The organism is Thermomonas sp. LB-4 (assembly GCF_036409385.1).
Classification (GTDB): Bacteria; Pseudomonadota; Gammaproteobacteria; order Xanthomonadales; family Xanthomonadaceae; genus Thermomonas.
Genome location: NZ_JAXOFT010000008.1, coordinates 1 through 111,977 on the forward strand (window position 1 = coordinate 1; position 111,977 = coordinate 111,977).

General features: G+C 70.3%; 96 protein-coding genes, 1 tRNA gene, 1 pseudogene and 1 riboswitch (1 of these 99 running past the window's edge). Of the genes and pseudogenes, 56 read left to right on the forward strand and 42 right to left on the reverse strand.

Annotated features, from left to right (window positions below):
- Positions 1-279: 279 nt before the first annotated feature.
- The 3 genes from SPK54_RS07460 to SPK54_RS07470 form a co-directional block, all read right to left on the reverse strand.
- The gene (locus tag SPK54_RS07460) at positions 280-672 is read right to left on the reverse strand and encodes an MAPEG family protein (protein ID WP_330947293.1); all 393 of its coding nucleotides are present in this window, start codon (positions 670-672) and stop codon (positions 280-282) included.
- A 65-nt stretch (positions 673-737) separates the two neighbouring features.
- Positions 738-2,459 carry a M28 family metallopeptidase gene (locus tag SPK54_RS07465; protein WP_330947294.1) on the reverse strand — a complete coding sequence of 574 codons (1,722 nt, stop codon included), beginning with the start codon at positions 2,457-2,459 and terminating at the stop codon, positions 738-740.
- A 63-nt stretch (positions 2,460-2,522) separates the two neighbouring features.
- The gene (locus SPK54_RS07470) at positions 2,523-3,206 is read right to left on the reverse strand and encodes a hypothetical protein (RefSeq protein ID WP_330947295.1); all 684 of its coding nucleotides are present in this window, start codon (positions 3,204-3,206) and stop codon (positions 2,523-2,525) included.
- Between the two features lie 110 nt (positions 3,207-3,316).
- Between SPK54_RS07470 and gpmI the strand changes: the two genes are divergently transcribed.
- The 3 genes and pseudogenes from gpmI to SPK54_RS07485 form a co-directional block, all read left to right on the forward strand.
- On the forward strand, positions 3,317-4,879 hold the full coding sequence (gene gpmI / locus SPK54_RS07475; RefSeq protein WP_330947296.1) for a 2,3-bisphosphoglycerate-independent phosphoglycerate mutase: 1,563 nt from the start codon (positions 3,317-3,319) through the stop codon (positions 4,877-4,879).
- Positions 4,879-6,084 carry a peptidoglycan DD-metalloendopeptidase family protein gene (locus tag SPK54_RS07480; RefSeq protein WP_330947297.1) on the forward strand — a complete coding sequence of 402 codons (1,206 nt, stop codon included), beginning with the start codon at positions 4,879-4,881 and terminating at the stop codon, positions 6,082-6,084. Before gpmI ends, SPK54_RS07480 begins: the two co-directional genes overlap by 1 nt.
- Before the next feature lie 102 nt (positions 6,085-6,186).
- Positions 6,187-7,482 (forward strand): annotated as a pseudogene (locus tag SPK54_RS07485) (S41 family peptidase); the annotation flags it as partial.
- 84 nt (positions 7,483-7,566) lie between these two features.
- Here the strand turns inward: SPK54_RS07485 and SPK54_RS07490 are convergent.
- Entirely contained in the window at positions 7,567-8,259 is a 693-nt protein-coding gene (locus SPK54_RS07490; protein ID WP_330947298.1) for a rhomboid family intramembrane serine protease, read from the reverse strand.
- Between the two features lie 199 nt (positions 8,260-8,458).
- Here SPK54_RS07490 and SPK54_RS07495 point away from each other — a divergent pair, with 199 nt between their 5' ends.
- On the forward strand, positions 8,459-9,841 hold the full coding sequence (locus SPK54_RS07495) for a porin (RefSeq protein ID WP_330947299.1): 1,383 nt from the start codon (positions 8,459-8,461) through the stop codon (positions 9,839-9,841).
- Positions 9,842-9,916: 75 nt separating this feature from the next.
- Here the strand turns inward: SPK54_RS07495 and putA are convergent, their stop codons facing one another.
- Positions 9,917-13,132, reverse strand: coding sequence for a bifunctional proline dehydrogenase/L-glutamate gamma-semialdehyde dehydrogenase PutA (gene putA / locus SPK54_RS07500; protein ID WP_330947300.1), 3,216 nt, complete (start codon positions 13,130-13,132; stop codon positions 9,917-9,919).
- 324 nt (positions 13,133-13,456) lie between these two features.
- Between putA and coxB the strand changes: the two genes are divergently transcribed.
- The 5 genes from coxB to SPK54_RS07525 are packed head-to-tail and all read left to right on the forward strand — an operon-like array spanning position 13,457 to position 17,677.
- Complete coding sequence (gene coxB / locus SPK54_RS07505) at positions 13,457-14,371, forward strand: cytochrome c oxidase subunit II (RefSeq protein ID WP_330947388.1); 915 nt, start codon at positions 13,457-13,459, stop codon at positions 14,369-14,371.
- A gap of 29 nt (positions 14,372-14,400) precedes the next feature.
- Positions 14,401-16,023: a cytochrome c oxidase subunit I gene (gene ctaD, locus SPK54_RS07510; protein ID WP_330947301.1), complete on the forward strand. Its 1,623-nt coding sequence runs from the start codon at positions 14,401-14,403 to the stop codon at positions 16,021-16,023.
- Between the two features lie 19 nt (positions 16,024-16,042).
- On the forward strand, positions 16,043-16,180 hold the full coding sequence (locus SPK54_RS07515) for a hypothetical protein (protein WP_330947302.1): 138 nt from the start codon (positions 16,043-16,045) through the stop codon (positions 16,178-16,180).
- Positions 16,177-16,755 (forward strand): cytochrome c oxidase assembly protein, encoded by a 579-nt coding sequence (locus SPK54_RS07520; protein ID WP_330947303.1) that lies wholly within the window; start codon positions 16,177-16,179, stop codon positions 16,753-16,755. Before SPK54_RS07515 ends, SPK54_RS07520 begins: the two co-directional genes overlap by 4 nt.
- Positions 16,756-16,786: 31 nt before the next feature.
- On the forward strand, positions 16,787-17,677 hold the full coding sequence (locus tag SPK54_RS07525; RefSeq protein WP_330947304.1) for a cytochrome c oxidase subunit 3: 891 nt from the start codon (positions 16,787-16,789) through the stop codon (positions 17,675-17,677).
- Between the two features lie 165 nt (positions 17,678-17,842).
- Here the strand turns inward: SPK54_RS07525 and SPK54_RS07530 are convergent, their stop codons facing one another.
- Positions 17,843-18,070 (reverse strand): twin transmembrane helix small protein, encoded by a 228-nt coding sequence (locus SPK54_RS07530; protein ID WP_330947305.1) that lies wholly within the window; start codon positions 18,068-18,070, stop codon positions 17,843-17,845.
- A 66-nt stretch (positions 18,071-18,136) separates the two neighbouring features.
- Here SPK54_RS07530 and SPK54_RS07535 point away from each other — a divergent pair, with 66 nt between their 5' ends.
- Genes SPK54_RS07535 through ada form a run of 6 tightly spaced genes read left to right on the forward strand, consistent with a single transcriptional unit; the run spans position 18,137 to position 23,108 of the window.
- The gene (locus tag SPK54_RS07535; protein ID WP_330947306.1) at positions 18,137-18,895 is read left to right on the forward strand and encodes an SURF1 family protein; all 759 of its coding nucleotides are present in this window, start codon (positions 18,137-18,139) and stop codon (positions 18,893-18,895) included.
- Positions 18,892-19,479, forward strand: a complete 588-nt coding sequence (locus SPK54_RS07540) for a hypothetical protein (RefSeq protein ID WP_330947307.1) — start codon at positions 18,892-18,894, stop codon at positions 19,477-19,479. The genes SPK54_RS07535 and SPK54_RS07540 overlap by 4 nt, the downstream gene beginning before the upstream one ends.
- Positions 19,480-19,491: 12 nt before the next feature.
- Positions 19,492-20,640, forward strand: a complete 1,149-nt coding sequence (locus tag SPK54_RS07545; protein WP_330947389.1) for a COX15/CtaA family protein — start codon at positions 19,492-19,494, stop codon at positions 20,638-20,640.
- 2 nt (positions 20,641-20,642) lie between these two features.
- Positions 20,643-21,572, forward strand: a complete 930-nt coding sequence (gene cyoE / locus SPK54_RS07550) for a heme o synthase (protein WP_330947308.1) — start codon at positions 20,643-20,645, stop codon at positions 21,570-21,572.
- Positions 21,569-22,207 carry a DNA oxidative demethylase AlkB gene (gene alkB, locus SPK54_RS07555; RefSeq protein ID WP_330947309.1) on the forward strand — a complete coding sequence of 213 codons (639 nt, stop codon included), beginning with the start codon at positions 21,569-21,571 and terminating at the stop codon, positions 22,205-22,207. The genes cyoE and alkB overlap by 4 nt, the downstream gene beginning before the upstream one ends.
- A gap of 52 nt (positions 22,208-22,259) precedes the next feature.
- Complete coding sequence (ada, locus tag SPK54_RS07560; RefSeq protein WP_330947310.1) at positions 22,260-23,108, forward strand: bifunctional DNA-binding transcriptional regulator/O6-methylguanine-DNA methyltransferase Ada; 849 nt, start codon at positions 22,260-22,262, stop codon at positions 23,106-23,108.
- Between the two features lie 3 nt (positions 23,109-23,111).
- Here the strand turns inward: ada and dnaG are convergent, their stop codons facing one another.
- From dnaG to rpsU, 4 genes are all read right to left on the reverse strand, one after another.
- Positions 23,112-24,845: a DNA primase gene (dnaG, locus tag SPK54_RS07565; RefSeq protein WP_330947311.1), complete on the reverse strand. Its 1,734-nt coding sequence runs from the start codon at positions 24,843-24,845 to the stop codon at positions 23,112-23,114.
- Between the two features lie 139 nt (positions 24,846-24,984).
- Positions 24,985-25,488: a GNAT family N-acetyltransferase gene (locus SPK54_RS07570; RefSeq protein ID WP_330947312.1), complete on the reverse strand. Its 504-nt coding sequence runs from the start codon at positions 25,486-25,488 to the stop codon at positions 24,985-24,987.
- Between the two features lie 81 nt (positions 25,489-25,569).
- A complete protein-coding gene (locus SPK54_RS07575; RefSeq protein ID WP_330947313.1) occupies positions 25,570-26,013 on the reverse strand; it encodes a GatB/YqeY domain-containing protein in 444 nt (147 codons plus the stop codon).
- A gap of 100 nt (positions 26,014-26,113) precedes the next feature.
- On the reverse strand, positions 26,114-26,329 hold the full coding sequence (gene rpsU / locus SPK54_RS07580) for a 30S ribosomal protein S21 (protein WP_056134345.1): 216 nt from the start codon (positions 26,327-26,329) through the stop codon (positions 26,114-26,116).
- A 90-nt stretch (positions 26,330-26,419) separates the two neighbouring features.
- Between rpsU and tsaD the strand changes: the two genes are divergently transcribed.
- From tsaD to SPK54_RS07610, 6 genes are all read left to right on the forward strand, one after another.
- Complete coding sequence (gene tsaD, locus SPK54_RS07585) at positions 26,420-27,436, forward strand: tRNA (adenosine(37)-N6)-threonylcarbamoyltransferase complex transferase subunit TsaD (protein WP_330947314.1); 1,017 nt, start codon at positions 26,420-26,422, stop codon at positions 27,434-27,436.
- A gap of 109 nt (positions 27,437-27,545) precedes the next feature.
- On the forward strand, positions 27,546-27,905 hold the full coding sequence (gene folB, locus SPK54_RS07590; RefSeq protein ID WP_330947315.1) for a dihydroneopterin aldolase: 360 nt from the start codon (positions 27,546-27,548) through the stop codon (positions 27,903-27,905).
- Positions 27,905-28,609, forward strand: coding sequence for an SDR family oxidoreductase (locus SPK54_RS07595; RefSeq protein ID WP_330947316.1), 705 nt, complete (start codon positions 27,905-27,907; stop codon positions 28,607-28,609). Before folB ends, SPK54_RS07595 begins: the two co-directional genes overlap by 1 nt.
- The gene (locus SPK54_RS07600; protein ID WP_330947317.1) at positions 28,606-29,097 is read left to right on the forward strand and encodes a 6-carboxytetrahydropterin synthase; all 492 of its coding nucleotides are present in this window, start codon (positions 28,606-28,608) and stop codon (positions 29,095-29,097) included. Before SPK54_RS07595 ends, SPK54_RS07600 begins: the two co-directional genes overlap by 4 nt.
- Positions 29,097-30,287: an SAM-dependent methyltransferase gene (locus tag SPK54_RS07605; protein ID WP_330947318.1), complete on the forward strand. Its 1,191-nt coding sequence runs from the start codon at positions 29,097-29,099 to the stop codon at positions 30,285-30,287. Before SPK54_RS07600 ends, SPK54_RS07605 begins: the two co-directional genes overlap by 1 nt.
- Positions 30,288-30,297: 10 nt before the next feature.
- Complete coding sequence (locus SPK54_RS07610) at positions 30,298-30,705, forward strand: VanZ family protein (protein WP_330947319.1); 408 nt, start codon at positions 30,298-30,300, stop codon at positions 30,703-30,705.
- A gap of 56 nt (positions 30,706-30,761) precedes the next feature.
- On the opposite strand, the gene SPK54_RS07615 is transcribed toward SPK54_RS07610, so the two are convergent.
- Together SPK54_RS07615 and SPK54_RS07620 are read right to left on the reverse strand one after the other, a co-directional pair.
- Complete coding sequence (locus SPK54_RS07615; RefSeq protein ID WP_330947390.1) at positions 30,762-31,982, reverse strand: multifunctional CCA addition/repair protein; 1,221 nt, start codon at positions 31,980-31,982, stop codon at positions 30,762-30,764.
- A gap of 43 nt (positions 31,983-32,025) precedes the next feature.
- The gene (locus tag SPK54_RS07620) at positions 32,026-34,089 is read right to left on the reverse strand and encodes a transglycosylase SLT domain-containing protein (RefSeq protein WP_330947320.1); all 2,064 of its coding nucleotides are present in this window, start codon (positions 34,087-34,089) and stop codon (positions 32,026-32,028) included.
- Between the two features lie 50 nt (positions 34,090-34,139).
- Here SPK54_RS07620 and SPK54_RS07625 point away from each other — a divergent pair, with 50 nt between their 5' ends.
- Entirely contained in the window at positions 34,140-34,940 is an 801-nt protein-coding gene (locus tag SPK54_RS07625; protein ID WP_330947321.1) for a sulfite exporter TauE/SafE family protein, read from the forward strand.
- 7 nt (positions 34,941-34,947) lie between these two features.
- On the opposite strand, the gene SPK54_RS07630 is transcribed toward SPK54_RS07625, so the two are convergent.
- The 4 genes from SPK54_RS07630 to SPK54_RS07645 all read right to left on the reverse strand — a co-directional run bounded on the left by SPK54_RS07630 (position 34,948) and on the right by SPK54_RS07645 (position 38,130).
- Complete coding sequence (locus SPK54_RS07630; protein ID WP_330947322.1) at positions 34,948-35,706, reverse strand: endonuclease/exonuclease/phosphatase family protein; 759 nt, start codon at positions 35,704-35,706, stop codon at positions 34,948-34,950.
- A gap of 12 nt (positions 35,707-35,718) precedes the next feature.
- The gene (locus SPK54_RS07635) at positions 35,719-36,567 is read right to left on the reverse strand and encodes a thiol:disulfide interchange protein DsbA/DsbL (RefSeq protein ID WP_330947323.1); all 849 of its coding nucleotides are present in this window, start codon (positions 36,565-36,567) and stop codon (positions 35,719-35,721) included.
- 18 nt (positions 36,568-36,585) lie between these two features.
- Positions 36,586-37,284, reverse strand: coding sequence for a thioredoxin domain-containing protein (locus SPK54_RS07640; protein WP_330947324.1), 699 nt, complete (start codon positions 37,282-37,284; stop codon positions 36,586-36,588).
- A 78-nt stretch (positions 37,285-37,362) separates the two neighbouring features.
- Positions 37,363-38,130 carry a c-type cytochrome gene (locus SPK54_RS07645; RefSeq protein ID WP_330947325.1) on the reverse strand — a complete coding sequence of 256 codons (768 nt, stop codon included), beginning with the start codon at positions 38,128-38,130 and terminating at the stop codon, positions 37,363-37,365.
- A gap of 118 nt (positions 38,131-38,248) precedes the next feature.
- Between SPK54_RS07645 and yihA the strand changes: the two genes are divergently transcribed.
- The gene (gene yihA / locus SPK54_RS07650) at positions 38,249-38,860 is read left to right on the forward strand and encodes a ribosome biogenesis GTP-binding protein YihA/YsxC (RefSeq protein WP_330947326.1); all 612 of its coding nucleotides are present in this window, start codon (positions 38,249-38,251) and stop codon (positions 38,858-38,860) included.
- A gap of 3 nt (positions 38,861-38,863) precedes the next feature.
- On the opposite strand, the gene SPK54_RS07655 is transcribed toward yihA, so the two are convergent.
- Positions 38,864-40,717, reverse strand: coding sequence for a glycoside hydrolase family 13 protein (locus SPK54_RS07655; RefSeq protein ID WP_330947327.1), 1,854 nt, complete (start codon positions 40,715-40,717; stop codon positions 38,864-38,866).
- A 165-nt stretch (positions 40,718-40,882) separates the two neighbouring features.
- Between SPK54_RS07655 and SPK54_RS07660 the strand changes: the two genes are divergently transcribed.
- The 5 genes from SPK54_RS07660 (at position 40,883) to fghA (ending at position 47,449) form a co-directional block, all read left to right on the forward strand.
- Entirely contained in the window at positions 40,883-42,247 is a 1,365-nt protein-coding gene (locus SPK54_RS07660) for a glutamate--cysteine ligase (RefSeq protein WP_330947328.1), read from the forward strand.
- Positions 42,248-42,360: 113 nt separating this feature from the next.
- On the forward strand, positions 42,361-45,075 hold the full coding sequence (gene ppc, locus SPK54_RS07665) for a phosphoenolpyruvate carboxylase (RefSeq protein ID WP_330947329.1): 2,715 nt from the start codon (positions 42,361-42,363) through the stop codon (positions 45,073-45,075).
- Between the two features lie 75 nt (positions 45,076-45,150).
- Positions 45,151-45,435, forward strand: a complete 285-nt coding sequence (frmR, locus tag SPK54_RS07670; protein ID WP_330947330.1) for a formaldehyde-responsive transcriptional repressor FrmR — start codon at positions 45,151-45,153, stop codon at positions 45,433-45,435.
- A gap of 18 nt (positions 45,436-45,453) precedes the next feature.
- Positions 45,454-46,563: an S-(hydroxymethyl)glutathione dehydrogenase/class III alcohol dehydrogenase gene (locus SPK54_RS07675; protein WP_330947331.1), complete on the forward strand. Its 1,110-nt coding sequence runs from the start codon at positions 45,454-45,456 to the stop codon at positions 46,561-46,563.
- Positions 46,564-46,618: 55 nt separating this feature from the next.
- Positions 46,619-47,449, forward strand: coding sequence for an S-formylglutathione hydrolase (fghA, locus tag SPK54_RS07680; protein WP_330947332.1), 831 nt, complete (start codon positions 46,619-46,621; stop codon positions 47,447-47,449).
- Between the two features lie 92 nt (positions 47,450-47,541).
- Here fghA and SPK54_RS07685 read toward each other — a convergent pair whose 3' ends face one another.
- The 5 genes from SPK54_RS07685 to SPK54_RS07705 all read right to left on the reverse strand — a co-directional run bounded on the left by SPK54_RS07685 (position 47,542) and on the right by SPK54_RS07705 (position 52,501).
- Positions 47,542-48,240 carry an ATP-binding protein gene (locus SPK54_RS07685; RefSeq protein ID WP_330947333.1) on the reverse strand — a complete coding sequence of 233 codons (699 nt, stop codon included), beginning with the start codon at positions 48,238-48,240 and terminating at the stop codon, positions 47,542-47,544.
- A gap of 16 nt (positions 48,241-48,256) precedes the next feature.
- Positions 48,257-48,601 carry a hypothetical protein gene (locus tag SPK54_RS07690; protein ID WP_330947334.1) on the reverse strand — a complete coding sequence of 115 codons (345 nt, stop codon included), beginning with the start codon at positions 48,599-48,601 and terminating at the stop codon, positions 48,257-48,259.
- Positions 48,602-48,662: 61 nt separating this feature from the next.
- Positions 48,663-49,604, reverse strand: a complete 942-nt coding sequence (locus SPK54_RS07695) for a DegV family protein (protein WP_330947335.1) — start codon at positions 49,602-49,604, stop codon at positions 48,663-48,665.
- A 207-nt stretch (positions 49,605-49,811) separates the two neighbouring features.
- Positions 49,812-51,122, reverse strand: coding sequence for an amidohydrolase (locus SPK54_RS07700; protein ID WP_330947336.1), 1,311 nt, complete (start codon positions 51,120-51,122; stop codon positions 49,812-49,814).
- Complete coding sequence (locus tag SPK54_RS07705; RefSeq protein WP_330947337.1) at positions 51,119-52,501, reverse strand: amidohydrolase; 1,383 nt, start codon at positions 52,499-52,501, stop codon at positions 51,119-51,121. Before SPK54_RS07705 ends, SPK54_RS07700 begins: the two co-directional genes overlap by 4 nt.
- A gap of 120 nt (positions 52,502-52,621) precedes the next feature.
- Here SPK54_RS07705 and SPK54_RS07710 point away from each other — a divergent pair, with 120 nt between their 5' ends.
- Both SPK54_RS07710 and SPK54_RS07715 read left to right on the forward strand, forming a co-directional pair.
- Positions 52,622-53,398: an AMP nucleosidase gene (locus SPK54_RS07710; RefSeq protein ID WP_330947338.1), complete on the forward strand. Its 777-nt coding sequence runs from the start codon at positions 52,622-52,624 to the stop codon at positions 53,396-53,398.
- Positions 53,399-53,510: 112 nt separating this feature from the next.
- Complete coding sequence (locus SPK54_RS07715; RefSeq protein ID WP_330947339.1) at positions 53,511-54,047, forward strand: DUF924 family protein; 537 nt, start codon at positions 53,511-53,513, stop codon at positions 54,045-54,047.
- A 136-nt stretch (positions 54,048-54,183) separates the two neighbouring features.
- Here the strand turns inward: SPK54_RS07715 and grxD are convergent, their stop codons facing one another.
- Positions 54,184-55,107, reverse strand: a complete 924-nt coding sequence (gene grxD, locus SPK54_RS07720) for a Grx4 family monothiol glutaredoxin (protein WP_330947340.1) — start codon at positions 55,105-55,107, stop codon at positions 54,184-54,186.
- Positions 55,108-55,284: 177 nt separating this feature from the next.
- On the opposite strand from grxD, the gene SPK54_RS07725 reads away from it, so the two are divergent.
- From SPK54_RS07725 to SPK54_RS07740, 4 genes are read left to right on the forward strand one after another with little or no spacing between them, the layout of a single operon-like run.
- Positions 55,285-55,830, forward strand: coding sequence for a sigma-70 family RNA polymerase sigma factor (locus SPK54_RS07725; RefSeq protein ID WP_330947341.1), 546 nt, complete (start codon positions 55,285-55,287; stop codon positions 55,828-55,830).
- A complete protein-coding gene (locus tag SPK54_RS07730) occupies positions 55,817-56,926 on the forward strand; it encodes a FecR domain-containing protein (protein WP_330947342.1) in 1,110 nt (369 codons plus the stop codon). The genes SPK54_RS07725 and SPK54_RS07730 overlap by 14 nt, the downstream gene beginning before the upstream one ends.
- Before the next feature lie 53 nt (positions 56,927-56,979).
- On the forward strand, positions 56,980-57,651 hold the full coding sequence (locus SPK54_RS07735; protein WP_330947343.1) for a hypothetical protein: 672 nt from the start codon (positions 56,980-56,982) through the stop codon (positions 57,649-57,651).
- On the forward strand, positions 57,648-58,181 hold the full coding sequence (locus SPK54_RS07740; protein ID WP_330947344.1) for a cytochrome b/b6 domain-containing protein: 534 nt from the start codon (positions 57,648-57,650) through the stop codon (positions 58,179-58,181). Before SPK54_RS07735 ends, SPK54_RS07740 begins: the two co-directional genes overlap by 4 nt.
- Here the strand turns inward: SPK54_RS07740 and SPK54_RS07745 are convergent.
- Together SPK54_RS07745 and SPK54_RS07750 are read right to left on the reverse strand one after the other, a co-directional pair.
- Positions 58,162-58,806: an SGNH/GDSL hydrolase family protein gene (locus SPK54_RS07745; protein WP_330947345.1), complete on the reverse strand. Its 645-nt coding sequence runs from the start codon at positions 58,804-58,806 to the stop codon at positions 58,162-58,164. The genes SPK54_RS07740 and SPK54_RS07745 overlap by 20 nt on opposite strands.
- A gap of 57 nt (positions 58,807-58,863) precedes the next feature.
- Entirely contained in the window at positions 58,864-60,123 is a 1,260-nt protein-coding gene (locus tag SPK54_RS07750; RefSeq protein WP_330947346.1) for an aminotransferase class I/II-fold pyridoxal phosphate-dependent enzyme, read from the reverse strand.
- 262 nt (positions 60,124-60,385) lie between these two features.
- Between SPK54_RS07750 and rsgA the strand changes: the two genes are divergently transcribed.
- Positions 60,386-61,510, forward strand: coding sequence for a ribosome small subunit-dependent GTPase A (gene rsgA, locus SPK54_RS07755; RefSeq protein WP_330947347.1), 1,125 nt, complete (start codon positions 60,386-60,388; stop codon positions 61,508-61,510).
- The gene (locus SPK54_RS07760; RefSeq protein WP_330947348.1) at positions 61,497-62,753 is read left to right on the forward strand and encodes a flavohemoglobin expression-modulating QEGLA motif protein; all 1,257 of its coding nucleotides are present in this window, start codon (positions 61,497-61,499) and stop codon (positions 62,751-62,753) included. The genes rsgA and SPK54_RS07760 overlap by 14 nt, the downstream gene beginning before the upstream one ends.
- Here the strand turns inward: SPK54_RS07760 and SPK54_RS07765 are convergent.
- From SPK54_RS07765 to gltS, 3 genes are read right to left on the reverse strand one after another with little or no spacing between them, the layout of a single operon-like run.
- Complete coding sequence (locus SPK54_RS07765; protein WP_330947349.1) at positions 62,750-64,021, reverse strand: hypothetical protein; 1,272 nt, start codon at positions 64,019-64,021, stop codon at positions 62,750-62,752. The genes SPK54_RS07760 and SPK54_RS07765 overlap by 4 nt on opposite strands.
- A gap of 41 nt (positions 64,022-64,062) precedes the next feature.
- The gene (locus tag SPK54_RS07770; RefSeq protein WP_330947350.1) at positions 64,063-65,283 is read right to left on the reverse strand and encodes an FAD-dependent oxidoreductase; all 1,221 of its coding nucleotides are present in this window, start codon (positions 65,281-65,283) and stop codon (positions 64,063-64,065) included.
- Entirely contained in the window at positions 65,283-66,479 is a 1,197-nt protein-coding gene (gltS, locus tag SPK54_RS07775) for a sodium/glutamate symporter (RefSeq protein WP_330947351.1), read from the reverse strand. The genes SPK54_RS07770 and gltS overlap by 1 nt, the downstream gene beginning before the upstream one ends.
- An 87-nt stretch (positions 66,480-66,566) precedes the next feature.
- Between gltS and SPK54_RS07780 the strand changes: the two genes are divergently transcribed.
- Positions 66,567-68,867: an NADP-dependent malic enzyme gene (locus tag SPK54_RS07780; RefSeq protein WP_330947352.1), complete on the forward strand. Its 2,301-nt coding sequence runs from the start codon at positions 66,567-66,569 to the stop codon at positions 68,865-68,867.
- 266 nt (positions 68,868-69,133) lie between these two features.
- Complete coding sequence (aceE, locus tag SPK54_RS07785) at positions 69,134-71,824, forward strand: pyruvate dehydrogenase (acetyl-transferring), homodimeric type (RefSeq protein WP_330947353.1); 2,691 nt, start codon at positions 69,134-69,136, stop codon at positions 71,822-71,824.
- Between the two features lie 113 nt (positions 71,825-71,937).
- On the opposite strand, the gene mscL is transcribed toward aceE, so the two are convergent.
- Genes mscL through SPK54_RS07800 form a run of 3 tightly spaced genes read right to left on the reverse strand, consistent with a single transcriptional unit; the run spans position 71,938 to position 73,401 of the window.
- Positions 71,938-72,351: a large-conductance mechanosensitive channel protein MscL gene (mscL, locus tag SPK54_RS07790; RefSeq protein WP_330947354.1), complete on the reverse strand. Its 414-nt coding sequence runs from the start codon at positions 72,349-72,351 to the stop codon at positions 71,938-71,940.
- Between the two features lie 34 nt (positions 72,352-72,385).
- Positions 72,386-73,111, reverse strand: a complete 726-nt coding sequence (locus SPK54_RS07795; protein WP_330947355.1) for a fumarylacetoacetate hydrolase family protein — start codon at positions 73,109-73,111, stop codon at positions 72,386-72,388.
- Positions 73,111-73,401 (reverse strand): hypothetical protein, encoded by a 291-nt coding sequence (locus tag SPK54_RS07800; RefSeq protein ID WP_330947356.1) that lies wholly within the window; start codon positions 73,399-73,401, stop codon positions 73,111-73,113. Before SPK54_RS07800 ends, SPK54_RS07795 begins: the two co-directional genes overlap by 1 nt.
- A gap of 98 nt (positions 73,402-73,499) precedes the next feature.
- On the opposite strand from SPK54_RS07800, the gene SPK54_RS07805 reads away from it, so the two are divergent.
- Positions 73,500-73,835 (forward strand): Rieske 2Fe-2S domain-containing protein, encoded by a 336-nt coding sequence (locus SPK54_RS07805; RefSeq protein WP_330947391.1) that lies wholly within the window; start codon positions 73,500-73,502, stop codon positions 73,833-73,835.
- Positions 73,836-73,864: 29 nt separating this feature from the next.
- Here the strand turns inward: SPK54_RS07805 and SPK54_RS07810 are convergent, their stop codons facing one another.
- Positions 73,865-75,703 carry an SLC13 family permease gene (locus tag SPK54_RS07810; RefSeq protein ID WP_330947357.1) on the reverse strand — a complete coding sequence of 613 codons (1,839 nt, stop codon included), beginning with the start codon at positions 75,701-75,703 and terminating at the stop codon, positions 73,865-73,867.
- A 38-nt stretch (positions 75,704-75,741) separates the two neighbouring features.
- The gene (gene trmB / locus SPK54_RS07815; protein WP_330947358.1) at positions 75,742-76,476 is read right to left on the reverse strand and encodes a tRNA (guanosine(46)-N7)-methyltransferase TrmB; all 735 of its coding nucleotides are present in this window, start codon (positions 76,474-76,476) and stop codon (positions 75,742-75,744) included.
- Positions 76,477-76,675: 199 nt separating this feature from the next.
- Here trmB and SPK54_RS07820 point away from each other — a divergent pair, with 199 nt between their 5' ends.
- The 6 genes from SPK54_RS07820 (at position 76,676) to SPK54_RS07845 (ending at position 83,126) form a co-directional block, all read left to right on the forward strand.
- Positions 76,676-78,613: an autotransporter domain-containing protein gene (locus SPK54_RS07820; RefSeq protein ID WP_330947359.1), complete on the forward strand. Its 1,938-nt coding sequence runs from the start codon at positions 76,676-76,678 to the stop codon at positions 78,611-78,613.
- A 71-nt stretch (positions 78,614-78,684) separates the two neighbouring features.
- Positions 78,685-78,758: transfer RNA gene (locus SPK54_RS07825), tRNA-Gly, on the forward strand.
- A gap of 94 nt (positions 78,759-78,852) precedes the next feature.
- A complete protein-coding gene (rimK, locus tag SPK54_RS07830) occupies positions 78,853-79,767 on the forward strand; it encodes a 30S ribosomal protein S6--L-glutamate ligase (protein ID WP_330947360.1) in 915 nt (304 codons plus the stop codon).
- A gap of 203 nt (positions 79,768-79,970) precedes the next feature.
- Entirely contained in the window at positions 79,971-80,654 is a 684-nt protein-coding gene (locus tag SPK54_RS07835; protein WP_330947361.1) for a response regulator transcription factor, read from the forward strand.
- On the forward strand, positions 80,641-81,954 hold the full coding sequence (locus tag SPK54_RS07840) for a HAMP domain-containing sensor histidine kinase (protein ID WP_330947362.1): 1,314 nt from the start codon (positions 80,641-80,643) through the stop codon (positions 81,952-81,954). Before SPK54_RS07835 ends, SPK54_RS07840 begins: the two co-directional genes overlap by 14 nt.
- 68 nt (positions 81,955-82,022) lie before the next feature.
- The gene (locus SPK54_RS07845; RefSeq protein ID WP_330947363.1) at positions 82,023-83,126 is read left to right on the forward strand and encodes a branched-chain amino acid aminotransferase; all 1,104 of its coding nucleotides are present in this window, start codon (positions 82,023-82,025) and stop codon (positions 83,124-83,126) included.
- Between the two features lie 34 nt (positions 83,127-83,160).
- Here SPK54_RS07845 and SPK54_RS07850 read toward each other — a convergent pair whose 3' ends face one another.
- Together SPK54_RS07850 and metF are read right to left on the reverse strand one after the other, a co-directional pair.
- A complete protein-coding gene (locus tag SPK54_RS07850; protein ID WP_330947364.1) occupies positions 83,161-83,700 on the reverse strand; it encodes a hypothetical protein in 540 nt (179 codons plus the stop codon).
- Positions 83,701-83,756: 56 nt separating this feature from the next.
- The gene (gene metF / locus SPK54_RS07855; RefSeq protein ID WP_330947365.1) at positions 83,757-84,581 is read right to left on the reverse strand and encodes a methylenetetrahydrofolate reductase [NAD(P)H]; all 825 of its coding nucleotides are present in this window, start codon (positions 84,579-84,581) and stop codon (positions 83,757-83,759) included.
- Between the two features lie 216 nt (positions 84,582-84,797).
- On the opposite strand from metF, the gene SPK54_RS07860 reads away from it, so the two are divergent.
- The 4 genes from SPK54_RS07860 (at position 84,798) to SPK54_RS07875 (ending at position 88,226) form a co-directional block, all read left to right on the forward strand.
- Positions 84,798-85,754, forward strand: a complete 957-nt coding sequence (locus SPK54_RS07860; protein ID WP_330947366.1) for an alpha/beta fold hydrolase — start codon at positions 84,798-84,800, stop codon at positions 85,752-85,754.
- A 98-nt stretch (positions 85,755-85,852) separates the two neighbouring features.
- Positions 85,853-86,890, forward strand: a complete 1,038-nt coding sequence (locus SPK54_RS07865; RefSeq protein ID WP_330947367.1) for a histidine kinase — start codon at positions 85,853-85,855, stop codon at positions 86,888-86,890.
- Entirely contained in the window at positions 86,887-87,630 is a 744-nt protein-coding gene (locus SPK54_RS07870) for a LytTR family DNA-binding domain-containing protein (protein WP_330947368.1), read from the forward strand. Before SPK54_RS07865 ends, SPK54_RS07870 begins: the two co-directional genes overlap by 4 nt.
- An 89-nt stretch (positions 87,631-87,719) precedes the next feature.
- Positions 87,720-88,226, forward strand: a complete 507-nt coding sequence (locus SPK54_RS07875; protein WP_330947369.1) for an SRPBCC family protein — start codon at positions 87,720-87,722, stop codon at positions 88,224-88,226.
- A gap of 66 nt (positions 88,227-88,292) precedes the next feature.
- Here the strand turns inward: SPK54_RS07875 and ahcY are convergent, their stop codons facing one another.
- Positions 88,293-89,738: an adenosylhomocysteinase gene (ahcY, locus tag SPK54_RS07880; RefSeq protein ID WP_330947370.1), complete on the reverse strand. Its 1,446-nt coding sequence runs from the start codon at positions 89,736-89,738 to the stop codon at positions 88,293-88,295.
- 27 nt (positions 89,739-89,765) lie between these two features.
- Positions 89,766-89,850: riboswitch (S-adenosyl-L-homocysteine riboswitch) on the reverse strand.
- A 105-nt stretch (positions 89,851-89,955) separates the two neighbouring features.
- Here ahcY and SPK54_RS07885 point away from each other — a divergent pair.
- Entirely contained in the window at positions 89,956-90,480 is a 525-nt protein-coding gene (locus SPK54_RS07885; RefSeq protein ID WP_330947371.1) for a redoxin family protein, read from the forward strand.
- 4 nt (positions 90,481-90,484) lie between these two features.
- Here SPK54_RS07885 and SPK54_RS07890 read toward each other — a convergent pair whose 3' ends face one another.
- Positions 90,485-92,365, reverse strand: coding sequence for an ATP-binding cassette domain-containing protein (locus SPK54_RS07890; protein ID WP_330947372.1), 1,881 nt, complete (start codon positions 92,363-92,365; stop codon positions 90,485-90,487).
- Positions 92,366-92,509: 144 nt separating this feature from the next.
- Between SPK54_RS07890 and SPK54_RS07895 the strand changes: the two genes are divergently transcribed.
- Positions 92,510-93,706 carry an OmpA family protein gene (locus SPK54_RS07895; protein ID WP_330947373.1) on the forward strand — a complete coding sequence of 399 codons (1,197 nt, stop codon included), beginning with the start codon at positions 92,510-92,512 and terminating at the stop codon, positions 93,704-93,706.
- A gap of 75 nt (positions 93,707-93,781) precedes the next feature.
- On the opposite strand, the gene metK is transcribed toward SPK54_RS07895, so the two are convergent.
- The 4 genes from metK to SPK54_RS07915 form a co-directional block, all read right to left on the reverse strand.
- Complete coding sequence (metK, locus tag SPK54_RS07900; protein WP_330947374.1) at positions 93,782-94,993, reverse strand: methionine adenosyltransferase; 1,212 nt, start codon at positions 94,991-94,993, stop codon at positions 93,782-93,784.
- Between the two features lie 154 nt (positions 94,994-95,147).
- A complete protein-coding gene (dusB, locus tag SPK54_RS07905) occupies positions 95,148-96,146 on the reverse strand; it encodes a tRNA dihydrouridine synthase DusB (protein ID WP_330947375.1) in 999 nt (332 codons plus the stop codon).
- 25 nt (positions 96,147-96,171) lie between these two features.
- Entirely contained in the window at positions 96,172-97,986 is a 1,815-nt protein-coding gene (gene recQ / locus SPK54_RS07910) for a DNA helicase RecQ (protein WP_330947376.1), read from the reverse strand.
- A 208-nt stretch (positions 97,987-98,194) separates the two neighbouring features.
- Positions 98,195-98,725 carry a Dps family protein gene (locus tag SPK54_RS07915; RefSeq protein WP_330947377.1) on the reverse strand — a complete coding sequence of 177 codons (531 nt, stop codon included), beginning with the start codon at positions 98,723-98,725 and terminating at the stop codon, positions 98,195-98,197.
- Positions 98,726-98,839: 114 nt separating this feature from the next.
- Between SPK54_RS07915 and hrpA the strand changes: the two genes are divergently transcribed.
- From hrpA to SPK54_RS07930, 3 genes are all read left to right on the forward strand, one after another.
- Positions 98,840-102,799, forward strand: coding sequence for an ATP-dependent RNA helicase HrpA (gene hrpA, locus SPK54_RS07920; protein ID WP_330947392.1), 3,960 nt, complete (start codon positions 98,840-98,842; stop codon positions 102,797-102,799).
- Positions 102,800-102,958: 159 nt separating this feature from the next.
- On the forward strand, positions 102,959-105,004 hold the full coding sequence (locus SPK54_RS07925; protein WP_330947393.1) for a bifunctional (p)ppGpp synthetase/guanosine-3',5'-bis(diphosphate) 3'-pyrophosphohydrolase: 2,046 nt from the start codon (positions 102,959-102,961) through the stop codon (positions 105,002-105,004).
- The gene (locus tag SPK54_RS07930; protein WP_330947378.1) at positions 105,001-106,506 is read left to right on the forward strand and encodes a hypothetical protein; all 1,506 of its coding nucleotides are present in this window, start codon (positions 105,001-105,003) and stop codon (positions 106,504-106,506) included. The genes SPK54_RS07925 and SPK54_RS07930 overlap by 4 nt, the downstream gene beginning before the upstream one ends.
- A 156-nt stretch (positions 106,507-106,662) precedes the next feature.
- On the opposite strand, the gene SPK54_RS07935 is transcribed toward SPK54_RS07930, so the two are convergent.
- A complete protein-coding gene (locus tag SPK54_RS07935; RefSeq protein ID WP_330947379.1) occupies positions 106,663-108,753 on the reverse strand; it encodes a glycosyltransferase in 2,091 nt (696 codons plus the stop codon).
- A 111-nt stretch (positions 108,754-108,864) separates the two neighbouring features.
- Here SPK54_RS07935 and mrcB point away from each other — a divergent pair, with 111 nt between their 5' ends.
- Positions 108,865-111,327 carry a penicillin-binding protein 1B gene (mrcB, locus tag SPK54_RS07940; RefSeq protein WP_330947380.1) on the forward strand — a complete coding sequence of 821 codons (2,463 nt, stop codon included), beginning with the start codon at positions 108,865-108,867 and terminating at the stop codon, positions 111,325-111,327.
- Between the two features lie 26 nt (positions 111,328-111,353).
- Positions 111,354-111,977: the start of an ATP-dependent DNA helicase gene (locus SPK54_RS07945; RefSeq protein WP_330947394.1), read on the forward strand. 1,335 nt of this gene lie beyond the right edge of the window; 624 of the gene's 1,959 nt are visible here — the first part of the coding sequence; it begins with the start codon at positions 111,354-111,356; its stop codon lies beyond the right edge, outside the window.

A 111,977-nucleotide genomic window follows, 5' to 3' on the forward strand; every position in this document is an offset into this window, starting at 1 on the left:
CCCGCAAAACCCCAGCTCAATGAGCTGGGGTTTTGTCTTTGCACCGGGGAAAATCCCCCCAACCAATGCCGGCCGCTGAACTGCCCCCAGTAGCCGTACCAACCATTACTGGGAGTGACCTGCCCCCAATCGCCGTACCACCGATTACTGGGAGAGCCCGGGGTTGAAGGGTCGACGTCCCCCCACCTTTGAGGAGCACCGCGATCTCGAGTCCAACCCCCAAGGACGAGGAGATTGGACTCCTGTAGCTGAGCTTCTGCGACTTGCCTTGCGGAGGGGTCAGCCTCCGACCGCAAGCGCCGCCGACAGCATCAGCGCAACCACGCAGGCGAACCCGCCCAGCCACGCAAGACTGCGGAGCGCCTGGAGGGCTGCGAGGTAGAAGATGCCGTGGAGGATCCGGAACGCGATGAAAACCATCGACAGCCAGGCGACATGCTGGGCATCCACCTGCGCGAACTGGGCCATGAGTACCGCGGCCGCGAACGCCGGGAACGCCTCGAAGGCGTTGAGATGCGCAGCGTACGCGTTGCGCACCCGATAGTTCTCCTGCCGGGCCACCCAGCCACGCGGGTCCTTGTTGTTGTAGCCAGGCGCTGAGGTCTTGGCCAGCACCGCCCACAGGTAAGGCAGGCAGGCGGCGACGATGATGCAGCAATAGGCGATGAACATGGGCACTCCCGGCGGTTGGATGCCGGGAGTCTAGCCGCAACGCCCGAAGGTTACGGGCGGCGCCGTCATCTGCTGCCGACGCTCGCGGCGCGCATGGCGTCCCGTGCGGCCCTGAATGGGCTGCCTTCGCGCCAGTTCGGCCACTGGCCGCTGCTGGCAAGGGTCTCGCCGATGGACCGCACCGCTTCGAGGTCCTGCACGATGCCCTCCAGTTTCCAGGTGGTCGGGTCGTACTGGTCGCCGGGCTTGTGGTAACGGTGTTCGTTGTAGTCGCGGCTGGCAGCCTCGCCCGCGGCGATGCCACCCTCCACCAGGTCGCTGCCGCTGCCTATGTAAAGCGCCGGAACGCCCGCCTTGGCGAAGTTGAAGTGGTCGGAGCGGAAGTAGTAGCCGGCGGCCGGATGGGACTCCTCGACCAGCCGGCGCTTCTGGCGATCGGCTGCGACCTTCAGCAGGTCCTCCAACTGGGAGCTACCCTTGCCGACCACCGTGATGTCGTGGGCCTTGCCCACCGGCGCCATCGCATCCAGATTGATCACCGCCACTGTCTGCGCAAGTGGGATCACCGGATGGGCCACGTAATATTTGGAGCCGAGCAGGCCGGATTCCTCCAACGTTACCGCCAGGAACAGCACCGAGCGCTTCGGAGGTTTGGGCGCGGCGCGCAGGGCCTCGGCGATTTCGAGAATGCCCGCAACGCCGGTGGCGTTGTCCACCGCACCGTTGTAGACGGCATCACCGGTGCCGCCTTCATGGGTGCCGAGGTGGTCCCAGTGCGCCATGTAGACGATCGCCTCGTCAGGTGCATCGCTGCCTGGCAACAGGCCCAGCACGTTGCGCGAGTGCTTTTCGACGCTGCGGCTGGCCAGCTGAAGCGAAGCGCTGGCCTCCAGCGGCACTGCGCGGAAGCCGCGGCGGCCGGCGGCGGCGCGCAGCTTGGCGAGATCCTGGCCGGCGGCCTTGAACAGCGCATCGGCGGCCTCCCCGCTGATCCAGCCCTGCACCGGAAGCCGCGGCGCCGGGTCGTCCTTCGCCGGCAGGTCGTACTGCGGGCCGGACCAGGAATTGCGCACCACGTCCCAGCCGTAGGAGGCCCCGGCGGTGTCATGGATGATCAGGGCCGCGGCCGCGCCCTTGCGGGCGGCCTCCTCGAACTTGTAGGCCCAGCGGCCGTACCAGGTCATCCGCTCGCCGTCGAAGAGACGGGCGTCGCCGCTGTGGAAGCCCGGGTCGTTCACCAGCATCACCACCGTCTTGCCCCTGACGTCGATGCCGGCGTAGTCGTTCCAGTCGCGCTCCGGTGCGTCCACGCCGTAGCCGACGAACACCAGCGGACTGTCCTGCAGGCTGACCCGCGCCTGGCCGGTGCGGGTGCCCACCACCATGTCGTCGCCGAATGTCAGCTGTTGGACAGTCTGGCCGACCTTCAGCCCGAGCACCGCCGATTCGTCGGCGGTGGTCTCGACCATCGGGACGGTCTGGAACCAGTCGCCGCCGTTGCCCGGCTGCAGGCCGATGCGCGCGAACTGCGCCTTGATGTACTCGATCGTGCGGTCTTCGCCGATGCCGCCCGGCCCACGTCCGGCGAAGCCGTCGGAGGCCAGCGCCTGCACGTGGGCGGCGAAGTCGTCCGCGGTGATGGCGGCCTGGAAGGCATGGTTGCCGGCATTCGCGGTGGGGCCGCGGGCATCCGGCGCGGCAACGCCCGCCGCCTGCGGTGCGGGGGCGCGGGAGCCGCAGGCGCACAGCGCCAGCAGGACGATGGACAACGAGGTGGCGCGCAGCATCGCGGGACTCCGTTCGGATGTCCCGCGATTCTATCCAAGCGGGGCGGCCGCCCGCTGGACGGGTCAGTCCTTGGGCGGGGTGGCGCCGTCATAGCGCACCGCGGTGGCGCCGCTGACGCTGCCGATGCGGGCGCTGGCATGCACGTAGAGCTTCACCTCGCGTTCGAACACCATCGGGCCCTCGACCACTGCATTCGGCCCGACGACGACGCGCGGGATCTTGTGCTTGCCGAAGTTGAGGCCGAAATTGCCCTTCGGCTTCTCGATGCGGATGCCACGCGCCACCCGCGAGTCGGCACCGACGGTGACATCTCCGTTCACCGTTTCGACGCGGCCTTCGACGGTCGTGCCGACCAGTCCGATCGCGCCGTTGACGGTGCTGACGTCGCCGCCGACCCGCGTTCCGCGGTCGGTGAAGACGCCGCCGTTCACCGTCTCCAGGTTGCCGCTGATCTGCCCGTCGCGGCCGAAGCGGATGCCGCCGTTGACGGTGGACACTTCGCTTGCGCTGACCTCGTCGCCCGCGGTGATGCCGCCGTTGACCGTCTCCACCTCATCGGCGCTGGCGCCGCGACCCAGCTGGATACCGCCGTTCACCGTGCCGAGGTCACCATAGGCCCTGCCAGCCTCCGCGGTGATTCCGCCATTGACCTTGTCGATGTCGCGACGCGAGTCGTTGGCCTGGGGCGAGGCGAATGCGGCGGCGCTGGCCGCCACCAGCACGGTGCAGATCAGGAAACGGTTCATCCGGGCCTCCGGGGCCTGTTGGGTACAGCACTGGGATGCTCCGTTCGGGCGCAGGGTTTACACGCCGCTACAATTCCATTTCCCACCATTGCCCAGCCTGCAGGAACCACGTGTCCACGAGCATCCCGTCGCAACCCGGCGCAGCCGGGTCCCCCAGACCGGTCGTCCTGCTGATCCTGGATGGCTGGGGCCACCGCGAGGAAACCGCCGACAACGCGCTGGCGCTGGCCGAACTGCCGCACTGGCGCCGGCTGCTGGCGACCTGCCCGCACACCCTGATCCACACCGAAGGCCGCTTCGTCGGCCTGCCGGACGGGCAGATGGGCAATTCCGAAGTCGGCCACATGAACCTCGGCGCCGGCCGCATCGTCTACCAGGACCTGACCCGCGTCGATGCCGCGATCGAGGACGGCAGCTTCTTCGCGAATGCCGGGCTCAATGCGGCCTGCGATGCGGTGAAGGCCAGCGGCGGCACGCTGCACGTGATGGGGCTGCTCTCGCCGGGCGGCGTGCACAGCCACGAGCAGCACCTGTTCGCGATGCTGGAGCTGGCGCAGCGCGCCGGCGTGCCGCGAGTGGCCGTGCACGCGTTCCTGGATGGGCGCGACACGCCGCCGCAATCGGCCGAGCCCAGCCTGCGCGCCCTGCAGGCGCTGTGCGGCAGGCTCGGCAATGCGCACGTCGCCACGGTCGGCGGGCGCTACTACGCGATGGATCGGGACAGGCGCTGGGATCGCGTACGCCGCGCCTGGGACGCCATCGTCGAAGCCGAAGGCGGGCAGCACGCAGCCGATGCGCTGGCGGCGCTGCAGGCGGCGTACGCACGCGGCGAAAACGATGAATTCGTCGCCCCGACCGTGCTGGACGGGGCGCAGCCGATGCGCGATGGCGACGCGGTGGTGTTCATGAATTTCCGCGCCGACCGCGCGCGCCAGCTGGCCGCGGCGTTCGTCGATCCCGCCTTCGACGGCTTCGTTGCGCGCCGCCCGGCGCTGTCGCGTTTCGTCTGCCTCAGCGAGTACGACGCCAGACTGCCGGCATCGCTGGCATTCGCGCCGGACGACCTGCGGCATACCTTCGGCGAGGTGCTGGCCGCCGCCGGCAGGACCCAGCTGCGCATCGCCGAAACCGAGAAATACGCGCACGTCACCTTCTTCTTCAGCGGCGGCCGCGAGGCGCTGTTCGACGGCGAGGAGCGCGTCCTCGTTCCCAGCCCGCAGGTCGCCACCTACGACCTGCAGCCGGAGATGAGCTGCCCCGAACTGACCGCGAAGCTGGTCGATGCGATCCGCGGCGGCCGCTTCGACGCCATCGTCTGCAACATCGCCAACCCGGACATGGTCGGCCACAGCGGCGTCCTGGAGGCGGCCATCCTTGCCGCGCAGGCGGTGGACGTGGCGATCGGCCAGATCGTGGCGGCGGTGCGCGCGGCCGGCGGCGCGGTGCTGATCACCGCCGACCACGGCAACCTGGAGATGATGCGCGATCCCGCCACCGGTCAGCCGCACACCGCGCATACCGTCGGCCCGGTGCCGCTGGTGTACGTGGGCGAACGTCGCGCCGCGCTGCGCGACGGCGGCGCCCTGCGCGATGTCGCGCCCACCCTGCTCGATCTGCTGGGGCTGCCGCAGCCCGCGGAAATGAGTGGGCAGAGCCTGCTGCTGCCGGCCTGATGCGCCTGCTCGTTGCCCTTGCGATCTGCCTGCTGGCGCTTGCCGGCGGCCCGCGGGCGCAGGACGCGAAGGATGCCGAGAAGCGCCTGCAGAGCGTGCGCGGCGAGCTGCGCGAGGTCGCCGCGCAGCGACGCAGGCTGGAGGGCCAGCGTGGCGACGCCAGCCGCAAGCTGCGCGAGGCCGACCAGCAGGTGGGCGGCACCCAGCGCGCCCTCCAGCAGACCCGCGCGCAGATGCGCCGGGACGCGGAGGCGTTGGTGCAGCTGCAGCAGGAGCGCCAGCGGCATGCCGGCGAACTCGCAGGCAAGCGCAAGGAACTGGCAACGCTGCTGCGGGCGGCGCAGCTCGCCGGCGAAGCGGCGCCACTGAAGGCGCTGCTGGCGCAGGACCGGGTGGCGGAAGCCGAGCGCGCGTTGACCTACCAGGGCTACCTGCAGCGCGCCCAGGTCGAACGCATCCGCGTACTCGGCGCCGAGATCGCACGGCTGCAGGCGCTTGAGGACGAGATCCTGCAGCGCCGCAGCGCGCTGGATGCGGCAGGGCGCAGGCAGGCCGAGCAGCTCGCGCAGCTGCAGGCCGCCCGCCAGCAGCGCGCCGGCCTGCTGGCCGCGCTTGACCAGCAGTATCGTGACCGCGCCGAGCGCGAGAAAGCGCTGGGCCGGGATGCAAAGGCGTTGCAGAGCCTGCTGGCGCAGCTGCGCGCCGCCGCGGCGAAGGCCGCACGCGAGGCCGAGCGCGCCCGTCGCGAGGCGGCGCGGCAGGCGAAGGCGACCGGCAAGCCGGCCCCGAAGCGCAGCACGGTCGCCAGTGCGCCGGCGATGCGCGTGGGTGGCCTGAGCTGGCCGGTGTCGGGCAGCCTGCTGGCCGCGTTCGGCGGCCGCCTGCCGGATGGCCGCCGCAGCGACGGCGTGCTGATCGCCGCGGCGGCCGGCACTGCGGTCAAGGCGGTGGCCGACGGCACCGTGGTGTTTGCGGACTGGATGACCGGGTACGGCAACATCCTCATCATCGACCACGGCAACGGCTACATGAGCCTGTACGCGCATAACGACAGCCTGCTGCGCGCGGCGGGCGATGCGGTCCGGCGCGGCGACGCGCTGGCGGCGGTGGGCAGCTCGGGCGGGCAGGAGCGCCCGGCGCTGTATTTCGAGCTGCGCCGCAACGGCACGCCGGTCAACCCTTCCGGCTGGCTGACGCGGCAATGACGCCGCCTGCCGGCGGTTCGCAGGCATGATGGGGAACCCGGGCCGGGCGGCGCGGGTCGAACCGTCGGACGGATTCATCGACGCAGCCACACGGAGCAACGCATGCGCGCCAGGCTTCTTTCCCTTCTGATCGTGCTCGCCCTGTACGCCCCGCTGGCGGCAGCGCAGGAGGCGCCGGTGGAGCCGGCATCGGGGGATGCGGCGCGGGACGCCGCGCGCGCCAGCGACGATCCGGACGCGGTGGAGACGGCCGCGGCCAAGGTGCCGTTGGACGAAATCCGCCGCTACGTCACGGTGTTCAACGCCATCCGGCAGGCCTACGTGGATCCGGTCAACGGCCGCGAGCTGATGGCGTCGGCGGTGCGCGGCCTGCTGTTCGATCTCGATCCGCACAGCGCCTACCTGGAGAAGGCCGATGCGGAGCAGTTCGACGAGCAGACCCGCGGCAGCTACGACGGCGTCGGGGTGGAACTGCAGCAGCTGCCGGACGGCACCCTGCGGGTCATCGCGCCGCTGGACGACAGTCCCGCCGCGCGGGCCGGGCTGCGCAGCGGCGATCGCATCGTCGCCATCGACGGCAGGATGCTGAAGACCGGGCAGAACGACGCTTCCGCCCCGCTGCGCGGCAAGGCCGGCACCAAGGTGGTGGTGAGGGTGCTGCGCGAAGGTCTGCGCGAGCCGTTCGATGTCACCCTGGTGCGCGAGACCATCCGCACCACCAGCGTGCGCTCGCGCCTGCTCGAGCCGGGCCTGGGCTACCTGCGCATCTCCAGCTTCCAGGCCTCGACCGCGGCCGACTTCAACCGGCAGCTGGATGCGCTGCAGCAGGACGCGCCCCTGCGCGGCCTGCTGCTGGACCTGCGCAGCAATCCGGGCGGGCTGCTGATCGGCGCGGTGCAGATCGCCGACGAACTGCTGGAAAGCGGCGGCATCGTGAGCACGCGCGGGCGCGAGACGATCGGCGACAGCCGCTTCGATGCGACCCCGGGCGACCGCCTCCACGGCGCGCCGCTGGTGGTGCTGGTGGACGCGGGTTCGGCCAGCGCCGCCGAGGTGCTGGCCGGTGCGCTGCACGACAACAAGCGCGCGCGCGTGGTCGGCAGCCGTACCTTCGGCAAGGGCTCCGTGCAGACCCTGCTGCCGCTGGACAACGGCGACTCGATCAAGCTCACCACCGCGCGCTACTACACCCCCAGCGGGCATTCGATCCAGGCGCGCGGCATCGAGCCGGACGTGGTCCTGCACCCGGAAGGCGGGCAACGGCGGCCTGCGCCGGTGAGCGAGGCGGTGCTGCCGGGCCACCTTGCGGCCGAAACCGGCGCGATGGAGGGCGACAACGCCGGCGAAGTGCTGCCTGGCGCCAAGCCGATCGAGGCCGCGCTGGCGGAACTGAAGCGGATGGCCGGCATCGCGACGACGCCCAAGCCGAAGCCGACGACGGCGGCGAAGCCGAAGCCCACGCCATGACGCCGCTGCGCTGGCCTAGTAGCCGCGGCTGCGGCGCAGCCGCCGGGCAATCGCGGCACGGGTGAGCAGGGCGAACAGCACGCCGAACACGAAGCCGGCCACGTGCGCCGGCCAGGCGACCGCGCCAAACGCCGGGCCGCTGTAGGCGAACCCCAGCTGCAGCAGCGCCCACATGCCGATCAGCAGGAACGCGGGCACCCGCACGAACTGCAGGAACAGCCCCAGCGGCAGCACCACCCCCAGACGTGCGCCCGGAAACAATGCCAGGTAGGCCCCGATCAGCGACGACACCGCGCCGCTGGCGCCGATCACCACCCGGTCCGGCGCGCCGATCGCGAGGACCGCGGCGAGGTTGGAGAACGCCCCGCCCAGCAGGAACAGCAGCAGCAGGCGCCAGCCCCCCATGGTGCGTTCGGCCGGCAACCCGAAGATCAGCAGGAACACGAGGTTGCCCAGCAGGTGGATCCAGTCCGCATGCAGGAACAGGCCGGAGAACAGCCGCAGCACGCTGCCGTCGGCCAATGCCCGCCGCCATGCCTCCACGCTGTCCAGTCCGCCGGTCAGCACGCCCCAGTCCAGCGCGGTGGCGATGCTGCCGGGCGGCGCGCGCAGGGCCGCCACCACGTAGCTGAGCCACAGGATGGCGAACAGCAGCGGGGTTGCCCAGAGGATCAGGCGGTGCTGGCGGGTGCGGATGCCGACGAACATGGGGCTCGATAGCTAGGGTCGATGCGGGATGTTATTGGACAGTTAAAAGTTGGGGTATAGTCACATACGGCGTCGTATGTCGGGGGAGGGCTGCCGTAGGCAGGTTCCCGGCTCGCGCAGCGCATCCCGCGCTTCGATGCATTCCCGCATCGCCGCCCGAGAACACAAATCCCTGCACAGCGTCACGGAGACGATACGAATGAAGACCAACACCCGCAGCTTCCGCGCCACCGCGCTTGCGCTGGCCGTGCTCGGCACCCTGGCCGCCGGCCAGGCCAGTGCCTCCGGCTTCCAGCTGCGCGAGCAGAGCGTGAAGAACCTCGGCAAGTCCAATGCCGGCAGCATCGTCGGCAAGGACGCGTCGAACGTGTCGCTGAACCCGGCGGCGATGACCAACCTCGACAAGAACACCCTGCAGGCCGACGTCACCGTGATCGACCTGTCCGCCGACTTCACCGGCGGCGGCCGCGTGCTCGGCTCGCCGGCGGCGCCGCTGACCGGCGGCAACGGCGGCGACCCGGGCGACCCGACCGCGGTGCCGAACATGGCCGCGGTGTTCCCGCTGAAGGGCGCGCTGGAAGGCATGACCGTCGGTGCCAGCATCGGCGCGCCGTTCGGCCTGAAGACCGAATACGAGAACGGCTGGGTGGGCCGTTACCGCGCCCTGACCTCCGACGTGAAGGTGGTCGACCTGACCCTGTCGGCTGCGTTCAAGGCCACGGACGGCGTGTCGGTCGGTTTCGGCCTGATCTACGAGCGTGCCGACGTGACCCTGAGCAAGGCGGTCGACTTCGGTACCGCGATCTGTGCGGGTGCCGCCCCGGGCGGTGCCGCATGCTTCAACCCGGCGTTCCCGATCAAGCCGCAGCAGCATGACGGCGGATTCGTGGTCAGCGGCGACAGCACCAGCATCGGTTACGTGGTGGGTGCGCAGATTGCCCCGAACGACAAGCTGGCCATCGGTTTCAGCCATCGCTCGGAAATCAAGCACGACCTCGAAGGCACCCTGGACTTCACCGTGCCCGGCGCTGCCGCCACCGCACTGGGCCCCGTGCGCATGGCCGCTTTCGCCGACGGTGATGGCGGTGCCCGCCTGGTCACCCCGTCGATCACCACCCTCAGCATCAGCTATGGCTTCACCGATCAGTTCCGCGTGATGGCCGACTACCAGTCCACCGGCTGGAGCTCGCTGCATGACGTGACCATCAAGCGCACCAACGGCACCATCGTGGGCAGTGAACCCTTCCACTGGGAGGACACCGATTTCTTCTCCATCGGTGCCGAATTCGACATCAACGATGCGTTCACCCTGCGCGGCGGCATTGGCCAGGACGAGAGCCCGACCAACGACACCCACCGCACCCCGCGCCTGCCCGATGCCGATCGCATGCTGTACTCGATCGGCGCGAGCTGGAACGTGAGCGACAACCTGTCGATCGATGCAGCCTTCCAGCGCATCAACATCGACAGCCCGACGATCAACCTGCCGGTGGATGCCGCATCCGGCAACACCTCGACCCTGGTCGGTTCGTTCGCGGGCCATGCCAACCTGTACGGCGTGTCGATGCAGTACCGCTTCTGATCCTCGCGGATCCTGCGACAAGAAAAAGCCCCGCGATCGCGGGGCTTTTTCGTTGCGGAGGAGGCCGCGTGCGACTCAATCCCCCAGCGTCAACAGACTCGCATTGCCGCCGGCCGCAGTGGTGTTGACGGTCACCGTCTTCTCGGTGGCGAAACGCGGCAGGTAGTGCGGGCCGCCGGCCTTCGGGCCGGTGCCGGACAGGCCCTGGCCGCCGAATGGCTGCACGCCGACCACCGCGCCGATCTGGTTGCGGTTGACGTAGATGTTGCCGACCTTGGCACGCGCCACGATGCGGTCGATGGTGGCATCGATGCGCGAGTGGATGCCCAAGGTCAGGCCGTAGCCGGTGGCGTTGATGGTGTCGATCAGCGCATCCAGTTCCTCGGCCTTCCAGCGCACCACGTGCAGCGCCGGGCCGAACTTCTCGCGGTCCAGCTCGGCGATCGACTTGAGCTCCCACGCGGTCGGCGCGAAGAAGGTGCCGTGCTCGGTGCCTTCGCCCAGCATGGCCTGGGCAATGAGCTTCGCGGAGCCCTGCATCTTCGCGGCGTGCTCGTCGAGCACGCACTTGGCCTCGGTATCGATCACCGGGCCGACGTCGGTGGACGGCAGGCCGGGGTCGCCGACCTTCAGTTCGGCCATGGCGCCGGCCAGCATCCCGATCACCTTGTCGGCGATGTCGTCCTGCACCAGCAGCACGCGCGCCGCCGAACAGCGCTGGCCGGCGGAGGTGAAGGCCGAGCCCAGCGCGTCCTTGACCACCTGCTCGGGCAGTGAGGAGCTGTCGGCGATCATCGCGTTCTGGCCGCCGGTTTCGGCGATCAATGTGGCGATCGGGCCGGCCTCGCGGCTGGCCAGCGCGCGGTTGATCAGGCGCGCGGTTTCGGTGGAGCCGGTGAAGCAGACGCCGGCCACGCGCGGGTCACGGGTCAGCGCGGCGCCGACGGTGGCGCCGTCGCCGGGCAGGTACTGCAGCACGTCCTGCGGAATGCCGGCTTCGTGCATCAGCTTGACCGCGGCGAAGCCGATCAGGTTGGTCTGCTCCGCGGGCTTGGCGATCACGGTGTTGCCGGCCGCCAGCGCGGCGGCGATCTGGCCGAGGAAGATGGCCAGCGGGAAGTTCCACGGGCTGATGCAGGCGAACACGCCGCGCCCGGCCAGCTGCAGCTGGTTGGATTCGCCGGTGGGGCCGGGCAGGGCGATCGGGGCGAAGTGTTCGCGCGCCTGCAGCGCGTAGTAGCGCAGGAAATCCACCGCCTCGCGCACTTCGGCGATGCCATCGGCCAGCGTCTTGCCGGCCTCCTTGGTGCACATCGCCATGTAGGCCGGCATGCGCGCCTCCAGCAGGTCGGCGGCGTGTTCCAGCAGGGCAGCGCGCGAGCTGGCCGGGGTGGCGTCCCAGCCGGGCTGCGCGGCCACGGCGTTGGCCAGCGCGCGCTCCACGTCGGCGCCGGTGCTGGCCTGCCAGTGGCCCACCACCTCGCGGCGGTCGGCCGGGTTGGTGACCGCGACCTTCTCGCCGGCCGGCTGCGTGCCCGGTACCAGGGGGCTGGCGGTCCAGCTGCCAGCGCCGGCGCTGTTCATCGCCGCCGCAAGTTCGCGCAGCGCGTCGTCATTGGCCAGGTTGATGCCCATGGAATTGTCTCGATGCTGGTTCTGGCTGCGGTACAGGTTGACCGGCAGCGGGATGCGGGGGTGCTGGATGTGTTCGAGCGAGGACACGAATTCCACCGGATCGCGGATCAGTTCCTCGACCGGGATGCTCTCGTCGGTGATGCGGTTGACGAAGCTGGAGTTGGCGCCGTTCTCGAGCAGGCGGCGCACCAGGTAGGGCAGCAGGTCCTCATGGCTGCCGACCGGGGCGTACACGCGGCAGGGGACGTCCAGCCGGTCGGCCGGAATCACTTCCGCGTACAGGTCGTCGCCCATGCCGTGCAGCTTCTGGAACTCGAAGTCGCGGCGGCCGCGCATCGCCCGCGCCATCCGGTGCACGGTGGCGATGGTCTGCGCGTTGTGGGTGGCGAACATCGGGTAGATCGCGTCGCCCGCATCGAGCAGCCGGCGCGCATTGGCGATGTAGCTGACGTCGGTGTTCTGCTTGCGGGTGAACAGCGGGTAGCCGGCCTGCCCGTCCATCTGCGCGCGCTTGACCTCGGCATCCCAGTAGGCGCCCTTGACCAGCCGCACCGGGATGCGCCGGCCCAGCTGGCCGGCCATGGCGGCGATGTGGTCGATCACGAACGGCGCGCGCTTCTGGTAGGCCTGCACGACGATGCCGAAGCCGTTCCAGCCGCGCAGCGACGCGTCCGCCAGCACCTGGAAGACCAGGTCCAGCGAGAGTTCGAGCCGGTCGGTTTCCTCGGCGTCGATGGTCAGCCCGATGTCGTACTGCTTGGCCAGCTGCGACAGTTCCAGCAGGCGGCCGCCCAGCTCGTCCAGCACGCGCGCGCGCTTGGCGTGCTCATAGCGCGGGTGCAGGGCGGACAGCTTGACCGAGATGCTGGGCGCGCCGAACACCGCGTCGGGCGCCTGCGTGCGGTGCGGCGCGTAGTCACGGCCGATCGCGTGGATCGCGCTGCGGTACGCCTCCTGGTAGCGCAGCGCGTCCTTCGTGGTCAGCGCGCCTTCGCCTAGCATGTCGAAGGAATAGCGGTAGTTCGCGCCTTCGCCCTTGCGGCTGCGTGCTAGCGCCTCGTCGATGGTCCGGCCCAGCACGAACTGGTGGCCCATGATCTTCATGGCCTGGCGCACGGCCAGCCGGATCATCGGCTCGCCGGCGCGGCCGACCAGGCGCTGGAAGGCGCCGTGGACGTCGCGCTTGGTGTCGTCGGCCAGGTCGACCAGCTTGCCGGTCAGCATCAGGCCCCAAGTGGAGGCGTTGACCAGCACCGAATCGGATTGGCCCAGGTGGCGCTTCCAGTTGGCGTCGCCCAGCTTGTCGCGGATCAGCGCGTCGGCGGTGTCCTGGTCCGGGATGCGCAGCAGCGCCTCGGCCACGCACATCAGCAGCACGCCCTCCTCGCTGCCGAGGTCGTACTGGCGCATGAAGGCTTCCACCACTCCCTGGTCGCGGGCGCGGGCGCGCACCCGGCGGACCAGGTCGGCGGCGACCGCTTGCGCGGCGTCGCGCTCAAGGGCGGGCAAACGGGCCCGTTCCAGCAGTTCGCGGACGTGGCTGGCTTCGTCGCGGATCCAGCCGGCGGTGATCGCGGCGCGCGGGGCGGGCGGGGCCGGAGCGAGCTCCGGGGCGAGGATTGGAGCAGGCGGAACGGGGGGGGATTCGATGCTCATGTGCCCGCAGGCGGCCGGTTGCAGGGGCGCATAGTGTAGATCGACGGCACGGAACCGGCATGTGCAGGTTGCCGTGGCCCCGCCGCGCCAGTAATCTTTGACACAGATCAAGACGGGTCGCGGTTTCTGCGCGAGCTTGATCCAGGTCAATACGGGTTGCGGTTTACTGACGGCCTGCGGGGGCGGGCAGTGCCTTGTCGGGCTGCATGCGGCTTCTTTTCAGGCTTCGCGTCGCCGCGATGCGTTTTCGAATCAAATTCAGGACATGTGGGGCTCGGTGTGATGACATCCCGTCGTTTCAAACAGTTGGCGCTGGCGGCCGCGATGGCCCTTGCGCTGCCGCTGGCGGTGCAGGCGCAGGATGCCGCGGCGGGTCCCGCCGATCCGCATCGCTGGCAGCTGAACATGGGGCCGGGCGTCACCCCCACCTCGCAGGCCGCCTACGACGCGCACATGGCGGTGCTGATCGTGTGCGTGGTGATCGGCGTGCTGGTGTTCGGCGCCATGGCCTTCGCCATGTTCAAGTTCCGCAAGTCCAAGGGCGCGGTGCCGGATACCGGTTTTACCCACAGCACCAAGCTGGAGGCGGTGTGGACGGCGATTCCGGTGTTGATCCTGATCGGCCTGGCGTTCCCGGCCACCAGCGGCCTGATGCGCATGTACGACGTGCGCGATTCGGCGATGACGGTGAAGGTCACCGGTTACCAGTGGATGTGGAAGTACGAGTACCTGGGCGAGGACGTGTCCTTCACCAGCCGCCTCGACCGGAAGCATGACGAACTGCGCCAGAGCGGCAAGGTCGTGACCGAGGCCGACGACCCGCACTACCTGCTGAACGTCGACAACGTGCTGGTGCTGCCGGTCGACACCAAGGTGCGCTTCGTGCTGACCGCCGACGACGTCATCCACTCCTGGTGGGTGCCGGCGCTGGGCTGGAAGCAGGACGCGGTGCCGGGCATCGTCAACGAGGCCTGGGCGCAGATCGAGAAGCCCGGCATCTACCGCGGCCAGTGCGCCGAGCTGTGCGGCAAGGACCACGGCTTCATGCCGATCGTGGTCAAGGCCGTGAGCAAGGCCGAATTCGCGCAGTGGCTGGCCGAAGAGAAGGCCAAGCGCGCGCCGGCCGTGCCGGCTCCGGCCGCTCCGGAAGCGGCCCCGGCTGCGGAAGCCGAAGCCGCGCCCGAGGCCACCGCTGCCGCCCCGCAAACCGCCCAGCCCGCCGCCGCGCAGGCCGGTTGATCCACGCATCGCATCCAGAAGGTTTCCCCATGTCCGCCACGCATCCCGACGCCGTCGGCCAGCACGACGCCCACGGCCATCACAAGCAGGGCTTCATTGAGCGCTGGTTCTTCTCGACCAACCACAAGGACATCGGCACGCTGTATCTGGTGTTCGCCTTCCTGATGGCGATCGTGGGCGCTGCGCTGTCGGTCGGCATCCGCGCAGAGCTGGCCACCCCGGGCCTGCAGCTGGTCAAACCGGAGTTCTTCAACCAGCTGACCACCATGCACGCGCTGGTGATGATCTTCGGCGCGATCATGCCGGCCTTCGTCGGCCTGGCCAACTGGATGATCCCGCTGCAGATCGGCGCGCCCGACATGGCGCTGCCGCGCATGAACAACTGGTCCTTCTGGATCATGCCGTTCGCGTTCGCGCTGCTGCTGCTGACCTTCTTCCTGCCGGGCGGCGCGCCCGGCGGCGGTTGGACCATGTATCCGCCGCTGTCGCTGCAGGGCGGCAGCAACCTGGCGTTCGCGATCTTCGCCATCCACATGATGGGCATCAGCTCGATCATGGGCGCGATCAACATCATCGCCACCGTGCTCAACATGCGCGCGCCTGGCATGGACCTGCTGAAGATGCCGATATTCTGCTGGACCTGGCTGATCACCGCGTTCCTGCTGATCGCGGTGATGCCGGTGCTGGCCGGCGCGGTGACCATGCTGCTGACCGACCGCTTCTTCGCCACCAGCTTCTTCAACGCGGCCGGCGGCGGCGACCCGGTGATGTACCAGCACATCTTCTGGTTCTTCGGGCACCCCGAGGTCTACATCATGATCCTGCCGGCGTTCGGCATCGTGTCGGAGATCATCCCGACCTTCAGCCGCAAGCCGCTGTTCGGCTACCAGGCGATGGTGTACGCCACCGCGGCGATCGCGTTCCTGTCGTTCATCGTGTGGGCGCACCACATGTTCACGGTGGGCATGCCGCTGGGTGGCGAGGTCTACTTCATGTTCGCCACCATGCTGATCTCGATCCCGACCGGCGTGAAGGTGTTCAACTGGGTCACCACCATGTGGCGCGGCTCGCTCACCTTCGAATCGCCGATGCTGTGGTCGATCGCGTTCGTGGTGCTGTTCACCATCGGCGGTTTCTCCGGCCTGATGCTGGCGATCGTGCCGGCCGACTTCCAGTACCACGACACCTACTTCGTGGTGGCGCACTTCCACTACGTGCTGGTGACCGGCGCGCTGTTCGCGATCATCGCCGCGATCTACTACTGGTGGCCGAAGTGGACCGGCCGCATGTACAGCGAGGGCCTGGCCAAGTTCCACTTCTGGTGGACCATGGTGTTCGTGAACCTGCTGTTCTTCCCGCAGCACTTCCTGGGCCTGGCCGGCATGCCGCGCCGCATCCCCGACTACAACGTGGTGTTCGCGGACTGGAACCTGATCAGCTCGGTCGGCGCGTTCGGCATGTTCGTCACCCCGTTCCTGATGGCCTTCATCCTGCTGCGTTCCAAGAAGCACGGCGCGGTGGCCGAAGCCCGCGCCTGGGAAGGCGCGCGCGGCCTGGAGTGGACGGTGCCGTCGCCGGCCCCGCACCACACCTTCGAGCGCCCGCCGGTCATCAAGGACGGCGACCTGGCCCACGGCGACGTCAGCCACTGACGCCGCCCGGAACCCGCCGATGCCCGTCGATCCCGCCACCGTCGATCCTGCCCTGGCAGCGCGCCGCAAGCGCGCCCGCCGCACGGCGCTGGTGTGTGCGCTGATTGCGGTCGCGGTGTACGCGGCGTTCTTCCTGTCCGGCGTGGTCGGCCGATGAGCGCCGCGCGCACCTTCGGCGTGTGGAAGATGGTGGGCGTGGCGGTGGCCGCGTTCGGCTTCGCCTTCTCGCTGGTGCCGCTGTACCGGATCGCCTGCGAGAAGGTGTTCGGGGTACGCCTGGAGCAGGGCCCGTCGGCTGCGGCGGGCGCCAGCGCCGCCAGCGACGACGCGCGCTGGGTGACGGTGCAGTTCGACGGCGGCGTGAACTCGAAGCTGCCCTGGCAGTTCGCGCCCGAGCAGCGCTCGATGCGGGTACAGCTGGGCCGCCAGTACGAGGCGCTGTACTTCGCCCGCAACACCGCCGACCGCGCGATCGTCGGCAGCGCCGTGCCTTCGGTGGCGCCGGCGCGCGCTTCCGGTTATTTCAACAAGACCGAATGCTTCTGCTTCACCGCGCAGACGCTGGCGCCGGGCGAGTCCCGCGACATGCCGGTGCGCTTTATCATCGATCCGGCGCTGCCGGCCGGGGTGAAGACAGTGACCCTGTCCTACACCTTCTACAAGAACGACGCCCAGACCGCCGCGCTCGCGGCAGCGACGGGCCACGCGGGCGCGGTCCGTTCCGCGCCCTGATCCTCCGCCAAGACCCAACCGGAAAATCGCCATGGCCAATGCCCACGCCGCCCAAGGCAGCCACGACCAGGACACCTACTTCGTCCCGCACAGCAGCAAGTGGCCGCTGTTCGCCTCGGTTGCCCTGTTCACCACCATGGTGGGTTTCGCCACCTGGCTGAACGAAGTCAGCTGGGGGCGCACCGTGTTCTTCGTCGGCATCGCCGGCCTGCTGGCGATCCTGTTCAAGTGGTTCGGCGACGTGATCCGCGAGTCGGTGGCCGGCCGCTACAACAAGCAGGTCGACGTGTCCTTCCGCATGGGCATGGTCTGGTTCATCCTTTCGGAAGTGTTCTTCTTCGCGGCGTTCTTCGGCGCGCTGTTCTACACCCGCCAGTTCGCGCTGCCGTGGCTGAATGGCGAAGGCCACGGCGCGATGACCAACAGCCTGCTGTGGCCCGGCTTCGCCGGCGGTTGGCCGAGCAACGGCCCGGGCGCGATCGGCGGCACCTACCAGACCGTGCCGGCCTGGGGCCTGCCGCTGCTCAACACCCTGATCCTGCTGGCCTCCGGCGTCACCGTGACCATTGCCCACCACGCCCTCAAGGCCGGCAAGCGGGGCGCGCTGCTGCTGTTCCTCGGCCTCACCGTGCTGCTCGGCAGCGTGTTCCTGTTCTTCCAGGCCGAGGAATACATCCACGCCTACAGCGAGCTGAACCTGACCCTGGGGTCGGGCATCTACGGCTCCACCTTCTTCATGCTGACCGGTTTCCATGGCGCGCACGTGACCCTCGGCACCATCATGCTGGCGATCATCTGGCTGCGCTGCCTGAAGGGCCACTTCAGCAAGGATGACCATTTCGCGTTCGAAGCGGTGGCCTGGTACTGGCACTTCGTCGACGTGGTGTGGCTGGGCCTGTTCCTGTTCGTCTACGTGCTCTGAGGGTTTCCTTCCCCTGCCCGGGGAAGGTGGCGCGAAGCGCCGGATGCGGGTCCGGGAACCGATCGCCGTCCCGGGCCCTTCATCCCGAGCCTCCCGCGGCGAGCGGGACAGGAAAGACAAAGGCCGGCATTGCCGGCCTTTGTTCTGGGGCTGCAGCCAGCCGGGTCAGGCCGGGCTTCGGCCCACCCCGTGCGGCGTGATCCAGCCCTGATGGATGGCCAGCACGACGAACAGGATCAGCGCGACGCTCAGGGCGATGCGCTTGGTGAGTGAATTCACGGTGCGCTTGGTCTGGCCCTTGTCCGCCAGCATGTAGTACAGGCCCGCGCCCAGGTTCCAAAGGATGAGAATCAGGATCCCGACGATGAGCAGGGCTTTCAGCGAATCGCTCATGTATTGCTCCGTGCCTCGGGCACCGCGTGCCCGTGCGCCATTATCGCAGCAGCGGGACCTCCAGCGGTGAACTCCCCAGCGCGACGGCTGCTGGGGTGGTGGCTGCTGGCGCTGCTGGTGGCGGCTGGCTTCGCCCACCTGGGCCGCTGGCAGCTGGCGCGCATGCACGAGAAGGAGGCGATGCTGGCGGCGGCGTCCGCGGCGCTGGACCATGCGCATCCGCAACCGCTCCTGCTGGCCTCCGACCCGACGCGCGCGCAGGGCTACGACTGGGCGGCCGGGGGCGGCACGCTGCTCGATGCCAGCCTGTGGCTGGATGCCCAGCAGCGGGGTGGCCGCGTCGGCGTGCGGCTGTACTGCGTGTTGCTGCCGGACGACGGTGCGCAGGCGCTGCTGTTGGACGCCGGGTGGTGGCCACTTGCGGGCGATCGCCGCTTGCCCGAAGCCGGTTGCCCCGCGGGCACCGGCCAGGCCGTGCGCGGCCTGCTGGCGCCGCCGCCGACGCCCGGCCTTGCGCATGGCAATGCGCTTGCGGAACAGGCGGGCAAGCGCTGGCTGGCGTCGCGGATGGACCTGCCGGCAGTCGCGAAGGCGCTGGGTCTGCGCGTGGCGATCGCGCCGCGCGTGCTGCGGCTGGATCCGCAGCGCGAACCCGGCGATGCCGGCTTGATGGCGGCCACGGGCGAGCGGGACCTCGACATCCTGCCCAACACGATGCCGCCGGAGCGCCACCTCGGCTATGCGGTGCAATGGTTCGGGCTGGCGCTGACCGTGCTGGTCGTCGCCGCCACCCTCACGTTCAGAATGAAGAAGAAAGCGAGATGACGGAATCCAATCCGGCGCCGGCGGCACAACGCCGCAACCGCGCCGCCCTGTTGGTGGTCCTGGTGATGTTCTTCGGCGGCATGCTGGTCGCCGGTGCGCTGCGGTTTTCCGGCTGGCGCCCGGACGGTATGAAGAACAAGGGCGAGATGCTGCAACCCTATGCCGACCTGCGCGCGTACGCCCCGACCCTCGCCGATGGCCGGAAGTACGCCTGGCAGGACAGCCCACGCACTTGGCGGATCGTGGCGATGCCGCGCGACTGCGATGGCGCGCGCCGCGAAGCCTGCACCCGCCTGCTCGGCGACCTGGACAAGGTCTGGCGGCTGATGGGCCGCAATGCGGACCGGGTCCACGTGCTCTGGGCCGGGGCGCCGCCGGTGGACGTCAGCACCCTGCGCGAAGTCCACCTGGTGCGCGCCGATGGCCGCCTGCGCGAGGTGCTGGTGCGCAACGGCAGGGACACCGCGGACGGCGATCCGGTCTGGCTGGTGGACCCCAACGGTTTCGTGGTGCTGCGCTACGCTGCCGGTTCCGATCCGGGCGACTTGCGCAGCGATCTTGCGCGCTTGCTGAGGATCAACTGAGTCATGAACGCGATGCCCATCACCCAGCCGTCCTATCTCTATCGCCACTTCCACCGAATCGCCTGGCTGGCGGTGCTGCTGGCGACCTGCGTGATCGTGTTCGGCGCCTTCGTGCGGCTGTCCAATGCCGGCCTGAGCTGCCCCGACTGGCCCACTTGCTACGGCAAGGCGACCTGGCCGACGCACGCTGACCAGGTCGCCGACCACGCCGCCACCGCGATCCGTCCGGTGGTCCCGGGCAAGGCCTGGCTGGAGCAGTTCCACCGCATCATCGCCGGGCTGCTGGGCGTGCTGGTGCTGTCGCTGGCCCTGCTGGCGACGCGCCGGCGGCCGCGCGGCTGGCTGCACGTGGTGGGTGCGGCCACCGCAGTGGCGGTGGCGATCCCGCTCTACATGCGCGGCATGCACGTGTCCGCTTCCGCGCTGGCGGTGGTGGGCGAAGCGTTGCTGCTGGCCGGTGCACTGCGCTGGTCGAACGTGGATCTGGCCCGCGCTAGCACCCTGACCCTGGCGGTGATCATCTTCCAGGCCCTGCTGGGCATGTGGACGGTGACCTGGCTGCTCAAGCCCATCGTGGTCATGGGCCACCTGCTGGGGGGGCTGACCACCTTCGCGTTGCTGGTGTGGATCGCATGGCGGGCCACCGGCATCCCGATCGTCAGCGGCGACGCACGCCGGTTGCGCCTGCTGCTGGGCGTCGGCTTGGCGCTGCTGGCGGTGCAGATCGCGCTGGGCGGCTGGACCTCGGCCAACTACGCGGCGCTGGCCTGCGGCACCGATTTCCCGAAATGCGCGGGGGCGTGGTGGCCGGAGCATGATTTCGGCGAGGCGTTCGTGCTGTGGCGCGGCATCGGCGTCGATTACGAAGGCGGCATCCTCGACAACGCCGCGCGCGTGGCGATCCAGCTGGCGCACAGGATGATGGCGGTGGTGGTGGCCTGCTACCTGCTGTTCATGGCCGTGCGGCTGTTGCGCATGCCCGGACTGCGCGGCTGGGGCAGCACGCTGGCGGTGCTGGTCTGCATCCAGTTCGGGCTGGGCATCGCCAACGTGGTGCTGTCGCTGCCGCTGAAGATCGCGGTGTTGCACAACGCCGGCGCAGTGGCACTGCTGTTCGTGCTGGTCACCCTGCTGGCGCGCCTGCGCCTGCCGGAAGCCTGAGCATGGCCGGCCCGCGCTGGTCGCAATACTGGGCGGTGACCAAGCCGCGCATCGTGGCGCTGATCGTGTTCACCGCGATCATCGGCATGCTGCTGGCGATCCGTCCCGGCGAGGCATGGCCGTGGTCGCGGCTGCTGGCGGGCAGCATCGGCATCTGGATGGCCGCGGCCAGCGCCGCGGCGATCAACCATCTGCTGGACTCGCGCATCGACAAGCTGATGGCGCGCACCGCCGAGCGTCCGCTGGCCACCGGCGCGCTGCGCCCGGCGCAGGTGCTGGGCTTCGCCCTGCTGCTGGGCGCGCTGTCGATGGCGATCCTGGCGCTGTGGGTGAACTGGATCTGCGCGCTGCTGACCTTCGCCGGCCTGATCGGCTACGCGATCATCTACACCGGCTTCCTCAAGCGCGCCACGCCGCAGAACATCGTGATCGGCGGGCTGGCCGGCGCGGTGCCGCCGCTGCTGGGGTGGGCGGCCGTGACCGGCATGCAGCGCGAGTGGGACTGGGCGCATGCGCTGCTGCTGGTGCTGATCATCTTCGTGTGGACGCCGCCGCATTTCTGGGCGCTGGCGATCTTCCGCCGCGAGGACTATTCGCGCGCGCTGGTGCCGATGCTGCCGGTGACCCACGGCGTGACCTACACGCGCTGGCAGATCCTGCTCTACACGATCCTGCTGGTGGTGGTGACGGTGCTGCCCTGGGCCACCCACATGAGCGGAGTGTTCTACCTCGCCGGCGCGCTGGTGCTGGGCGCGGTGTTCCTCTGGTACGCGTGGAAGCTGCTGGACCCGCCGGACGAGTTCTTCGCGATGCGCACGTTCAAGTACTCCATCGTGTACCTGATGGCGCTGTTCGCCTTCCTGCTGGTCGACCACTGGCTGATGCCGCTGTTCGAGGCCGCGCCGGCGCTGGAGTTCGCGCCCGCGCCGTGAGCGACCTGTTTGCCGCGCAGGCGCAGCGTACGCCGCTGGGCCGGCAGGCCTGGCTGCTGCACGGGTTCGCGCTGCCATTCGCGGACGCGTTGTTGGCCGGGATCGAGGCGATCGCCGCGGCCGCGCCGTTCCGCCACCTGGTCACGCCGGGCGGCCACGTGATGCAGGTGGCGATGACCAACTGCGGCACGTTCGGCTGGTGCAGCGACCGCCGCGGCTACCGCTACGAGCGATGCGACCCTATCTCCGGCCAGCCGTGGCCATCGCTCCCGGGCGCGTTCCTGCAGCTCGCGCGCGAGGCCGCGGCCGCGGCCGGCTTCGACGGCTACGTGCCGGATGCCTGCCTGGTCAACCGCTACGCGCCCGGCACCCGGCTGTCGCTGCACCAGGACCGCGACGAGGACGACCGCGTCGCGCCGATCGTCTCGGTGTCGCTGGGCCTGCCGGCCACCTTCCTGTTCGGCGGCTTCGCGCGAGCAGACAGGACGGTGCGCATGCCGCTGGCGCATGGCGACGTGGTGGTCTGGGGCGGCGTGGATCGCATGCGTTTCCACGGCGTGCTGCCGGTGCCGCCGGGGCGCGATCCGCGGACCGGCGATGCGCGCCTCAACCTGACCTTCCGCAAGGTCCGCTGAGCACCGCAAGAACCGGGATGTGCGCCTGGGCCGGCGGGACTACAGTGGCGCCATGAACGCCGATGCGACCGCCCCCGACCGCGACGCTGCCCGGATTGCCGCCGCCTGCCGGCGGATCGAACAGGCCGAGACGCCGCCTGCGCTGGACGCACTGGCGCGCGAGGCCGGGCTCAGTCCGCACCACTTCCATCGCGTATTCAAGGCGGTGACCGGGCTGACGCCCAAGGCCTACGCGCAGGCGCACCGGGGGCGGGCGCTGCGCGCGGCGCTGGCGCGGCCCGGCGCGAAGGTGGTGGATGCCGCGTTCGACGCCGGCTTCAACGCGGCCAGCCGCTTCTACGACAGCGCCGACGCGCTGCTGGGCATGAAGCCGGCGCAGTACCGGGATGGCGGTGCCGACACGCGGATCATGTTCGCCATCGCCCAGTGCGCGCTGGGCGCGCTGCTGGTGGCGCGCAGCCAGCGCGGACTGTGCGCGATCTCGCTGGGCGACGATCCCGACGCGCTGCTGCGCGAGTTGCAGGACCGCTTCCCGCGCGCCGAGCTGGTGGGCGGCGACGCGGCGTTCGAGCAGCTGGTGGCGCAGGTGGTCGGCTTCGTGGAAGCGCCGCGCATCGGGCTGGACCTGCCGCTGGACATCCGCGGCACCGCCTTCCAGCAGCGCGTGTGGGAGGCGCTGCGCAAGGTCCCGGCGGGCGCGACGGTCAGCTACGCCGAGATCGCCGCCCGCATTGGCAGCCCCGGGGCGGTGCGCGCGGTGGCGCAGGCCTGCGCGGCCAACCGGCTGGCGGTGGCGATTCCCTGCCATCGCGTGGTGCGCAGCGACGGTGCGCTGTCCGGCTACCGCTGGGGCATCGCGCGCAAGCAGCAGCTGCTGGCGCGGGAGCGCGGCGCGGACTGAGGCTCAGCGCTGCAGCATCGCCTGCAGCAGTGCGCGCAGTTCCTGCTTGTCCGCCTCGCCCAGGCTGCCGTCGCGCTGTTGCTGCTGCAGTTCCTCGATGCGCTGCTGCTGCACCAGCTTCTCCAGCTGGGCGATGGCGTCGGTGAACTCCATGCGCAGGTCGGGCTCCTCGCCGGGCAACTCCAGCACGGCGAGCTTCTGCAGCGCCGCCAGTTCGTCGCGGCCTTCGAAATGCTCCAGCAGCGCGCCGGTAGTGATGTCCGGGCGTTCGCGCACCAGCAGTACCAGTTCGGACAGCAGCTCGATGCCGGGCTGGCGCAGCGTGGCGAAGCGGTAGGGCGGCTGCAGCTCCAGCGCGAAGCCCGGGCGGTGCAGCAGATGGGTGATCGCGGTGCGGATCAGGCTGGGCTTCTGCGCGGGCTGCCCGCGCATCTGCGCGTTCGCGCGCTGGGCGGGCAGCTTTCCCTGCGGCGGGCTGGTGCGCGCGCCGACCCCGGTCAGCTCGGTCAGGCGCTGGCGCATCAGGTCGCCGAACGCGCCGTCGGGAATCTGCGCCAGCAGCGGCTTGCAGCGTTCGGCCAGGCGCGCCTTGCCGTCGAGGCTGGACAGGTTCACGTCGACGGACAGCTGGGTGAAGAAGAACTCCGACAGCGGCGTGGCCCCGCGCAGGCGCGCGTCGAACCCGTCCACGCCCTCCTGGCGCACGATCGAATCCGGGTCCTCGCCCTCGGGCAGGAACAGGAACAGCGCCTGCCGCCCGTCCTTCATCCGCGGCAGTACCGACTCCAGCGCCTTCCACGCGGCGCTGCGGCCGGCGCGGTCGCCGTCGAAGCAGAAGTACACGTCCGGCGCGTTGCGGAACAGCAGCTCGGCGTGGTCCGGGGTGGTCGCGGTGCCCAGCGTGGCAACCGCCTGCGACACGCCGTACTGCGCCAGCGCCACCACGTCCATGTAGCCCTCGACCACGATCAGCCGCTCCAGCTTCTGGTTGGCCTGCTTTGCCTGCCACAGGCCGTACAGTTCGCGGCCCTTGTGGAACAGCGGGGTTTCCGGCGAATTGAGGTACTTCGGCGAGTCCTCGGGATCGATGACGCGGCCGCCAAAGGCAATCGTGCGCCCGCGGCGATCAAAGATCGGGAACATCAGCCGGTCGCGGAACTTGTCGTAGACGTGGCCCTTGTCGTTCTTCGAGAACAGCCCGCCGCGCTCCAGCAGCTGCATGCGTTGCGGATCGGTGCCCAGCGCGTCGCGCAGCCCGGAGAAGCCGTCCGGCGCATAGCCGATGGCGTAGCGCTCCACGATTTCCGCGGCGATGCCGCGCCTGTCGACGTAGGCGCGCGCTTTGTCGCTGCGCGCCAGCTGGGTGCGGAAGAAGGTGGACGCCGCTTCCATCGCGCCGTACAGGTCGCGCGTTTCGGGATTGGCGTTGCGCTGCGCGGTGTCGCGCGGCACTTCCAGGCCGACGCGCCGGGCCAGTTCCTCGACCGCGTCGAGGAACTCCAGCCGGTCGTACTGCATCAGGAAGCTGATCGCGGTGCCGTGCGCGCCGCAGCCGAAGCAGTGGTAGAACTGCTTGGTCGGCGAGACCGTGAAGCTGGCGCTGCGCTCGTCGTGGAACGGGCAGCGCGCCGCATATTCCTTGCCCTGGCGCTTCAGCGGCACCCGCGCGCCGACCACCTCGACGATGTCGGAGCGGGCGAGGAGGTCATCGATGAAGGCGTCAGGGATGCGCGCCATGCCCACGATCCCGTGCTGCAAGCGCGCCCGACTGGTGCACGGCGGCGCGCCCGGCTCCGCCCCATGCGGGTGCGGTCGCGGCGCGGCCATCGATGAAGGCGTCGGGAGTGCGGGCCATTGCGTCAGCCGGTGGCCGGGTTCAGAGCTCGTCGCGGGCGGCCAGCGCGTGCAGCGCCGCGCCCTCCAGCCGCTGCACGGTCCACTCGTCCATGCCCGTCGCGCCGATGCGGCGGTAGAAGCCGATGGCGGGCTCGTTCCAGTCCAGCACGCTCCATTCGAAGCGGCCGCAGTCGCGCTGCACGGCGATGCGCGCCAGCGCGGCCATCAGGTGCTTGCCGAGGCCGGCGCCGCGCGCGGCCGGGCGCACGAACAGGTCCTCGAGGTACAGCCCGCGCTTGCCGAGGAAGGTGCTGAAGTTGTGGAAGAACAGGGCGAAGCCGGCCGGCTCGCCATCCAACTCGCCGATCAGTACTTCGGCGGCGGGGCGCTCGCCGAACAGCTGCGCGCGCAGGTCGTCGTCGGTGGCGACCGCGGCATGCGCCAGCCGTTCGTAGTCGGCCAGCTCGGCGATCAGCTGGCGGATCAGCGGCACGTCGCCGGCCGTGGCGGGCCGGATCGAAAGCACGGGGGCGGTGGATGCCATGGGTGTCCTCGCAGGGGCGCCGGGGTGGACATCATCCCCGATCCGCCGACGGGCCGCCGGCGGTGGCGCGGATGGGGCGGCTCAGCCGAGTTTCTGCTTGACCAGCTTCGACACCAGGCCCATGTCGGCCTGGCCGGCCAGCGCGGGCTTCAGCACGCCCATCAGCTTGCCCATGTCGGCGGCGGAGGCCGCGCCGGTGGCGGCAATCGCCTTGTCGATCTCGGCCAGGATCGCGGCCTCGTCCAGCTTGGCGGGCAGGTAGGTTTCGATCACGCCCATCTCGTAGCGCTCCACCGCGGCGAGGTCTTCGCGGGCGGCGGCTTCGTACTGGGTGATGGAATCCTTGCGCTGCTTGACCATCTTCTCCAGCACGGCCAGCACCAGCGGGTCGGTCATCTCCACCCGCTCGTCGACTTCCTTCTGCTTGATGGCGGCGTTGATCAGGCGGATGACGGCCAGGCGGTCCTTCTCGCCGGCCTTCATCGCGGCCTTCATGTCATCGGTGAGCTGCTGCTTGAGGCTCATGGCGTGCTCCATCGGGCGTGCTTCATCCGAAGCGGGAATGCAGAAACGCGAAAAGCCGGCCACGCTCGCGCGTGCCGGCTTCCGCAGCCAACCACCGCGCTCAGTACAGGCGCTGGCGCTTGGTGACGTCGCGCGAGCTGCGGCGGGCCTGACGCTTGACGGCGGCGGCGGCCTTGCGCTTGCGCTCCTGGGTCGGCTTCTCGTAGAACTCGCGCTTGCGGGTTTCGGCCAGCACGCCGGCCTTCTCGCAGGTGCGCTTGAAGCGGCGCAGGGCAAACTCGAACGGTTCGTTTTCGCGGACTTTGACGCTGGGCATCGGGGAATCTCGTGACTGGAGAATTCGCCCGGACAAGTGGGCGAGCCGCGCATGATAGCAGCAGCCCCGGTTTCGGCGCAAGATAGGGGGATGAACGTCCTCGGCATCGAATCCTCCTGCGACGAAACCGGCGTCGCGGTCTACGACACCGGCGCGGGCGGCCTGCGCGCCCATGCGGTCTACAGCCAGATCGCCCTGCACGCCGAATACGGCGGGGTGGTGCCGGAACTGGCCAGCCGCGACCACGTGCGCAAGCTGCTGCCGCTGATCCGCCAGACCCTGGCCGAGGCCGGCCTGTCCACCGCCGACATCGATGGCGTGGCCTATACCGCCGGCCCCGGGCTGGTGGGGGCGCTGCTGGTCGGCGCGGGCGTGGCCCGCTCGCTGGCGTGGGCGCTGGACGTGCCGGCGATCGGCGTGCACCACATGGAGGGCCACCTGCTGGCGCCGCTGATCGAAGAAGACGCGCCGCAGCCGCCGTTCGTGGCCCTGCTGGTGTCCGGCGGCCATACCCAGCTGGTGGCGGTGGAGGCGATCGGCCGCTACCGGCTGTTGGGCGAAACCCTGGACGACGCCGCCGGCGAAGCCTTCGACAAGACCGCCAAGTTGATGGGCCTGCCTTATCCGGGCGGGCCGCAGCTGGCGAAGCTGGCCGAGCAGGGCGTGCCGGGGCGCTTCAAGTTTTCCCGGCCGATGACCGACCGGCCGGGGCTGGACTTCAGCTTCAGCGGCCTGAAGACGCAGGTGCTGCTGGCGTGGCGCGACTGCGACCAGTCCGAACAGACCCGCGCCGACATCGCCCGCGGCTTCGAGGATGCGGTGGTGGACACCCTGGCGATCAAGTGCGCGCGCGCGCTGGATGCGGCCGGCACCGACACCCTGATCGTGGCCGGCGGCGTGGGCGCCAACCGGCGGTTGCGCGCGAAGCTGATCGAGATGTGCGAAAAGCGCGGCGGCCGCGCCTGCTTCCCGCGCCCGGCGCTGTGCACCGACAACGGCGCGATGATCGCGTTCGCGGGCGCGCTGCGGCTGGCCGCCGGCCAGCGCGACGATGCCGCGATCCGCGCGGTGCCGCGCTGGGACATGGCGACGCTCGCGGCGGTGTGAGCGGGCGGGCGCTCCACGGCCCGGCCGGCCAGCGTGGACGGGTTGTTAAGCTGTGCATCCAATCTTCCTTCCGTCGCGGTATCCGATTCTCCGGAAACGCGAAAACGCCATGACCGACACTGTTTTCATCGAAGGCCTGCGCCTTGACGCCCTGATCGGCGTGCACGACCGCGAGCGCCACGCCACCCAGCCGCTGCTGCTGGACATCCGCATGCGCTTCGACAACCGCATCGCCGCCAGCAGCGACAGCCTGGCCGACGCGCTGGACTACGAGGCGGTGAGCCTGCGGCTGGCCGAGTACGTGGCGCAGACCGACTTCATGCTGGTGGAGACCCTGGCCGAATGCTGCGCCGACCTGATCCTGACCGAGTTCGGGGCCAAGGCGGTGCGGCTGAAGTTGTCCAAGCCGGACGCGCTGGCGAACGCCGCGGCGGTGGGCGTGGAGATCGAGCGCGGGAGCTTCTCCTGATGGGCGTCGTGCTGGTCACCGGCGCCTCGCGCGGAATCGGCCGCGCCATCGTCGAGCGCTTCGCCCGCGAGGGCGCCACCGTGATCGCCTGCGCGCGTGGGCAGGCGGCGCTGGACGCGCTGCGCGTCGAACTGCCGCAGGTCGAATGCCATGCCTGCGACATGCGCGACGGCGATGCCGTGGACGCGCTGGCCCGCGACGTGCTGGCCAAGCACGGCGCCATCGACCTGCTGGTGAACAATGCCGGCGCGTTCCGTCCCGGCGGGATCGCCGGCGAGGACGACGACGCGCTGCTGGACATGCTGCAGGCCAACCTATTCGGGGCCTACCGGCTGACCAAGCGGCTGCTGCCGAAGATGGTCGAGCGGCGCAGCGGCATGGTGCTGAACGTGTGCAGCACCGCCTCCATCGCCGCCTATCCGAACGGCGGTTCCTACAGCATCGCCAAGCATGCGCTGTACGGCTTCTCGCGCAACCTGCGCGAGGAAATGAAACCGCATGGCGTGCGCGTGGTGGCGCTGCTCCCGGGCGCGACCCTGACCGCCTCGTGGGACGGCGTGCCGCTGCCGCCGGAACGGCTGATGCCGGCGGCGGACGTGGCGGAGATGGCGTGGACGGCGTGGTCGCTGTCGGCGCGCAGCGTGGTCGAGGACATCCTGATGCGCCCGCAGCTGGGCGACATCGGCGAGGCGGATTTCCCATGAGCGCGGCCGTCACCATCCGCCTGGCCAAGCAGAACATGAAGTTCTCGGCGGCCCACTTCACCATCTTCAGCGCCACCGAACGCGAACGCCTGCACGGCCACAACTTCACCGTCGAGGTCGACATCGACGCGCGCATGCTGGGCAACGGCATGTGCTTCGACTACGGCATCTACAAGGACCGCGTGGTTGCGCTGTGCCGCGAACTGAACGAGTGGACCATCCTGCCGACGCGCTCGCCCTATCTGCGCATCGAGGAGGGCGACGGCCACGTGTACGCCCACTTCAACGGCCAGCGCATCCCGTTCCTGCGCGGCGACGTGCTGCTGCTGCCGATCGAGAACGCCACCCTGGAGGAGTTCGCGTACTGGTTCCTGCAGCGGCTGTGCGAGGACCGCGACGCGCTGCGCGCGCACGCCATCGCGGCGATCGAGGTGCGGGTTTTTTCCGGGCCGGGACAGAGCGCCGGCCGGCGCATGGAGGTCAACTGATGGCCGCTTCCACGCTGCCGGTGCCGTCCGTCGATGCGCAGGCGCACAGCGCGCACCTGCGCGAGGTGATCCAGGAACAGATCATCGGCGCCGGCGGGCGCATCCCGTTCTGGAAGTTCATGGAGCTGGCGCTGTACGCGCCGGGGCTGGGCTACTACAGCGCCGGCGCGCACAAGTTCGGCCCGGGCGGGGACTTCACCACCGCGCCAGAGCGCTCGCCGCTGTTCTCGGCCTGCGTGGCCGACGCGCTGGCGCCGGCGCTGCGGCAGGCGGGCAAGGGCGCGGTGTTCATGGAGGTGGGCGGCGGCAGCGGCGCCTTCGCCGAAGCCTGCCTGGATAGGCTGCAGGCGCTGGACATGCTGCCGGCGCGCTACGCGATCCTGGAGCCCAGCGCCGACCTGCGCCAGCGCCAGCGCGAACGCTTGCAGGCGCGCCTGGCGCCCGACCGCTTCGCCCGCGTGGAATGGCTGGACGGTCCGATCGCGGAGCCGTGGGACGGCGTGCTGTTCGCCAATGAGGTGATCGATGCGCTGCCGGCGCCGCGCTTCGTCATCCGCGCCGGCGAGGTGCTGGAGGAATGCGTGGCGCTGGATGGCGAAGGCCATTTCGTGCGCAGCGAGCAGCCGGCGGATGCGATGTTGGCGGCCGCCGTGCGCCGCATCGAATCGCAGCTGCCGGAACCGTTCGCCGAGGGTTACCGCAGCGAGGTGCTGGCGCAGCTGCCGTACTGGCTGCAGGCGGTGGCCGGCGGGTTGCGCAACGGCGCGCTGCTGTTCATCGACTACGGCTATGCGCGCAGCGAGTACTACCAGCCCGGCCGCGACGACGGCACCCTGCGCGCGTTCCGCCAGCACCACGTGACCAATGACGTGTTCGCCTGGCCTGGACTGCAGGACATCACCGCCTCGGTGGATTTCACCGCGCTGGCCGAAGCCGGCGTGGGTGCGGGCTTCGAGTTCTCCGGCTATTGCTCGCAGGCCAGCTTCCTGCTGGGCAACCGCCTGCAGGACAACCTTGTCGCCGCCGAAGCGCAGGCGGCCGACGAAGTGGCGCGCCACAACCTGCGCCAGCAGGCCAAGATCCTGACCCTGCCCAGCGAGATGGGCGAGCGCTTCCAGGCGATCGGCTTCCAGCGCGGCGTCGAGCTGGATGCCGCGTTCCTGATTGGCGACCTGAGCCACCGCCTGTGAGCCGCCGCCGATGAACCGCGCCCCGCGCATCGGCCGCTCGCTCAAGCCGTTCCGGCGGCCGTGGCTGTGGGCCGGGCTGTGGATGCTGGCGATCGCCGCGGTCGTGATCGGCTCGCTGCTGCCCGGCAAGGACCTGCCGCCGCTGCCGGTCAGCGACAAGCTGGAGCATTTCGCGGCCTACGCGGCGCTGTCGGCGGGCGCGGTGCAGCTGTTCGCGCGGCGGCTGTCGTGGGGCTTCATCTGCCTGCTGCTGGTGCTGATGGGGATCGGCCTGGAATACCTGCAGGCGTCGATGAAGCTGGGGCGGATGCTGGATCGCAACGACGCGCTGGCGAATACCTTCGGGGTCCTGCTTGGGCTGGCCACCGCATTCACGCCGCTGCGCGATGCGCTGCTGCGGCTGGATGGCGGCCGCTGACGGACGCCGCCCGGCGGTGCCGCCGGCACCCGTTGGATCGGGGGCGGACGCGCCGCTCAGCTGCGCGCTGCGGTGATCGCGGCGATCCGCGCCTTGCGCAGCGCCTCGCCGAAGGCCGGGCCGGTGGCGCCCTGCGCGGCGACATCCGCGCCGCGCACCGCCATCGCCGCCGCATGCAGGCGACGCAGGGTGTCGGCCTGCGGATAGTCTGCTTCGGCCATGCCGGCGCGGCCGCGCGCATCGGCCTCGCAGACGGTAGCGAGCTGGTCGATGCGGGCCGGCTTGCGGAAACCGTCGCAGCGCGCGATCAGATCAACCACGGTCGCGGCCTTCAGCTCGGCGATGCGATGGACGTTGAGGTGCTCGCGGCAGCAGGCCACCGCCAGCTCGCGGTGTTCGTTCGGTACTTTCAGCCGCTGGCTCATGGCGATGGCGGGGGCGACGCCGCGCTGCTCGTGCATCAGGTGCTTCGGCAGCACGTGCGCGGGCGTCAGCGCCTTGCCAAGGTCATGGCAGAGCGCGGCGTAGCCGACCAGGTCGTCGCCAGGGGCGAGCCCTGCGGCCATGTCGCAGACCAGTTCCTGATGCAGCCCGGTATCGATCTCCGGGTGGTATTCGGCGCGCTGCGGCACGCCGTACAGCGCATCCACTTCCGGCAGCACCGCGCGCAGCGCGTCGGCCGCGCGCAGGGTGCGCAGGAAGGCGCCGGGCGCGGGGGCGCGCAGCGCCTTCGCCAATTCCTGCCAGACCCGCTCCGGCACCAGTGCGGCCAGCTCGCCGCTGGCGGCCATCTGCCGCATCAGCGCCAGCGTGTCCGGGGCGACGCTGAAACCCAGCGGCGCGAAGCGCGCCATGAAGCGGGCCGCGCGCAGCACCCGCAGCGGGTCTTCGACGAAGGCCTCGCCGACGTGGCGCAGCACGCGGGCGTCGATGTCGCGCGCGCCGCCGAATGGATCGACCAGCGTGCCGTCTTGCGCACGCGCGATCGCATTAATGGTGAAGTCGCGGCGGCGCAGGTCGTCTTCCAGCGTCACCGACGGCTCGGCATGCACCACGAAGCCGGTATAGCCGCGCCCGGACTTGCGCTCGGTGCGCGCCAGTGCGTGTTCTTCGCCGGTATCGGGATGCAGGAACACCGGGAAGTCGCGGCCCACCTGCCGATAGCCGGCGTCCAGCATCTGCTGCACGCTGGCACCAACCACCACGAAGTCGCGGTCGCCCGGCGGCAGGCCGAGCAGGGCATCGCGCACGGCTCCGCCGACGAGGTAGGTCTTCACGTTGTCGGCAAGCGCACGCATCTGCGGATGATGCCCCAGCGCGCTACCTGCGGCGCTTGCCGGGCTTCGCCGGCGCAGGTGCCAGGGGCGAGGCCGCGGGCTCCGCCGGGCAGGCGAACGCCTTGCGCGGGCCGGTCGTGATCCCCTGCATGCGCTCGGTCAGGCGCAGCGCGCTGCCGTCCAGGCGCCAGTCGTAGATCGTGCTGAAGCTGAGCACGCGCGCCACGTATTCGCGGGTTTCCCTGTAGCTGATGGTCTCGATCCAGAAGTCCGGGTCCATCGCCGGGCGCTGCGACACCCACCGGTTCAGCGGGGTCGGGCCGGCGTTGTAGCCGGCGATGACCTGGTAGGGCTTGCCGCCGTAGCGGTCCATCAGCTGGCGCAGGTAGGCGGTGCCGATGGCGATGTTGGTATCGGCGTCGTACAGCGTGTCGGCGCCGCGCCAGGGCAGGCCGATCTTCGCGGCGATCGCCGCGCCAGTGGCGGGCACCACCTGCATCAGCCCGCGCGCGTCGGCGCTGGAGCGGGCATTCGGGTCGAACACGCTCTCGGCGCGGATCTCGGCAGCCACCCAGGCAGGATCCAGCTGGTTGCGTGCGGCTTCGCGGCGGATCGTCGCGTCGTGGTGCAGCGGGAAGCGCAGCCGATACAGGCGCTGTTCCTGCGGATGGCGCTTGCCATCGACGTTGACCAGGCCGAACACGCCGCGGTCGAACCAGCCGTTGTCCTGCGCCACCTCCACCGCCAGCCGCCGCTGTTCGTCGCTGAAGCGCGTCAGCGCGGCGTTCCACTCGCGCGCAGCCCAGCCCCTGCGGTCGAGCTGGAACAGCTGCACGGCGCGGACGATGGCAGGATCGCGGGCGATGGCCTGTTTCAGCGCCGGCGTCGGCGCGGGCAACCAGGGGCACAGCGCGTAGGGTTGGCCGAGGCGGTCGGCAGCAAGGAAGCCGTGGAAGTCGGGCTTGCGCGCGGCCTGTGCGTACAGCGCCTTGGCGCCAGCCGCGTCGCCGGTCAGCTCGCTGGTGCGGGCGCCGAAGTACAGCCAGCGCGAATCGTTGCGCTGCGCGTCCGGCATGCGCCTGATCGCGGCCAGCGCGGCGGCCCAGTCGCTGCGCGAAAGCGCCTCGCGCACACGCCATTCGTGCAGGCTGTCGTCATAGGCCGATGCCGGGACGCGGGCGAGGCGGCGCGCGGACTCCGGCAGGTAGGACGCCACCGACCACAGCGCGATCTGGTACAGCACGCGTCCGCGATCCGCTTCGTCGAACGCCAGCGCCTGCGCCACGCCCGGCAGCAGCATTTCGGCGCGCGAAGGGTCGGCCTTTGCCAGCTTCGCCAGCGCTGTCGATGCCACCAGCCGGCTGCGGGCGGTTTTGGGCCACGCGTCGACGGCGGCATCCGGGGCATCCAGATAGGCCGCGTACTGCAGCGCCAGCGCAGCGTCCGCGGCAGGCAGGCCGGCGGCAATCGCGCGCATCACGCCGGCCTGCGCGCCGGCGGCGGCAAGGTCGAAGCGCTCCCAGCGCAGCGCATCCGTCAGGCTGCCCTGCGCGGCCAGCAGCGCGAACGGCGGGTCGCACTGGGCCGGCAGCGAGCGGCCGCTGCTGCGCCACAGCGCCTGCGCCTCGGCGGTCCACGCGGCATCGGTGCGGTTGACCGCCATCAGCGCCTGCAGGCGCAGGCAGCGCAGCGTGGCGCTGTCGATGCCGGCGTCCCACTGGTCGAGGAAGGCCTGCCATTCGTTGCGGCGGGCCAGTGCGTTGAGCCAGTCGCTGCGGAAGGCCACCGCCACCGGCGCGTCCCGATGCGCGGCGAGGAAGGTGCTGCCGCGCGCGAGCGGCAGCGTGTCCATGCGTCCGCGCAGGGCCGCGTACTCCAGCCACCCGGCCAGCGGTTGGCCGGAAAAACCCGCCAGCGCCAGATCGTCCAGCCCGCTGCCGGCAGCGGCTTCGAACGCGGCCCTGAGCGCCGGATCGGGCGGCGCGATCCGCACCGGCGCCGGCTGCAACAGCGGCGCGGGGCGCGGCGTGGGCGACTGTGCGTGGGCGGCCGTGGCGCCGATGGCCAGCGAAGACAACAGCAGCAGCGAAGGCGCGATCTTGTGCATCGACCGACTATAGCCGAGCATCGATGAACGTCTTTTTTCGATGGTGCGCGATGTCGTTTTTGTTGCTTTATCTCGCGCTGGGCGCGTGCGCCGGCGTGTTGGCCGGGCTGCTCGGCATCGGCGGTGGATTGGTGCTGGTGGGCGCGCTGGCGTGGCTGCTGCCCGCCCAGGGCGTGCCGCCGGAGGTGGCGATGCACGCGGCGCTGGCCAGTTCGCTGGCCAGCATCGTGCTGACCGCGGCGTCCTCCGCCCGCGCGCACCACCGGCGTGGCAGCGTGCTGTGGCCGACGGTGGCGTGGATGGTGCCCGGCGTGCTGCTGGGTGGCTGGCTGGGCAGCCGCTTCGCGATCGCGCTGGATGGCGACGTGCTGCGCTGGTGCGTGGCGGGCTATTGCTGGATCGTGGCCGCACAGATGCTGCTGGTGAAGCCGAAGGCCGGCGGCGATGCCGCGCGGGTGCCGCATGGCCCCGGCTACACGCTGGCCGGCGGCGGCATCGGCATCGTGTCGGCCATCGTCGGCATCGGCGGCGGCAGCCTGACCGTGCCGCTGCTGGTCTGGCGCGGGGTGGCGCCGGTGCGCGCAGTCGGCACCTCGTCGGCCTGCGGCATCTTCATCGGGCTGGGCAGCGCGCTGGGGTATGCGTTGCAGGCGCCGGCGGGCGCGCTGCCGCTTCCGGGGGCGGTGGGCTATGTCTATCTGCCGGCCGCAATCGGCGTGGCGCTGGCCTCGGTGCTGGCGGCACCTTACGGCACCCGGCTCGCGCATGCGCTCAGCGGGCCCGCGCTGAAACGGGTGTTCGCGGTGTTTCTGCTGGCGGTCGGCTGCGCGTTCGCCTACAGCGCGACCTAGCTCCGCTTCAGCGCAGCGCTGTTTCCGGCACGTCGAGCTCCACCGACAGCGCCAAGTGGTCGGACTGCGCGGCGGGCAGCGCCTGCATCGTGGCCAGCGCCAGCGCCGGCGTCACCAGCATGTGGTCGATGGCACGCTGCGGGCGCCACGAAGGAAAAGTGGGCACGCAGCGGTCGGGCGGTTGCAGGTGGGTCTTGCGGTACAGCTGCTGCATTTCCGGTTGTTCCGGGTCGCAGTTGAAGTCGCCCATCAGCACGGCGTGCGGCAGGCCGGCGAGGATGTCGGCGATGAAGTCGATCTGCGAGCGCCGCGACTGGCTGCCCAGCGAGAGATGCGCCACCGCCACGGTCAACGCCTGGCGGCCGTCGCCGAAGGTGGCCGTGAGCACGCCGCGGCCCTTCACTCTGCCGGGCAACGGATGGTCTTCCACCAGGCGCGGCTCCAGCTTGCTGAGCAGGCCGTTGGCGCTGGAGGCCACGCCGGCCACGCTGCGGTTGGGCTGGTGGCTCCAGTAGGCGAAGCCCGCGCGCTCGGCCAGGTAATGGGTCTGGTTGGTGAAGCCGGAGCGCAGGCTGCCCGGGTCGGCCTCCTGCAGGCCCACGATATCGTGGCGGCCGGCGAGTTCGGCGATGGTGTCAAGCGCACCGCGCTTGTTGCCGGCCGGCAGCACGTGCGACCAGCTGCGCGCGACGTAGTCGTGGTAGCCGCGCGTGCTGGAGCCGGCCTGGATGTTGGCGCTCAGCAGGCGCAGCCGGCGTTTGTCCATGGCGGACGGGGATCAGCCCTGCGGCGCGTCCGTCGCCGTAGGGGCGGGCGCCGCTGCGGGTGCCGCTGCGCCAAGCTTGGCGCGCTCGGCGACGATGAGCTGGTTGATGATCCGGAACATGTCGTCCACGCTCTTGCCCTTCACCCGGTACTTGCCGGCAACCACGAAGGCCGGGGTGCCCATCTGGTCGCCGTTGGCGAAGGCTTCGGTCATGTACTGGCGGGCGCGGTTCATCTTGGTGGCCACCGCGAAGCTCTGCATGCTGTTGAGGAACTGCGCGGGGTTGGCCCCGTAGTTGGCGTAGAACGCCGCGATCTCCTCCGGCTTGTCCATCCCGCGCTCGCCCTTCAGGGTCTGGTCGATGTGGATGGCGCGGAACATCGCGTCGTGGGTCTTCTCCACCAGCCCCATTGCCTCGGCGGCATAGAAGGCCTTGGCGTAGTTGTCCCACATCGCGCCGAATGCGGCGGGGACATAGACGAAATGCACGTCCGGCGGCAGCTTGGCCTTCATCGCCGAAACCTGAGGCTGCACGGCGGCGCAGAACGGGCAGACGTAGCCGAAGAACTCGACCACTTCGATGCGGCCGGGCGCGGTGTCGAACGGCTGGCCGTTGGGAATGGTCACGTAGTCGGTGCCCTCCACCGGCGGCGGGGCCTTGGCAGCAGCCTCTGCGGCGGCCTGCACCGCTGCCTCGGCCTGCGCGGCGCGCTGCGGATCTTCGGCGCTGGCGGCCTTGCCGGCGGCCTGTGCGGCCGCCGGGGTTGCGTCTCCGCCCGCCACCGGCGCGGGCGCGTCGTTCTTGCAGGCGGCCAGCGGCAGCAGGATGAGCAGGAGCAGGGCGTGGCGCAATGCGGTCATGGCGGTTCCGTCAGTCGGTCAGGATCGGGTGGCAGCAGGCTTGGCCGCCGGGGCGGCGCGCGGCGGCGCCGGCTTCTTCTTCGGTGCCAGTGCGTCGACGATCGCGCGGGCGTTGCCGAGCAGGCTCTCATAGCTGTTGCCCAGCACCAGGTAACGGCCGGCGATCACCAGCGACGGCGTCCCCTCGATCTGGCTGCGGGCGGCGAAATCGTACGCCTGCTTCAGTTTGGGCAGCAGGGTGGCATTATCGGCCATCGCGATCTTGAGGGCGGTCGCATTGCTGCCCTGCACGCGCCCGGCGAAGGCCAGGATCTGGGCGGCGTCTGCATTGCGCGGCAGCTCGCCGGTTTCATGCACGGCGGCAAACAGGCGCGGATGCAACACGGGCAGGGACTTGGCGGTCTGCGCGGCGAAAAACACCCGCGACCACGGGTCATCACGGCTGAACACGCCGGGGATCAGCACCAGCCGCGCATGGCTGGGCAGCTGTTTCGCCCATGCCTCGAGCTTGGGCGAAAACTGCGCGCAGTGCGGGCAGGTGTAGGCGAACACTTCCGCCACTTCCACCATGCCGGGCGGCAGCGCGCGGTAGGGTTGTCCGTTGTCGATGTAGCGGTACTGCACGCCTTCGGCAAGGCCGGGCAGTGCCCGCTGCGCCTGCGCGGGCGCAAGCGTGGAGGTCAGCAGCAGCGCAAGCGACAACAGCAATCCACGCATCGAATCAGGCTCCGGTATTCAGGCAGGGGGCCCGGAGAAGCATGCACGGGCCAGGGCCAACGCATGATGAAGCATCGCTCAGCGGGCGATGCTTTCCTTGGTGGTGCCGGGGGCGCGGGTGTGCAGGCCCTGCACATAGCTGGCCAGCGAGCGGATTTCCTCGTCGCTCAGCGACTTGCTGACCGTGGCCATGAGGTTGAAGTGCGCGGGATTGGCGTAGGTGGTGGTGCCGGCGCGGTACTCCTCCAGCCGGCGCGTCACGTACGCCGAATCCTGGCCATGCAGGCTCGGGTAGGCCGGGCCGGGGTTGCCGGCGCCCGACGGCCCGTGGCAGGCCATGCAGGCCGGCAGGCCGCGCGCGGGGTCGCCGCTGCGGAACAGGCGCTCGCCGACCTGGTAGAACTTCATGTCCTTGTTGGGGCCTTCGGCGATCAGGGTGTCGTCGGCCACGCCGCTGCCGGCCTTCTGGCTGGCGTACCAGGCGCCCACGTCGCGCATCTCCTGCGCGCTGAGGATGCTGGCGAACGGCGCCATGATCGCGGCCAGGCCGCCGGTGCGCTGGCCGCTCTTGAACAGGTGCAGCTGGTCGGCGATGTAGCGCTCCGGCATGCCGGCGATGCGCGGCGCGTTCTGCTGCATCGCGTTGCCATCCAGGCCATGGCAGGCGGCACAGGCGCCAGCCTTGGCCTGGCCGGCTTGGGCATCACCCCAGGTGGCGGGCTTTTCGACCAGCGGCGCGGTCTGCACCGGGGCGTTGTCGGGCGCGGCGACGGCTTCGCTCTGGGCCCAGGCGGCCGCGGCAAGAGCAAGACAGGCAACACCGGCAAGGGCATGGACAGGACGCATGCGGAACTCCACTGGCATAAGGGCGCGGACAGGTGCCGCGCAACCTGCAAATTATGGTCGGCGCGCCCGGAGCGGTCAAACCGGACCCGCGTGCGCGCGGACATGCCATGCTATGTTCATGGCTGCACCCAATCCGTTCGCGCGCGCCCAGTACCTGCTGGCCGCCCACAATTACCGGCAATTGCCGCCCGATGGCGGCTTCGAAGTGGCCTTCGCCGGCCGCTCCAACGCCGGCAAATCCTCCGCCCTCAACGCGCTCTGCCAGCAGAACGCGCTGGCGCGCGTGTCCAAGACCCCCGGCCGCACCCAGCAGCTGGTGTTCTTCGGCCTGCCGCCGCACGAGAACAAGTACCTGGTGGACCTGCCGGGCTACGGCTATGCGAAGGTGCCGCAGGACCTGCAGGCGCACTGGCAGGCCTTCCTCGAGGGCTATTTCGGCAGCCGCGACGCCCTGCGCGGGCTGGTGGTGGTGATGGACGTGCGCCACCCGCTGAAGGACTACGACCGGCAGATGCTGGGCTACGCCATGCGCCGCGGGTTGCCGGCGCACGTGATCCTGACCAAGGCCGACAAGCTCGGCCGCGGCGCCGCCGGCAACACCCTGCAGGCAGTACGGATGGAGCTGTCGCGGTCGTTCGCGGACAGCGTCAGCGTGCAGCTGTTCTCCGGCGAATCCAAGCAGGGCGTGGACGAACTGCGCGCGGTGGTCGCCGGCTGGCTGGCGCTCTGAAGCTCATTCGATTTCCAGCAGCGTCGCCGATTTGGCGGGCAGCACCAGCGCCGCGCCCAGTGCCACCGGCTTGCCGCTGAGTGCGTCGCGGGCGGTGCGCCCGCGCAGGAAGGCGCCGAAACGGCCAAGCGCCAGCGGCTTGGCATCGGCGCCCTTGTTGAGCGCCACCATCACCGCCTTGCCGCCGGCGCCGGGCGCGTCGTCGTAGCGGAAATAGACGTAGGTGCCATCGCCTGCCGGCGCGAAATGCATCAGCTTGCCGGCGTGCAGCAGTGGCGTCCGCTTACGCCACTGGAACAGGCGGCGGATGTAGTCCTGTGCGTCCCGCTGCGTGGCGGCGAGGCCAGCGCCGTTGAACGCATTGGCCGCGTCGCCCACCCAGCCGCCGGGCATGTCGGCGCGCAGCTCGCCATCGTTGCGCTGCTTGGGGCCGCGCAGCAGCACTTCCGAGCCGTAGTAGAACTGCGGGGTGCCGCGGATGGTGGCGACGTAGGCCATTGCGACCTTCCACAGGCCGATGTCGCCGTCGAGGTGGGCGAGCAACCGGGTGGTGTCGTGGTTCTCGGCGAACACCACCAGCCGGCCGGGATCTGGATACAGGAAATCGTTGCCTAGCATTTCGTACAGCGACAGCCAGCCGCCCTCCCACGTGTCCGGCTGCAGCAGCGCCGTGCGCAACGACAGGTTCAGCGGGAAATCCATCATGCTGGGCATATGCGGCACGTGGCCGTCGCGGTTGGCCTTGCCGCGTTGCCAGTGCGCGACCACGGCGGGATTGGTGCTCCATTCCTCGCCGACCATCGAAAAGCCCGGATATTCGTCGAGGATGGCCTTGCCCCAGGCGCTGAGGAAATCGGCGTCGGCGTAGCCGAAGGTGTCCTCGCGGATGCCGGACAGTCCCGCGTATTCGATCCACCACAGGGTGTTCTGGATCAGGTAGCGCGCCAGGTGCGGGTTGCGCTGGTTGAGGTCGGGCATGGCGTCGACGAACCAGCCGTCGGTGAACGCGGCGCGGTCCCCGGGCGCGGCATGGGGATCCTGGATCGTGGTGCGGTGGTGGTTGGTGGGGACGAAGCGGCCGCCGTGGTTGATCCAGTCGGCTGCCGGCAAGTCGCGCATCCACCAGTGCTCGGCGCCGATGTGGTTGAGCACCACGTCCATGACCAGGCCGATGCCCTGCGCCTTCGCCTCCCGCGCCAGCACGCGGTAGTCGGCGTTGCTGCCCATGCGCGGGTCGATGCGGTACAGGTCGGTGATCGCGTAGCCGTGGTAGGAGCTGTCCGGCTGGTCGTTCTCCAGCAGCGGCGTGGGCCAGAGCTGGGTGAAGCCTAGCGATGCGATGTAGCCCAGGCGCCGGCGCATGCCGGCGATGTCGCCGCCGTGGCGGCCGTTGGCGCTGCCGCGGTTCGCCCGTTCGCGCATGCCGGCGATGCTGTCGTTGGAGGCATCGCCGTTGGCGAAGCGGTCGGGGGTGACCAGGTAGATCGCGTCGCTGGCATCGAAGCCGCGCCGCTGCGCCGAGCCCGGTTCGCGCGCGTCGATCCGCCACGGATGCGTTGCCACGGCCTTGCCATTGCGCAGGAACTCGATGGCGACTTCGCCGGCTGGCGCATCGCTGGCGATGTCGACGGTGACGAATAGGTAGTTCGGATTGTCGCCGCGCTGCACGTCGCGCAGCGACACGCCCGGACGGTCGATGCGCGGAGTGGCGGCGGCGATGCCCTTGCCGTGCACCATCAGCTCGACTGCATGGTGCTTCATGCCAACCCACCAGTTGGCCGGCTCCACCCGATCCACCGTCTGTGCCGAGGCGGGGAAGCCGGACAACAGGGCGAAGACGCAGCTCAACAGGCGCATGCGGGTTCCTCATCGGGCGGTGCACCGGAGGCTACAGGCGGCCCGATGGGCCAACAACGGATCGGGCCGGGAATACGTATGCAGCCGGAACAGTGAAAGTCGGCCAGCGTGCTGCGGCTGGACGCCCGCGCGCGATATCCTGCGCGTCCAAAAGGAAAGCCCCGCATGTCCGGACCCAGCGACGCCAGCGACACCCCGATCACCGGCCACCATCAGCTGGCGGAGGTCCTGGCCTCGGGCGAGAAGCCGCGCCAGGCATGGCGGATCGGCACCGAGCACGAGAAGTTCGGCTTCCGGCTGGATGACCTCCGTCCGCCCACGTTCGACGGTGAGCGCGGCATCGAGGCGCTGCTGAAAGGCTTGGTCCGGTTCGGCTGGGCGCCTTACGAGGAGAACGGACGCGTGATCGCGCTGTCGCGCGACGGCGCCTCGGTGACGCTGGAACCGGCGGGCCAGCTGGAACTGTCGGGCGCGCCGCTGGAATCCATCCACCAGACCTGCAGGGAAGTCGGCAGCCACCTGCGCGAAGTGCGCGAAGTCGCCGACGAGCTCAGGCTCGGTTTCCTCGGCATGGGCTTCCAGCCGAAGTGGCGGCGCGACGAAATGCCGTGGATGCCCAAGGGGCGCTACCAGATCATGAAGTCCTACATGCCCAAGGTCGGCAGCCTGGGCCTGGACATGATGACCCGCACCTGCACGGTGCAGGTCAACCTGGACTACGCGTCGGAAGCGGACATGGTGAAGAAGTTCCGCGTCTCGCTGGCGCTGCAGCCGGTCGCCACCGCGCTGTTCGCCGACTCGCCGTTCACCGAGGGCAAGCCGAACGGCTACCTCAGCTACCGTTCGCACATCTGGACCGACACCGATCCGGACCGCACCGGCATGCTGGACTTCGTGTTCGAGGACGGTTTCGGCTACGAGCGCTACGTCGACTACCTGCTCGACGTGCCGATGTACTTCAGCTACCGCGACGGCATCTACGTTGATGCCAGCGGCAAGTCGTTCCGCGATTTCATGCAGGGCCGGCTGGACGTGCTGCCCGGCGCGCTGCCGACGCTGCGCGACTGGAACGACCACATGACCACCGCCTTCCCGGAAGTGCGGCTGAAGAAGTTCCTGGAGATGCGCGGTGCCGACGGCGGCCCGTGGGGGCGGCTGTGCGCGCTGCCCGCGTTCTGGGTAGGCCTGCTGTACGACGATGCGGCGCTGGATGCGGCCTGGGACCTGGTGAAGGACTTCTCGATGGCCGAGCGCCACGCCCTGCGCGACGGGGTGCCGAAGCACGCGCTGGCGCTGCCCTTCCGCGGCGGCACGGTGCGCGACCTGGCCCGCCGCGCGCTGGAAATTTCCGCCGCCGGCCTGCGCCGACGCGCGGTGCAGGACAACTGCGGCGCCGATGAAACCGGGTTCCTTGCCCCGCTGGTGGAAATCGTCGAGTCCGGCAAAACCCCGGCCGAGCGCAAGCTGGCGCTGTTCCACGGCGAATGGCAGGGCAGCGTCGATCCGGTGTTCTGCGAATTTTCCTACTGAGCGCAGGCATCTGCCGCGGTGCCCGCCGTGGGTGCGGGGGCGAGGGGTGCGGCGCGGATAGTCCCATCCGCAACCGTTGACGCACTGCACCAGAATCGCGTTAGCCTGCGGGCATGGCCCGTTCCGATACTCCGCTGCGCGACCAGCTCGATTTCGTCGCCACCGATGCGCCGCTGCGCGACGACGTGCGCCGTCTCGGCGCGATGGTCGGCGACATGCTGGCGGAGCAGGTGGCGCCGGCCTTCCTCGACCAGGTCGAGGCGCTGCGCCGGATTGCGATTGCGCGGCGCGAGCAGGGCGAGCCGGTGGATGCGCTGGCCGAACGGCTGGCGCAGGTCCCGCTGGCCGAGGCCGAAGCACTGGTGCGTGCGTTCGCCGCCTACTTCGGCGCCACCAACATCGCCGAGCGCGTGCACCGCATCCGCCGTCGCCGCGACTACCAACGGCTGGGCACGGCACCGCAGCCGGGTGGGCTGGAAGCGGTGCTGCGCGGCCTGCGCGACGAGGGCGTGACGCTGGCGGAGCTGCAGGCGCAGCTGGCCGGGCTGTGCGTGGAGCCGGTGTTCACCGCGCATCCCACCGAGGCGGTGCGGCGTGCGCTGCTGCTGAAGGAAAAGACCGTGGTCGAGCGGCTGATTGCCGACATCGACCGCACCCGCACGCCGCCGGAACGCCGCGCCGACGACGCCCGCATCCGCCAGTCGCTGACCACCGCCTGGCAGACCAACGAGGCGCCGCCGCAGCGGCCCAGCGTGGCCGACGAGGTGGAACACGTCGGCTTCTACCTTGGCAGCGTGCTGTATCGCGTGCTGCCGGTGTTCTACGAGGCGCTTGCCGAGGCGGTGGAGGCCGTCTACGGCGAGCGCATCGCGCTGCCGCCGCTGCTGCGGTTCGGCAGCTGGGTGGGCGGCGACATGGACGGCAATCCGAACGTCGGTGCGGACAGCGTGCGCGCCGCGCTGGCCGCGCAGCGCGCGCTGGCGCTGCAGTGCTATGTCGCCGACCTGCGCGCGCTGGGCGACATCCTCACCCAGAGCCACGGCCAGGCCGGCATCGATGCGGAAGTCGAGGCGCGCGCCGAGGCGCATCGGGCGCTGTTGCCGGAGGGCGTGGTGCGGCAGCGGCCGCGCCTGGCCGACATGCCCTACCGGCAGCTGCTGTGGGCGATGCGCGCGCGCCTGCACGCCACGGAGGAGGGCACGGCCGGTGGCTATCCCGACGCGGCCGCATTCGTAGACGATCTTGCGCTGATCGACACCAGCCTGGCCCGGCATCGCGGCGACCACGCCGGCCGGTTCGCTCTGCGCCGCATCCTGTGGCGCGCGCGCACGTTCGGCTTCCACATGGCCGCGCTGGACCTGCGCCAGGACTCCGCCGTGCACGAGCAGGCGCTGGCCGCGCTGGAGGACGACGCCGAATGGGCCCTGCGCCCGCTGCAGTCGCGGATCGGGCGGCTGCATGCGCTGATTGCGGGCGAAGCCCCGGCCGCTGCCGGCGCAGCCGGCGCCACCGCGACGCTGGAGGTGTTCCGGGCGGTGCGCGAACTGCGCGCGGCGCTGGGCGAACACGCCTTCGGTCCCTACATCATCAGCATGGCGCGCACCGCCGCCGATGCGCTGGCGGTGCTGGCGCTGGCCCGCCTCGCCGGTTGCGTGGACGAGGGGGAAGTGCCGCTGGACGTGGCGCCGCTGTTCGAAACCGTGGACGACCTGGACGCCGCGCCGGCGACGATGCGCGCACTGTTCGCCGACCCGGCCTACCGCCGCCATCTGGCGGCGCGCGGCGGTCGCCAGGTGGTGATGCTGGGCTACAGCGACAGCGCCAAGGATGGCGGGCTGATGGCGTCGCGCTGGGCGCTGCAGCGCGCGCAGGTGGAACTGCTGGAGGTCGCGCGTGCGGCCGGCGCGCAGCTGGTGTTCTTCCACGGCCGCGGCGGATCGGTCAGCCGCGGCGGCGGCAAGACCGAGCGGGCGATCATGGCGGCGCCGCGGGGCAGCGTGGCCGGCCGCATGCGCGTCACCGAGCAGGGCGAAGTGATCCACCGCAAGTACGGCATCCGCGCGCTGGCGCTGCGCAATCTCGAGCAGATGGCCGGCGCGGTGTTGCGCGCATCGCTGCGGCCGCGCCCGCCGGAGCCGCGCGAGGCGCAGTGGCGCGCGCTTGCCGCCGAACTGGCGCAGGTGTCGCGCGCCCGCTACCGCGCCCTGGTGCACGAGCATCCGGACTTCCCGGCCTACTTCCGCGCCGCCACGCCGGTGGACGTGATCGAGCGCCTGCACATCAGCTCGCGGCCGTCGCGCCGTCGCGACGGCGGGATCGCCAACCTGCGCGCAATTCCCTGGGTGTTCTCGTGGGCGCAGAACCGCTCCGGGCTGACCGGCTGGTATGGCGTCGGCACCGCGCTGCGCCATGGCATCGATACCCACGGGCTGGACGCGATGGCGGCGATGGCGGGGGACTGGCCATTCTTCGCCGCGGTGATCGACGACGTGGAGATGCTGCTGGCGAAATCCGACATCGATATCTTCGAGCGCTATTCCGCGCTGGCCGGGGGCCTGCATCCGCTGTTCTTCCCCACCGTTGCTGAGGAGTTCGCGCGCACCCGCGAGGCGATCCTGGCGATCAAGCGGCGCGACGCGCTGCTGGCCGACGACTACCGCCTGCGCCTGTCGATCCGCCTGCGCAACCCGTACGTCGATCCGATCAGCCTGCTGCAGGTGGACCTGTTGCGCCGCTGGCGCGAAGGTGGCCGTGAGGACGAGGCCCTGCTGCGCACGCTGGTTTCCACCGTCAACGGCATCGCCGCCGGCATCCAGAACACCGGCTAGGACGCCTTGCCTGCGGCCGGGCGCGTGTTCCGGACTGGCATCGCCTATACTCCCCCACAGTATCTGGGGGCTGCCGTGCCGCATACGCCTGAAGACAAGAAGCGCGCCACCACCCGCCTGCGCCGCATCCGCGGGCAGGTGGATGCGCTGGAGCGCGCGGTGGAGGCAGGCAGCGACTGCGCGCCTGTCCTGCAACAGCTGGCCGCGCTGCGCGGCGCGGTGAACGGGCTGATGGCCGAGATCCTCGACAGCCACCTGCGCGGGGAATTCACCCAGCTCGCCAGCGACCCGCGAACCCGCAAGCAGCACCAGCAGAGCATCGACGAGGTGATCGCGCTGGTGCGTTCCTATCTCAAGTAGACCCATCGGAGCCATGCCATGAAATCCCGTGCCGCCGTCGCCTTCGCCGCTGGCCAACCCTTGCAGATCGTCGAGATCGACGTCGCCCCGCCGAAAGCGGGCGAGGTGCTGGTGAAGATCACCCACACCGGCGTCTGCCACACCGATGCGTTCACGCTGTCGGGCGACGACCCGGAGGGCCTGTTCCCCTGCGTGCTGGGCCACGAGGGAGCAGGAGTGGTGGTGGAAGTGGGCGAGGGCGTGACCAGCGTGCAGCCCGGCGACCACGTGATCCCGCTGTACACCGCCGAGTGCGGCGAGTGCCTGTTCTGCAAGTCCGGCAAGACCAACCTGTGCACGGCCGTGCGGGCCACCCAGGGCAAGGGCGTGATGCCGGACGGCACCACGCGCTTTTCCTACAACGGCCAGCCGCTGTACCACTACATGGGCTGCAGCACCTTCAGCGAATACACGGTGGTGGCCGAGGTTTCGCTGGCGAAGATCAACCCCGAAGCGAACCATGAGCAGGTCTGCCTGCTGGGCTGCGGCGTCACCACCGGCCTGGGCGCGGTGCAGAACACCGCCAAGGTGCAGGAAGGCGATTCGGTCGCGGTGTTCGGCCTCGGCGGCATCGGGCTGGCGGTGATCCAGGGCGCGAAGCGGGCGAAGGCGGGGCGGATCATCGCCATCGACACCAATCCGTCGAAGTTCGACATGGCCCGCGACATGGGCGCCACCGACTGCGTGAACCCCAAGGACTTCGACAAGCCGATCCAGCAGGTGATCGTGGAGATGACCGGCTGGGGCGTGGATCATTCCTTCGAATGCATCGGCAACGTCAACGTGATGCGCGCGGCGCTGGAATGCGCCCACCGCGGCTGGGGCCAGAGCGTGATCATCGGCGTGGCCGGCGCGGGGCAGGAGATCAGCACCCGCCCGTTCCAGCTGGTCACCGGGCGCAAGTGGCTGGGCACCGCGTTCGGCGGCGTGAAGGGCCGCAGCCAGCTGCCGGGCATGGTGGAGGAGGCGATGGCCGGCGAGATCCGGCTGGCGCCGTTCGTGACCCATACGATGGGCCTGGAGGCCATCAACGAAGCGTTCGAGCTGATGCACGAAGGCAAGTCGATCCGCTCGGTCGTGCATTTCTGATGGCCAAGCCTCCCGTGGCCTTCGGCCAACGGGAGGCGCTTTCCTGGAGAACACAATGGAACGCCTTGAACACCGCGCCTGCTTCGGCGGCTGGCAGGACGTGTACCGGCACCGCTCGGCGGTGCTCGGCTGCGACATGACGTTCGCGATCTACCTGCCGCCGCAGGCGCAGGACGGCCTGGTGCCGGTGCTGTACTGGCTGTCGGGCCTGACCTGCAGCGAGCAGAACTTCATCACCAAGGCCGGCGCCCAGCGCTACGCGGCGGAACACGGCGTCGCCATCGTCTGCCCGGACACCAGTCCGCGCGGCGACGGCGTGGCGGATGCCGACGGTTACGACCTCGGCAAGGGCGCCGGCTTCTACGTCAACGCCACGCAGGCGCCGTGGGCGGCGCATTACCGCATGTTCGATTACGTGGCCGACGAGTTGCCGGCATTGGTGGAAGCACATTTCCCGGTGACGGATGCGCGTGCGATCAGCGGGCATTCGATGGGCGGCCACGGCGCGCTGGTGTTGGCGCTGTCGAAGCCGGGCCGCTACCGCAGCGTGTCGGCGTTCTCGCCGATCGTGGCGCCGTCGGCGGTGCCGTGGGGGCAGAAGGCCTTTGCCGCCTATCTCGGCGAGGATCGCGCGGCGTGGGCGCAGTACGACGCCAGCCAGCTGATCGGCGCGGCAGCGGACCGGCTGCCGATGCTCATCGATCAGGGCGAGTCGGACGAATTCCTGGACGCCCAGCTGCAGCCGTGGCGACTGAAGGAGGCCGCCGATGCGGCGGGGTATCCCGTCTACCTGCGCATGCAGCCGGGTTACGACCACAGCTACTACTTCATCACCAGCTTCATCGGCGAGCACATCGCCCATCATGCGGCGGCGCTGAAAGCGTAGGCCGGCTTCCGAGTCCGGACCGCGGGAGCGGCTTCGGCCGCCATTGTGCGAGCCATGGGCATCGCGGGGGCAGGCCGCGGCCGAAGCTGCAGCTACAGGACGGTCCCGGAGGTTCCCGGCCCGTCGAGGAGGAAGTCGGTGTAGGTGAAGCGCTCGTCGCGCAGCACGGTGTCGCCGCGCTGCAGCGCCAGCGGCGCGGCGAACATCGGTCCCGCGTATACGCAGGTATGGAATTCGCCGTTCTCGCCGCAGGGGTCGATGCCGGCGGGCAGGGCTTCCAGCAACGCGGCATCGAACGGCCGCCCGGCGAAGCCCGCGTCCAGCTGGGTGGTATCCACGCAGCACAGGTGCGCGCGCAGGCCGCCTTCGACCATCTCCTGCGCCAGCGTCGCGGTGTCGCTGCCGAACAGCGGGAACAGCGGAGTCCAGCCCAGGTCTGCGCACAGGGCTTCGCGCCAGGCGCGGATGTCGGCCAGCAGCAGGTCACCGTAGGCGATGTGTGCAAGCCCCGGCCAGCGCGCTTGCGCACGCGCCAATCCGCCGGTGAAGCTGGCTACATAGCTCGCATTGTCGGCGGCCTGCGGAATCCAGGTTTCGATCAGCGGCAGGCCGGCGGCGCGGGCCTGCGCGTGCAGGACGTCGCGACGGATGCCCTGCATCGACACGCGGTCGAAGCCTTCGGTCAGCGTGGTGAGCAGGCCCACCACCTCGACCTGGCCTTGCGCGCGCAGCGCGTGCAGGGCCCAGGCAGCGTCCTTGCCGCCGCTCCAGGACAGCAGCGCGGGAATCATGGAGCTGGCAACCGGCTCAGGCGGCGGTCACGTCGCGCAGCTGCCAGTGGCTGCCGGCCAGCAGCGCCATGCGCTGGCGCAGCAGCGCCGAGGACAGCCGGGTATCCACTACCAGGTCGATGTGCAGGTCGTCCTGCTGGCCGGTGACGATGGCGGCCGGGTCGGTGGCGGACAGGGCTGGATCGACGTCGTCCGGCTCCTCCTGCTTGGCCTGCCAGCGCAGGAACAGGGCGTCGTTGCGCAGTGCGTGCTGCAACTCTTCGGCGAACCCCTCCGCGCCGCGCGAGCGGAAGCTCAGGTCGGGGTCGTTGCCGCGGGCCTCGTCCGGGTTGGGCAGGCGGATGTAGTATCGAGTGGTCATGGGCGATCCCGGGAAGTGAGTCCAGAGGCTAGCAGCCTGGCCGTGGATGCGTCGTCACGGGTCAGCCGAAGCGGTGCGGCTGCGCCGCGAACGCCACCACCAGCGCGCCGCGGCCCACGTTCACCAACCCGGACAGGCCCATGAAGCTTTCGAACACCTCCACCCCGCGATCCTTGCATACGTCGCGCAGGTGCTGGTAGCCGGGCAGCGCGCGCATCTCGTCCAGCGCGCCGCCATAGCAGAGGTTGACGGTGGGGGCCAGCAGCCCGGACGCCACCCGCTCGGCGGTGAAGTCGAACAGCTTGCGGCTGGCCGCGTCGAACCCCTTGACCTTGCCGACCGGGCCGGTTTCGCCCTGGTTGCAGTGCAGGATCGGCTTGATGTCCAGCGCCGTGCCCAGCGCCGCGCTGAGGAAGCTCACGCTCTTGTCGCCGCGCTTCTTGATGCGGTTGCGCAGGTAGTTGAGGTCCGGCGGCACCATGTAGGCATGGGTCTTGCTGGCGATGGCCTCCAGGTGCGCGCGGATCCGCGGCGGCGACTCGCCGGCGGCGCGCATGCGCACCGCTTCGATCACCGGCACGCCGACCCCGGCGAACACGTTCTGGCTGTCGATCACCCGCAGCGCGAACGGCGTGGTGTTGCCGGAGGCGGCGCGCACCTGCTTGTAATCGTTGAGGATGGTGAAGCTGGCCTGCTGCGCGTTGTCGAAAATGGCGCTGCGGGTACTGGTGGTGGTGATGCAGAACACGTAGTCGTAGTCGTGCACCAGCTGGCTGAGGAACAGGTCATGCACCTGCTGCACGGTGAACGGCGTGGTTTCCGCCTCGAACGCCCGCGCGGCGGTCTCGCCGCTGAGGAAGTTCATCGTCGCTTCCTCGTTGCGCACGTCGGCCAGCACCGCCTGCCCGATCTGCACCGTCACCGGCAGGATGGTGATGTTCTCGCGCTCGATGAGGTCTGTTGGCAGGTCGCAGGCCGAATCCGCGACGATCCCGATGCGCATGTTGTTCTCCAGCCCCCGTTCAGTCCCAATGACCGTACCGCAAGTCGGACGAGCTTGCATGTGGACGGGCAGCGGCGGTGCGTCTGGGGCAGCGCCGCCGTTCAGCTGCTGGCCATCGCCGTTGCAGGGGGAGAGGCCCTGTCCGGCGCCGCGGCGCGGCGGCCGTCTTCCGTGAAGGACGCCGCGCCCGGGCTTCGTTCGGTTGGGTCAGCGTGCTTCGGCCGGATAGGCGCGCGGCAGCTGGCCTTCCTGCGGCGTGCCGGCTGCGCGCAGGTAGCGGTCGCGCAGCTCGGTCTGGCGGCTGCGCATCGGGATCGCGCGGCCGTCCAGCCACAGCTGCCGGGCCACGCTGGCGACGTCCAGCGGATCGCCGCTCCACAGCACCAGGTCGGCGCGCTGGCCGATTTCGATGGCCGCGCCGATCTCGCCGTCCGCGCCCAGCGCCGCGGCCGGCACCGAGGTCAGGCCGGCCAGGCCCGCTTCCCACGGCAGACCGTTGGCCACCGCGTTGCCGGCCAGCTGGCGCAGCTTGCGCGCGTTGTGCGAAGCGTCGCCGCCCTGGAAGAACGACACCTTCACCCCCGCCGCGTGCAGGCGTGAGGCGTTCTCCAGGCTGGCGCCGATCTCGTCGAAATCGCCTGGCAGGTTGGCCAGCACGTCGACGAACACCGGCACGCCGGCCGCCGCGATCTGCGGGGCCACCTTCCAGCCTTCCGCCGCGCCGACCAGCGCCACCCGCACGCCGCGCTGCTTGGCCCAGCGCAACAGGCGGGCGATGTCGGCAGCGCGCTGCACCCGCGCCAGCACCCGGCCGCCGCCGTCCAGGTACTTCGCCAGCGTTGTGCGGCCGGCAGGGGTGAGCAGGGCGAACCGCGAGTCCGGCGGAATGCGCCCGCGCGCCTCGTCGATCAGCTGGTCGAGCAGCATCCATTGCGCCGCGCGCGAGCTGCCGCTGAGGTTGGCGCCGGCGCCGCCGAGTGTGACGAACAGCGCGCGCGGGCCCACCGCGTGCAGGCTGCCGTCCAGCCGCACCATGCCGCCCTGGCCGCCGATCAGCGAGCCGCCGGGGCGGCTGCCGGCCGACAGCAGGGTCCAGCCGACGCCTTCCACCCGCGCCACCGGCACCAGCACCGATTCCGGGTTGTAGGCCAGGGTGACGTCGAACTCCGGCCGCACCTGCATGTCGGCGGCGTTGGCGCCGAGGGCCAGGGCGGCGTCGACGGTGGATGACTCGCCGGACACCTCCTCCACGCCGATGTCGGTGATGCCGCCGAACAGCGCCGGCGTCAGCGACTGGCCTTGGGCATCCACCACCGGCGCGTTGCCGGCGGCAAGGCCATTGCCGATGGCGGCGATGCGGCCCTGCTTCACCAGCACGTCGGTGTTGCGCAGGGTGCCGCGCGCGCTGGCGGTATGCACGGTGGCGTTGCGGATCAGCAGGTCCTGGGCCTGCGCCAGGCCGCAGGCGGCGAACAGCGCCGACGCCAGCGCGAGGCGCTTGATGATGCGGGCGTTCATCGCACACCTCCCGACACGATCTCCTGCCCGAGCAGGAAGTCCGAGGTCGGCTGCCGTGCCGGATCGCGGCGGTCGTACAGCCGCGCGCCGTCCACGTAGACCTGCTCGGCCCGCGCGAAGCTGCTGAACGGATTGCCGTTCCACACCACCACGTCGGCCATCTTGCCGGACTCCAGGGTGCCGGTCTGGTCGTCGATGCCCATCGCCTTGGCGGGGTTGCGGGTGAGCCACTGGATCGCGTGTTCGGGGCTGATGCGGATGCCCACGCGGCCGGCGTTGGCGATCACCTTGGCCGCCTCCTGGTTGAGCCGCTGGATGCCTTCGGCGGAATCGGAATGCACGATCGCGCAGCCGCCGGGCACGCGGTCGACCAGCGCGATGTTCTCCTGGATGCCGTCGAAGCTTTCCATCTTGAAGCCCCACCAGTCCGCCCACAGCGCGCCGCAGACGCCCTCCGCGGCCAGCCGGTCGGCGATCTTGTAGGCCTCCACGCCGTGGTGGAAGGCGGCGATCTTGAAGCCGAATTCCTTGGCGAGGTCGAGCATGATCGCCATCTCGTCGGCGCGGTAGCAGTGGATGTTGACCCGGATGTCGCCGTTGATGGCGCCGGCCAGGGTGTCCAGCTTCAGGTCGCGCTTGGCCTCCGCGTCCTTGCCGCCGGCCTTGCGCTTCTTCATGTAGTCGGCGGCATCGGCGAACGCCGCGCGGTAGCCGGCCACGTTGCCCATGCGGGTGGACGGGCCGCCGCGCTGGCCGTAGACGCGCTTGGGGTTCTCGCCGCAGGCCATCTTCAGGCCCCAGGGCGCGCCGGGGAACTTCATGCCCTGGTAGGTGGTGGCGGAGACGTTCTTCAGGGTGACGCCGCGGCCGCCGATCAGGTTGGCGCTGCCGGGCAGGATCTGCAGCGCGGTCACGCCGCCGGCCAGCGCGGCGTGGAACCCCGGATCCTGCGGCCAGACCGAGTGTTCGGCCCAGACCTGCGCGGTCACCGGCGCGGTGGCCTCGTTGCCGTCGCTGTGGGCGCTGGCGCCGGGGCTGGCGTACACGCCCAGGTGCGAATGGATGTCGATGATGCCGGGCGTGATCCACTTGCCGCTGGCATCGACGCGAAGTGCGTCGGCAGTGGTTTCAAGTCCGTTGCCGACCGCGACGATTTTGCCGTCGCGCATCAGCACGTCCGCATTGTCCAGTCGCTGGCCGTTGCCGATGAGCACCGTAGCGCCCTGCAGCAGCACCGGCGGCGAGGCGATCCGCTGGTAGGTACTGGGATACGGGTCGGCGGCGAAGTCGTAGGGCTTGGCGGGCGATGCCGGCTTCTGCGGCGCACTGGCGCAGCCGGCCAGCAGCGCCGCCAGCACGGCGGCGGTCAACGGTTTCATGCGGTGGTTCCCCTGGTGCGGAAAAACGATGCACGCACCCTAGCGTCATCGCGCCCGGGCCGCCACATGACCGAGGTCATGGGGCCGGGCTTAGAATCCGGGAAACGGAAAAGGACCGCGATGAAGAGCAAACAGGAAATCGTCGACAACTGGCTGCCGCGCTACACCGGGGTGCCGCTGGAGAGCTTCGGGCAACACATCCTGCTGACCAATTTCGGCGGCTATCTGTCGCACTTCTCGGAAATGACCGGCGCGCCGGTGGTCGGCGTCGACCGGCCGATGCCCAGCGCCACCGCCGACGGCATCACCCTGATCAATTTCGGCATGGGCAGCCCGAACGCCGCCACGGTGATGGACCTGCTGTCGGCCATCTGCCCGAAGGCGGTGCTGTTCCTGGGCAAATGCGGCGGGCTGAAGAAGAAGAACCAGCTGGGCGACCTGGTGCTGCCGATCGCCGCGATCCGCGGCGAAGGCACCAGCGACGACTACCTGCCGCCGCAGGTGCCGGCGCTGCCCGCGTTCGCCCTGCAGCGGGTGATCTCCACCAGCATCCGCGACATGGAGCTGGACTACTGGACCGGCACCGTGTTCACCACCAACCGCCGGGTCTGGGAGCACGACGATGCGTTCAAGGAACGCTTGCGGGCGATGCGCTGCATGGCCATCGACATGGAGACCGCGACCATCTTCGCCGCCGGTTTCGCCAACCGCATCCCCTGCGGCGCGCTGCTGCTGGTGTCGGACCAGCCGATGATCCCGGAAGGCGTGAAGACCGAGGCCAGCGATGCCCGCGTGTCCGCCGAGTTCGTCCGCAACCACATCAAGGTCGGCATCGAGTCGCTGAAGCTGATCCGGCGCAACGGCAAGTCGGTGCGGCACCTGCGGTTCGACGAGTGAGCCAGGGCGTGCTTTGCGCGGCACCGCCGCGCAGTCTTGGTGAACGCGCGGCCACGGATGGCCGGGCTAGGGGTTCCCGAAGCCGTTATTGTTGCGCCATGGAGGGCTGCCAATGACCGTATCGAAGGAGCTGCTCGCGTTCTGGCGCGAGGCGGGCATGGGCAAATGGTTCGGTGGCGGGGTCGCCTTCGACGAGGAATGCCGCGCGCGCTGGCAGGACGCGCATTTCGCCGCCGCCCGCCGCGAGCACGATGGCTGGATGGAAACGGCCGACGGCGCGCTGGCGCTGGTGCTGCTGCTGGACCAGATCCCGCGCAACATCTTCCGCGGCAGCGGCCACGCCTTCGCCACCGATCCGCTGGCGCTGCACTTCGCCACGCGCGCCATCGAGACCGGTTTCGATGCGCAGATCGAGCCAGCGCTGCGGTTCTTCTTCTACCTGCCGTTCGAGCATTCCGAAGCGATGGCCGACCAGCAGCGCGCGGTGGAGCTGTTCACCGCGCTGGGGGATTCCAATCTGCTGGGCTACGCGCTGGCGCACCGCGACGTGATTGCGCAGTTCGGCCGCTTCCCGCATCGCAATGCCGCACTGGGCCGGGTCAACATGCCCGCCGAGCAGGCCTGGCTGGATGCCGGCGGCGGGTTCTGAGTTTCTTCGTCGCTACAGCGGTAATCCGTAGGAGCGCGCCGTAGGGGCGCGATGCTCTTTGGATGATCCGACGAAGAGCGTTCGCGCCCCTGCGGTGCGCTCCCACGAAGGAGGGGGAGCGGCGTCCCGCCGACCGTCAGTAGCGCGGCACCGCCGGGTCCAGGTCGGCCCAGGCCACGATGCCGCCGGCCACGTTGTAGAGCTCCTTGAAGCCCAGCGCGCGGAAGTGCTCCGCCGCCTGCGCGCTGCGCGCGCCGGCCTGGCACAGGAAGGCCAGCGCGGTGTCCTTCGGCAGCGCCTCGATTTCCTCCACACCATCGTCGAAGTGGCGATAGGCGACCGGCGCCTCCGCCAGCGCGCGCTCGTCCGCCGGGCGCACGTCCACCAGCACCAGGCTGCCGGCCTGCACGCGCTCGCGCACCTGCGCCGGGGTCAGCGCCTTCACCTTCGGCGGCGCGTTGGGGTTGTCGATCACCAGACCCTTGCCACGGGCGTCGTCGGCCCAGTCGATGGTCATCCCGCGCGCGCGCTGCGCGCTGACCAGGTCGAACTGGGCACGGATGCCGGCGGATTCGCTGGCGATGGCGCCATCGTCCACCGGCGCCAGCTGCAGCCGCGCGTTGTAGCCCTTGTCCACTTCGACCTGCAGCGCATAGCCCTCGCCGGCGTTGGCCAGCGCCTGCTTCAGCATCTCCGCGGCGGCCGGTGTGATGGTGATCGACGGCGGAGTGCGGTCGGGCGCGGGCAGGCCCAGCGCGGCGTGCAGTTCGCCGCTGGCGGCCATCTGGGTGACGATGTCGCAGCCACCGACCAGCTCGCCGCGGATGTACAGCTGCGGAATGGTGGGCCAGTCACCATAGGCCTTGATGCCTTCGCGGATTTCCGGGTCGGCCAGCACGTTGACGTGGGCGTAGTCGGCGCCGGTGGCGTCCATCGCCGCGGCGGTCTTGGCCGAGAAGCCGCACTGCGGCGCATCCGGCGTGCCCTTCAGGAACAGCACAACGGGGTTGGCGGCCAGCAGGGCGTCGATGCGGGCGCGCAGGGCGGGATCGAGGGACATGGCGGAGCTTCCAGCAAGGGGGAGACCCCGCCAATTCTACGCCGGAGCCGGTTGCTGCCCCGATGACGCCGGTCAAGCCGGCAGAGCGGGTGCGGGCATCGCCGCGCGTCGCGGGTATCGTCCTGTTAACGCTCGGCGCCATCGCCGCGTCGGTATGGGGTATCCGGAACGAACCGCTTGGTCGAGAACGAGGCAACCGCCGCGCTGGTCGCAGCCGCGCGCCGTGGAGACGGCGGCGCGCTCGATCGCCTGTACCGCCGCTTCGCGCCGGTGGTGCACGGCATCCTGCTGGGCTACGCGGCGCACGCCGACGCCGAGGACCTGGCCCAGCGCGTGTTCGAGACCGCGTTCCGCCGGCTGGCCGACCTGCGCGAGGACGCGGCCTTTCCCGGCTGGATCGCCAGCATGGCGCGCCGCGCTGGCCTGGACGAACGGCGTCGGTTCGCACCGGCGATGGGCATGGAGATCGAGGCGACCGCCGTCCACGCCAGCCACGAGGACCGGGTGGATGCGGAGCGCGCGCTGCACGCGATCCGCGGGCTGCCGGAGGCGTACCGCGAGCCGCTGCTGCTGCGGCTGGTGGAAGGGCTGAGCGGCCCGGAGATTGCCGAGCTGACCGGGCTGACCCCCGGCAGCGTGCGGGTCAACCTGCATCGCGGCATGGCGCTGCTGCGGCAGGCGCTGGCTGAACCGGACGGGAGGCGTGTCCATGAATCCCCATGACGATTACCTGTGGTCGAAGGCCGGGCAGGGCGAGGAGGACCTTCGCCGCCTGGAGCGGCTGCTGGCGCCGTATGCGCATCCGCGCGGGCAATCGCCGGAGGTGACTTCGATCGCGCCCATGTTTGCACCGGCGCCGCCGCGCCATCGCCGCCGCCCGCGCCATTTCCGCATCGCCTGGGGGCTGGCCGCGACGCTCGCCGCATGCGCGCTGGCGGCCGCGATCCTGCTGCAGCATCGCCTGGCCTGGCCCGAGCATCGGGGCTGGGACGTGGCGGCCCTGCGCGGGCAGGTGCGGATGGCGGGCGCGCCGCTGCGGGCCGGCGAACGCTTGCCGGCCGGCGGCGAAATCGCCACCGGCCACGATGGCATCGCACGCCTGCGGATCGCGCGGATCGGCGAGCTGCGGCTGGCTGCCGATTCGCGGTTGCGGCTGGAGCAGACCGGCTCCGGCCGGCATCGCGTGCGACTGCTGCAGGGCCGGCTGTGGGCGCGGGTGTGGGCGCCGCCGGGCTACTTCGGCGTGCGCCTGCCGCGCACCGAGGCGCTGGACATGGGTTGCGAGTTCACGCTGGAAAGCGACGCCACGGGCGCGGGCGCGCTGACCGTGCGCAGCGGCTGGGTGCTGGTCGGCAACGGCGGCGGCGAAGCCCTGGTGCCGCAGGGCGCCACGGTGCGCCTGCGCGCGGACGGCGCGGCGGGAACGCCGCACGATCTTGGCGCAAGCGCCGGTTTCGTGGCGGCGCTGGCGGAACTCGACGCGCGGCGTGGCGTGTTGCCGGCCGACGATGCGCGTCTCCAGCGGTTGCTGGCGCAGGCGCGGCCAGAGGATGCCATCAGCCTGCTGTCGCTGCTGCAGCGGCACCCGCGGTTGGCGGGTGGCCCGCTGTACGATCGCTTGCGCGCGTTCCTCGCAAGCGCGCCCGCGCCGTCGCGCGAAGCGGTGCTGCGCGGCGCGCCGGGCGCGCTGGATCCGTGGTGGAACGCGTTGCCCTATCCGCGCGCCAAGCGCTGGTGGCTGCAATGGCCGGATGGGCTGCCGGCGGGAGACGATGCGGCATTCACTGGCGCGCGCACGGCGGTTCCCGAGCGCCGTTAACAGTTGTCGCGGTGCGGTCGTCCTACCTCGACACCCCCGAGGAGACCACAACGATGCCCGCACTTCCCCGCGCCACCCTGGCGTTCGCACTCGTCCTGCTCGCCGCCTGCGACGCGCCAGCCAGCGATCATGCCGCCACGACGGCGATCAATCGTCCGGTGCCGGTGATCGGCAATCCCTGCGAGGGCTGCGAAGCCGTGTTCGACGGCATGCCGGCGGAGATTCCGTCCAGCATCCGGCTTGCGCCTCCCGGCGAACCCGGCGTGCCGATGCGCATTTCCGGACGGGTACTGGACGGCTCCGGCCGCATCCGCGCCGGCGTGGTGGTCTACGCCTACCAGACCGATCGCACAGGCATCTATCCGAGCCCGGCGCAGCGGCTCGGTCGTGAGGCCATGCGTCATGGACGCCTGCGCGGCTGGGTGCGCAGCGACGCGCAGGGCCGCTACGCCATCGACACCATCCGGCCGGGCAGCTACCCCGACGAAGAGATGGCCGAACACGTGCATATGCACGTGCTCGAACCCGGCTGCTTCACCTACTACATCGACGACCTGATGTTCCTCGACGACCCCAAGCTGTCCGCAGAAGAACAGCGCGAGGCGTACGGCACCGGCGGAAACGGCTTCCTGCGGCCAGTGATGGTCGATGGACGCTGGCAGGTCGAGCGCGACATCGTGCTGGGGCAGGGCGTGCCCGGCCACCGCGAATGCCGGGCGCCATGAGCGGCGCACGCCATCCCGCCTGCCTCCGGCGCCTGCACTGGGCGGTCGCGGCGGGCGTGGTCGTCCAGCTCGCGTTGGGCTGGGGATCAGAAGCCATCGACGGCGACGCCGGGATGCGCCTGCTGCGTATCCACTTCCAGCTCGGCATGGTGCTGCTGACACTGATGTCGCTGCGGCTCGCCTGCCGGCTGATGCGGCACATGCCGCCGGCCGATGACGGGGAGCCGCGCTGGCGTCGCCGGGCGGCGTATATCGTCCACGCCGGGCTGTATCTGCTGCTGTTCCTGCTGCCGATCAGCGGCTACGTGATCTGGGTTTGGATGGAAGCGCCTCTCGACCTGCTGGGCGTGCTGCGGGTGCCGAGGCTGTTCGTGCCGCCCGCCGACGACGAAACCTGGCGGGCGATCGCCTGGTACGTCCACTTCGCCTGCGTGTGGTTGCTGTCCGCGCTGGTCGCGTTGCACGCGGCGGCGGCGCTCTGGCACCAGTGGGTGCGGCGCGACGGGCTGATCAGCCGGCGGATGCTGTAGCGCCGCCAGCCAGCAGGCCGAGTGCGACCGGCAGCGCTGCCTCGGCCCAGCGCGCGTACTGCGCCGCCGAGGGGTGCAGGCCGTCTTCCGCCAGCATCCCGGCGGCTTCACCTGTGCGGGAAATCGCGGTGATGTCCACGAAGGCCACGCCTTCGGCCAAGCACAGCTCGCGTGCGGCGGCGTTGTAGGCGTCTAGCGCGTCGGCGATGGCCTGGCGGTCGCGGCCGCTGTCCGCTGCGAACGGGGTCACGCCCCAGTCGGGGATCGACAGCGCCAGCACGCGGCCGGCGCGCCCGCCCGCCAGCGCGATCGCGCGACGCAGCAGGCGATGGAACTCGCCGACGTAATCGTCCACGCTGCGGCCGCGGTACTGGTTGTTGACGCCGATCAGCAGCGAAACGAAGTCCCATTCGCCCAGCGGCTCGGCGGCGTCCATGGCCGCCGAGAGTTCGTCCGTGGTCCAGCCGGTGGTGGCGATGATGCGTGGCTCACTGATGGCAATCCCCGCGTCGCGCAGGCGCGCGGCCAGCTGTACCGGCCAGCGGCCTGCCGCCTCCACGCTTTGGCCGATGGTGTAGGAGTCGCCCAGGGCGAGGTAAGAAATGGTGTCAGGGACAATTTCCATGCCGGCCTTTTCCATTCCGGTGACGGGGAGAAATTGTCCCTGACACCATTTCGCGCTTCAGGCCACTGCGCTCTGCCGCTGCGCGCGCTCGGCGCGGCGGGTCAGGACGCGGTCGATGCGGCTGAACACCTCGCGCAGCACCGGTGCCTCCGGCAGCAGGGTGACGCGGAAGTGGTCGCGGTAGGGCACGTTGAAGCTGGTGCCGGGGACGATCAGCACGTCCTCCTGCTCCAGCACTTCCAGCGCGAAGTCGTGGTCGTCCAGGCCCTGCGCGGCCGGACCGATGATGCGCGGGAAGCCGTACAGGGCACCGGCCGGCGGCACCAGCGACAGGTGTTCGCTGGCGGCGCAGCTGTCGATCAGCGCGCGGCGGGTCTCGAACAGGCGGCCGCCGGGGCGCACCAGTTCGCCGATGGTGTCGATGCCGTGCAAGGCCTGATCGATGGCGAACTGGCCCGGCACGTTGGCGCACAGGCGCAGCGCGCCGAGCAGGTCCAGGGCGTGGTGGAAGTCGCCGCAGGCCAGCGGGTCGCCGGACAGCACCGCCCAGCCCACCCGCCAGCCGCAGGCGCGGTGAACCTTCGACAGCCCGCCGAAGCTCATGCACGGCAGGTCGCCGGCCAGCGGCGCGACCGGCTGGAACACCGCGTCGTCGTAGAGGATGCCGTCGTAGATCTCGTCCACCAGCAGCAGCAGGCGGTAGCGGCGGGCGATCTCGACGATCTGCTCCAGCAGCGCGCGCGGATAGTTGGCGCCGGTGGGGTTGTTGGGGTTGATCAGCACGATGGCGCGGGTGCGCGAGGACACCAGCGATTCGATCTGCTCGGGATCGGGCAGGAAGCCGTTCTCGCGGTCGCACTTGTAGTAGACCGGGCGACCGTCGTTGAGGATGGTGGCCGCGCTCCACAGCGGGTAGTCGGGCGAGGGCACCAGCACTTCCTCGCCGGGGTTGAGCAGCGCCCGCAGGGAGATGTCGATCAATTCCGACACGCCGTTGCCGATGAACACCCGCTCCGGCGAGGCATTGGGCGTGCCGCGCAGGCGATGGAATTCCGCGATCGCCTCGCGCGCCTCCGGCAGTCCCTGCTGGTGGGTGTACGGGTCGGTGCGCGCGATGCGCCCGGCGATGGCGTCCTGCAGGTGTTCCGGCGCCCGGAAGCCGAAGGCGCCGGGGTTGCCGATGTTGAGCTTGATCAGCTTGCGGCCTTGTCCCTCCAGCTCCCGCGCTCGCCGCGCCAGTTCGCCCCGGATTTCGTAGCGGACTTCGGTGAGGCGGGTGCGGGTGGCGATCCTGTTGCGGGGGTTGAAGGACGACATCGACGTGCATGCGTGGGAGGGGAGGAACAGCCTATCGGAAAACGGGGCTGCACCGCGGCATTGCGCCGCCGGGTCCGGCTTCGCCGCTCAGGCTCCGCTTCCGGCTTCGATGCGCGGCTCCAGGGCGGCTGCACGGTGCGGCCAGGTGCCAGTCGCCGGGTACTGGGCGTTCGCTGCTCCAAGCCTGCCCCGGCAGCGCACGCCGCTGCATGGTCGCCATTGGCGGGGCTATCATCCCCCCGATGAGAGAACGCCGCCCCGCATGACCCCGCCTTCCGCGCTCCCCGCGCTTTCCGCGATCGGCTGGCGCTGGACGCCGCAGGCGATGGAACCGGGCTGGGCGGCGTTGCTCGCGGCGCACCCGGCGGCGCGGCCGGCGCGGATCGTCGAGCAGCACCGCAGCGGCTACCGCGTGGCCGAGGCCATCGACCAGGCCGACCCGGCCGAGTCGCTGCCGGAATGGCAGCGCGCCGGCAGCTACCGCAAGGGCGAGATCAGCCCCGAGGCGCGCCCCGCGGTGGGCGACTGGGTGCTGGTGGAAGGCGAGGCGCCGAAGTCGCTGCGGATCGTCGCCCTGCTGCCACGTCTTTCCGCGATCAAGCGCGGCGCCGCCGGCGAGCATTACCGCCAGCAGGTGATCGCCGCCAACATCGACACCGCGTTCGTGGTATGCGGGCTGGATGCCGACTTCAACCCGCGCCGGATCGAACGCTACCTGCTGCTGGTGGCCGGCAGCGGCGTGCAGCCGGTGGTGGTGCTCACGAAGTCCGACCGGGACGACGCCGACGTCGAGGCCGCGCTGCGCGCGCTGCGCGCGCTGGACGTGCCGCTGCTGGCGCTGAACGCGAAAGACCCGGCCGCTGCGGCCGCCCTGGCGCCGTGGCTGGGCGCGGGTTGCAGCGTGGTGCTGGTGGGCAGTTCGGGCGCGGGCAAGTCGACCCTGACCAACACCCTGCTCGGCATCGAGAAGATGAAGACCGGCGCGGTCCGCGACAGCGACGCCCGCGGCCGCCACACCACCACCCACCGCGCGCTGCTGGCGCTGCCAGGCGGCGCCTGCCTGATCGACACCCCCGGCATGCGCGAACTCAAGCCCACCGGCGAGGAGGATGTCGCGGAAAGCTTCGCCGACGTCGAGGCGCTGGCGGAGCAGTGCCGCTTCCGTGACTGCAAGCATGCTAAGGAGCCCGGCTGTGCGGTGCGCGCGGCGGTGGAAAGCGGCGCGCTGGATGGCCAGCGCGTCGCCAATTTCCTCAAGCTGTCGGACGAAGTGGCGGGTGCGGCCAACCGCCTCGCCACCCGGCTGGCGCAGAAGGCGGACGCCAAGGTGCTGGGCAAGACCAAGGCGCAATACAAGAAATTCGACGAGAGACATGGCCGGCACTGACGCCATCTCCCACCACGCCGCGCTCGATGCGCGGATGGCGCGCGCAGCCAGGCCGATCCGCCTGCTCAGCCTGGCCAGCTGGCCGGCCAGCGAACAGCAGGCCTTCCTCGCGGGCTGGGCGCGGGGCAATCCGCGGCTGCCGGATTACCAGTATCCGAAGCACGATTTCTCCGAGGCGCGCCGCGAGCTGGCCGCGGTTGCCGCCGCCGCCGATCCCACCCATCCGCTTGGCCAGTACCTGGTCGAATCCGCGCAGGGCTGGGTGCTGGCCGCCGAGCTGCTGGAACACCTCGGCAGCGCGCAGGTGACCGACCTGTCCATCGCGCTGTTCGGCACGCCCGACCAGGCCCTGCCCGGCGGTATCACCACCCGCGAGGCGGCCAACCACTTCCTGCGCGTGGCGGACAACTTCGACCGCGAGCTGATCGCGCCCGCGGAACAGGTGGAGATTTCCGCCACGGCGCTGGCGCTGCGGCTGCAGTCCGAGCTGGACGATTTCTTCGACGGCCGGCTGATCGACGTGGTGCTCGATCCCGACCTGATCGCCAAGGCCGCCGCCGGCGCCACCCGCATCCGCCTGCGTTCGGGCGCGGCGTTCTCCGACTACGATCTGCAGCAGCTGCTGCAGCACGAGGCCTTCGTGCACTCGCTGACCGCGCTCAACGGCCGCCAGCAGGAGAGCCTGCCCAGCCTGGCGCTGTCATCGCCGCGGGTCACCGCGACGCAGGAAGGGCTGGCGGTGTTCGCCGAGCAGATCACCGGCAGCATCGACATCGAACGGATGAAGCGGGTCAGCCTGCGCATCGAGGCGGTGGCGATGGCGCTGGGTGGCGCGGATTTCCTGCAGGTGTTCCGCTACTTCCTCGAGTCAGGCCAGAGCGAGGTGGAGAGCTTCACCTCCGCGCAGCGCGTGTTCCGCGGCGTGCCGACCACTGGCGGCGCGGCATTCACCAAGGACACCGTGTACCTGCGCGGCCTGCTGGGCGTGCATACCTTCTTCCGCTGGGCGCTCAAGCACCGCAAGCTGCGGCTGTGCCGGCTGCTGTTCGCCGGCAAGATGACCCTGGCCGACGTGCAGCGCTTCGAGCCGCTGTTCGAGAGCGGCGACCTGCGTGAGCCGCGCTGGCTGCCGCCGTGGGTGGCGCGCGCCAACGGACTGGCCGGGACGCTGGCGTTCTCGCTGTTCGCCAACCGCATCCGGCTGGAACAGGTGGTCTCGGCGGAAAGCGTGGCCGATCTCTAGCGCAGGCGCACCAGACGCCCGTCCGCCAGGATGCGATAGTCCGCGGGTGCATTGCCCTCCACCAGCTGCACGCGTTCACCGATCGGTACGCCGTCGTAGCGCGGGATGTCGTGGGTCAGCCGGTGGAAAATCCACACGTTCGCATCCGGATCCGGGTGCAGCAGCAGCGGCGTGGAGCCCTCGTGGAGGCGTACGGCGGTGGCCAATGCCGGCGAGAACCGCGATTGCACCTCGCCCACCGTGCGGATGCCCTGCATGACCGCCAGGCCATGCAGCAGCGTCATGCCCGCGAACAAAGCGATGGCGACGCGGTCTACGCGGTGCGCCAGCGGCCAAGCCGCGGCTACCGTCATCGCCGTGACTGCGGCGAAACCGTAACCGTAGTGGTTCCAGCTGCCGGACAGCGGCAGCACCGGCAGCAGCGCGGCCGCGCCGCCCAGCAGGAACAGCAGCGCCAGACGCCGGTCCGTGCGCAGCAGCGCGACCACCAGCCACAGCCAGAGCAGACCGGCGACCAGCGCCGGTGTCGGGCGACGCAGGGTGAGGAAGGTTTCCTGCACCGGCACCAGCGGCGCAAACAGCTGGTATTCCAGCCAGCGCAGCGGCAGGTTGGACGCCTGCAGCACGTACTGGCCGCCTTCGCGCGGTGCTTCCAGCAAAAGGTCGAGGCGCAGTGTCAGCCAGATCGCGGCAACGGCGCCCGCACCGGCTGCGGCCGCGAGCCAGCGCGCGCGCCGCGCATCGAAGATCGATGCGACCAGCAGCAAGGGCGGGATGGCGAGGGCGGCCTCCTTGGCCAGCAGTGCCACCGAGGTCAAGGCTGCGGCGGCAAGCGCTGCCAAGACTGGTCTGGAGGGCTGCTGCACGATCCGGATTATGCAAAGGACACAGGACAAGCAAAGGAGGTCGGCAATGCAGCCCACCCATCCGTGTACGAGCGCAGCGAAGGGTCCGGCAGCGAAGATCAGCGCGCCGCCCGCGGCTGGCCAGGCCGCCAGGCCAAAGCGGCGCGTCACGGAGAACAGAAGCCCCGCATTCATGGATCCCCAGGTGACCAGCAGGGCATGAAAGGCCATCGGAACATCGAACAGCTGCCGCGACAGCAGCATCCACAGCGAGAAAGTCAGTGGACGGTACTGGAAAGCGGACACGTCGCGCCACGGCGCAAGCAGGTCGCCGTTGGCGAAGGCTGCCCATTGCAGCTCGTAGTGGCTGAAATAGCCGGGATTCAGAACCAGCGGCCATTGCAGCAGCAGCGCTGCCAGCACCACCCAGGGCCAAGTAGGTGAAAAACGGGGCCGCGATTGCTTCATGCCCCTGCCAGCAGTTGCGCGGCGCGCTCGCCGCTGCCCATCGCCAGCGTCCAGCCCAGCATGCCGTGGCCGATGTTCAGCACCAGGCCGTCGCGCGCCTCGCGGATGACTGCGCTGGACGTGGGAGTGGCCGGGCGCAGCCCGGCCCAGCGGTGTTCGATGCGGCCGTAGTCGGCGGCCTCCGGCAGCGAGGCTCGGGCCATTGCGACCAGTTGTTCCATCCGCGCCGGATCGGGAGTGGGGTCCCAATGGTTGAGGTCCGCCAGTCCCGCCACCCGGATGCGCTCGCCCAGCCGGCAGAACACCAGCTTGCGCGCGGTGTCGGTGATGCTGGCCATCGGTGCCTGGGCGCCGCAGGGGGCGGTGAACGAGTAGCCCTTGATCGCCATCAGCGGCGAGGCCAGGCCCAGCGTTCGCAGCAGCGCGTGGCTGTCGATGCCGGCGCAGAGCGCGATCTTCTCGACCCGCACGCTGTCGCCGCTGCTGGCGTGCAGGCGCCAGTGCGCGCCGTCGCGCCGCGCGCGCTGCAGGTCGAAGCCGAAGCGCGACTGCACGTCGTACTGCGCCTGCAGGATCTGCAGCAGGCCGGTGCAGAACCGCCAGGGATCGCCCGCTTCCTCGTCCGGGGAATACACCGCGCCGGCCATCCCGCGTGCGCCGGCCAGCGCGGGTTCGGCAGCAATCGCCTGCGCCGGCGAGAGCAGCTGCTGGCGCACGCCGAACGGCCGCTTGACGTCGATCATCGCCCGCGCCTTGGGCAGCGCGGTGGCGTCGTAGTAGACGTGCAGCTTGCCGGCCACGCGGTGCTGGAAGTCGATCGGGTGGCGCGCCAGCAGCGCGTCCATTGCCGCCTTCGATTCCAGCGCCAGCGCCAGCGTCGCCAGTGTGTTGCGCTGCAGGCGCGCGCCGGTGGCATTGCGCAGGAAGGCCAGGCCCCAGGCCCAGAAGTGCGGGTCCAGCGAGGCGCGCACGCGGAAGGCGGCGTCGCCACCGGCGAGCATGCCGGGCAGCTGCTTCCACAGCGCCGGGCCGGCCATCGCGTCGGTGTAGGCGTAACTGAGCTGGGCGCCATTGGCGAACGAGGCACCCAGCGCGGGGCCGTCCGCGCGGTCGAGCAACAGCACCCGCAACCCGCGGCGGGCCAGCGCCCAGGCGGTGGCCAGGCCGACCACGCCGGCGCCGACCACGGCCACGTCGGCATCGTTGCCCGCGTGCATCAATGCGGCCACAGGTTGATGAAGCCGGTGATGATCAGCGCGTTGGTGAAGTCGATGAAGAACGCGCCCACCAGCGGCGCCACCAGGAACGCGCGCGGCGCGGCGCCGTAACGCTCCACCAGCGTGCGCATCACCGCCATCGCGTTGGCGGTGGTGCCCAGCATGAAGCCGATGAAGCCGCCGCCCATCACCGCGGCGTCGTAGTCGCGGCCCATCGCGCGGAACACCAGCGCGCAGAACGCCGCCACCAGCGCCGCCTGCAGGCCCAGGTTGACCAGCAGCGGCAGCGCCAACCCGGCCAGCTCCCACAGCTTCAGATTCATCAGCGCCACCGCCAGGAACAGCGACAGGCAGACGTTGCCGATCAGCTCGGTGGTCGGCACCGACAGGCCGATCAGGTGGGTACGGTCGTCGAGGTTGCGCACCACCGCGCCGACCAGCATCGCGCCGACATACGCCGGCAGGGTGATGCCGGTGGCGGAGATCGCCTTGCTGACCCACGCGCCCAGCCACATCGCCACCAGGATCACCACGATGCTCTTGAGCGCGCTGTATTCCCGCTCCGCCTCGCTGGAAGCGGGCAGTACCGGCGAGTCGGCCGGCGCCCGGTGATCGTCGGGGCGGATCGAGGTCAGTCCGAAGCGGCGGATCAGCAGCGTCGCCACCGGCCCGCCCAGCAGGCCGCCGCAGACGATGCCGGCCATCGCGGAGGCGACCGCGATGGACTCGGCGCCTGCCACGCCGGCGCGTTCGAACAGCGGCGCGAACGCCAGCCCGGTCGCCGGGCCGCCGGTCAGGGTGGTGGAGCCGGCCAGCACGCCGAACAGCGGATGCAGGCCGAAGCCGGTCGCCACCGCCATGCCCAGCAGGTTCTGCGCCACCGCGAACACGCTGGCCAGCAGCAGGAACAGCATCACCTGGCGGCCGCTGATCCGCAGCAGCCAGACGCTGGCGTTGAAGCCGATGGTGGTGAAGAACGCGATCATCAGCGGGCTCTGCAGGCCGGTGTCGAGCGCGAACAAGGTCGCGCCGCGGGCGTGCGCGGCCCAGGCGGCCAGTGCGAACACCAGCCCCCCGATCACCGGCGGCGGCAGGTTGTAGCGGCCCAGCACCGGCACCACCCGGCACAGCCCGTAGCCCAGGAACAGGGCCAGGCCGGCCAGCGCCAGCGTCTGCACGGCATCGAGTTGCAGCATGTTGTGGAGTCTCCGGCGGCGCCGGTGGCGGAACCGGCCGGCATGAAGCCGTTATCATCCCCCATCCGCACCATGGAATGCGCTTCGATGTCCGACACCCCCGCCAGCGACGATCTGAAACAGGCCGCTCTCGACTATCACCGGCAGGAACCGAAGGGCAAGATCCGGGTCACCGCGACCAAGCCGATGGTGACCCAGCGCGACCTGGCGCTGGCCTACTCGCCGGGCGTGGCCTATGCCTGCGAGGAGATCGCCGCCGATCCCACCAAGGCCAGCGAGTACACCGCGCGCGGCAACCTGGTGGCGGTGATCTCCAACGGCACCGCGGTGCTGGGCCTGGGCGACATCGGCCCGCTGGCCGGCAAGCCGGTCATGGAAGGCAAGGGCGTGCTGTTCCAGAAGTTCGCCGGCATCGACGTGTTCGACCTCGAAGTCGACGAACGCGACCCCGACAAGCTGGTCGACATCATCGCCAGCCTGGAGCCCACCTTCGGCGGCATCAACCTCGAGGACATCAAGGCGCCGGAATGCTTCATCGTGGAGCGCAAGCTGCGCGAGCGGATGAAGATCCCGGTGTTCCACGACGACCAGCACGGCACCGCGATCATCGTCGGCGCCGCGGTGCTGAACGCGCTGGCGGTGGCCGGCAAGGACATCGCCGAGGTGAAGCTGGCCACCACCGGCGCCGGCGCCGCCGGTATCGCCTGCCTGGACATGCTGGTGGCGCTGGGCGTGAAGCCGGAGAACATCCTGGCCTTCGACCGCGATGGCGTGATCCATACCGGCCGCCCCAACCTGGATCCCGACAAGGCCCGCTACGCCCGCGACACGCCCAAGCGCACGCTGGCGGAGATCGTGGACGGCGCCGACGTGTTCCTCGGCCTGTCCGCGGGCGGCATCCTGAAGCCGGAGATGGTGGCGACGATGGCCGCCAACCCGGTCATCCTCGCGCTGGCCAACCCGTACCCTGAGATCCTGCCGGACGACGCCAAGGCGGTGCGCCCGGATGCGATCATCGCCACCGGCCGCTCCGACTTCCCCAACCAGGTCAACAACGCGGTCTGCTTCCCGTACATCTTCCGCGGCGCGCTGGACGTGGGCGCCACCCAGATCAACGAGGCGATGAAGCTGGCCTGCGTGCGGGCGATCGCCGCGCTGGCGCGCAAGGAAGCCTCCGACCTCGGCGCGGCCTACGGTGGCGAGGTGCCGACCTTCGGCCGCGACTACCTGATCCCGCGCCCGTTCGACCCGCGCCTGCTGACCCAGCTGGCGCCGGCGGTGGCGCAGGCGGCGATGGACTCCGGCGTGGCCGAGCGGCCGTTGGCCGATCTCGAGGCCTACCGCGAGAAGCTGGGCCAGTTCATCCACCGCACCAGCCTGATGATGAAGCCGGTGTACGAGCGCGCCCGCGCCGACCGTCGGCGGGTGGTGTATGCCGAGGGCGAGGAGTTCAAGGTGCTGCAGGCGGTGCAGACGGTGATCGACGAAGGCCTGGCCTTCCCGATCCTGATCGGCCGGCCGGAGGTGATCGAGGCCCGGATCGAGAAGCTGGGCCTGCGCATGCGCGCCGGGGTCGATTTCGAACTCACCAACATCAACGACGACCCGCGCTTCGAGGACTACTGGCGCCAGTACCACGCGCTGACCGAGCGTCGCGGGGTGACCCCGGACGCGGCCAAGAACCTGCTGCGCTCGCGGCCCACCCTGATCGCCACGCTGATGGTCGAACGCGGCGAGGCCGACGCGTTGATCTGCGGTCTGGTCGGCCGCTACCACAAGAAGCTGGGCTACCTGCGCAGCATCTTCGACTTCGAGCCGGGCGTCACCGGTACCGCGGCGATGACCGGCGTCATCAACGACAAGGGCGCGTGGTTCTTCGTCGATACCCACGTGCAGCTGGACCCGTCCGCCGAGCAGATCGCCGAGGCCACGCTGCAGGCCAGCTACCGGCTCAAGCTGTTCGGGATCGAGCCGAAGGTGGCGCTGCTGTCGCACTCCAACTACGGCAGCCACCTCGACGGCAGCGCGGGCAAGATGCGGCAGGCGTTCGAGATCATCCGCAAGCGCGCGCCGAAGCTGGAGGTGGACGGCGAGATGATGGCCGACACCGCCTGGGACGAGGCGCTGCGCCAGCGCATGTTCCCCAACACCACCCTGAAGGGCCGCGCCAACCTGCTGGTGATGCCGAACCTGGACGCCGCCAACATCGCCTACAACCTGATCCGGGTGGCCACCGGCGGGGTGGCGATCGGGCCGATCCTGATGGGCCTGGACCAGCCGGCGCACATCCTGACCCCGGCGTCGTCCTCGCGGCGGGTGGTCAACATGACCGCGATCGCCGCGGTGGACGCGCAGATCCGCGCGGAACTGCGTACCCGCAACGGCTGAGCCGCCGCGCGGCGTCCTGCCGCGCGTTTTTCCCCAGGATCCCGTTGCCCCGACGCCCCGCGCCGGGGCGCGGGCGCGGGGGGGGGGGCAGCGCCCGCCGACAGGCCGGGCGGCGCGTCGTGGCCGGGGCTGTTGCGATTGGTGGCAGGACAATTTTTGAAATATCCGGGTAAAACGTGATTTGAGCTGCATTGCAGCATCCCCCGGCGCCCCGCGCTTGCTAGACTCGGCCTTTCGACGACTGTCCGGCCGATGGAGCGCGCGCGATGAACTGGCTCAACGAAATGCTGCAGAACGATCCCGACCCGCAGGAATCCCGCGAGTGGATCGAATCGCTGAAGGCGGTCATCGACCATGACGGCCCGCAGCGCGCCCACCAGCTGCTGGAGGGCATGGTCGAACTGACCCGCCGCGCCGGCACCCACCTGCCGTTCGCGCCCACCACCGCCTACATCAACACCATCCCGGCGCACCTGGAGCCGCGGATGCCGGGCGACGCGCACCTGGAATGGCGGATCCGCTCGATGATCCGCTGGAACGCGATGGCCATGGTGGTGCGGGCCAACCGCAAGCCGGGTTCGCTGGGCGGGCACATCGCCAGCTTCGCCAGCTCCGCCACGCTGTACGACGTCGGCTTCAACCATTTCTGGCGCGCGCCGTCCGACCAGCATCCGGGCGACCTGCTCTACATCCAGGGCCACAGCTCGCCGGGCATCTACGCGCGCGCCTTCATGGAAGGCCGGATCAGCGAATCGCAGCTGGACAGCTTCCGCATGGAAGTGGACGGCCGCGGCATCTCCAGCTATCCGCACCCGTGGCTGATGCCGGACTTCTGGCAGACCCCCACCGTCAGCATGGGCCTGGGCCCGCTGGCCGCGATCTACCAGGCGCGCAGCTGGAAGTACCTGGAAGCGCGCGGGCTGATGCCGAAGACCGACCGCAAGGTGTGGTGCTTCCTCGGCGACGGCGAAACCGACGAGCCCGAATCGCTGGGCGCCATTGGCGTTGCCGGCCGCGAAGGGCTGGACAACCTGGTCTTCGTCATCAACTGCAACCTGCAGCGCCTGGACGGCCCGGTGCGCGGCAACGGCAAGATCATCCAGGAGCTGGAGGGCCAGTTCCGCGGCGCCGGCTGGAACGTCATCAAGACGATCTGGGGCAGCTACTGGGACCCGCTGCTGGCCAAGGACACCAACGGCGTCCTGCGCAAGATCATGATGGAGACCGTCGACGGCGAGTACCAGAACTGCAAGGCCTTCGGCGGCGCCTACACGCGCGAGCATTTCTTCGGCAAGTCGCCGGAGACGCTGGCGATGGTGTCCAGCCTCAGCGACGACGACATCTGGCGCCTGAACCGCGGCGGCCACGACCCGCACAAGGTCTACGCGGCCTACGACGCGGCGGTGAAGACCACCGGCCAGCCCACCGTGATCCTGGCCAAGACGGTCAAGGGCTACGGCATGGGCAGCGCCGGCGAGGCGCTCAATCCCACCCACCAGACCAAGAAGCTGGACAACGATGCGGTGCGCGCGTTCCGCGACCGCTTCCAGCTGCCGATCAGCGACGATCTGCTGCGCGACGGCGAAGTGCCGTTCTACCGTCCGGACGAGAAGTCGCCGGAAATGGAATACATGCGCGAGCGCCGCGCCGCCCTCGGCGGGCACCTGCCGCAGCGCCGGCAGAAGGCCAGCAAGCCGCTGGAAGTGCCGCCGCTGGCGACCTTCGAGCGCCTGCTCAAGTCCACCGGCGAGCGCGAGATCAGCACCACCATGGCGTTCGTGCAGATGTTCAACATCATCCTGCGCGACAAGCAGGTGGGCCCGCGCTGCGTGCCGATCGTGGCCGACGAGGCGCGCACCTTCGGCATGGAAGGCCTGTTCCGCCAGCTCGGCATCTATGCGCCGCAGGGCCAGAAATACAAGCCGGTGGACGCCGACCAGCTGATGTTCTACCGCGAGGACGCGGCCGGGCAGGTGCTGGAGGAAGGCATCACCGAAGCCGGCGCGTTCGCCAGCTGGATGGCGCTGGCCACGGCCTACAGCAGCAGCGACCTGCAGATGCTGCCGTTCTACATCTACTACTCGATGTTCGGCTTCCAGCGCGTCGGCGACTTCGCCTGGCAGGCCGGCGACATGCGCGCGCGCGGCTTCGTGCTGGGTGGCACCGCCGGCCGCACCACGCTCAACGGCGAAGGCCTGCAGCACGAGGACGGCCATTCGCACGTGCAGAGTTCGCTGATCCCGAACGTGCGCAGCTACGACCCCACCTTCGCCTACGAAGTGGTGACCCTGGTGCAGTACGGCATGCAGCGGATGCTGGCCGAGCAGCACGACGAGTACTTCTACATCACCCTGATGAACGAGAACTACACCCATCCGGAGATGCCGCAGGGCAGCGAGGAGGGGATCATCAAGGGCATGTACCTGCTGCAGGACGCCGGCAAGGGCAAGAAGACCGACCTGCGCGTGCAGCTGCTGGGCAGCGGCACCATCCTGCGCGAGGTGATCGCGGCAGCCGAGCTGCTGGACAAGGACTTCGGCATCAAGGCCGACATCTGGTCCTGCCCCAGCTTCACCGAGCTGGCGCGCGACGGTGCCGACGCGGAGCGCTGGAACCGTTTCCACCCCGAGGCCAAAGCCCCGCGCAAGGCCTGGGTGACCCAGCTGCTGGAAGGCCGCCAGGGCCCGGCCATCGCCGCCACCGACTACGTGCGCACCTTCGCCAACCAGATCCGCGAGTACGTGCCGATGCGCTACAGCGTGCTCGGCACCGACGGCTACGGCCGCAGCGACACCCGCGAGAACCTGCGCCGCCACTTCGAGGTGGACCGCTTCCACGTCGCCCACGCCGCGGTCGCCGCGCTGGCCGCCGAAGGCAAGCTCACCGCCAAGGACGTGACCCGCGCGATCAAGCTCTACAAGCTGGACACCGAGCGGCCGAATCCGCTGCTGGCGTGATGACTGGATGCGCGTGACGAAGAAGGCGGCCACCGGCCGCCTTCTTCATTGTCGACCGTAGAGCGGGGCATTGCCCCGCTGCGGGTTCCGCAAACGGAACGCCCCGCCGGAAGTTATTTCTTCAGCGAATCGCGGATCTCGCGCAGCAGCAGGATGTCTTCCGACGGCACGGGGGGCGCGGCCGGTGCCTCTTCCGGCTTCTTGTGCAGCCGGTTGATGGCTTTCACCACCATGAAGATGGCGAAGGCGACGATGACGAACTGGATCACCGCGTTGATGAACTCGCCATAGGCCAGCACCACCGCCGGCACTTCCTTGCCGGCCGCATCCATCGTTGCCGCCTTCAGCGTGATCGCCAGCCTCGAGAAATCCACCCCGCCGATCAGCAGCCCGATCGGCGGCATGATCACCTTGTCCACCAGCGCGGAGACGATCTTGCCGAACGCGCCGCCGATCACCACGCCCACGGCGAGGTCGATCACGTTGCCGCGCATCGCGAATTCACGGAACTCGGTCATCATCCCCATCGGCTGTCCTCCACTGCTGGCGTGAAGCCGAAGATTAACCGTTCGCAGGCGCGATGTGGCCCTGCAGCCGCAGCGCATCGCCAATGCGGGCATCGAAGCGATCGCCCGGTTGCAGCGCGGCCACGCCGGCGGGCGTGCCCATGAACACCAGGTCGCCGGCGCGCAGCGCGTACAGCTTCGACAGTTCGTGCAGGATCTCCGGCACGTCCCAGATCAGCTGGTCCAGCGTGGAGGCCTGGCGCCGCTGGCCGTTGATCTCCAGCGTGATCGGCAGCGCGTCCAGTGCGCCTAGTTCGCCTGCCGGCAGCAGCGCGCTGACCGGGGCGGAATGATCGAAGCCCTTGCCGGTATCCCAGGGCAGGCCCTTGGCCTTGGCGGCGGCCTGCAGGTCGCGTCGGGTCAGGTCCAGACCGACGCCGTAGCCGAATACCAGCGACGACGCGGCAGCGACCGCGAGCTCGCCCGCCGGCGCGTCGGCGCCCAGTGCCACCACCAGCTCGACTTCATGGTGCAGGTCGGATGTGCCGGGCGGGTAGGGCACCGCGCCATCGATGACGATGGCATCGGCCGGCTTCATGAAGAACACCGGCGTCCCGCGCTCGGCTTTCGACGCCGGCGCCACGGCGCCCATTTCGCGGGCATGGTCGGCGAAGTTGCGGCCCACGCAGTAGATCCGGCGCACCGGGAACGTGCCCAGCGCGGCACCGTTGCGGTCGATGACGGGAATCCGCGGCACCGCCGCGGCGGCGACCAGGTCCATCAGTGCGCCAGCGGCAGCTGCGCCTTGCCGACCACCCGATAGCTGCCGTCGAATGCCGGCTCGCGGCGACGCACGCCGGCGCGGCCGCCGCGCTGCACCCACAGCCGCCACAGCATGCCGCCGGCCAGCATCGCCGCGCCGACGAAGACGCCCACCACCACCAGGGCCAGCAGCAGGGCGACGCCCAGCAGCCCCAGCGCAATCCGCAGCAGCGGATGGCGCGGGCGGCGCGGGGCGTTGAAGGCGAAGCTGCGGAACTGCAGGAAAGCGCGGCGGTGGAGGCTCGACATCGTGATGGAAATCCTGAACGCGACAGCGTCATGACACAATGCGACCAAGTATCGGCAGAACCGGCGGGGCAGTTGTGAGCAGTTCGTTAAACGAAGCGCTGGTGCTGACGCCGCTGGAAGGCTTGCCGGCCGATAGCCTGCAGGCCTGCGATGCGCCGGTCGATGGCGAACTGGAATCGCTGATCCTCTATCGCGACCCGCAGGGCGGCGTGCGCGCCTGGCGCAACGTCTGCCCGCACGCCGGCCGCCGTCTCGATTTCGCGCCCGGCAAGTTCCTGCGCAGCAAGTCCGGCGATCTGGTCTGCGCGGTGCATGGCGCCGCGTTCGCCCTGCCGGAGGGCAATTGCGTGGCCGGTCCCTGCCGCGGCGACTGCCTGCGCGCGGTGCCGGTGCACGTGGCCGATGGCGAAGTGCGGCTGGGCGAGGCCGGCTGACCCCGCCGGAGGGGCGGACTTCGCCCGCTTCAGAAGACCAGGTTCACCATCAGCACGATGACCACCGTGTAGAGCAGGGTGAGCGGGCCGCCGGCGCGCCACATGTCGCGCGCGGTGTAGCCGGCCGGTCCGGTGATCATCGATACCGACGGATTGGATGCGGTCACGAAGTTGTTCGAGGCCGACAGCGCCACGATCAGCGCGAACGCGGTGGGGTCGCCGCCGACCGCCAGCGCCAGGTTGATCGCCAGCGGCACCAGCACGATGGTCGCGCCCACGTGGCTGATGACCATCGAGAAGGCGGTGGTGAACAGCGCCAGCGCGATTTCGATCAGCCACGGCGGCATGCCGTCGGGCAGCCGCTCGATGCTGTGCCCGGCCACCCAGGCGGCGGCGCCGCTGCTGTCCATCGCCCAGCCCAGCGGGATTAGGCAGGCCATCAGGAACACGGTCTTCCAGCTGATCGCGGCGTAGGCCTCGTCCATCTTCAGCACGCCGGTCACCAGCATGCCGGCCACGCCGGTCATCAGCGCGATGGAGGTGGGGATGCGGGTGGACAGCGCCAGCAGCATCGTCACCGCGAAGATCGCCATGGCGATCTTGAACTTGTGCGGGCGCTGTTCGCCCTTCGGGTAGTCGGTCACCACCACGAAGTCTCGGCTGCGCGCGGCTTCCGCCAGGTCGGTCCAGATGCTGTGCAGCACCAGCATGTCGCCCGCGCGGATCGGGATGTTGCGCACGTCCTCGCGCAGCACCTGCTTGTCGCGGTTGATCGCCAGCAGGCTCAGGCCGTACTGCTTGCGCAGCCGCAGCTGCGCCTGCGGCTTGCCGATGAAGGAGGAGGTGGGCGGCACCACCGCCTCGGAAATGCCGGCGCGGCTGGGGTTGAACAGGTCGGCGAACGCGCGCAGGCGGACCGAGTCGCGCAGGAAGTTCTTCTGCGCGAAGTCGGCGATGCGCTGGCGCTCGCCCATCACGCCCAGCACGCTGCCCACCCAGATGCGGGTGTCGGCCGGCGGCGCCAGCCGCGACTCGTTGCCGGTCTGCAGGGCCAGCAGCATCGGCATGTCCACCAATGCCTCCGCGTCGCCCACGCTCATGCCCACCAGCGGGCTGTCGGCGGTGACGGTGAGCTCGTGGATGTCTCCGTCGATGCCGTAGGCACGGGCGAAATAGCTCTGGGTGCGCGCCGGGGTGACCGCATCGTCGCCGTCCTCGCGCAGCACGCGGTTGCCGAAGAAATGGAAATACGCCAGCGACGCGGCCAGCAGCGCGAGCCCGATCGGCAGCGGCGCGAACATCTTGAGCGGCTGCAGCGAGGCCGCGCCCGAGGGCATGTTGGCGTTGGCCGACACCAGCAGGTCGTTGAGCAGGATCAGCGGCGAGTTGCCGACCATGGTCAGGCTGCCGCCCATGATGATCGCCGCCGACATCGGCATCAGCAGGCGCGACAGGCTGATGCCGGTGCGCGCGGTCAGCCGCGAGGCCACCGGCAGGTACAGCGCGGTGGCGGAGGTGTTCTGGATGAAGGCCGAGTTGAGCCCGGCCACCGCCGAGGACAGCAGCAGCAGGCGCTGCTCGACGCCATGCGCGCGCCGCAGCAGCCAGCTGGCCAGGCGGTTGAGCGCGCCGGTGCGGTCCAGCCCCGCGCCCAGGATCATGGTGGCGATGACATTCATTACCGCGTCCGAGGAAAAGCCGCCGAAGATGTCCTCGGGCGCCACCAGCCCGGTCAGCCCCAGGACCACCAGCACCACCAGCGCGGCGGCGTCGGCGCGGATGCGCTCGAACAGGAACATCGCCATGGTGAACGCCACCAGGCCCAGCACCCAGAGCATGTCGCCGGTGAGGGTGAGGGTGGTGTCCATCAGGCGTCGTCGGTGTCCTTACGTGTTGGCCCGGCGGCTCAGCGGCGGTGGTACAGCAGGTCCCAGACGCCGTGCCCCAGCTTCTGCCCGCGCGTCTCGAAATGGGTCTGCGGCCGCCACTCGGGGCGCGCCACGTGGCCGCGCAGCCCGGCGGCGTTTTCCAGGCCGGCGATGGCGTCGAGCACATCCCACATCTGCTCCGCATAGTCCCGCCAATCGGTGGCGAGGTGCAAGCGGCCATCGGGTGCGAGCTTGCGCACCAGCAGCGCGGCGAACTGCGGATTCACCAGCCGCCGCTTGTGGTGGCGCTTCTTGTGCCAGGGATCCGGGAAGTAGATGCGCACTTCGTCGAGGCTGCCGTCCGCGATCTCGTTCTCCAGCACTTCCACCGCATCGTGGTGGTAGAGGCGCACGTTGTCCGCATCGTCCTCCGCCAGCGCGTTGAGCAGGCGGCCCACGCCCGGCGCGTGCACTTCGATGCCGATGTGGTCGCGGTCCGGGTCGCGCCGCGCGGAGTAGCGCAGCGCCTCGCCGTTGCCGAAGCCGATTTCGAGGATGCGCCTGGCGCTGCGGCCGAAGGCGGCGTCGAAATCACGCGCTGCGCCCGCGTAGTCCAGGCCGAAGCGGGGCCACAGCTCGTCGAAGGCGCGCTGCTGCGCGTCGGTGAAGCGGCCCTGGCGAAGCACGAAGCTGCGGACCTTGCGCACGCCTTCGGTGGCGGTGAACGGCTTGGGCGGGGCCTTGGCGCCGCTGCTGGAAAACGGGTCGGTCAAATCGGCGGTCTCTGGCGCAGCCTGCGCAAGCATGCAGGCCCGGGCGCATATTGTCGCCCGTTGTCGCCCTTCGTGACGCAGCGCAGCGTGAGGTAGTTATGATTTCATGAAACGATCTCCCGCCATTCGCTGGCGTATGTCGCCCTCCGGGCCGCCAAGCCAGTCGATACCGAACTCCCTGTCCAGATCGAGGATGCCGATGAAAACCCTGTTCCGCCGGACCCTGCTGTCCGCCGCCCTTGCCATGGTCGCGATGCCCGCCGTGGCCCAGACGGTCCCGCCGTCGCCGTTCACCCGCACGATCTTCTTCGGCGACAGCCTGACCGACGGCGGCTACTTCCGTCCGCTGCTGACCCAGATGCTGGGCCCCAATGGCGCCCTGATCGGCCAGTTCACCACCAACCCCGGCTACGTCTGGTCGCAGCACCTGGCCAGCTACTACGGCGGCGACGCCGCCCCGGCCTGGACCGGCAACACCACCGCCAGCCCCACTGCGGGCAGCGGCGACAACTGGGCGGTGGGCGGTGCGCGCACCGGCACCACCACCGTCGGCGGGCTGGGCCTTACCCCGTCGCTCGCAGCGCAATACCAGGCTTATCTGGGCGCCGGCAACACCGTCGATCCGGGCGCGCTCTACACCGTCTGGGGCGGCGCCAACGACGTCTTCGCAGCTATCACCAGCTACCAGAACGCGTATGTGGCGAGCCTGATGGGTGGTGGCACCGCAACGCAAGCCGATGCCGCCGGCCAAGCTGCCGCAGGCGGCGTCATTGCGCCTGCCGTCGGTGCCCAGATCGGGCTGATCGGTGCGCTGAAAAACGCCGGCGCTCAGTACGTGCTGGTGCCCACGCTGCCGGACATGGGACTGACCCCCTCGGCCGCGGCCGGTGGCGCGGCCGGCAAGGCGCTCGCGAGCGGCCTGTCCACGAGCTACAACAACGCACTGTTCACCTCGCTGGCCAATGCCGGGGTGAGCGTGATCCCGCTGGACGTCTTCCACTTCCTGCAGGAAGTGGTTGCGAACCCGGCCGAGTTCGGCCTGACCAATGTCACCGGCACTGCCTGCTCCCCCGCGGTGCAGGGCGGCAACTCGCTGTTCTGCAGCCCGCCCTCGACCGTGCCCGGCGGCGCCAACAGCTACCTGTTCGCCGATGGCGTCCACCCGACCACCGCCGCCCACAAGGCGCTGGCCGACTTCGCGATCTCCGTGATCGACGGTCCGCGCCTGGTCTCGCTGCTGCCGCAGTCGGCCACCACCACCGGTCGCGCGCGCGCGCAGATGGTCGACGGCGTGGCGTCGGGCATGGCTGCGGCCGAGGGCGACGGGATGCACTGGTGGGCGGACCTGCGCGGCCAGCAGCAGCGCTTCGTCAATTCCAGCGGCTACGACGGTCTGGGCGGTACCGGATCGTTCGGCATCGGCTGGCGCAGCGGCAACCTGATGTACGGCGCATTCGCGGGCTACGGCCGGCAGGACGTCGACTTCGGCTACCGTCGCGGCGACTTCCGCCAGACCGACGCCAGCGTGGGCGGTTTCCTGGGCTGGGCCGGCGGCAATGCGTGGATCAACGGCCAGCTGAGCTGGACCAGGCTGGGCTACAAGGTGGATCGCCAGGTCAACCTCGGCCCGGCCACCCGCGTCCACAGCGGCTCGCCGGATGGTGACAACCTCAGCGCCGGCGCCAGCGCGGGCTGGACGTTCAAGCACGGTGCGCTGGAGCACGGCCCGGTGGTCGCGGTGCTGGCGCAGCGTATCAGCGTGGATGGCTACGCCGAGAACAGCAGCCAGTCCACCGCGCTGGGCTTCATGGCGCAGGACGTCGATTCGCTGATCGGCAGCGCCGGCTGGCAGGCCAGCTTCGCCCTCAACGACCACATCAAGCCGTACGTGCGGATGACCTGGGATCGCGAGTTCGAGGACGCGCCGGCGCAGGCGTGGGCGCAGTCGCTGTCGATGCCGGGGACGCTGCCGTACGCGGTGCCGGGCGTGGCCTTCGACGACAGCTACGGCACCGTCGGCATGGGCGTGCGCAGCAAGCTGTTCGGGATGGACGTGACCACCGGCGCCAACGTGACGGTGGAACAGCAAGGTGGCAGCAACACCAGCTTCTTCGTCACCTTCGGCGGCACGTTCTGATCCGCGCCGGGCGGGATGCGTCGCGTCCGCGTTGCATCCCGCACCGCCGCCGGCATAGACTTGCCGGCCTCGCGGGTGTAGTTCAATGGTAGAACTGCAGCTTCCCAAGCTGCTAACGTGGGTTCGATTCCCATCACCCGCTCCAAGATGATGGAACCACAGGGCGGCATCCACACGGATGTCGCCCTTTCCGTTGGCAGCGCGCCAGCGCCGGCAGCAGCGCATGCAGGGCCCCCGCGATGAAACTCGCCATCCTTTCCCGCAACGGCAAGCTGTATTCCACCCGGCGGCTGGTGGAGGCGGCGCGCGAGCGCGGCCACAGCGTGCGCGTGCTCGACCCGCTGCGCTGCTACCTGCGGATCAGCAGCGACGGCTTCGACATGCGTTACAAGGGCAAGCCATTGGCCGGCTACGCCGCGGTGGTGCCGCGTGTCGGGGCGTCGGTGACCCGCTACGGTTGCGCCGTGCTGCGCCAGTTCGAGCTGATGGGCAGCTACAGCCCCAACAGCGCGGCGGCGATCGCGCGCGCGCGCGACAAGCTGCGCTGCCACCAGGTGCTGGCGGCGGAGGGCATCGGCCTGCCGGTGACGGTGTTCGGCGACAATCCGGACGACACCGGCGACCTGCTGGCGATGCTGGGCCCGGCGCCGCACGTCATCAAGCTCAACGAAGGCACCCAGGGCGCGGGGGTGATGCTGACCGAGAAGCCGTCGGCCTCGCGCGCGGCCATCGAAACCCTGCGCGGCCTGTACGCGAATTTCCTGGTGCAGGAGTTCATCGCCGAGGCCAAGGGCGCCGACCTGCGCTGCTTCGTGGTCGGCGACCGGGTGGTCGCGGCGATGCGGCGGCAGGCGCCGCAGGGCGATTTCCGCTCCAACCTGCACCGTGGCGGCAGCGCGAAGAAGGTGCGGCCCACCCGCGCGGAAGCGGAGACGGCAGTGCGCGCCGCGCAAATCCTCGGCCTGGGCGTGGCCGGCGTGGACCTGATCCGCAGCGATCGCGGTCCGCTGGTGCTGGAGGTCAACTCATCGCCGGGACTGGAGGGGATCGAGACGGTCACCGGCGTGGACGTGGCGGGTGCGGTCATCGAACACGTCGCGACCGGCGGGGCCGCCGCGCAACGCGCACGCAACACCGATTTGACGGATTCTTAATAGGGCATCGCCCAACATCGTTCCGTGTCCGGCTGTACTTCCCCCGCAGTCGGGCATGCAGGGCATGCATGTGAACTTCGGCCCGGGCGGCCCCGCCCGGGCCTTTTGTTTGCCCGCGCGGGCGGGCGTGCTGTGCAAGAATCGGGGAACCGGCGCATGCCGCGCCGGTCTCAGCCGGTGGACACCGCCATACTGGAACCCCCATGCGCATTCTGGTCATCGAGGACAACCCCGACATCGCCGCCAACCTGGGCGACTACCTTGAGGACTGCGGTCACACGGTGGATTTCGCCGCCGACGGCATCACCGGGCTGCACCTGGCGGTGGTGCACGAGTTCGACGCGATCGTGCTGGACCTCAACCTGCCCGGCATGGATGGCCTGGAGGTCTGCCGCAAGCTGCGCGCCGACGCGCGCAAGCAGACCCCGGTGCTGATGCTGACCGCGCGCGATTCGCTGGACAACAAGCTGGCCGGCTTCGATTCCGGTGCCGACGACTACCTGATCAAGCCGTTCGCGCTGCAGGAAGTGAACGTGCGCCTGAACGCGCTCGCGCGGCGCGGCCGCGGTCTGCCGGCGCGGGTGCTCAACGTGGGCGATCTGGAATACAACCTCGACACGCTGGAAGTGCATCGCGAGGGCAAGCTGATCCAGCTCAATCCCACCGCGCTGAAGATCCTGCAGGCGCTGATGGAGGCCTCGCCGGCGGTGGTCACCCGGCAGGACCTGGAGAGCCGGGTCTGGGGCGAGGAGCTGCCGGATTCGGACTCGCTGCGGGTGCACATCCACGGCCTGCGCGCGGCGGTGGACAAGCCGTTCGGCAAGCCGATGATCCAGACCCGCCACGGCATCGGCTACAGGATCGCCGCGCCCGATGCCGACAGCTGACATCGCGGTGCCGAACCGGCAGCGGCGCGGCCGGCGGCGGCTGCGCACCCGCATCATCCTGTCGTTTGCGCTGTTCGGCTTCGCCCTGTCAACGCTGATCGCGGCGACCACGGTCTACATGCGCAACCGGGTCGAGAGCAACGTGCTGGGCGCGGCGCTGGAAAAGAACAACAACATGTTCGCGGAGGGCTTCTATCGCAACCCCAACGCGGTGGGCATCCCGTTCGAGAAGATCCAGGGCCTGCAGGTCAGCACCCGCAAACGCGACAAGGTGCGCGCCGAGTGGCGCGACCTGCCGAATGGCGTGCACGACAGCGTCGTCCGCGATCCGGTGACCGGCGAGCAGCGCACCTACAAGGTGGCGGTGCGCAAGGATCCGGACTACTGGTTCTTCCTGGCCTACGACATCGCCGAGGAACGCGAGAGCCAGCAGAAGCTCAACAGCGCCCTGGTGATCAGCGTCGGCGTCTTCACCCTGTTCTCGCTGGTGATCGGCTGGTGGTCGGCGGCGCGGGTGATGAGCCCGGTCACCGACCTGGCGCAACGGTTGCGCCGCTCCGGCACCAGTTCGGATCCGGAGGCGCTGGCCCCGCATTTCCCCGAGGACGAAGTGGGCGAGCTGGCGAAGGCGCTGGACGACTACGCCGCGCGGCTGACCGAAGTGGTGCAGCGCGACCGCGAGTTCAACGCCGACGTCAGCCACGAGCTGCGTACGCCGCTGGCGGTGATCCGCGGCGCCGTGGAGCTGCTGCTGGCGCGCCCCGAGCTGGACGAGCGCACGCGCACGCGGCTGCTGCGCATCCAGCGCGCCGAGCTGCAGTGCACGGACCTGATCAGTGCGCTGCTGCTGCTGTCGCGCAACGAGCGCGCGGTGGGCCAGTGCGACGCCGCGCGGGTGGCGCAGCAGCTGCTGGAAAGCCATCGCGCCCAGCTTGCCGGCAAGCCGGTGCAGCTGCGCCTGGAGGGCGCGTCGTCACTGCCGCTGGACGTGCCGGAATCGGTGCTGTCGGTGGCGCTGGGCAACCTGATCGGCAACGCGGTGAAATACACGCCCAGCGGCGAGGTAGTGGTGCGGGTGCTGGCGCACGCCGTGGAAGTCAGCGATTCCGGCCCGGGCCTGAGCGCGGAGGACGCGGCCAAGCTGTTCACCCGCGGCTATCGCGGCACCCACGCCGGGCACTCGCAGGGCGGCGGCATCGGCCTGTCGATCGTGCGCCGCCTGTGCGCGCTGTACGGCTGGGACGTGCGGGTGCGGCCGGGCGAGGAAAAGGGCGTGGTGGCGACGCTGGCGTTCGGCTGAGGCGCGCGCCAGCGCCGAGCGCGCCGTCCGGCCCCATAATATGCGGGTTCGCCTTCCAGGGATTCCGCATGCAAGCTTCCGCCGCACCGCTGGCTTACCAGGTCAGCCTGTCCGATCACGCCCTCGGCGAAGAGCAGCGCAACGCGCTGCTGGCCGGCGAGCTGGGCTTCGGCAAGCGTTTCACCGACCACATGGTGGCCATCCAGTGGGACAAGGAGCGTGGCTGGCACGACGCACGGGTCCACGCCTACGGCCCGCTGTCGCTGGACCCGGCGGCGGCAGTCCTGCATTACGGCCAGGAGATCTTCGAAGGCATCAAGGCCTATCGCCATGCCGACGGCTCGATCTGGACCTTCCGTCCTGAGGCCAATGGCGAGCGCCTGCAGCGCTCCGCCGCACGGCTGGCGCTGCCGCAGCTGCCGGTGGGCGAGTTCGTCGAGTCGCTGCGCCAGCTGGTTGCGGTCGACCATGCCTGGGTGCCGTCGGCGCCGGAAAGCAGCCTGTACTTCCGCCCTTTCATGATCGCCACCGAAGCCTTCCTCGGCGTGCGCCCCGCGCATGCGGTGGCCTACTACGTGATTGCCAGCCCGGCCGGCGCGTACTTCGCCAAGGGCGTGGCCCCCGTGTCGATCTGGCTGTCGGAGGACTATGCGCGCGCGGCCAAGGGCGGCACCGGTGCGGCCAAGTGCGGGGGCAACTACGCCGCCTCCTTGCTGCCGCAGCAGGAAGCGCAGGCGCACGGCTGCTCGCAGGTGCTGTTCCTCGATCCGGTCGAGGGCAAGTACATCGAGGAACTGGGCGGCATGAACGTGTTCCTGGTCTACCGCGATGGCCGGATGGTCACGCCGGCGCTGTCGGGCAGCATCCTCGAGGGCATCACCCGCGCCAGCATCCTGCAGCTGGCACGCGACCGTGGCATGACCGTGGAAGAACGCAAGGTGTCCATCGATGAATGGAAGAGCGGCGTGGCCTCCGGCGAGATCGCCGAAGTGTTCGCCTGCGGCACCGCCGCGGTGGTCACGCCGATCGGCGAACTGAAAGGCAGGGGTTTTGCCGTGGGTGACCTGCATGCACCCGCAGGCGAGGTCACCATGGCGCTGCGCCAGGAGCTGACCGACATCCAGCACGGCCGCGCGCCCGACCGCCACGGCTGGATGCTGCGGCTGCGCTGAGCCGCGGCAGCGGATCCCGCTCCGCCGGGGTCCGCTACATCCGCACCCACAGACAACCCATGCGCCGGCGCAGCCCGAAGCTGGTGCGCGCAGGCGTGTGGCCGTTGGCCTGGACCTGTTCTACCCGCAGGCCCACCGGCGGGCCGACCGGGGCCGGCGCCAGCCACGGGTCGGTGTCGTCCCAGCGCTCGCCGGCATGCACCGGCCGCACCTGCACCACCTCCCGCTTGGCGATGGCCTGCAGCCGGTTCATCACCCGGTTGGCATTGGCGGTACCCATCCCCGCCCAGTCGTAAAGCGCGGCAATGCGGTTGGCGTCACCGGAGCGGATCGCTTCCTCCAGCGCCCACGCCAGGTCCTGCACGTCGCGCGCGCATACCGGCCGGCGGCTGTTGCCCGGCTGCGTGGCCAGCGCCGGGTCGCGCAGGTCGTCAACCGCGCCGAGGTCGGCGCACCGGCGATCCGTGTACAGGCGGGTGCCGTCGGCGGTGACGCAATGCCTGACCTGGGCATGGGCCTCGCGCAGGGGCGCGAGCCAGGCCAACAGCAACAGCAGCGCGCAGGCAATATGCATCTGGCGCAGGGTACGCGGCGCCGCGTCAACGCGGAAGCACGGCCGCGGCGGATGGATCAGGACAGTCGCTGCAGCACGGCCTGGGTGGGCTTGGCCAGGTTCAGCGTGTAGAAGTGCAGCGCCGGCGCGCCACCTTCGGCCAGCCGGCGACACAATCCGGCCACCACGTCCGACGCGAACTCGCGCACCGCCCCGGCATCGTCGCCGAAGGCGCGCATGCGCTGATCGATCCAGCGCGGGATCTGGGCGCCGCAGGCTTCCGAGAAGCGGCGCAGCTGGCTGAAGTTGGCGATCGGCATGATCCCCGGGACGATGGGCAGGTCGATGCCCTGCGCGCGGGCGTCGTCGACGAAACGGAAATAGGCGTCGGCGTTGTAGAAGTACTGGGTGATCGCGCCGCTGGCGCCGGCATCGACCTTTGCCTTGAAATGGGCAAGCCCGATCCGCGCGTCGTCCGCCTGCGGGTGGGTTTCCGGGTAGGCGGCCACCTCGACGTGGAAATGGTCGCCGTGCTCATCCCGGATCAACCGCACCAGTTCGCTGGCATAGCGCAGGTCGCCGCTGCGGGCCATGCCGGAGGGCAGGTCGCCGCGCAGGGCGACGATGCGGGTGCAGCCCAGCGCGCGGTAGAGCTTGAGCAGGGCGCGGATTTCCTCACGACTGCCGCCCACGCAGGTGAGGTGCGGCACGCCGTCCACGCCGTGTTCGCCGCGCAGGCGCTGCACCGTTTCCGGGGTGTGGCTGAGGGTGGAGCCGCCGGCACCGAAGGTGACCGACATGAACTGCGGCGCATGCGCCTTGAGCTTGCGCACGGTGCGGTCGAACTGCAGATGCTGCTCGTCGGTCTTGGGTGGGTAGAACTCGAAGCTGATCGGCAGCATTGCGGGGCACCCGGTGTGAGTGGCCGGGAGTATATCGCTCTATCGCGATGAAATGAATTGCCTGCTTCCCGGCCCACGGGGCCCGCACACGCCCTGCGCGCCGCTGCTCCGCCGCTGCCGCCGCTCGCCACCCGTTGCGGCCGTTGCTCATTTCTTTCCAGCACGCAGTGCCCGCTCCCGCCAATCTGGCGCCACACCCACCGCAAGGAACCTGACATGACCAACACCCAGACCGCCGCCGCCCGCTCCCGCGTCCGTCCTGCCATGCGTGCGCTGGTGGGTGGCATCGCGATGGCCTGCGCCCTGCAGGCGGTTGCCGCCACCACGCCCGGCGCCTCGACCACCACCTTCCGTGGCATCCAGATCGAAGTGATCGGGCAGGGGCGCCCGGTGCTGATGATCCCGGGCTTCAACAGCGCCGGCGAGACCTGGCGCAAGACCTGCGAAGCGCTGCAGGTCGACCGCGTGCAGTGCCACATCGTGACCCTGCCGGGCTTTGCCGGCCAGCCGGCGGCCAAGGATGCAAGGCCGGGTGCATGGACTTCCGACATGGGCGATCGCCTGCTGGCCTACGTCCGCGAGCACAAGCTGGAGCGCCCGGTGGCGATGGGGCACAGCCTTGGTGGTTTCCTGGCCATGGACATGGCGGTGAAGCAGCCGCAGGCCTTCGAGCGGCTGGTGATCGTGGATTCGCTGCCGTTCTACAGCGCGGCCTTCAACCCGGTTGCCACGTCGGAACTGATGAAGCCGGTGGCCGAAGCCACACGTGCGGGGATGCTGGGCCAGGACGACGCCGCCTTCCGCGCCGCCCTGCCGATGCACCTGCGCGGCATGAGCCGTGACCCGGCCGGCATCCAGGCACTCACCGCATGGAGCTTGGCCAGCGATCGCGCCACCAGCGGGCAGGCGATGTACGAACTGATGACCCGCGACCTGCGTGGCGACGTGGCGGCCATCCGGGTGCCCACGCTGGTGCTGGGCGCGTGGGCGGCCTACCAGCCGATGGGCGCCACCGAGGCCTCGACCCGCGGCGTGTTCGAAGCGGGTTACCGCCAGTTGCCAGGCGTGCGCATCGAGATGAGCAAGGCCGGGTACCATTTCCTGATGTGGGATGACCCGACCTGGCTGCAGGCGCAGGTGCGCGGCTTCATCGGCGCCGACGCGCAGCAGTGACCGGGGTCGCGGCCGCGGCGCGAGCTGGCGGTCAACGCAGAGACACGATGGCCGGCCAATTCTGGCCATCGCCTTTTCCCGGTACAGGACGGCACGGCATGACCCGAGACGAAACACGTTTCCTGCTCCGCAACGCCCTGTTCGGCATCGGCTATGCCGCGTTCAACCTGTTCTTCCTCTCGCAGTTCATGCCGATTGGCCGAGAAGCCTGGCTGGTGGCGCTGGCGCTCGGGCTGGGGGTATGGGTGGCCAGTGGCGCTCTGCGGATCATCGCCACCCGCCGCGGCTGGATCACCCTGGGCGGTGCGCGTTTCGCCCTGCGCCTGCTTGCGGGCGTGGTGCTGGGGGCGACGTTCGTACTGCTGCTGGTCGACCTGGTGGGCGGGCTGGCGCGCGCCACGGGCTGGATCGCCACGCCCGCGCAGCCGCCCGGCTGGGGGATGATGGTGGGCTACTGGTTCAACATCGCCATCGTGCTGGGGCTGTGGGCCGCGATGTGGGCCAGCTGGAGCGCGCTGTCCCGCTATCGCGAAGGGGAGATCGCACGGCTGCGCGCCGAGTCGCAGCGCAGCGCGATGGAACTGGAGGCGTTGCGCGCGCGCCTGAACCCGCACTTCGTGTTCAATGCGCTCAACAACGTGCGCGCGCTGATCAACGAGCAGCCGGCGCGGGCGCGCGAAGTAGTGACCCACCTGTCCAACATCCTGCGCCACGCGCTGGAGCACACCCAGCGCGAGCTGACCACGCTGGGCGAGGAGATGGCGGTGGTAGAGGATTACCTGGCCGTCGAAGGCGTGCACTACGAAGACCGGCTGCGCGTGCGTCGCGATGTGGATCCTGCTGCCCTGGCAGCGGCGTTGCCGCCGATGGCGTTGCAGCTGCTGGTGGAGAACGCGATCAAGCATGGCATCGCCTGCACCCCCGGTGGCGGCGATCTTTCGCTGGCGGCGCGCCTGTCCGATGGCGTGCTGCACCTGGAAGTCGCCAATCCAGGCCGCCTGCAGGCCGGCGCCCAGGCGGGCCATGGCGTCGGCCTTGCGTACCTGCGCACACGGTTGGCGCGCGAGGCTCGGCACCGGTTCGACCTGCAACAGGACGGTCCACGCGTGGTGGCCCGGCTGGAGATCGCGCAATGAGTCCGATGCGGGTGGTGATCATAGACGACACCCGGTTGGCGCGGCAGGAACTGCGCACGCTGCTGGCGGACATCGAAGGCGTGACCTGCGTGGGCGAGGCGGACGATGTGCCGGCTGGGCTGGAGGCCATTGGCCGGCTGCAACCGGACCTGGTGCTGCTGGATATCCAGATGCCGTCTGGCACCGGCTTCGACCTGCTCGATCAGCTCGACAGCGCGCCTGCAGTGATCTTCACCACGGCCTACGACCAGCACGCGTTGCGCGCGTTCGAGGCCAACGCACTGGATTACCTGGTCAAGCCGGTGGTGCCGGAGCGGCTGGCGGCGGCGGTGGCGAAGGCGCGGGTGCGACCCGCGCAGGCTGCGTCGGGAGCGACTGCAGCGGAGGTGGCGCCGCGCGGGCCCTTGGCCGCCGATGACCAGGTGTTCCTGCGCGACGGCGAGCGCTGCTGGTTCGTGGCCCTGCAGGAAATCAGCCGGGTGGTGGTGGACGGCAATTACGCGCGGGTCTGGTTCCGCGATGAGCAGGCGCTGCTGGCGCGCAGCCTGAGCGCATTGGAAGCGCGCCTGGACCCGGCGCTGTTCTTCCGCGCCAACCGCAATACCCTGGTCAACCTGCGCATGGTCAAGAACATCGATCTGGGGGTTGGCGACGGCTACGATCTGACCCTGCGCGATGGCAGCACCGTGGAGGTGTCCCGTCGCCAGGCCCGCGAACTGCGGGAGCGGCTGGCGCTGTGATGGCCACCGCGCTGCAGCAGGTGACGTGGGTCAAGGCGCGGCACCAGCGGGGGTTGTTACAACGGCCTGCCGCAATCAGGAGTGATCGCATGAGCACCATGCTGTTCCCGGTCGGACGCATCCAGCGCACCGCCACCGGTTTCCAGGGCCATCTCTCGCGCGACCTCGAGCACGAGGCGGACGCCGTGTGGGCGATGCTGACCGACGCCGCGGCGTTGGCCCAATGGCTGGCGCCGGGCAGCATCCAGCCGCAACCGGGCGGCGCGGTGCGGATCGATTTCGCCGACAGCGGCACCGTCATCGACAGCGCGGTCACCGCGTTCGAGCCCGGGCGGGTGCTGGAGTATTCGTGGAGCAGCGGCGACCAGCCGCAGCGGCCGCTGCGCTGGGAACTGCATCCGCGCGGCGGCGGCACCCGGCTGGAGCTGTTCGTGGAGATTCCGGCCGGCGAAGACGTGGCCAAGGCGTGCGCCGGTTTCGAGGGCCATCTGGAGATGCTGGCCACGGCGCTGGAAGGCGTGCCGACCCGGTTCCCGTTCGACCTGTTCGTGCAGACCCGCAAGGCGTACGCCGAGCAGGTGGCGCGGCTGGGCTAGGCCCGCAACGGTCGCGACCACCGGCGCCTTGCGGCGCCCGTGGTCGTTACCGTTACCGGGTGGGGCTCAGTAGCGGTAGTGCTCCGGCTTGTACGGGCCGTCCGCCGCCACGCCCAGGTAGTCGGCCTGTTCGCTGGTCAGGCGGGTGAGCTTCACGCCGATCTTCTCCAGGTGCAGGCGCGCCACCTCCTCGTCCAGCTTCTTCGGCAGGATGTAGACCTTGGCCTCGTAGGCGTCCTTGTTGGCCCACAGGTCGATCTGCGCCAGCGTCTGGTTGGAGAACGAGTTCGACATCACGAAGCTGGGGTGGCCGGTGGCGCAGCCCAGGTTCACCAGCCGGCCTTCGGCCAGCAGGAAGATCGCGTTGCCGTTCTCGAAGGTGAACTTATCGACCTGCGGCTTGATGTTGGTCTTCACCGCGCCGCTGGCGTACAGCGCATCGACCTGGATTTCGTTGTCGAAGTGACCGATGTTGCAGACGATGGCCTGGTCCTTCATCGCCTGCATGTGGGCCAGGGTGATGATGTCCTTGTTGCCGGTGGTGGTGACGTAGATGTCGGCACGGCCCAGGGTGTCCTCGACGGTGGTGACTTCATAGCCTTCCATCGCCGCCTGCAGGGCGCAGATCGGGTCGATCTCGGTGACGATCACGCGGGCGCCGTAGGCGCGCAGCGAGGCCGCCGAGCCCTTGCCCACGTCGCCGTAGCCGCAGACCACCGCCACCTTGCCGGCCAGCATCACGTCCAGCGCGCGCTTCAGGCCGTCGGCCAGCGACTCGCGGCAGCCGTACAGGTTGTCGAACTTGGACTTGGTGACCGAGTCGTTGACGTTGATCGCCGGCACCAGCAGCTTGCCCTTCTCGGCCAGCTGGTAGAGGCGGTGCACGCCAGTGGTGGTTTCCTCGGAGACGCCCTTCCAGTCCTTGACCACGCGGGTCCAGTAGCCGGGGCGCTCGCTGGCGACGCGCTTGAGCAGGTTCTTGATCACCTGCTCCTCGTGGCTGCCGGAGGCCGAATTGACCCAGCTGTCGTCGCCCTGCTCCAGCTCGTAGCCCTTGTGGATCAGCAGGGTGACGTCACCGCCGTCATCGACGACCAGTTCCGGCCCGGTCAGGGTGCCGTCGGGCAGGGTGAAGGTCAGCGCGTCCAGCGTGCAGTCCCAGTATTCCTCCAGCGTCTCGCCCTTCCACGCGAACACGGGGGTGCCGGTGGCGGCGATCGCGGCGGCGGCGTGGTCCTGGGTGCTGAAGATGTTGCAGGACGCCCAGCGCACGTCGGCGCCGATGTCCTTCAGCGTCTCGATCAGCACGGCGGTCTGGATGGTCATGTGCAGGCTGCCGGTCACCCGCACGCCCTTGAGCGGGGTGGTGGTGGCGTACTTGCGGCGGATCGACATCAGGCCCGGCATCTCGTGCTCGGCGATGTCGAGTTCCTTGCGGCCCCAGTCGGCCAGCGAAATGTCGGCGACCTTGTAGTCGCCCTCGGTCGAGAAAGTCCTGGCAACAGCGTTCATGGTGAAACTCCGTGAGTGCGGTGGATGCGGTCACGGGCGCCGTTGTTGGACATCGCCGAGCCTGGTGGCGGGCGGGCTGGGCCCGGCCTCCATCGCAGCGCCCCTCGGCGGTCGCCCATTGTATCGCAGCATCGCGATGGAGCCATGCATCGCCATGAGGGGTCGCCGCCGCCGGATTGGGGCAGACTGGGCAATCGCAGCAGGCGAGGAGTCGCGCATGCAGACCGGCACGCTGGCCCCGGAACTCGAGGTTTCGCGCTGGTTCAACGCGCCCGCGCCGCTGACGCTGGCTGCGCTGCGCGGCCGGGTGGTGCTGGTCGAGGCGTTCCAGATGCTGTGCCCCGGCTGCGTGTCGCACGGGCTGCCGCAGGCGCAGCGGGTGCGGCAGGTCTTCCATCGCGAGGACGTGGCGGTGATCGGCCTGCACACCGTGTTCGAACACCATGCGGCGATGACGCCGGTGGCGCTGGAGGCGTTCCTGCACGAGTACCGGATCGACTTCCCGGTCGGCGTGGATACGCCGTCGGCGGAAAGTCCGATCCCGCGCACGATGGCCGCCTACGGCATGCGCGGCACGCCCACGCTGCTGCTGGTAGACCGCGCCGGGCGCCTGCGCCAGCACCACTTCGGGCAGGTGGAGGATCTGGTCCTGGGCGCGCAGATCGCGATGCTGGCGGCCGAGCCTGCGCCGATCGAGGCGATGACGGGGGCGGCTTGCAACGTGGACGGCGGCTGCGACTGACGGCTCAGCCGTCCAGCGCTTCCCAGCGTGCGTAGGCGGCGTCCAATTCGGCCTGCTGCGCGGCCAGTTCCCCATTCGCGCGCTGCTGGGCGGCGGCGTCCTGCCGGTAGAAGGCCGGGTCTTGCATGGCGGCGCTGCGCGCGGCGATGTCGGTTTCCAGCTGCTCGATCCTGGCGGGCAGCAGTTCCAGTTCGCGTTGGTCCTTGTAGCTGAGTTTCTTCTTCGCCGCGGCGGGCGCTGCGGTGGCCGCCGCCGGGGCAGCGGAGGCGGTGACCGACGGGGCCGCGGCCGGGGTCGTCGCGGCGGCGGATGCCGGCCGCTGCCGCAGCCAGTCGCTGTAGCCGCCCACGTAGTCGCCCAGCCGGCCATCGCCTTCCAGCGCCAGCGTGCTGGTCACCACGTTGTCGAGGAAGTCGCGGTCGTGGCTGACCAGCAGCAGGGTGCCCTGGTAGTCCAGCAGCAGCTCCTCCAGCAGTTCCAGCGTCTCCACGTCGAGGTCGTTGGTGGGTTCGTCCATCACCAGCAGGTTGGACGGCTGCGCGAACAGCCGGGCCAGCAGCAGGCGGTTGCGCTCGCCGCCGGACAGGCGGGTGATCGGCGCGCGCGCGCGCTCCGGCGAGAACAGGAACTCCTGCAGGTAGCCGATGATGTGCTTGCGGCTGCCGTTGATCTCCACGAAGTCGCGCCCGCCGGCCACGTTTTCCAGCGCACTGCGGGTTTCGTCCAGCTGGCTGCGGTGCTGGTCGAAATAGGCGACCTGCAGGTTGGTGCCCAGCGCCACGCTGCCTGCGTCCGGCGTGAGTTCGCCCAGCAGGATCTTCAGCAGGGTGGACTTGCCCGAGCCGTTGGGCCCGATGATGCCGACCTTGTCGCCGCGCAGGATCGTGGTCGAGGCGTCGCGCAGGATGATGTTGTCGCCGAACGCCTGCGACACGCCGGTCATCTCGATGACCTTCTTGCCGGAGGACTGCGCGCTGGCGGCCTCCATCTTCACCTTGCCGGTCAGTTCGCGGCGCGCGGCGCGTTCGCGGCGCATCGCCTTGAGCGCGGTCACGCGGCCTTCGTTGCGGGTGCGGCGGGCCTTGATGCCCTGGCGGATCCACACTTCCTCCTGCGCCAGCAGCTTGTCGAAGCGCGCGTTCTCCTGCGCCTCGGCATGCAGGCGCTCCTCGCGGCGGCGCAGGTAGTTGTCGTAGTCGCCGGGCCAGCTGGTCACCTGGCCGCGGTCGATCTCGACGATGCGGGTGGCCAGCGCGCGCAGGAAGCTGCGGTCGTGGGTGACGAAGACAATGCTGCCGGAAAACGCCTTGAGGAAGCCTTCCAGCCAGTCGATCGCCTCGATGTCGAGGTGGTTGGTGGGTTCGTCCAGCAGCAGGATGTCGGGCGCGCGCACCAGCGCCTGCGCCAGCAGCACCCGCCGCTTCATGCCGCCCGAGAGCGCGGCGAAATCGGCGTCCCCGGGCAGCTCCAGCCGCTCCAGCACCTGCGTGACCCGGCGATCCAGGTCCCAGCCGTGGCGCGCCTCGATCTGCGCCTGCGCGTCCGCCATCGCGTCCATGTCGCCGTCGTGCACGGCGTGGTGGTAGCGCGCCAGCAGGGCGCCCAGGTCGCCCAGGCCTTCGGCCACCACGTCGAACACGCTGCCGTGGGTGTCCTGCGGCACTTCCTGCGCCATCCGCGCAACCACCACGCCGTTCTGCACGCGGACCTCACCGTCGTCGGGCCGGATCTCGCCGGCCATCAGCCGCATCAGGGTGGACTTGCCGGCGCCGTTGCGGCCGACGATGCAGACGCGTTCGCCGGGTTCGATGGTGAGGTCGACCTGCTCGAGCAGCAGCGGACCGCCGACGCCGTAGTCGACGTTCTGGAAATGGAGGAGGGGCATGCGCGCATTGTAAGCGGCGCGCGCACGGCCGACCCGGCCCGTGGTGCGTCGTGATGGACTCGCCCGCGTTCAGACGCGCTTAACGTGTGCGTCACGGCGGTGGCCTATAACCGCCGCTCCGACAACATCGACAGGACGGCAGGCATGGCGGCAGGACGCGTGGGAATGCTGGTGGGGGCGATGGTGCTGTGCGGCGCTTGCACGCGTGCACCCAATGCCGCGGTGGACGCGCCCACGGGCGGCGCGGCCAGCGCGGCGCCGGTGGCAGCGGCCACGGCGGAAGCGCCGAAAACGGCAGGCGAGTTCGACTTCCCCGCCATCCCGCAGATCGTGGTGCCCGATGTCGTCGGCATCGGCCCGGCGCAGCGGACGCTGGAGGCATCGATGCAGGACATCATCGACCCGATCGCCGGCATCCGCGTCCGTCCGGCCACCTGCACGGGCGACGGCGCGCTGGTCAATGACGCGGGCATCACCAGCGTCGATGCACAGGGCAACCTGCTGCGCAACGGCGATGCGGGCATCTTCCGCATCAATGCCGACGGCAGCGGCACCGCCAACTACGGCGGCGGCCTCATCACCGTCGATGCCGATGGCAGCGGCACTATCAACGGGAGCGGCGAGGATGGGGCCGACGACGCGTTGATTTCGGTCGAGGCCGACGGCTCGGGCAGCTACAACGGGCGTTACGGGATCATCCGGCTGGACGGGCAAGGTGGCGGCACCTGGAATGGCGACGGCGGCCTGATCCGCAACAACGGCGATGGCTCCGGCACCTGGAACGGCCCCGAGGGCATCGTGACCATCAACGCCGATGGCAGCGGCAGCTGGAACGGACCGCACGGGCTGGTCGTCAACGACGGCGACGGCAATGGGCGCATCGGCGCGCCCGCGCGTGAGGTGAAGATGGCGCCGATCCCGAGAGTGGCCCCCGCGGGCCGCTTTCCGCCGCTGAAGAAGTTCGCGCCGCCGGGCGCTCCTTGCGGATTCGTCGTCACCCTGGAGGATCGGGTCCTGTTCGACTTCGACAAGTCGGACATCCGTCCGGACGCGGCCAAGGTGCTGGACGCGTTGGCTACCGCACTCAACCAGGTACAAGCCAAGTCGATGGAGATCCGCGGCCATACCGATGCCAAGGGCAGCGATCCTTACAACCAGGCGCTGTCCGAGCGCCGCGCGCAGGCGGTATTGACGGCGCTGCGCCAGCACCAAGCGGCTCCCGGTGCCAATGCACGCGGCTATGGTGAATCGCAACCGGTGGCGCCGAACGAACTCGACGGCCACGACAATCCCGCCGGTCGCCAGCTCAACCGCCGGGTGGAAATCTTCGTGCGGACCTGAGCGCGAATCCAGCGGGAAATTAAAACGGGCCGCATCGCTGCGGCCCGTTCCGGTGTTGGCTGGTACTGGCGCGGCTTACTTCAGCTTCGCCGCCTTGCGCAGGGCCTCGGCCTTGTCGGTCTTCTCCCAGGAGAAGGTGGTGGCCTTGTGCTTCCTGCCTTCGCCGTCGGTGTAGCTGATTTCCTTCGGCTTGCGGCCGAAGTGGCCGTAGCTGGCGGTGGGCTGGTAGATCGGGTGCTCCAGGTCCAGCATGCGGGTGATCGCGTACGGACGCAGGTCGAAGTGCGCGCGGATCAGCTTCTCGATCACGTCGTCGCCGACCTTGCCGGTGCCGAAGGTGGTGACCGAGATCGAGGTCGGCTGGGCCACGCCGATGGCGTAGGACACCTGCACTTCGCACTTGTCGGCCAGGCCGGCGGCGACGATGTTCTTGGCCACGTAGCGCGCGGCGTAGGCGGCGCTGCGGTCGACCTTCGACGGGTCCTTGCCGGAGAACGCGCCGCCGCCGTGGCGGGCCATGCCGCCGTAGGTGTCGACGATGATCTTGCGCCCGGTCAGGCCGCAGTCGCCCACCGGGCCGCCGATCACGAACTTGCCGGTCGGGTTGATGTGCACCTTGTTCTTCGGCAGCGCGTCCAGCCACTTCTTGGGCAGCACCGGGGCGAGGATGTGCGTGCGCACCGCCTCGATCAGGTCCTTCTGCTTGATGTCCGGATCGTGCTGGGTGGACAGCACCACCGCGTCGAGGCCCAGCACGGTGTTGCCGTCGTAGCGCAGGGTGACCTGCGACTTGGCGTCCGGGCGCAGCCACTTCAGCTTGCCGCTCTTGCGCACCTTGGCCTGCTGTTCCACCAGCCGGTGGCTGTAGTACAGCGGGGCCGGCATGAATTCGGGCGCTTCATTGCAGGCGTAGCCGAACATCAGGCCCTGGTCGCCCGCGCCCTGGTCTTCCGGCTTCTTGCGGTCAACGCCCTGATTGATGTCGGGCGACTGCTTGCCGAGCATGTTGATGATGGCGCAGGTGTGGCCGTCGAAGCCGACGCTGGAATTGTCGTAGCCGATGCCGTTGATCACCTGGCGCGCCAGCGCCTCGATGTCCACCCAAGCGCTGGTGGTCACTTCGCCGGCCACGATGGCGGCGCCGGTCTTCACCAGCGTCTCGCAGGCCACGCGCGCCTGCTTGTCCTGGGCCAGGATCGCGTCCAGCACCGCATCGGAAATCTGGTCGGCGATCTTGTCCGGATGGCCTTCCGAGACCGATTCGGAAGTGAACAGGTAGCTGGACATCGACGGGCTCCTCGTTGAGTGATTCATCCTTGCATTCGGATGAAAAGATGGGTGCGCATGATACAGCGACGCGCCCGGATGTGCATCCTGCCCTGTTTCCGCCGCCTGCGGTGTTGGGTGGACGTTAAGCCTGCCGACGCCGGCGGTCGCCAGGTCAGGCCGCTGCGGGCAGCGCCGGCGCCACCCCGGCGGCCAGCGCGTCGAAGTAATCGCGGGTCAGCCGCAGCTGTTCGTCGGCGGTCTGCGCGCGGTTGACCACCGCGCGGAAGGCCGCGTTCTCCGGCCGATCCTTGGCATACCAGCCCAGGTGCTTGCGGGCGATGCGCACGCCCATCTCTTCGCCATAGAACGCATGCAGGGCTTCGAGGTGGCCGAGCAGGATGCCGCGCACCTGCGCTGGCGCCGGTTCCGGCAGCTGTTCGCCGGTGCGCAGGAAATGGGCAACGTGCCCCGGCAGCCATGGCCGGCCCTGCGCGGCGCGGCCGATCATCACCGCGTCGCAGCCGGTCCTGTCCAGCACGAAGGCGGCCTTCTGCGGCGAGTCGATGTCGCCGTTGGCGATCACCGGGATCTTCAGCATTGCCTTGACCGCTGCGATGGTGTCGTACTCGGCCTGTCCGGTGTAGTGCTGGTCGCGGGTGCGGCCATGCACGGCCAGCGCGGCAATGCCGGCGTCTTCGGCGATCCGCGCGATTTCCGGCGCGTTCCGGTGGTCCGCGCTCCAGCCGGTGCGGATCTTCAGCGTCACCGGCACCGCCACCGCAGCCACCACCGCCTCCACGATCCGTCCCACCAGCGCCGGATCGCGCATCAGCGCGGAGCCGGCCAGCACGTTGCAGACCTTCTTGGCCGGGCAGCCCATGTTGATGTCGATGATCTGCGCGCCGTGGTCGACGTTGAAGCGCGCGGCCTCGGCCAGCGCCACCGGGTCGGTGCCGGCGATCTGCACGCTGACGGGCTCCGGCTCGCCGACATGGTCCATCCGCGTGCGCGATTTGCTGGTGTTCCAGAAGCGCGGATCGGAAATGGTCATCTCCGACACCGCAAGGCCAGCGCCCAGGCGCTTGCACAGCAGCCGGAACGGCTTGTCGGTCACGCCCGCCATGGGCGCGAGGATCACCTTCGGGTCGATCAGGTGGGGGCCGATGCGCATGCGCGCATTGTAGTGGGGCGGACCGCTACGCCGCGGCCAGCGCGTCGATCACGTCCTGTCCGTAGCGTTCCAGCTTGGCGGCACCGACGCCGCCGATGCCGGCCAGCGCATCGAGGTCGCGCGGCATTTCCACCGCGATCGCGCGCAGGGTGGCGTCGTGGAAGATCACGTAGGCCGGCAGGTTCTGCGCGCGCGCGGCCTCGGCGCGCCAGCGGCGCAGCGCGGCGAAGCGGGCGGCGGCCTCTTCCGGCAGGTCCATCGGTAGCGGCGCGGCGCGCGTCTCGCCGTTGCCGCGCGTGCGCCGGCGTTCTGGCTTCGGCGCTTCCATGCGCAGGTGCAGGCTGCGCTCGCCGCGCAGCAGCGGGGTGGCTTCCGCGGTCAGGCGCAGGGCGCCGTGGCTGTCGAGATCGGCTTCCAGCAGGCCGGCCGCCAGCAGCTGGCGGAACACGCCGCGCCACTGGCGGGCGTCGAGGTCGCTGCCGATGCCATAGGTGCTGACGTGGTCGTGGCCAAACTGGCGCACCTTGGCGGTGTCGGCGCCGCGCAGCACGTCGATCACGTGCGCCGCGCCGAAGCGCTGGCCTGTGCGGTACACGCAGGACAGCGCCTTGCGCGCGGCTTCGGTGGCGTCCCAGGTGCGCGGCGGGTCCAGGCAGTTGTCGCAGTTGCCGCAGGCACCCGCGTGCGCCTCGCCGAAGTACGCCAGCAGGGTCTGCCGGCGGCAGCCGGTGGATTCGACATAGCCGATCAACGCATCCAGCTTGCCGTGCTCCAGCCGCTTGCGCTCGTCGCTGGCATCGCCCTCTTCGATCATCCGCCGCAGCAGCACGGCATCGCCCATACCGTAGGCCAGCCACGCCTCGGCCGGGTCACCGTCGCGTCCGGCGCGTCCGGTTTCCTGGTAGTAGCCCTCGAGCGACTTCGGCAGGTCGAGGTGGGCGACGAAGCGCACGTCGGGCTTGTCGATGCCCATGCCGAAGGCGATCGTGGCCACCATCACCACGCCGTCCTCGCGCAGGAACCGGCGTTGCCGTTCGGCGCGCGTGGCGGCATCCAGCCCGGCGTGGTAGGCCAACGCCGGATAGCCGTGGCCGGCGAGCAGCTCGGCGGTGGCGTCCACCTTGCGCCGCGACAGGCAGTAGACGATGCCGCTCTCGCTGCGATGGCCGTCGAGGAAATCGAACAGCTGGCGGCGGCCGTCGTCGCGCGCCACCGCGCTGTAGCGGATATTGGGGCGGTCGAACGAGCTGACGAACTGTTGCGCCTCCTGCAGCGCCAGCCGCTCGACGATCTCGCGGCGGGTGGGCGCGTCGGCGGTCGCGGTCAGGGCGATCCGCGGCACCTGCGGCCAGCGCTCGTGCAGCAGGGTGAGCTGGCGGTATTCGGGGCGGAAGTCGTGGCCCCATTGCGACACGCAGTGCGCCTCGTCGATCGCGAACAGGGCGACCCGCGCGCGTTCAAGCAGGCCGAGGAAGCGCGGGGTCAGCAGCCGCTCCGGCGCGACGTAGAGCAGATCCAGCTCGCCCGCGGCGAACTGGCGCTCGACCTGCGCGGCTTCGGCCGCGTCGAGACTGGAGTTGAGGAAGGCGGCGCGCACGCCCAGCTGGCGCAGCGCGTCCACCTGGTCCTGCATCAGCGCGATCAGCGGCGAGACCACCACGCCGCAGCCGTCGCGCAGCAGGGCGGGCAGCTGGTAGCACAGCGACTTGCCGCCGCCGGTGGGCATCAGCACCAGCGCATCGCCGCCCTCGACCACGCGCGCCACGATCTCCTGCTGGCGGCCGCGGAAGGCGTCGTGGCCGAAAACGCGGCGAAGGGTGTCTAGGGTGGGGTCGGACATGCCCCAAGGGTAGCAAGCGGGGCGATGCCGTCATCAGGCATCTTCCGTGTCTGCGGTCGGTTTTTGCGCGATAGGGCGCAATCGCAGCCGGAAATACCTCGCAGGGAGTCGCCGCACCGGAGCCATTCCAAGGCGCTCCCCGATACTCGCTTGGTTGGAATGGCTCCGGTGCGGCGACTCCCCTCCGGACCTGCCCGCCGCGGGGCGCCTACTGCAGCAGCGACCGCAGCATCCAGGCGTACTTCTCGTGGGTCTGCAGGCGTTGGGTCAACAGGTCGGCGGTGGGGTCGTCGCCGCCGGCGTCTGCCACCTTCAGCACCTTGCGGGCGGTGCGGCAGACCGCCTCGTTGCCGTCCACCAGCTGCTGCACCATGTCGTGCCAGGCGGGCGCCGCGGTCAGGCCGGGCTCTTCCCGGATGGAGGACAGGCGGACGAACTCGGAATAGCTGCCGGGGGCGTTGAAGCCCAGCGCGCGGATGCGCTCGGCGATCTCGTCCAGCGCGGTCCACTGCTCGGTGTATTGGGTCTCGAACATGGTGTGCAGGGCGTTGAACATCGGCCCGGTCACGTTCCAGTGGAAGTTGTGGGTCTTCAGGTACAGGGTGTAGCTGTCGGCGAGGAAGTGCGACAGCCCGTCGGCGATCTTGCCGCGGTCGCCGGCGGAGATGCCGATGTCGATGCCGGGGACGCTGGCGGCCGGGGCCTTCGCGGGCTTGCTGGGGGTCTTGCTCTTGGGCATGGCGGACTCCTTTACACGCTTCGGGGGGAACTTGCGGCGACAATACGCGGATTCTGCGCCCGTCTGCCGGCGAATCAACACGTTGTTGGAACCATGGTGTCTGACCAATCGAACATCAAGCCGGCGAGTACCGACGCGCTGCATCGGGCCCGCCGCGACATCGAGGGTGCGCTGACCCGCGATCGCGGCCGCCTGCTGGGCCTGTGGGCGCGCTGGAAGGCCAAGCCGGGCGATGCCGCGCTGCGCGAGGCGTTCACGGGCAGGCTGCAAGCATCGCTCGCCGAACGTGAGCGCCGCGTCGTCGCGCTGCCCACCGCCCAGGTCGACGCGACGTTGCCGATCGCCGCGCACGCCGACGAGATCGTGGCACTCATCCGCCAGCACCAGGTGGTGGTGATCGCGGGCGAGACCGGCAGCGGCAAAACCACCCAGCTGCCCAAGCTGTGCCTGCTGGCCGGGCGCGGCGCGGCCGGCATGGTCGGCTGCACCCAGCCGCGCCGGATCGCGGCGCGCTCGGTCGCCCGGCGCGTGGCGGAGGAACTGCAGGTGCCGCTGGGCGGCGCGGTGGGCTTCCAGGTGCGCTTCAACGACGCGGTCAGCGACCAGACCGCGATCAAGTTCATGACCGACGGCATCCTGCTGGCGGAGATCCAGACCGACCGCTGGCTGTCGAAGTACGACACCCTGATCATCGACGAGGCGCACGAACGCAGCCTCAACATCGACTTCCTGCTGGGCTACCTCAAGCAGTTGCTGCCGAAGCGGCCGGACCTGAAGCTGGTGGTGACCTCGGCCACCATCGACACCGCGCGTTTCGCCGCCCACTTCGGCGGCGCGCCGGTGGTGAGCGTGGAAGGGCGGGGCTATCCGGTGGAGATGCGCTACCGGCCGCTGGAAGAAATGGTGTCAGGGACAATTTCCGATGGGACCGAAGCCGGTGGCCGCCTTCGCCGCGAAATTGTCCCTGACACCATTTCCGGCATCGTCGCCGCCTGCGACGAGATCATGCGCGAGCGGGGCATGGGCGACACGCTGGTATTCCTGCCCGGCGAGCGCGAGATCCGCGAGGCCCACCAAGCGCTGGAGCGCCGCAAGTACCGCCACACCGAGGTGCTGCCGCTGTACGCGCGGTTGTCCGCGAAGGACCAGGACCGCGTGTTCCACCCGGGTTCGCAGCGGCGCATCGTGCTGGCCACCAACGTGGCCGAGACCTCGCTGACGGTGCCGCGCATCCACTACGTGGTCGACCCCGGCGTGGCGCGGGTCAAGCGCTACAGCCCGCGGCAGAAGCTGGACCGGCTGCACATCGAGCCGGTGTCGCAGGCCAGCGCCAACCAGCGCGCCGGCCGCTGCGGCCGCATCGCGCCGGGCACCTGCTTCCGCCTGTATTCGGAGGCGGACTTCGCCTCGCGCCCCGAGTTCACCGACCCCGAGATCCGCCGCGCCGCGCTGGCCGGGGTGATCCTGCGGATGCTGGCGCTGGGCCTGGGCAGCATCGAAAGCTTCCCGTTCCTGGAACCCCCCGATCCGCGGGCGATCGCCGACGGCTGGCAGCAGCTCAATGAGCTGGGCGCGGTCGATGCGGACCGCAAGCTGACAGCCATCGGCCGGACGATGGCGAAGCTGCCGGTGGACGTGAAGCTGGCGCGCATGCTGGTGGCCGCCCATGCGCACGGCGTGCTGCGCGAAATGCTGGTGATCGCCAGCTTCCTCGGCATCCAGGACCCGCGCGAACGGCCCGCCGACGCCCGCGCCGCCGCCGATGCCGCGCACGCGCAGTTCGCCGACGCGAAATCCGAGTTCGTCGGCATCCTGAAGCTGTGGGAGGGCTACCGCACCGCGCACGAGGACATGACGCAGTCGCAGCTGCGCAAGTGGGCGGACAAGCACTTCCTCGGCTTCCTGCGCCTGCGCGAATGGTGGGAGCTGCACCGCCAGCTGAAGCTGCAGTGCGAGGAGTTGGGCTGGGAAATGGTGTCAGGGACAGATTCTGTCCCTGACACCATTTCTGCGGCCTCCTACGCAGCGCTCCACCGCGCGCTGATCGCCGGCCTGCCCACCCAGCTGGGCCATCGCGGCGACAAGGGGATGTACGACGGCCCGCGCGGCCGCAAGTTCCAGCTGTTCCCGGGTTCCAGGCTGGCCAGCAAGCCGCCGCCGTGGCTGCTGTCGGCCACGCTGCTGGACACCGAGAAGGTGTGGGCGATCACCAACGCCGCCATCGAGCCGGACTGGGCGATCGCCGAGCTGCCGCACCTGCTGGCGCGGCGCCATCACGACCCGCACTGGTCGCGCGCGCAGGGCCGGGTGCTGGGCAGCGAGCAGATCAGCCTGTTCGGGCTGGTGCTGGCGCCGAAGAAGCCGGTGCACTACGGCGCGCTGTTCCCGGAGGAAAGCCGCGCGATCTTCGTGCGCGAGGCGCTGCTGACCGGCGAGATCAACACCCGCAGCGCCTTCCTCGTCCGCAACCTGCGCACGCTGGCGCTGGCGCAGCAGGAGGAAGCCAAGCAGCGCCGGGTCGGCCTGGTGGTGGACGAGGACTGGCAGGCGCGCTGGTACCTGGACCGGCTGCCGCCGCACGTGCACAACGCGCAGGCGCTGGATGCGTGGTTCGGCAAGTTGTCGAAGGACGAGAAGGCCGCGCTGGAATGGTCGCGCGACGACCTGCTGGTGGCCGACCAGACCGACGCCGCGCGCTTCCCGGCCTACATCGCGCTGGGCGACGCGCGGCTGGCGGTGCAGTACCGCTTCGAGCCGGGGGCGGTGGACGACGGCATGACGGTGGCGGTGCCGCTGCACCTGCTCAACGCGCTGGATGCCGCCCGTCTCTCGTGGCTGGCGCCGGGCTTCGTGGAGGACAAGGCGACGGCGCTGATCAAGTCGCTGCCGAAGGCGCTGCGCCGCAACTTCGTGCCGGCGCCGGACTTCGCCCGCGCGTTCGCGGAAGCCTTCGCGCAGCCGGACGCCGACAGCATCGAAGGCGCGCTGGCGAAGTTCCTGAAGAAGCTCTCCGGCGTGGACGTGTCCGCGCTGGATTTCGATGCTGGCGGCATAGAGCCCCACCTGCGCGCCAACCTGCGCCTGCTGGACGGCAAGTCGGTGCTGGCCGAATCGCGCGACCTCGACGACCTACGCGTCCGCTTCGGCGAACGCGCCGCGCAGGCCTTCGCCCGCCACGCCGCGCAAGGCATGGCGCAGGCGGGACTGACCGCGTTCCCCGACACGCCGATCCCCGTGTCGGTGCCCGGCGCCGGCGGCGTGCCGGCGTATCCGGCGTTGCAGGACGATGGCGACAGCGTGTCGCTGGCCCTGCACGCGAAGCGCGAGGAGGCCGAACGCCGGCATCCGCAGGGCGTTCGGCGGCTGCTGGCCATCGCGCTGGCCGACAAGCTCAAGCAGGCGCGCAAGCAGCTGCCGGTGCAGCCGAAGATTTCGCTGTTGTATGCCGCGATCGAGTCCGCAGCGCCTCGCAAGGATGGCCTGAAGGACGCCGATCGCCTGCGCGCGGACCTGGTGGACGGCGCCTTCGAGGCGCTCACCGCCGACGGCCTGCTGGGCGTGCGCGATGCGGAGGCCTTCGCGCAGCGCCGCGACGCCCTTGCCAAGGGACTGTTCGGCGAGGCCATGCAGCGGCTGCGGCAGGCGGAGACCATCCTCGGCCTGGTCGCGGAGGTGCGCGCCAAGCTGGAGTCGAAGCTGATCGGCTGGGCGCGCGCCAACCTCGACGACATGCAGGCGCAGCTGGCGGCGCTGGCCGCGCCGGGCTTCCTGCGCGATACGCCGGCCACCGCGCTGGCGGAGTACCCGCGCTGGCTGAAGGCGCTGTCGCTGCGCGCCGAACGCGCCCAGCGCGATCCCGCGCGCGACCAGCAGCGGATGCTGGAGTTGGCGCCGTTCGCCGAGGCGCTGGCCGCGGCCGACCCGGCCGATCCGCAAGCCCGCGCGCTGCGCTGGGAGCTGGAGGAGCTGCGGGTGTCGCTGTTCGCGCAGGAGCTGGGGGCTAAGGGCGGCGTCTCGCCCAAGCGGCTGGCCGCGCGGGTGGAACGGCTTGGCGCAGGCGGGGCGCGGCGATGACTGCTGGCCGCTTCAGGTACGCCCCGTTACTGTAGATCCATGTCCGTTCCCGCCATCGCCACCATCACCTGGGCCGACGCGCTGGCGCGCGTGCCCGCCGATGCGCTGCCGGCACCGCTGGCGGCCTGCTGGCGCACGCAGGCCGAAGCCGGCGCGCCGATGCGCGACCGTCCCGAGGTGCTGGCCGACACGCTGGCGATCCTGACCTCGCTCAACGCGGATGCCGAGGTGCTGGCGGCCACCCTGCTGGACGCGCTGGTCGATGTCGAAGCGCTGGCGGCGCAGGCGCAGGTGGAGGTGCCGGAGCGCATGCACGTGCTGCTGGAGGGCCAGCGCGCCGCCAGCCGGGTGTGGGCGCTGCACCGAAGCCATGGCGGCGGCCGCAACCCCGAGGGCATGCGCCGGCTGCTGCTGGCGCTGGTGCGCGACCTGCGCGTGGTGCCCATCGTGCTGGCGCGCCAGCTCTCGCGCATGCGCGCGGCATGGCGGCTGCCGGCCGAGGAACAACGCGCGCTGGCGCGGATGACCCGCGACATCCATGCGCCGCTGGCCAACCGGCTCGGCATCTGGCAGCTGAAGTGGGAGCTGGAGGACCTGGCGTTCCGGGTGCTGCAGGCCGAAGACTATTTGCGCATCGCGCAGTCGCTGGACGACAACCGCGCCGGCCGCGAACGCTACATCGAGGCGGTGCGGGCGCAGCTGCGCGACGCGGTGGCCGGGCAGGGCATCGACGCCGACGTGGCCGGGCGCCCCAAGCACATCTACAGCATCTGGAAGAAGATGCAGCGCAAGGCGCTGCCGATCGAGGAACTCTACGACCTGCGTGCGCTGCGGGTGCTGGTGGACGATATTCCCACCTGCTATGCCGTGCTCGGGCTGGTGCACGCGCTGTGGGTGCCGATTCCCAGCGAATTCGACGACTACATCGCCAGGCCAAAGCCCAACGGCTACCGCTCGCTGCATACCGCGGTGATCGGCCCGGAGGGCAAGACCGTGGAAGTGCAGATCCGCACCCGCGAGATGCACGCGCAATCCGAGCTTGGCGTGGCCGCGCACTGGCGCTACAAGGAGGGCGGTAGCGCCGGCGGCGCGGCGATGGACAAGCGCATCGCGTGGATGCGCAAGCTGCTGGAGCAGGCCGCCGAGGCGGCGGGCGAAGGCGAGGCCGCGCCGCTGCAGGACATCGACAGCGAGCTGATCGAAGACCGCGTGTACGCGTTGACGCCCAAGGGCGAAGTGATCGACCTGCCGCAGGGCGGCACCGTGCTCGACTTCGCCTACGCCGTCCACAGCATGGTCGGCCATCGCTGCCGCGGCGCCAAGGTGGATGGCCGGATCGTGCCGCTGACCCAGGTGCTGAAGACCGGCCAACGCGTCGAGATCCTCACCGGCAAGGAAGCCGCGCCGCGCCGCGACTGGCTGCAGCCCAGCGCCGGCTTCCTGGCCAGCAGCCGCTCGCGCGACAAGGTGCGGGCCTGGTTCAACAAGCTGGACCGCGCCCAGAACCTGAAGGAAGGCCGGGAGCTGCTCGAACGCGACCTGCGCCGGATGGGCCTGCTGAGCGCCGACCTCGCCCCGGTGCTCGCCAGGTTCAACGCGCAGACCGAAGACGACCTGCTGGTATTGGTGGCATTGGGCGACGTCGGTCCCAATCAGGTGGGCCGCGCGCTGCTGGAACTGGAAAAGGCGGCGCAGGAGCCAGAGCCGCCCCTGCCTCCGCAACTGCCGGCCAGGCCGGTGCCGCCGGCTGCGGTCGGCGCGGGTGCGGTCACCGTGCAGGGCGTCGACAACCTTCTGGCGCAGGTGGCGCGTTGCTGCCAGCCGCTGCCGGGCGAGGCCATCGTCGGTTATCTCACCCGCGCCCGCGGCGTCAGCGTGCATCGGCCGCAATGCGCCGCGTTCCTGCGCCTGGCCGGCAAGGAGCCGGCGCGGGTGCTGCCGGTGGAGTGGGGCGCGCGGCGCAGCGGTCAGGACGTGGCGATCCGCATCGAGGCGGTGGATCGCAAATGGCTGCTCAAGGACATCACCACGCTGGTGGCACAAGTCGGTGTGCATGCGGTCGGGCTGCATACCGACCCGTTGCGTGGTGGCAGCGGACGGGTGCGCGTGCGCCTGCAGGCGCGGGTGTCCGATTACGAACAGCTTGGCCTGCTGCTGGCGCGGCTGGAGTCGCTGCCAGGCGTCGAGTCCGCGCGGCGCGCATGAAGCGATTCGCTTCCGTGCCGGCGCGACGCGCAGCGGTGCGGGCGCGCTGGCTGGCGCTGCCGTGGCCGGTGCGGATCGCCGCATTGGCCTGCGCCGCGCTCCTGCTGCTGGGCCTGTCGTGCGGGATCGCGTTTCGCGACGCGCTGGGCCGCTGGCTGTGGCCGGACCCGCGCTACGACGCACTGCGCCAGCGTGCGGAAGTCGCGCTGCAGGCTGGCCGGCTCACGGGGGCCGATGGCGGCGCACGCGAACTGTTCGAAGCGGCGCTGGCGCTGCAGCCGGACCAGCTGGAGGCCCGCGACGGGCTGGCGCGGGTGGCCCAGGCAGCGCTGGCGCGCGCCGAAGCCGCCGTCGCGGCGGGCGATGCGGCGCGGGCGCACGCCGCGCTGCGGCTGGCGCGGGAGCTGCAGGCGCCGCGGGCGCGCATGGATGCGCTGGAAACCCGGCTGCAGGCGATGCAGGCCCGGGCCATCGGCATCGAACAGCTGTTGGCGCGCGCGCGCGCCGCGCAGGCCGCGGGCCATCTGGACGATGGGCCAGCCGCCGCGCTGCCGCTCTACCAGCAGGTGCTGCAGGCGCAGCCGCGCAGCCAGCCGGCGCTGGAAGGGCGCGAGGATGCGCTGGAAGACCTGCTGAAGCCGGCAGCTGGAATGCTGGCGCGCGGCGAGTTGTTGCAGGCGGCGGAACTGCTGCATCGCGCGGAAAGCTTCGACCCCGGCCACGCCGCGCTGCCGCCGCTGCACGCCGGCCTGGCGCGCGCGCTGGAAGTGCGCGGCCAACGCCTCCGCCAGCAGCTGGCACGCGGCCGGCTGGAGGCCGCGGCGCGGGCCTGCGCCGAATTGCGCCAGCTGCAGGCAGGGCCGCTGCCGGAGGCCTGCGCCGCGCCGCTGGGCGAAGCGCTGGTGCGCGCGGTGGCCACTGCGCCCGCGGCGAGGGCCGGGCGCCTGTTGGCACTGGCCGAGGCAGCGGGCGTGGACGCCACGCGCCTGCAGCGGGCGCAGCGGCAGGCGCGCCGTACCCAGCGCAGCGAAGCGGGCGCCGCGACTGCCGGCACCGGCCCGCGGGACAGTGCCCGCGTGGCCCGGCTGCTGGAGCAGATGGAGCGTGCCCGCGCCCGTGGCGACTGGCTCACGCCCCCCGGTGACAGCGCCTGGGATCGCCTGCGCGAGGCGCGTTCGCTGGCGCCGCGTGATCCGCGCGTGCTGCGGGCGTCGACGGCGCTATTGGCGGCTGCAGGCGAATGCAATGCCGATGCCCTGCGCGACAACAACCTTGGTCGCGCGCTGGTCTGTCTGGATGCATGGCGGCAGCTGGCGCCGTCCGACGAGGGCGTGGCGGCGGCGCGGCGACGGCTGGCGCAGCGCTGGATCGCGGTCGGCATCGAGCGCCTCGAAGCGGGCCGCGCGGTCGATGCCCGGCGGGCGCTGGAGCAGGCCCGCGCGTTGGACCCGCAAACGCCCGGGCTCGGCGAATTCGCGGCGCGACTGAAGAAGGTGCGGTAGCGGCGCAGCCGGTGTTTCCGGTGGTCGCCCGCGGCGACCCGGTGCGGCTGGAATCCCGATTGCAAAGGTGGTGCCGAAGTCCGTCCGGGAGCGATGCGGGGTCCCGCGATGGTCCGCCGGCCCGTCGCAGCTGCGCCTCATCGCGCGCAGGGCCGCTCAGTCCAGGAACAGGCTCCGCACCACCGGGCGCGCGGCGTCGGCGGAGAAATGGCGGGCCACGTTGGCGCGGCCGTGCGCGGCCAGCTGGGTCCACAGCGCCTCGTCGTCGTGCAGGCGCAGCACCGCGGCCGCGAACGCCTCGGCAGCGTCGGCCACCAGCACGTCGCTGCCCTCGCGCAGGTGCATGCCTTCGACCGCGCAGCCGGTGGCGACCACCGGCAGGCCGTGCGCCATCGCCTGGTTGACCTTGCCCTTCACGCCCGCGCCGAAGCGCAGCGGCGCCACCGACACGCGGCAGCCGTCCAGCCACGGCTGCAGGTCCGGCACGTGACCGTGGATGCGCGTGCCGGCAACGCCGTCAAGCCGCGCGATCGCCTCTGGCACGTCGCCGCCGATGCAGTGGAAAGCGATGTCCGGACGCACGGCGCGCACCTGCGGGAGCACCGCCTCGACGAACCACTGCACCGCATCCACGTTCGGGGGATGGCGGAAGCCGCCAACGAACAGCAGGTCGCGGCGCGCCGCGAAGCCGGGGCCTGCCGGCGCCGGCCGGTGCAGGTTGGACAGGATCTCCACCCGCGCACCCGGCGCCTCGCGCGCCAGCAGCGCGCGCTCCACCTCGCTGACCACCAGGGTGGCGTCGGCTTCGCGGATCAGGGCCAGCTCCAGCGCGCGGGTGCGGTCGGCCGCGCGCCGAGCGGCGGCATCGCCGGCCAGTTCCGCGGCGCGGCGTTCGCGCAGGTAGTGCAGATCGACGGTATCGAACAGCAGCCGTGCCTGCGGGGCGTAGCGGCGCAGCAGCGGCATGCATTCGCGGGCGATGTAGTGGCGGCTGACCATCGCCGCGTGGAAGCGCGGCCCGTGTTCGCGCAGCCAGGCCGGCAGCCGCGCCGCCTCCGGCGCGTGCCAGCACTCCACCCCCAGCGCCTGCAGCGCGCGCGTGTAGTCGCCGTCCGGCTTGCCGCCCGCGGGCAGGAACACCGGGTGCGCGCCTTCTTCGATCAGCAGGCGCATCAGTTCCACCAGCCGCAGCGAGCCGGAGTCGCGGTCCGGCTGCGGCGTCAGCGCGTCGATGAGCAGGATCTGCCGCTGGCCGCGATGCAGCGCAGCCGGCGTCGGCTCGGTGCCCGGCGGCAGCTGCCGCCGCAGCGCGTCCCGCCACTTGTCGGCGAACACCTGGCGATTGCGCACCTGCGCCGCCTTAGGGCCGGTAGTGAGGTTCGTGCCCGCGGTGGTGCCCTCGTCGTGGACCACCGTCGCCGCCGGCTGGTACAGCGTGCGCAGGCCGGCGGCGCGCACCGCGAAGGCCAGGTCGGTGTCCTCGTAATAGGCCGGCGCGTAGCGCGCATCAAAGCCGCCGAGGCGCTGGAACAGCGCACGTGGCATCGCGATCGCCGCGCCGCTGAGGTAGTCGGCATCGCGCAGGTAGCCGTAGCGGCAGCCGTCCGGATGGTCGAAACGGCCGTAGTTCCAGCCGCTGCCGTCGGCGAACACCACCCCGCCCGCCTCCTGCAGGCGGCCGTCGGGATAGACCAGCTTCGCCCCCACCAGCCCCGCGTCCTCCACCGCGTCGAAGGTGGCCAGCAGCGCATCCAGCCAGCCCTCCTGCGGCACCGTGTCGTTGTTGAGGAACACCAGGAACTCGCCGCGCGCCTGCGCCGCGCCGTCGTTGCAGGCGGCGATGAAACCGCCGTTGACCGGCCGCGCATGCACGCGGATGCCGCCGATGGCGCGCAGCTTCTCCAGCGAATCGTCGGGCGAGGCGTCGTCCACCACCACCACCTCGAACGGCGCAAGCGGCGGATGCGCGGCGATCGCGCGCAGGCAGGCCAGGGTGTGCGCGAACGCGCCGTGGACCGGGATGACGAGGCTGGCCCGCGGCGCGTCCGCAGACGGCACCGCGAACGGCGCGAACGGCGTGGCCGGCGGCAGGAAGAGCGCACTGCCGCCAGCCGGTGTGCGCCGTAGCTGCAGCGCCAGCCGACGCCAGGTGGCACCCAGTCCGCGCGTGCGCAGGCTGGCCCAGCCGCGTCGCCACAGGCCCAGCGCGCGCAGGATCCAGAAGCGCGCTTCGACGGGGACGGGCATGCGGCTGAACTCCTGCACAAGAATCGGGGAAACCCGCACATGGCCCCATGTGCGGCTGCGCTAGACTCGGGGCCATCGCCATTGTCGCATCCAGCGGCCAACCGCCAGCCAATGCCCCGCATCCAAGACGAAGAAGACGAGCTGTACGAAGAGGACGATGGCGGCGATGCGGGCGGCGGTTCCGGCTGGCGCCGGCGGCTGCTGGTCTGGACGCTGGCCGCGGCGGCGCTGCTGCTGGGCTTCCTGATTCCTTACTTGCTATACCTCAACCACCAGGTGGGCGAGCGCTTCGGCAAACTGCGCTGGCAGGTCCCCACCCGCGTGTACGCGCGGCCGCTGGTCCTGCGGCAGGGCCTGGCGATGGACGCCCAGACCCTGAAGACCGAGCTGGACGCCGCGTCCTACAGGGACGGCGACGGTCGCCGCGCCGGGACCTACGACCGCAACGGGGCGCGCTGGCGCATTTCCAGCCGCGGCTACAACGACGTCGATGGGCGGGTGGCGCCGGCGGTACTGGAGGTGACCCTGTCCAGCGGGCGGGTGGCGGCCATCCGCGACACCCAGGCCAAGCGCGCGCTTCGCAGCGCGCGGCTTGATCCGGCGCGCATCGCCACCCTGTACGGGCAGAACCAGGAAGAGCGCCGGCTGGTCCGGATCGAGGAGGTTCCCGAGCTGCTGGTCACCGGCCTGCAGGCGGTCGAGGACCGCGACTTCAACCACCACATCGGCATCGATTTCAGCGGCATGCTGCGCGCGGTCTTCGTGAACGTGAAGTCGGGCGGCGACACCCGCCAGGGCGCCAGCACGCTGACCCAGCAGCTGGCGCGCAGCGGCCTGCTCGGCATCGGCAAGGAGCAGACCTACACCCGCAAGGCCAAGGAAATCCTGTTCGCGCTGCTGCTGGAGGCGCGCTACGACAAGCGCACCATCCTCGAGGCCTACTTCAACCAGGTCGACCTCGGCCAGCGCGGCGCGCAGGCGATCCGCGGCGTGGCGGCGGCTTCGGAGTTCTGGTTCGGGCGCGAACTGAAGGACCTGTCGTCCGAACAGATCGCCCTGCTGATCGGCATGGTCAAGGGGCCGTCCTGGTACAACCCGCGGCGCAATCCGGAGCGCGCGCTGGAGCGCCGCAATTTCGTGCTGGGCGAGATGCACGAAACCGGCCTGATCGACGATGCCGAATACCGCCGCGCGGTGAAGGCGCCCCTTGGCGTCACCGCCAACGCCGGCAACCTGGCCGCCAACCGCTTCCCCGCCTACGTGGACCTGGTGCGCAAGCAGCTGGCGCGCGATTACCCGGCCGACAGGCTCTCGGGCGCCGGGCTGTCGGTGATGACCGGCATGTCGCCTTCCGCGCAGGGCTACGCCGAGGGCGCGGTGGCGCGCACGCTCAAGGCGCTGTCCACCAAGGGCCGGCCGCCGCTGCAGGCCGGGCTGGTGGTAACCGACGTGCACAACGGCGACGTGCTGGCGGTAGTGGGCAGCCGCGAGTTCACCGAGCCCGGCTTCAACCGCGCGGTCGACGCGCGGCGCCCGGTCGGCTCACTGCTGAAGCCCTTCGTCTACCTGCTGGCGCTGGCGCAGCCGGAGAAGTGGTCGCTGGCCAGCATCATCAGCGACGCGCCGGTCACCGTCGGGCTGGGCCGCGGGCGGACGTGGAAGCCCGGCAACTCCGACGGCCGCAGCCACGGCGACGTGCGCCTGATGGACGCCTTGGCGCAGAGCTACAACCAGGCCACGGTGCGGCTGGGCATGGAGGTGCAGCCGCAGCGGCTGGCGGCGCTGATCCGCACCCTGGCCGGGATCGAGTCCGAGGCGCAGCCCTCGCTCATCCTCGGTGCCGTCGACCAGAGTCCGTACGCGATGGCGCAGCTGTACCAGTTCCTCGCCTCCAGCGGCGAGATCCAGCCGCTGCACGCGGTGCGCGGCGTGCTGGATCCGAACGGGCGCACGATCAAGCGCTACGACAGCGATGCCCCGCCGGCGCAGAAGGGCGATGCGGTGGCGGCGCGGCTGGTCGGCAGCGCGCTGCAGTACGCGGTGACCTCCGGTACCGGCAACGCACTGGTGCGCGACGGGCTGGGCCGGCTGTCGGCGGCCGGCAAGACCGGCACCAGCAACGATGGCCGCGACAGCTGGTTCGCCGGCTACACCGGCGACCATCTGGCGGTGGTCTGGGTGGGCAACGATCAGAACCAGTCCACCGGTCTGTACGGGGCCACCGGTGGCATGCGGGTCTGGTCCGATATCTTCGCGCGCCTGCCCAGCGCACCGCTGCGGCTGTCCAGCGAGGGCATCGACTGGCGCTGGGTGCTGGACGGCCAGAGCACCGATGGCGACTGCCCCGGCGCGCGCCACCTGCCGTTCGTGGCCGGCTACGCGCCGCCCTACCAGCCCTGCCCGTACGTGCCGCCGCCGGAGCTGGACGAGTTCGGCAATCCGCTGCCGCCGGGGGACGAGTCGCTGAACCCGCTCGAGCGCGCCGGTCAGGCGATCCGTGACTTCTTCGGCGGTGGCGATCCGGCGAAGCAGGTGCCGCCGGCCGACGCGCCGCAGCCGCGGCCGGTGCAGTGAATCCGGCGGAACAACCGGGCACGCGGTTGGGGCGGGCGGTCCACCAGACGTTGGGCGAGGACGCCGCGCTCGCCCGCGTGCTGCCGGGCTTCCGGCCGCGCCCGGCGCAGCAGCGGCTGGCGGTGGCGGTGGCGGACGCGTTCGAGCGCCGCGAGGTGCTGCTGGCCGAGGCGGGCACCGGCACCGGCAAGACCTATGCCTACCTGGTGCCCGCGCTGCTGTCGGGGATGAAGACCATCGTCTCCACCGGCACCCGGGCCCTGCAGGACCAGCTCTACCTGCGCGACCTGCCGCGGGTGCGCGATGCGCTGGGCGTCGGCCTCAAGACCGCGCTGCTGAAGGGGCGCGCCAACTACCTGTGCCGCTATCGGCTTGAACACGCGAAGGGCGAGCCGCGCTTCACCAGCCGCGAGCAGGTCAGCCAGTTCCAGCGCGTGGTGGCGTGGAGCGGGCGCACCCGCAGCGGCGACATGGCGGAGCTGGAGTCGCTGGCCGAGGATTCGCCGCTGCTGCCGCTGGTGACCTCCACGGCCGACAACTGCCTCGGCACCGAATGCCCGTTCTGGAGCGAGTGCTTCGTGGTGCAGGCGCGCCAGCGCGCGCAGGCGGCCGACCTGGTGGTGGTCAACCACCACCTGCTGCTGGCCGAC

Excerpts from the sequence above, each read along its gene's own strand:
- SPK54_RS07460 (WP_330947293.1), bottom strand. The coding sequence starts at position 672 with ATGTTCATCGCCTATTGCTGCATCATCGTCGCCGCCTGCCTGCCTTAC.
- SPK54_RS07465 (WP_330947294.1), bottom strand. The coding sequence starts at position 2,459 with ATGCTGCGCGCCACCTCGTTGTCCATCGTCCTGCTGGCGCTGTGCGCC.
- SPK54_RS07470 (WP_330947295.1), bottom strand. The coding sequence starts at position 3,206 with ATGAACCGTTTCCTGATCTGCACCGTGCTGGTGGCGGCCAGCGCCGCC.
- SPK54_RS07480 (WP_330947297.1), top strand. The coding sequence starts at position 4,879 with ATGCGCCTGCTCGTTGCCCTTGCGATCTGCCTGCTGGCGCTTGCCGGC.
- SPK54_RS07490 (WP_330947298.1), bottom strand. The coding sequence starts at position 8,259 with ATGTTCGTCGGCATCCGCACCCGCCAGCACCGCCTGATCCTCTGGGCA.
- SPK54_RS07495 (WP_330947299.1), top strand. The coding sequence starts at position 8,459 with ATGAAGACCAACACCCGCAGCTTCCGCGCCACCGCGCTTGCGCTGGCC.
- putA (WP_330947300.1), bottom strand. The coding sequence starts at position 13,132 with ATGAGCATCGAATCCCCCCCCGTTCCGCCTGCTCCAATCCTCGCCCCG.
- coxB (WP_330947388.1), top strand. The coding sequence starts at position 13,457 with ATGGCCCTTGCGCTGCCGCTGGCGGTGCAGGCGCAGGATGCCGCGGCG.
- ctaD (WP_330947301.1), top strand. The coding sequence starts at position 14,401 with ATGTCCGCCACGCATCCCGACGCCGTCGGCCAGCACGACGCCCACGGC.
- SPK54_RS07515 (WP_330947302.1), top strand. The coding sequence starts at position 16,043 with ATGCCCGTCGATCCCGCCACCGTCGATCCTGCCCTGGCAGCGCGCCGC.
- SPK54_RS07520 (WP_330947303.1), top strand. The coding sequence starts at position 16,177 with ATGAGCGCCGCGCGCACCTTCGGCGTGTGGAAGATGGTGGGCGTGGCG.
- SPK54_RS07525 (WP_330947304.1), top strand. The coding sequence starts at position 16,787 with ATGGCCAATGCCCACGCCGCCCAAGGCAGCCACGACCAGGACACCTAC.
- SPK54_RS07530 (WP_330947305.1), bottom strand. The coding sequence starts at position 18,070 with ATGAGCGATTCGCTGAAAGCCCTGCTCATCGTCGGGATCCTGATTCTC.
- SPK54_RS07540 (WP_330947307.1), top strand. The coding sequence starts at position 18,892 with ATGACGGAATCCAATCCGGCGCCGGCGGCACAACGCCGCAACCGCGCC.
- SPK54_RS07545 (WP_330947389.1), top strand. The coding sequence starts at position 19,492 with ATGCCCATCACCCAGCCGTCCTATCTCTATCGCCACTTCCACCGAATC.
- cyoE (WP_330947308.1), top strand. The coding sequence starts at position 20,643 with ATGGCCGGCCCGCGCTGGTCGCAATACTGGGCGGTGACCAAGCCGCGC.
- ada (WP_330947310.1), top strand. The coding sequence starts at position 22,260 with ATGAACGCCGATGCGACCGCCCCCGACCGCGACGCTGCCCGGATTGCC.
- dnaG (WP_330947311.1), bottom strand. The coding sequence starts at position 24,845 with ATGGCGCGCATCCCTGACGCCTTCATCGATGACCTCCTCGCCCGCTCC.
- SPK54_RS07570 (WP_330947312.1), bottom strand. The coding sequence starts at position 25,488 with ATGGCATCCACCGCCCCCGTGCTTTCGATCCGGCCCGCCACGGCCGGC.
- SPK54_RS07575 (WP_330947313.1), bottom strand. The coding sequence starts at position 26,013 with ATGAGCCTCAAGCAGCAGCTCACCGATGACATGAAGGCCGCGATGAAG.
- rpsU (WP_056134345.1), bottom strand. The coding sequence starts at position 26,329 with ATGCCCAGCGTCAAAGTCCGCGAAAACGAACCGTTCGAGTTTGCCCTG.
- tsaD (WP_330947314.1), top strand. The coding sequence starts at position 26,420 with ATGAACGTCCTCGGCATCGAATCCTCCTGCGACGAAACCGGCGTCGCG.
- folB (WP_330947315.1), top strand. The coding sequence starts at position 27,546 with ATGACCGACACTGTTTTCATCGAAGGCCTGCGCCTTGACGCCCTGATC.
- SPK54_RS07595 (WP_330947316.1), top strand. The coding sequence starts at position 27,905 with ATGGGCGTCGTGCTGGTCACCGGCGCCTCGCGCGGAATCGGCCGCGCC.
- SPK54_RS07600 (WP_330947317.1), top strand. The coding sequence starts at position 28,606 with ATGAGCGCGGCCGTCACCATCCGCCTGGCCAAGCAGAACATGAAGTTC.
- SPK54_RS07605 (WP_330947318.1), top strand. The coding sequence starts at position 29,097 with ATGGCCGCTTCCACGCTGCCGGTGCCGTCCGTCGATGCGCAGGCGCAC.
- SPK54_RS07610 (WP_330947319.1), top strand. The coding sequence starts at position 30,298 with ATGAACCGCGCCCCGCGCATCGGCCGCTCGCTCAAGCCGTTCCGGCGG.
- SPK54_RS07620 (WP_330947320.1), bottom strand. The coding sequence starts at position 34,089 with ATGCACAAGATCGCGCCTTCGCTGCTGCTGTTGTCTTCGCTGGCCATC.
- SPK54_RS07625 (WP_330947321.1), top strand. The coding sequence starts at position 34,140 with ATGTCGTTTTTGTTGCTTTATCTCGCGCTGGGCGCGTGCGCCGGCGTG.
- SPK54_RS07630 (WP_330947322.1), bottom strand. The coding sequence starts at position 35,706 with ATGGACAAACGCCGGCTGCGCCTGCTGAGCGCCAACATCCAGGCCGGC.
- SPK54_RS07635 (WP_330947323.1), bottom strand. The coding sequence starts at position 36,567 with ATGACCGCATTGCGCCACGCCCTGCTCCTGCTCATCCTGCTGCCGCTG.
- SPK54_RS07640 (WP_330947324.1), bottom strand. The coding sequence starts at position 37,284 with ATGCGTGGATTGCTGTTGTCGCTTGCGCTGCTGCTGACCTCCACGCTT.
- SPK54_RS07645 (WP_330947325.1), bottom strand. The coding sequence starts at position 38,130 with ATGCGTCCTGTCCATGCCCTTGCCGGTGTTGCCTGTCTTGCTCTTGCC.
- yihA (WP_330947326.1), top strand. The coding sequence starts at position 38,249 with ATGGCTGCACCCAATCCGTTCGCGCGCGCCCAGTACCTGCTGGCCGCC.
- SPK54_RS07655 (WP_330947327.1), bottom strand. The coding sequence starts at position 40,717 with ATGCGCCTGTTGAGCTGCGTCTTCGCCCTGTTGTCCGGCTTCCCCGCC.
- SPK54_RS07660 (WP_330947328.1), top strand. The coding sequence starts at position 40,883 with ATGTCCGGACCCAGCGACGCCAGCGACACCCCGATCACCGGCCACCAT.
- ppc (WP_330947329.1), top strand. The coding sequence starts at position 42,361 with ATGGCCCGTTCCGATACTCCGCTGCGCGACCAGCTCGATTTCGTCGCC.
- SPK54_RS07675 (WP_330947331.1), top strand. The coding sequence starts at position 45,454 with ATGAAATCCCGTGCCGCCGTCGCCTTCGCCGCTGGCCAACCCTTGCAG.
- fghA (WP_330947332.1), top strand. The coding sequence starts at position 46,619 with ATGGAACGCCTTGAACACCGCGCCTGCTTCGGCGGCTGGCAGGACGTG.
- SPK54_RS07685 (WP_330947333.1), bottom strand. The coding sequence starts at position 48,240 with ATGATTCCCGCGCTGCTGTCCTGGAGCGGCGGCAAGGACGCTGCCTGG.
- SPK54_RS07690 (WP_330947334.1), bottom strand. The coding sequence starts at position 48,601 with ATGACCACTCGATACTACATCCGCCTGCCCAACCCGGACGAGGCCCGC.
- SPK54_RS07695 (WP_330947335.1), bottom strand. The coding sequence starts at position 49,604 with ATGCGCATCGGGATCGTCGCGGATTCGGCCTGCGACCTGCCAACAGAC.
- SPK54_RS07700 (WP_330947336.1), bottom strand. The coding sequence starts at position 51,122 with ATGAACGCCCGCATCATCAAGCGCCTCGCGCTGGCGTCGGCGCTGTTC.
- SPK54_RS07705 (WP_330947337.1), bottom strand. The coding sequence starts at position 52,501 with ATGAAACCGTTGACCGCCGCCGTGCTGGCGGCGCTGCTGGCCGGCTGC.
- SPK54_RS07710 (WP_330947338.1), top strand. The coding sequence starts at position 52,622 with ATGAAGAGCAAACAGGAAATCGTCGACAACTGGCTGCCGCGCTACACC.
- SPK54_RS07715 (WP_330947339.1), top strand. The coding sequence starts at position 53,511 with ATGACCGTATCGAAGGAGCTGCTCGCGTTCTGGCGCGAGGCGGGCATG.
- grxD (WP_330947340.1), bottom strand. The coding sequence starts at position 55,107 with ATGTCCCTCGATCCCGCCCTGCGCGCCCGCATCGACGCCCTGCTGGCC.
- SPK54_RS07730 (WP_330947342.1), top strand. The coding sequence starts at position 55,817 with ATGAATCCCCATGACGATTACCTGTGGTCGAAGGCCGGGCAGGGCGAG.
- SPK54_RS07735 (WP_330947343.1), top strand. The coding sequence starts at position 56,980 with ATGCCCGCACTTCCCCGCGCCACCCTGGCGTTCGCACTCGTCCTGCTC.
- SPK54_RS07740 (WP_330947344.1), top strand. The coding sequence starts at position 57,648 with ATGAGCGGCGCACGCCATCCCGCCTGCCTCCGGCGCCTGCACTGGGCG.
- SPK54_RS07745 (WP_330947345.1), bottom strand. The coding sequence starts at position 58,806 with ATGGAAATTGTCCCTGACACCATTTCTTACCTCGCCCTGGGCGACTCC.
- SPK54_RS07750 (WP_330947346.1), bottom strand. The coding sequence starts at position 60,123 with ATGTCGTCCTTCAACCCCCGCAACAGGATCGCCACCCGCACCCGCCTC.
- rsgA (WP_330947347.1), top strand. The coding sequence starts at position 60,386 with ATGACCCCGCCTTCCGCGCTCCCCGCGCTTTCCGCGATCGGCTGGCGC.
- SPK54_RS07760 (WP_330947348.1), top strand. The coding sequence starts at position 61,497 with ATGGCCGGCACTGACGCCATCTCCCACCACGCCGCGCTCGATGCGCGG.
- SPK54_RS07770 (WP_330947350.1), bottom strand. The coding sequence starts at position 65,283 with ATGCACGCGGGCAACGATGCCGACGTGGCCGTGGTCGGCGCCGGCGTG.
- gltS (WP_330947351.1), bottom strand. The coding sequence starts at position 66,479 with ATGCTGCAACTCGATGCCGTGCAGACGCTGGCGCTGGCCGGCCTGGCC.
- SPK54_RS07780 (WP_330947352.1), top strand. The coding sequence starts at position 66,567 with ATGTCCGACACCCCCGCCAGCGACGATCTGAAACAGGCCGCTCTCGAC.
- aceE (WP_330947353.1), top strand. The coding sequence starts at position 69,134 with ATGAACTGGCTCAACGAAATGCTGCAGAACGATCCCGACCCGCAGGAA.
- mscL (WP_330947354.1), bottom strand. The coding sequence starts at position 72,351 with ATGGGGATGATGACCGAGTTCCGTGAATTCGCGATGCGCGGCAACGTG.
- SPK54_RS07795 (WP_330947355.1), bottom strand. The coding sequence starts at position 73,111 with ATGGACCTGGTCGCCGCCGCGGCGGTGCCGCGGATTCCCGTCATCGAC.
- SPK54_RS07800 (WP_330947356.1), bottom strand. The coding sequence starts at position 73,401 with ATGTCGAGCCTCCACCGCCGCGCTTTCCTGCAGTTCCGCAGCTTCGCC.
- SPK54_RS07810 (WP_330947357.1), bottom strand. The coding sequence starts at position 75,703 with ATGGACACCACCCTCACCCTCACCGGCGACATGCTCTGGGTGCTGGGC.
- SPK54_RS07820 (WP_330947359.1), top strand. The coding sequence starts at position 76,676 with ATGAAAACCCTGTTCCGCCGGACCCTGCTGTCCGCCGCCCTTGCCATG.
- rimK (WP_330947360.1), top strand. The coding sequence starts at position 78,853 with ATGAAACTCGCCATCCTTTCCCGCAACGGCAAGCTGTATTCCACCCGG.
- SPK54_RS07835 (WP_330947361.1), top strand. The coding sequence starts at position 79,971 with ATGCGCATTCTGGTCATCGAGGACAACCCCGACATCGCCGCCAACCTG.
- SPK54_RS07840 (WP_330947362.1), top strand. The coding sequence starts at position 80,641 with ATGCCGACAGCTGACATCGCGGTGCCGAACCGGCAGCGGCGCGGCCGG.
- SPK54_RS07845 (WP_330947363.1), top strand. The coding sequence starts at position 82,023 with ATGCAAGCTTCCGCCGCACCGCTGGCTTACCAGGTCAGCCTGTCCGAT.
- SPK54_RS07850 (WP_330947364.1), bottom strand. The coding sequence starts at position 83,700 with ATGCATATTGCCTGCGCGCTGCTGTTGCTGTTGGCCTGGCTCGCGCCC.
- metF (WP_330947365.1), bottom strand. The coding sequence starts at position 84,581 with ATGCTGCCGATCAGCTTCGAGTTCTACCCACCCAAGACCGACGAGCAG.
- SPK54_RS07860 (WP_330947366.1), top strand. The coding sequence starts at position 84,798 with ATGACCAACACCCAGACCGCCGCCGCCCGCTCCCGCGTCCGTCCTGCC.
- SPK54_RS07865 (WP_330947367.1), top strand. The coding sequence starts at position 85,853 with ATGACCCGAGACGAAACACGTTTCCTGCTCCGCAACGCCCTGTTCGGC.
- SPK54_RS07870 (WP_330947368.1), top strand. The coding sequence starts at position 86,887 with ATGAGTCCGATGCGGGTGGTGATCATAGACGACACCCGGTTGGCGCGG.
- SPK54_RS07875 (WP_330947369.1), top strand. The coding sequence starts at position 87,720 with ATGAGCACCATGCTGTTCCCGGTCGGACGCATCCAGCGCACCGCCACC.
- ahcY (WP_330947370.1), bottom strand. The coding sequence starts at position 89,738 with ATGAACGCTGTTGCCAGGACTTTCTCGACCGAGGGCGACTACAAGGTC.
- SPK54_RS07885 (WP_330947371.1), top strand. The coding sequence starts at position 89,956 with ATGCAGACCGGCACGCTGGCCCCGGAACTCGAGGTTTCGCGCTGGTTC.
- SPK54_RS07890 (WP_330947372.1), bottom strand. The coding sequence starts at position 92,365 with ATGCCCCTCCTCCATTTCCAGAACGTCGACTACGGCGTCGGCGGTCCG.
- SPK54_RS07895 (WP_330947373.1), top strand. The coding sequence starts at position 92,510 with ATGGCGGCAGGACGCGTGGGAATGCTGGTGGGGGCGATGGTGCTGTGC.
- metK (WP_330947374.1), bottom strand. The coding sequence starts at position 94,993 with ATGTCCAGCTACCTGTTCACTTCCGAATCGGTCTCGGAAGGCCATCCG.
- dusB (WP_330947375.1), bottom strand. The coding sequence starts at position 96,146 with ATGCGCATCGGCCCCCACCTGATCGACCCGAAGGTGATCCTCGCGCCC.
- recQ (WP_330947376.1), bottom strand. The coding sequence starts at position 97,986 with ATGTCCGACCCCACCCTAGACACCCTTCGCCGCGTTTTCGGCCACGAC.
- SPK54_RS07915 (WP_330947377.1), bottom strand. The coding sequence starts at position 98,725 with ATGCCCAAGAGCAAGACCCCCAGCAAGCCCGCGAAGGCCCCGGCCGCC.
- SPK54_RS07925 (WP_330947393.1), top strand. The coding sequence starts at position 102,959 with ATGCGCGACCGTCCCGAGGTGCTGGCCGACACGCTGGCGATCCTGACC.
- SPK54_RS07930 (WP_330947378.1), top strand. The coding sequence starts at position 105,001 with ATGAAGCGATTCGCTTCCGTGCCGGCGCGACGCGCAGCGGTGCGGGCG.
- SPK54_RS07935 (WP_330947379.1), bottom strand. The coding sequence starts at position 108,753 with ATGCCCGTCCCCGTCGAAGCGCGCTTCTGGATCCTGCGCGCGCTGGGC.
- mrcB (WP_330947380.1), top strand. The coding sequence starts at position 108,865 with ATGCCCCGCATCCAAGACGAAGAAGACGAGCTGTACGAAGAGGACGAT.